At 41.4% G+C, this 112,633-nt stretch carries 121 protein-coding genes, 22 tRNA genes, 3 rRNA genes and 1 riboswitch (2 of these 147 running past the window's edge); of the genes, 39 read left to right on the forward strand and 107 right to left on the reverse strand.

Annotated elements, in window-relative coordinates; all coding sequences use genetic code 11:
- Together menD and MHI58_RS14695 are read right to left on the reverse strand one after the other, a co-directional pair.
- Positions 1-114, reverse strand: the start of a protein-coding gene (gene menD / locus MHI58_RS14690) for a 2-succinyl-5-enolpyruvyl-6-hydroxy-3-cyclohexene-1-carboxylic-acid synthase (protein WP_045034191.1). It extends 1,629 nt beyond the left edge of the window; only the first 114 of its 1,743 coding nucleotides appear in the window; the start codon lies at positions 112-114; its stop codon lies beyond the left edge, outside the window.
- The gene (locus MHI58_RS14695; RefSeq protein ID WP_045034192.1) at positions 107-1,525 is read right to left on the reverse strand and encodes an isochorismate synthase MenF; all 1,419 of its coding nucleotides are present in this window, start codon (positions 1,523-1,525) and stop codon (positions 107-109) included. Before MHI58_RS14695 ends, menD begins: the two co-directional genes overlap by 8 nt.
- A gap of 383 nt (positions 1,526-1,908) precedes the next feature.
- On the opposite strand from MHI58_RS14695, the gene MHI58_RS14700 reads away from it, so the two are divergent.
- From MHI58_RS14700 to MHI58_RS14710, 3 genes are all read left to right on the forward strand, one after another.
- Complete coding sequence (locus MHI58_RS14700) at positions 1,909-2,847, forward strand: 1,4-dihydroxy-2-naphthoate polyprenyltransferase (protein WP_045034193.1); 939 nt, start codon at positions 1,909-1,911, stop codon at positions 2,845-2,847.
- Between the two features lie 117 nt (positions 2,848-2,964).
- Positions 2,965-3,699 (forward strand): TraR/DksA C4-type zinc finger protein, encoded by a 735-nt coding sequence (locus tag MHI58_RS14705; RefSeq protein WP_045034194.1) that lies wholly within the window; start codon positions 2,965-2,967, stop codon positions 3,697-3,699.
- Positions 3,700-3,786: 87 nt separating this feature from the next.
- Positions 3,787-4,263, forward strand: coding sequence for a TspO/MBR family protein (locus MHI58_RS14710; RefSeq protein WP_041506519.1), 477 nt, complete (start codon positions 3,787-3,789; stop codon positions 4,261-4,263).
- A gap of 75 nt (positions 4,264-4,338) precedes the next feature.
- Here the strand turns inward: MHI58_RS14710 and MHI58_RS14715 are convergent.
- The 24 genes from MHI58_RS14715 to MHI58_RS14830 form a co-directional block, all read right to left on the reverse strand.
- Positions 4,339-4,410 (reverse strand) — tRNA-Glu (locus tag MHI58_RS14715).
- Positions 4,411-4,417: 7 nt separating this feature from the next.
- Positions 4,418-4,508, reverse strand: a tRNA-Ser gene (locus tag MHI58_RS14720).
- 3 nt (positions 4,509-4,511) lie between these two features.
- Positions 4,512-4,586: transfer RNA gene (locus MHI58_RS14725), tRNA-Asn, on the reverse strand.
- A gap of 6 nt (positions 4,587-4,592) precedes the next feature.
- Positions 4,593-4,669 (reverse strand) — tRNA-Ile (locus MHI58_RS14730).
- Positions 4,670-4,685: 16 nt separating this feature from the next.
- A tRNA-Gly gene (locus MHI58_RS14735) sits at positions 4,686-4,759 on the reverse strand.
- Between the two features lie 11 nt (positions 4,760-4,770).
- A tRNA-His gene (locus MHI58_RS14740) sits at positions 4,771-4,846 on the reverse strand.
- Between the two features lie 24 nt (positions 4,847-4,870).
- A tRNA-Phe gene (locus MHI58_RS14745) sits at positions 4,871-4,943 on the reverse strand.
- Between the two features lie 17 nt (positions 4,944-4,960).
- A tRNA-Asp gene (locus MHI58_RS14750) sits at positions 4,961-5,037 on the reverse strand.
- Between the two features lie 15 nt (positions 5,038-5,052).
- Positions 5,053-5,129: transfer RNA gene (locus tag MHI58_RS14755), tRNA-Met, on the reverse strand.
- A 22-nt stretch (positions 5,130-5,151) separates the two neighbouring features.
- Positions 5,152-5,244, reverse strand: a tRNA-Ser gene (locus tag MHI58_RS14760).
- A 7-nt stretch (positions 5,245-5,251) separates the two neighbouring features.
- Positions 5,252-5,328, reverse strand: a tRNA-Ile gene (locus MHI58_RS14765).
- A 4-nt stretch (positions 5,329-5,332) separates the two neighbouring features.
- Positions 5,333-5,406 (reverse strand) — tRNA-Met (locus tag MHI58_RS14770).
- Positions 5,407-5,432: 26 nt separating this feature from the next.
- Positions 5,433-5,505: transfer RNA gene (locus tag MHI58_RS14775), tRNA-Ala, on the reverse strand.
- A gap of 8 nt (positions 5,506-5,513) precedes the next feature.
- A tRNA-Pro gene (locus tag MHI58_RS14780) sits at positions 5,514-5,590 on the reverse strand.
- Between the two features lie 7 nt (positions 5,591-5,597).
- Positions 5,598-5,674: transfer RNA gene (locus MHI58_RS14785), tRNA-Arg, on the reverse strand.
- A gap of 11 nt (positions 5,675-5,685) precedes the next feature.
- Positions 5,686-5,771: transfer RNA gene (locus MHI58_RS14790), tRNA-Leu, on the reverse strand.
- A 12-nt stretch (positions 5,772-5,783) separates the two neighbouring features.
- A tRNA-Gly gene (locus tag MHI58_RS14795) sits at positions 5,784-5,855 on the reverse strand.
- A 30-nt stretch (positions 5,856-5,885) separates the two neighbouring features.
- Positions 5,886-5,968: transfer RNA gene (locus tag MHI58_RS14800), tRNA-Leu, on the reverse strand.
- Positions 5,969-5,975: 7 nt separating this feature from the next.
- Positions 5,976-6,051, reverse strand: a tRNA-Lys gene (locus MHI58_RS14805).
- A 37-nt stretch (positions 6,052-6,088) separates the two neighbouring features.
- Positions 6,089-6,164 (reverse strand) — tRNA-Thr (locus MHI58_RS14810).
- A gap of 33 nt (positions 6,165-6,197) precedes the next feature.
- A tRNA-Val gene (locus MHI58_RS14815) sits at positions 6,198-6,273 on the reverse strand.
- Between the two features lie 558 nt (positions 6,274-6,831).
- Positions 6,832-6,947 (reverse strand): 5S ribosomal RNA (gene rrf / locus MHI58_RS14820).
- A gap of 61 nt (positions 6,948-7,008) precedes the next feature.
- Positions 7,009-9,939 (reverse strand): 23S ribosomal RNA (locus MHI58_RS14825).
- Between the two features lie 181 nt (positions 9,940-10,120).
- Positions 10,121-11,669 (reverse strand): 16S ribosomal RNA (locus MHI58_RS14830).
- Together the 16S, 23S and 5S rRNA genes form the textbook arrangement of a ribosomal RNA operon.
- 435 nt (positions 11,670-12,104) lie before the next feature.
- Positions 12,105-12,207, forward strand: a riboswitch (TPP riboswitch).
- A 96-nt stretch (positions 12,208-12,303) separates the two neighbouring features.
- Here MHI58_RS14830 and thiT point away from each other — a divergent pair.
- A complete protein-coding gene (gene thiT / locus MHI58_RS14835; RefSeq protein WP_007500615.1) occupies positions 12,304-12,879 on the forward strand; it encodes an energy-coupled thiamine transporter ThiT in 576 nt (191 codons plus the stop codon).
- 240 nt (positions 12,880-13,119) lie between these two features.
- Here thiT and MHI58_RS14840 read toward each other — a convergent pair whose 3' ends face one another.
- Positions 13,120-13,674, reverse strand: coding sequence for a GNAT family N-acetyltransferase (locus MHI58_RS14840; RefSeq protein WP_024719667.1), 555 nt, complete (start codon positions 13,672-13,674; stop codon positions 13,120-13,122).
- Positions 13,675-13,823: 149 nt separating this feature from the next.
- On the opposite strand from MHI58_RS14840, the gene MHI58_RS14845 reads away from it, so the two are divergent.
- Genes MHI58_RS14845 through ftsW form a run of 3 tightly spaced genes read left to right on the forward strand, consistent with a single transcriptional unit; the run spans position 13,824 to position 16,791 of the window.
- Positions 13,824-14,483 carry a DUF1232 domain-containing protein gene (locus MHI58_RS14845; protein WP_045035271.1) on the forward strand — a complete coding sequence of 220 codons (660 nt, stop codon included), beginning with the start codon at positions 13,824-13,826 and terminating at the stop codon, positions 14,481-14,483.
- 14 nt (positions 14,484-14,497) lie between these two features.
- The gene (gene rodA / locus MHI58_RS14850) at positions 14,498-15,652 is read left to right on the forward strand and encodes a rod shape-determining protein RodA (protein WP_008344041.1); all 1,155 of its coding nucleotides are present in this window, start codon (positions 14,498-14,500) and stop codon (positions 15,650-15,652) included.
- Complete coding sequence (ftsW, locus tag MHI58_RS14855; protein WP_045035272.1) at positions 15,649-16,791, forward strand: putative lipid II flippase FtsW; 1,143 nt, start codon at positions 15,649-15,651, stop codon at positions 16,789-16,791. The genes rodA and ftsW overlap by 4 nt, the downstream gene beginning before the upstream one ends.
- Before the next feature lie 31 nt (positions 16,792-16,822).
- On the opposite strand, the gene MHI58_RS14860 is transcribed toward ftsW, so the two are convergent.
- Complete coding sequence (locus MHI58_RS14860; protein ID WP_008344044.1) at positions 16,823-18,370, reverse strand: flotillin family protein; 1,548 nt, start codon at positions 18,368-18,370, stop codon at positions 16,823-16,825.
- Between the two features lie 11 nt (positions 18,371-18,381).
- Positions 18,382-18,912, reverse strand: a complete 531-nt coding sequence (locus tag MHI58_RS14865; protein WP_017367919.1) for a hypothetical protein — start codon at positions 18,910-18,912, stop codon at positions 18,382-18,384.
- A gap of 205 nt (positions 18,913-19,117) precedes the next feature.
- Here MHI58_RS14865 and MHI58_RS14870 point away from each other — a divergent pair, with 205 nt between their 5' ends.
- On the forward strand, positions 19,118-19,597 hold the full coding sequence (locus tag MHI58_RS14870; RefSeq protein ID WP_045035273.1) for a DinB family protein: 480 nt from the start codon (positions 19,118-19,120) through the stop codon (positions 19,595-19,597).
- Between the two features lie 40 nt (positions 19,598-19,637).
- On the opposite strand, the gene MHI58_RS14875 is transcribed toward MHI58_RS14870, so the two are convergent.
- Positions 19,638-20,846, reverse strand: coding sequence for an iron-containing alcohol dehydrogenase (locus MHI58_RS14875; RefSeq protein WP_008344050.1), 1,209 nt, complete (start codon positions 20,844-20,846; stop codon positions 19,638-19,640).
- Between the two features lie 27 nt (positions 20,847-20,873).
- Positions 20,874-22,343, reverse strand: coding sequence for a betaine-aldehyde dehydrogenase (gene betB / locus MHI58_RS14880; protein ID WP_045035274.1), 1,470 nt, complete (start codon positions 22,341-22,343; stop codon positions 20,874-20,876).
- Positions 22,344-22,550: 207 nt separating this feature from the next.
- Here betB and MHI58_RS14885 point away from each other — a divergent pair, with 207 nt between their 5' ends.
- Together MHI58_RS14885 and MHI58_RS14890 are read left to right on the forward strand one after the other, a co-directional pair.
- The gene (locus MHI58_RS14885) at positions 22,551-23,108 is read left to right on the forward strand and encodes a GbsR/MarR family transcriptional regulator (protein WP_045035275.1); all 558 of its coding nucleotides are present in this window, start codon (positions 22,551-22,553) and stop codon (positions 23,106-23,108) included.
- Positions 23,109-23,179: 71 nt separating this feature from the next.
- Positions 23,180-23,252 (forward strand) — tRNA-Ala (locus MHI58_RS14890).
- Between the two features lie 760 nt (positions 23,253-24,012).
- Here the strand turns inward: MHI58_RS14890 and MHI58_RS14895 are convergent.
- The 27 genes from MHI58_RS14895 to MHI58_RS15025 all read right to left on the reverse strand — a co-directional run bounded on the left by MHI58_RS14895 (position 24,013) and on the right by MHI58_RS15025 (position 43,815).
- Positions 24,013-24,195: a transcriptional regulator gene (locus MHI58_RS14895; protein ID WP_045035276.1), complete on the reverse strand. Its 183-nt coding sequence runs from the start codon at positions 24,193-24,195 to the stop codon at positions 24,013-24,015.
- Between the two features lie 139 nt (positions 24,196-24,334).
- A complete protein-coding gene (locus MHI58_RS14900; protein WP_045035327.1) occupies positions 24,335-25,216 on the reverse strand; it encodes a hypothetical protein in 882 nt (293 codons plus the stop codon).
- Between the two features lie 69 nt (positions 25,217-25,285).
- Entirely contained in the window at positions 25,286-25,504 is a 219-nt protein-coding gene (locus MHI58_RS14905) for a hypothetical protein (protein ID WP_045035326.1), read from the reverse strand.
- 481 nt (positions 25,505-25,985) lie between these two features.
- On the reverse strand, positions 25,986-26,432 hold the full coding sequence (locus MHI58_RS14910) for a hypothetical protein (RefSeq protein ID WP_045034521.1): 447 nt from the start codon (positions 26,430-26,432) through the stop codon (positions 25,986-25,988).
- A gap of 102 nt (positions 26,433-26,534) precedes the next feature.
- Positions 26,535-27,353 carry an N-acetylmuramoyl-L-alanine amidase gene (locus tag MHI58_RS14915; protein WP_046344321.1) on the reverse strand — a complete coding sequence of 273 codons (819 nt, stop codon included), beginning with the start codon at positions 27,351-27,353 and terminating at the stop codon, positions 26,535-26,537.
- Between the two features lie 19 nt (positions 27,354-27,372).
- Positions 27,373-27,636, reverse strand: a complete 264-nt coding sequence (locus tag MHI58_RS14920) for a phage holin (RefSeq protein ID WP_008361671.1) — start codon at positions 27,634-27,636, stop codon at positions 27,373-27,375.
- Between the two features lie 12 nt (positions 27,637-27,648).
- A complete protein-coding gene (locus MHI58_RS14925) occupies positions 27,649-27,861 on the reverse strand; it encodes a BhlA/UviB family holin-like peptide (protein ID WP_008344062.1) in 213 nt (70 codons plus the stop codon).
- 56 nt (positions 27,862-27,917) lie between these two features.
- Positions 27,918-28,064 (reverse strand): XkdX family protein, encoded by a 147-nt coding sequence (locus tag MHI58_RS14930; RefSeq protein ID WP_079920581.1) that lies wholly within the window; start codon positions 28,062-28,064, stop codon positions 27,918-27,920.
- The gene (locus MHI58_RS14935) at positions 28,065-28,403 is read right to left on the reverse strand and encodes a hypothetical protein (protein WP_045034523.1); all 339 of its coding nucleotides are present in this window, start codon (positions 28,401-28,403) and stop codon (positions 28,065-28,067) included.
- A gap of 14 nt (positions 28,404-28,417) precedes the next feature.
- A complete protein-coding gene (locus MHI58_RS14940) occupies positions 28,418-29,506 on the reverse strand; it encodes a pyocin knob domain-containing protein (RefSeq protein ID WP_025207860.1) in 1,089 nt (362 codons plus the stop codon).
- Positions 29,507-29,838: 332 nt separating this feature from the next.
- On the reverse strand, positions 29,839-29,982 hold the full coding sequence (locus MHI58_RS14945; RefSeq protein WP_178897252.1) for an XkdX family protein: 144 nt from the start codon (positions 29,980-29,982) through the stop codon (positions 29,839-29,841).
- The gene (locus MHI58_RS14950) at positions 29,979-30,299 is read right to left on the reverse strand and encodes a hypothetical protein (RefSeq protein WP_045034524.1); all 321 of its coding nucleotides are present in this window, start codon (positions 30,297-30,299) and stop codon (positions 29,979-29,981) included. The genes MHI58_RS14945 and MHI58_RS14950 overlap by 4 nt, the downstream gene beginning before the upstream one ends.
- Positions 30,300-30,311: 12 nt before the next feature.
- The gene (locus MHI58_RS14955; protein ID WP_368004333.1) at positions 30,312-31,793 is read right to left on the reverse strand and encodes a hypothetical protein; all 1,482 of its coding nucleotides are present in this window, start codon (positions 31,791-31,793) and stop codon (positions 30,312-30,314) included.
- Complete coding sequence (locus tag MHI58_RS14960) at positions 31,753-32,916, reverse strand: hypothetical protein (protein WP_041507668.1); 1,164 nt, start codon at positions 32,914-32,916, stop codon at positions 31,753-31,755. Before MHI58_RS14960 ends, MHI58_RS14955 begins: the two co-directional genes overlap by 41 nt.
- The gene (locus MHI58_RS14965) at positions 32,888-33,097 is read right to left on the reverse strand and encodes a phage portal protein (RefSeq protein WP_041507669.1); all 210 of its coding nucleotides are present in this window, start codon (positions 33,095-33,097) and stop codon (positions 32,888-32,890) included. Before MHI58_RS14965 ends, MHI58_RS14960 begins: the two co-directional genes overlap by 29 nt.
- Positions 33,094-33,423, reverse strand: coding sequence for an XkdW family protein (locus MHI58_RS14970; protein ID WP_041507670.1), 330 nt, complete (start codon positions 33,421-33,423; stop codon positions 33,094-33,096). The genes MHI58_RS14965 and MHI58_RS14970 overlap by 4 nt, the downstream gene beginning before the upstream one ends.
- Before the next feature lie 10 nt (positions 33,424-33,433).
- Positions 33,434-34,312 (reverse strand): hypothetical protein, encoded by an 879-nt coding sequence (locus tag MHI58_RS14975; RefSeq protein ID WP_041507671.1) that lies wholly within the window; start codon positions 34,310-34,312, stop codon positions 33,434-33,436.
- A gap of 15 nt (positions 34,313-34,327) precedes the next feature.
- Positions 34,328-34,711 carry a phage tail protein gene (locus MHI58_RS14980; protein WP_017359000.1) on the reverse strand — a complete coding sequence of 128 codons (384 nt, stop codon included), beginning with the start codon at positions 34,709-34,711 and terminating at the stop codon, positions 34,328-34,330.
- 11 nt (positions 34,712-34,722) lie between these two features.
- Complete coding sequence (locus MHI58_RS14985) at positions 34,723-35,646, reverse strand: YmfQ family protein (RefSeq protein WP_041507672.1); 924 nt, start codon at positions 35,644-35,646, stop codon at positions 34,723-34,725.
- On the reverse strand, positions 35,633-36,679 hold the full coding sequence (locus MHI58_RS14990) for a baseplate J/gp47 family protein (protein WP_039169972.1): 1,047 nt from the start codon (positions 36,677-36,679) through the stop codon (positions 35,633-35,635). The genes MHI58_RS14985 and MHI58_RS14990 overlap by 14 nt, the downstream gene beginning before the upstream one ends.
- Positions 36,672-37,094, reverse strand: a complete 423-nt coding sequence (locus tag MHI58_RS14995; RefSeq protein WP_041507673.1) for a DUF2634 domain-containing protein — start codon at positions 37,092-37,094, stop codon at positions 36,672-36,674. The genes MHI58_RS14990 and MHI58_RS14995 overlap by 8 nt, the downstream gene beginning before the upstream one ends.
- A gap of 14 nt (positions 37,095-37,108) precedes the next feature.
- Entirely contained in the window at positions 37,109-37,375 is a 267-nt protein-coding gene (locus tag MHI58_RS15000; protein WP_039169977.1) for a DUF2577 family protein, read from the reverse strand.
- Complete coding sequence (locus MHI58_RS15005; RefSeq protein ID WP_017367933.1) at positions 37,372-38,382, reverse strand: hypothetical protein; 1,011 nt, start codon at positions 38,380-38,382, stop codon at positions 37,372-37,374. Before MHI58_RS15005 ends, MHI58_RS15000 begins: the two co-directional genes overlap by 4 nt.
- Positions 38,383-38,393: 11 nt before the next feature.
- Entirely contained in the window at positions 38,394-39,062 is a 669-nt protein-coding gene (locus MHI58_RS15010) for a LysM peptidoglycan-binding domain-containing protein (RefSeq protein WP_007500584.1), read from the reverse strand.
- On the reverse strand, positions 39,055-43,140 hold the full coding sequence (locus MHI58_RS15015; protein WP_056408266.1) for a transglycosylase SLT domain-containing protein: 4,086 nt from the start codon (positions 43,138-43,140) through the stop codon (positions 39,055-39,057). Before MHI58_RS15015 ends, MHI58_RS15010 begins: the two co-directional genes overlap by 8 nt.
- Positions 43,141-43,195: 55 nt before the next feature.
- Positions 43,196-43,333 carry a hypothetical protein gene (locus MHI58_RS15020; protein ID WP_008344097.1) on the reverse strand — a complete coding sequence of 46 codons (138 nt, stop codon included), beginning with the start codon at positions 43,331-43,333 and terminating at the stop codon, positions 43,196-43,198.
- A gap of 41 nt (positions 43,334-43,374) precedes the next feature.
- Positions 43,375-43,815, reverse strand: coding sequence for a phage portal protein (locus tag MHI58_RS15025; protein WP_012011040.1), 441 nt, complete (start codon positions 43,813-43,815; stop codon positions 43,375-43,377).
- A gap of 152 nt (positions 43,816-43,967) precedes the next feature.
- Here MHI58_RS15025 and MHI58_RS15030 point away from each other — a divergent pair, with 152 nt between their 5' ends.
- Complete coding sequence (locus tag MHI58_RS15030) at positions 43,968-44,057, forward strand: putative holin-like toxin (protein ID WP_072368332.1); 90 nt, start codon at positions 43,968-43,970, stop codon at positions 44,055-44,057.
- Between the two features lie 275 nt (positions 44,058-44,332).
- On the opposite strand, the gene MHI58_RS15035 is transcribed toward MHI58_RS15030, so the two are convergent.
- The 18 genes from MHI58_RS15035 to MHI58_RS15120 form a co-directional block, all read right to left on the reverse strand.
- Positions 44,333-44,776 carry a phage tail tube protein gene (locus MHI58_RS15035; protein WP_003213309.1) on the reverse strand — a complete coding sequence of 148 codons (444 nt, stop codon included), beginning with the start codon at positions 44,774-44,776 and terminating at the stop codon, positions 44,333-44,335.
- A gap of 1 nt (position 44,777) precedes the next feature.
- Positions 44,778-46,124, reverse strand: a complete 1,347-nt coding sequence (locus MHI58_RS15040; RefSeq protein WP_045034526.1) for a phage tail sheath family protein — start codon at positions 46,122-46,124, stop codon at positions 44,778-44,780.
- A 3-nt stretch (positions 46,125-46,127) separates the two neighbouring features.
- Positions 46,128-46,340 (reverse strand): hypothetical protein, encoded by a 213-nt coding sequence (locus MHI58_RS15045; protein ID WP_008344108.1) that lies wholly within the window; start codon positions 46,338-46,340, stop codon positions 46,128-46,130.
- Positions 46,327-46,782, reverse strand: a complete 456-nt coding sequence (locus MHI58_RS15050) for a DUF6838 family protein (protein ID WP_041507678.1) — start codon at positions 46,780-46,782, stop codon at positions 46,327-46,329. The genes MHI58_RS15045 and MHI58_RS15050 overlap by 14 nt, the downstream gene beginning before the upstream one ends.
- A 4-nt stretch (positions 46,783-46,786) precedes the next feature.
- On the reverse strand, positions 46,787-47,284 hold the full coding sequence (locus MHI58_RS15055) for an HK97 gp10 family phage protein (protein ID WP_041507679.1): 498 nt from the start codon (positions 47,282-47,284) through the stop codon (positions 46,787-46,789).
- A complete protein-coding gene (locus MHI58_RS15060) occupies positions 47,281-47,637 on the reverse strand; it encodes a YqbH/XkdH family protein (RefSeq protein ID WP_017367938.1) in 357 nt (118 codons plus the stop codon). Before MHI58_RS15060 ends, MHI58_RS15055 begins: the two co-directional genes overlap by 4 nt.
- The gene (locus MHI58_RS15065) at positions 47,634-48,017 is read right to left on the reverse strand and encodes a DUF3199 family protein (protein WP_024719690.1); all 384 of its coding nucleotides are present in this window, start codon (positions 48,015-48,017) and stop codon (positions 47,634-47,636) included. The genes MHI58_RS15060 and MHI58_RS15065 overlap by 4 nt, the downstream gene beginning before the upstream one ends.
- 13 nt (positions 48,018-48,030) lie before the next feature.
- Entirely contained in the window at positions 48,031-48,954 is a 924-nt protein-coding gene (locus tag MHI58_RS15070; RefSeq protein ID WP_008344119.1) for a phage major capsid protein, read from the reverse strand.
- A 22-nt stretch (positions 48,955-48,976) separates the two neighbouring features.
- Positions 48,977-50,065 carry an XkdF-like putative serine protease domain-containing protein gene (locus tag MHI58_RS15075; RefSeq protein ID WP_368004334.1) on the reverse strand — a complete coding sequence of 363 codons (1,089 nt, stop codon included), beginning with the start codon at positions 50,063-50,065 and terminating at the stop codon, positions 48,977-48,979.
- 35 nt (positions 50,066-50,100) lie between these two features.
- Entirely contained in the window at positions 50,101-51,558 is a 1,458-nt protein-coding gene (locus tag MHI58_RS15080) for a phage portal protein (protein WP_340937531.1), read from the reverse strand.
- Positions 51,555-52,856: a PBSX family phage terminase large subunit gene (locus MHI58_RS15085; RefSeq protein ID WP_256689362.1), complete on the reverse strand. Its 1,302-nt coding sequence runs from the start codon at positions 52,854-52,856 to the stop codon at positions 51,555-51,557. The genes MHI58_RS15080 and MHI58_RS15085 overlap by 4 nt, the downstream gene beginning before the upstream one ends.
- An 8-nt stretch (positions 52,857-52,864) precedes the next feature.
- The gene (terS, locus tag MHI58_RS15090; protein WP_008344125.1) at positions 52,865-53,512 is read right to left on the reverse strand and encodes a phage terminase small subunit; all 648 of its coding nucleotides are present in this window, start codon (positions 53,510-53,512) and stop codon (positions 52,865-52,867) included.
- A gap of 152 nt (positions 53,513-53,664) precedes the next feature.
- On the reverse strand, positions 53,665-54,183 hold the full coding sequence (locus MHI58_RS15095; RefSeq protein WP_017358981.1) for a sigma-70 family RNA polymerase sigma factor: 519 nt from the start codon (positions 54,181-54,183) through the stop codon (positions 53,665-53,667).
- A gap of 124 nt (positions 54,184-54,307) precedes the next feature.
- Complete coding sequence (locus MHI58_RS15100) at positions 54,308-54,514, reverse strand: XtrA/YqaO family protein (protein ID WP_045034528.1); 207 nt, start codon at positions 54,512-54,514, stop codon at positions 54,308-54,310.
- Positions 54,511-54,915: a Holliday junction DNA helicase gene (locus tag MHI58_RS15105; RefSeq protein WP_045034529.1), complete on the reverse strand. Its 405-nt coding sequence runs from the start codon at positions 54,913-54,915 to the stop codon at positions 54,511-54,513. The genes MHI58_RS15100 and MHI58_RS15105 overlap by 4 nt, the downstream gene beginning before the upstream one ends.
- Before the next feature lie 102 nt (positions 54,916-55,017).
- Positions 55,018-55,212: a hypothetical protein gene (locus tag MHI58_RS15110; protein ID WP_234710307.1), complete on the reverse strand. Its 195-nt coding sequence runs from the start codon at positions 55,210-55,212 to the stop codon at positions 55,018-55,020.
- On the reverse strand, positions 55,190-55,342 hold the full coding sequence (locus tag MHI58_RS15115) for a hypothetical protein (RefSeq protein WP_162835675.1): 153 nt from the start codon (positions 55,340-55,342) through the stop codon (positions 55,190-55,192). The genes MHI58_RS15110 and MHI58_RS15115 overlap by 23 nt, the downstream gene beginning before the upstream one ends.
- A gap of 18 nt (positions 55,343-55,360) precedes the next feature.
- Positions 55,361-55,600 carry a helix-turn-helix transcriptional regulator gene (locus tag MHI58_RS15120; protein WP_017358976.1) on the reverse strand — a complete coding sequence of 80 codons (240 nt, stop codon included), beginning with the start codon at positions 55,598-55,600 and terminating at the stop codon, positions 55,361-55,363.
- A gap of 159 nt (positions 55,601-55,759) precedes the next feature.
- Between MHI58_RS15120 and MHI58_RS15125 the strand changes: the two genes are divergently transcribed.
- The 3 genes from MHI58_RS15125 (at position 55,760) to bioB (ending at position 57,873) form a co-directional block, all read left to right on the forward strand.
- Positions 55,760-56,137, forward strand: coding sequence for a helix-turn-helix domain-containing protein (locus MHI58_RS15125; RefSeq protein WP_007500560.1), 378 nt, complete (start codon positions 55,760-55,762; stop codon positions 56,135-56,137).
- 243 nt (positions 56,138-56,380) lie between these two features.
- Positions 56,381-56,731: a hypothetical protein gene (locus MHI58_RS15130; RefSeq protein WP_003213146.1), complete on the forward strand. Its 351-nt coding sequence runs from the start codon at positions 56,381-56,383 to the stop codon at positions 56,729-56,731.
- A 146-nt stretch (positions 56,732-56,877) separates the two neighbouring features.
- Positions 56,878-57,873: a biotin synthase BioB gene (gene bioB / locus MHI58_RS15135; RefSeq protein ID WP_045034531.1), complete on the forward strand. Its 996-nt coding sequence runs from the start codon at positions 56,878-56,880 to the stop codon at positions 57,871-57,873.
- A gap of 40 nt (positions 57,874-57,913) precedes the next feature.
- On the opposite strand, the gene MHI58_RS15140 is transcribed toward bioB, so the two are convergent.
- From MHI58_RS15140 to MHI58_RS15155, 4 genes are all read right to left on the reverse strand, one after another.
- On the reverse strand, positions 57,914-58,387 hold the full coding sequence (locus tag MHI58_RS15140; protein WP_007500557.1) for a hypothetical protein: 474 nt from the start codon (positions 58,385-58,387) through the stop codon (positions 57,914-57,916).
- A gap of 171 nt (positions 58,388-58,558) precedes the next feature.
- On the reverse strand, positions 58,559-59,392 hold the full coding sequence (locus MHI58_RS15145) for an undecaprenyl-diphosphate phosphatase (RefSeq protein ID WP_024719699.1): 834 nt from the start codon (positions 59,390-59,392) through the stop codon (positions 58,559-58,561).
- Between the two features lie 124 nt (positions 59,393-59,516).
- Positions 59,517-60,659 (reverse strand): AI-2E family transporter, encoded by a 1,143-nt coding sequence (locus MHI58_RS15150; protein WP_024719700.1) that lies wholly within the window; start codon positions 60,657-60,659, stop codon positions 59,517-59,519.
- A 65-nt stretch (positions 60,660-60,724) separates the two neighbouring features.
- Positions 60,725-61,117 carry a DoxX family protein gene (locus tag MHI58_RS15155; protein ID WP_045034532.1) on the reverse strand — a complete coding sequence of 131 codons (393 nt, stop codon included), beginning with the start codon at positions 61,115-61,117 and terminating at the stop codon, positions 60,725-60,727.
- A gap of 200 nt (positions 61,118-61,317) precedes the next feature.
- On the opposite strand from MHI58_RS15155, the gene MHI58_RS15160 reads away from it, so the two are divergent.
- Entirely contained in the window at positions 61,318-62,307 is a 990-nt protein-coding gene (locus tag MHI58_RS15160) for a Gfo/Idh/MocA family protein (protein WP_045034533.1), read from the forward strand.
- Between the two features lie 55 nt (positions 62,308-62,362).
- Here the strand turns inward: MHI58_RS15160 and MHI58_RS15165 are convergent, their stop codons facing one another.
- The 5 genes from MHI58_RS15165 to MHI58_RS15185 form a co-directional block, all read right to left on the reverse strand.
- Complete coding sequence (locus MHI58_RS15165) at positions 62,363-62,887, reverse strand: type 1 glutamine amidotransferase domain-containing protein (protein ID WP_008344162.1); 525 nt, start codon at positions 62,885-62,887, stop codon at positions 62,363-62,365.
- Between the two features lie 90 nt (positions 62,888-62,977).
- Positions 62,978-64,966 carry a methyl-accepting chemotaxis protein gene (locus tag MHI58_RS15170; RefSeq protein ID WP_041507690.1) on the reverse strand — a complete coding sequence of 663 codons (1,989 nt, stop codon included), beginning with the start codon at positions 64,964-64,966 and terminating at the stop codon, positions 62,978-62,980.
- Positions 64,967-65,336: 370 nt separating this feature from the next.
- On the reverse strand, positions 65,337-67,313 hold the full coding sequence (locus MHI58_RS15175; protein ID WP_041507691.1) for a methyl-accepting chemotaxis protein: 1,977 nt from the start codon (positions 67,311-67,313) through the stop codon (positions 65,337-65,339).
- Between the two features lie 177 nt (positions 67,314-67,490).
- A complete protein-coding gene (locus MHI58_RS15180) occupies positions 67,491-69,479 on the reverse strand; it encodes a methyl-accepting chemotaxis protein (protein WP_045034534.1) in 1,989 nt (662 codons plus the stop codon).
- Positions 69,480-69,605: 126 nt separating this feature from the next.
- The gene (locus MHI58_RS15185; RefSeq protein WP_024719706.1) at positions 69,606-71,597 is read right to left on the reverse strand and encodes a methyl-accepting chemotaxis protein; all 1,992 of its coding nucleotides are present in this window, start codon (positions 71,595-71,597) and stop codon (positions 69,606-69,608) included.
- A gap of 156 nt (positions 71,598-71,753) precedes the next feature.
- Here MHI58_RS15185 and MHI58_RS15190 point away from each other — a divergent pair, with 156 nt between their 5' ends.
- Positions 71,754-72,494, forward strand: a complete 741-nt coding sequence (locus MHI58_RS15190) for a protein-glutamine gamma-glutamyltransferase (RefSeq protein WP_008345763.1) — start codon at positions 71,754-71,756, stop codon at positions 72,492-72,494.
- 21 nt (positions 72,495-72,515) lie between these two features.
- On the opposite strand, the gene MHI58_RS15195 is transcribed toward MHI58_RS15190, so the two are convergent.
- The 6 genes from MHI58_RS15195 to MHI58_RS15220 all read right to left on the reverse strand — a co-directional run bounded on the left by MHI58_RS15195 (position 72,516) and on the right by MHI58_RS15220 (position 76,695).
- On the reverse strand, positions 72,516-72,764 hold the full coding sequence (locus MHI58_RS15195; RefSeq protein WP_041507693.1) for a hypothetical protein: 249 nt from the start codon (positions 72,762-72,764) through the stop codon (positions 72,516-72,518).
- A 24-nt stretch (positions 72,765-72,788) separates the two neighbouring features.
- Entirely contained in the window at positions 72,789-73,820 is a 1,032-nt protein-coding gene (locus tag MHI58_RS15200) for a nitronate monooxygenase (protein WP_041507694.1), read from the reverse strand.
- 15 nt (positions 73,821-73,835) lie between these two features.
- Positions 73,836-74,237 carry a secondary thiamine-phosphate synthase enzyme YjbQ gene (locus MHI58_RS15205; protein ID WP_041507695.1) on the reverse strand — a complete coding sequence of 134 codons (402 nt, stop codon included), beginning with the start codon at positions 74,235-74,237 and terminating at the stop codon, positions 73,836-73,838.
- A 136-nt stretch (positions 74,238-74,373) separates the two neighbouring features.
- Positions 74,374-75,666: a hemolysin family protein gene (locus tag MHI58_RS15210; RefSeq protein ID WP_024719710.1), complete on the reverse strand. Its 1,293-nt coding sequence runs from the start codon at positions 75,664-75,666 to the stop codon at positions 74,374-74,376.
- 48 nt (positions 75,667-75,714) lie between these two features.
- Complete coding sequence (locus tag MHI58_RS15215; protein ID WP_024719711.1) at positions 75,715-76,389, reverse strand: zinc metallopeptidase; 675 nt, start codon at positions 76,387-76,389, stop codon at positions 75,715-75,717.
- Between the two features lie 81 nt (positions 76,390-76,470).
- Positions 76,471-76,695, reverse strand: coding sequence for a hypothetical protein (locus MHI58_RS15220; protein ID WP_008345775.1), 225 nt, complete (start codon positions 76,693-76,695; stop codon positions 76,471-76,473).
- A 126-nt stretch (positions 76,696-76,821) separates the two neighbouring features.
- Here MHI58_RS15220 and MHI58_RS15225 point away from each other — a divergent pair, with 126 nt between their 5' ends.
- Positions 76,822-77,808 (forward strand): TrkA family potassium uptake protein, encoded by a 987-nt coding sequence (locus MHI58_RS15225; protein WP_041507696.1) that lies wholly within the window; start codon positions 76,822-76,824, stop codon positions 77,806-77,808.
- Here the strand turns inward: MHI58_RS15225 and MHI58_RS15230 are convergent.
- The 5 genes from MHI58_RS15230 to MHI58_RS15250 all read right to left on the reverse strand — a co-directional run bounded on the left by MHI58_RS15230 (position 77,805) and on the right by MHI58_RS15250 (position 82,710).
- The gene (locus MHI58_RS15230; RefSeq protein ID WP_024719713.1) at positions 77,805-78,206 is read right to left on the reverse strand and encodes a YugN-like family protein; all 402 of its coding nucleotides are present in this window, start codon (positions 78,204-78,206) and stop codon (positions 77,805-77,807) included. The genes MHI58_RS15225 and MHI58_RS15230 overlap by 4 nt on opposite strands.
- A gap of 29 nt (positions 78,207-78,235) precedes the next feature.
- Complete coding sequence (locus MHI58_RS15235) at positions 78,236-78,454, reverse strand: spore germination protein (protein WP_024719714.1); 219 nt, start codon at positions 78,452-78,454, stop codon at positions 78,236-78,238.
- A 317-nt stretch (positions 78,455-78,771) separates the two neighbouring features.
- Positions 78,772-80,127, reverse strand: a complete 1,356-nt coding sequence (locus MHI58_RS15240; RefSeq protein ID WP_024719715.1) for a glucose-6-phosphate isomerase — start codon at positions 80,125-80,127, stop codon at positions 78,772-78,774.
- Between the two features lie 126 nt (positions 80,128-80,253).
- The gene (locus MHI58_RS15245; protein ID WP_039169723.1) at positions 80,254-81,426 is read right to left on the reverse strand and encodes an iron-containing alcohol dehydrogenase; all 1,173 of its coding nucleotides are present in this window, start codon (positions 81,424-81,426) and stop codon (positions 80,254-80,256) included.
- A gap of 120 nt (positions 81,427-81,546) precedes the next feature.
- Positions 81,547-82,710, reverse strand: a complete 1,164-nt coding sequence (locus tag MHI58_RS15250) for an iron-containing alcohol dehydrogenase (protein ID WP_017358962.1) — start codon at positions 82,708-82,710, stop codon at positions 81,547-81,549.
- 144 nt (positions 82,711-82,854) lie between these two features.
- Here MHI58_RS15250 and MHI58_RS15255 point away from each other — a divergent pair, with 144 nt between their 5' ends.
- The gene (locus MHI58_RS15255) at positions 82,855-83,091 is read left to right on the forward strand and encodes a DUF378 domain-containing protein (RefSeq protein WP_008345792.1); all 237 of its coding nucleotides are present in this window, start codon (positions 82,855-82,857) and stop codon (positions 83,089-83,091) included.
- A 66-nt stretch (positions 83,092-83,157) separates the two neighbouring features.
- Here MHI58_RS15255 and yugI read toward each other — a convergent pair whose 3' ends face one another.
- The 3 genes from yugI to MHI58_RS15270 all read right to left on the reverse strand — a co-directional run bounded on the left by yugI (position 83,158) and on the right by MHI58_RS15270 (position 85,443).
- Complete coding sequence (gene yugI / locus MHI58_RS15260; protein ID WP_024719717.1) at positions 83,158-83,550, reverse strand: S1 domain-containing post-transcriptional regulator GSP13; 393 nt, start codon at positions 83,548-83,550, stop codon at positions 83,158-83,160.
- 198 nt (positions 83,551-83,748) lie between these two features.
- On the reverse strand, positions 83,749-84,942 hold the full coding sequence (locus tag MHI58_RS15265) for an aminotransferase (RefSeq protein ID WP_039169726.1): 1,194 nt from the start codon (positions 84,940-84,942) through the stop codon (positions 83,749-83,751).
- A complete protein-coding gene (locus MHI58_RS15270; RefSeq protein WP_007500517.1) occupies positions 84,943-85,443 on the reverse strand; it encodes an Lrp/AsnC family transcriptional regulator in 501 nt (166 codons plus the stop codon).
- A gap of 178 nt (positions 85,444-85,621) precedes the next feature.
- Here MHI58_RS15270 and MHI58_RS15275 point away from each other — a divergent pair, with 178 nt between their 5' ends.
- On the forward strand, positions 85,622-86,446 hold the full coding sequence (locus MHI58_RS15275) for an alpha/beta fold hydrolase (protein WP_041507697.1): 825 nt from the start codon (positions 85,622-85,624) through the stop codon (positions 86,444-86,446).
- Here MHI58_RS15275 and MHI58_RS15280 read toward each other — a convergent pair.
- Positions 86,443-86,703 carry a YugE family protein gene (locus MHI58_RS15280; protein ID WP_045034535.1) on the reverse strand — a complete coding sequence of 87 codons (261 nt, stop codon included), beginning with the start codon at positions 86,701-86,703 and terminating at the stop codon, positions 86,443-86,445. The two genes, MHI58_RS15275 and MHI58_RS15280, sit on opposite strands and share 4 nt — an antisense overlap.
- Positions 86,704-86,786: 83 nt before the next feature.
- Here MHI58_RS15280 and MHI58_RS15285 point away from each other — a divergent pair, with 83 nt between their 5' ends.
- Entirely contained in the window at positions 86,787-87,962 is a 1,176-nt protein-coding gene (locus MHI58_RS15285) for a MalY/PatB family protein (protein WP_039169733.1), read from the forward strand.
- A 133-nt stretch (positions 87,963-88,095) separates the two neighbouring features.
- Positions 88,096-89,388: a HAMP domain-containing sensor histidine kinase gene (locus MHI58_RS15290; protein ID WP_045034536.1), complete on the forward strand. Its 1,293-nt coding sequence runs from the start codon at positions 88,096-88,098 to the stop codon at positions 89,386-89,388.
- On the opposite strand, the gene MHI58_RS15295 is transcribed toward MHI58_RS15290, so the two are convergent.
- Positions 89,389-89,565, reverse strand: coding sequence for a hypothetical protein (locus tag MHI58_RS15295; protein WP_008345810.1), 177 nt, complete (start codon positions 89,563-89,565; stop codon positions 89,389-89,391).
- A 93-nt stretch (positions 89,566-89,658) separates the two neighbouring features.
- Between MHI58_RS15295 and MHI58_RS15300 the strand changes: the two genes are divergently transcribed.
- The gene (locus MHI58_RS15300; protein WP_017358956.1) at positions 89,659-90,051 is read left to right on the forward strand and encodes a kinase-associated lipoprotein B; all 393 of its coding nucleotides are present in this window, start codon (positions 89,659-89,661) and stop codon (positions 90,049-90,051) included.
- Here MHI58_RS15300 and kapD read toward each other — a convergent pair.
- Positions 90,048-90,665 carry a 3'-5' exonuclease KapD gene (gene kapD / locus MHI58_RS15305; protein ID WP_008345814.1) on the reverse strand — a complete coding sequence of 206 codons (618 nt, stop codon included), beginning with the start codon at positions 90,663-90,665 and terminating at the stop codon, positions 90,048-90,050. The two genes, MHI58_RS15300 and kapD, sit on opposite strands and share 4 nt — an antisense overlap.
- Before the next feature lie 218 nt (positions 90,666-90,883).
- Here kapD and MHI58_RS15310 point away from each other — a divergent pair, with 218 nt between their 5' ends.
- The 3 genes from MHI58_RS15310 to MHI58_RS15320 all read left to right on the forward strand — a co-directional run bounded on the left by MHI58_RS15310 (position 90,884) and on the right by MHI58_RS15320 (position 94,501).
- Positions 90,884-92,062 (forward strand): MFS transporter, encoded by a 1,179-nt coding sequence (locus tag MHI58_RS15310; protein WP_220482436.1) that lies wholly within the window; start codon positions 90,884-90,886, stop codon positions 92,060-92,062.
- A gap of 108 nt (positions 92,063-92,170) precedes the next feature.
- The gene (locus tag MHI58_RS15315) at positions 92,171-94,072 is read left to right on the forward strand and encodes a transglycosylase domain-containing protein (RefSeq protein ID WP_368004335.1); all 1,902 of its coding nucleotides are present in this window, start codon (positions 92,171-92,173) and stop codon (positions 94,070-94,072) included.
- 18 nt (positions 94,073-94,090) lie between these two features.
- Positions 94,091-94,501, forward strand: coding sequence for a thiol-disulfide oxidoreductase DCC family protein (locus tag MHI58_RS15320; RefSeq protein ID WP_035701187.1), 411 nt, complete (start codon positions 94,091-94,093; stop codon positions 94,499-94,501).
- A 43-nt stretch (positions 94,502-94,544) separates the two neighbouring features.
- On the opposite strand, the gene MHI58_RS15325 is transcribed toward MHI58_RS15320, so the two are convergent.
- Positions 94,545-95,102 (reverse strand): YufK family protein, encoded by a 558-nt coding sequence (locus MHI58_RS15325; protein WP_017367952.1) that lies wholly within the window; start codon positions 95,100-95,102, stop codon positions 94,545-94,547.
- A 185-nt stretch (positions 95,103-95,287) separates the two neighbouring features.
- On the opposite strand from MHI58_RS15325, the gene malK reads away from it, so the two are divergent.
- The 7 genes from malK to MHI58_RS15360 all read left to right on the forward strand — a co-directional run bounded on the left by malK (position 95,288) and on the right by MHI58_RS15360 (position 104,278).
- Positions 95,288-96,889, forward strand: a complete 1,602-nt coding sequence (gene malK, locus MHI58_RS15330; RefSeq protein WP_017367953.1) for a malate sensor histidine kinase MalK — start codon at positions 95,288-95,290, stop codon at positions 96,887-96,889.
- Positions 96,882-97,589, forward strand: coding sequence for a response regulator (locus MHI58_RS15335; RefSeq protein WP_024719723.1), 708 nt, complete (start codon positions 96,882-96,884; stop codon positions 97,587-97,589). Before malK ends, MHI58_RS15335 begins: the two co-directional genes overlap by 8 nt.
- Positions 97,590-97,984: 395 nt before the next feature.
- Positions 97,985-99,067 carry a BMP family protein gene (locus MHI58_RS15340; RefSeq protein WP_017358951.1) on the forward strand — a complete coding sequence of 361 codons (1,083 nt, stop codon included), beginning with the start codon at positions 97,985-97,987 and terminating at the stop codon, positions 99,065-99,067.
- A 159-nt stretch (positions 99,068-99,226) separates the two neighbouring features.
- Positions 99,227-100,762: an ABC transporter ATP-binding protein gene (locus tag MHI58_RS15345; protein WP_277687614.1), complete on the forward strand. Its 1,536-nt coding sequence runs from the start codon at positions 99,227-99,229 to the stop codon at positions 100,760-100,762.
- A complete protein-coding gene (locus MHI58_RS15350) occupies positions 100,755-101,801 on the forward strand; it encodes an ABC transporter permease (RefSeq protein WP_025207902.1) in 1,047 nt (348 codons plus the stop codon). Before MHI58_RS15345 ends, MHI58_RS15350 begins: the two co-directional genes overlap by 8 nt.
- A complete protein-coding gene (locus tag MHI58_RS15355; protein WP_008345835.1) occupies positions 101,802-102,761 on the forward strand; it encodes an ABC transporter permease in 960 nt (319 codons plus the stop codon).
- Between the two features lie 179 nt (positions 102,762-102,940).
- Positions 102,941-104,278, forward strand: a complete 1,338-nt coding sequence (locus MHI58_RS15360) for a 2-hydroxycarboxylate transporter family protein (protein WP_168948552.1) — start codon at positions 102,941-102,943, stop codon at positions 104,276-104,278.
- 274 nt (positions 104,279-104,552) lie between these two features.
- Here MHI58_RS15360 and MHI58_RS15365 read toward each other — a convergent pair whose 3' ends face one another.
- Positions 104,553-104,762: a hypothetical protein gene (locus tag MHI58_RS15365; protein WP_019744044.1), complete on the reverse strand. Its 210-nt coding sequence runs from the start codon at positions 104,760-104,762 to the stop codon at positions 104,553-104,555.
- A 219-nt stretch (positions 104,763-104,981) separates the two neighbouring features.
- Here MHI58_RS15365 and MHI58_RS15370 point away from each other — a divergent pair, with 219 nt between their 5' ends.
- Genes MHI58_RS15370 through mnhG form a run of 7 tightly spaced genes read left to right on the forward strand, consistent with a single transcriptional unit; the run spans position 104,982 to position 110,758 of the window.
- Entirely contained in the window at positions 104,982-107,393 is a 2,412-nt protein-coding gene (locus MHI58_RS15370; RefSeq protein ID WP_041507703.1) for a Na+/H+ antiporter subunit A, read from the forward strand.
- Positions 107,390-107,821: a Na(+)/H(+) antiporter subunit B gene (locus tag MHI58_RS15375; RefSeq protein WP_008345843.1), complete on the forward strand. Its 432-nt coding sequence runs from the start codon at positions 107,390-107,392 to the stop codon at positions 107,819-107,821. Before MHI58_RS15370 ends, MHI58_RS15375 begins: the two co-directional genes overlap by 4 nt.
- Positions 107,821-108,162 (forward strand): Na(+)/H(+) antiporter subunit C, encoded by a 342-nt coding sequence (locus tag MHI58_RS15380; RefSeq protein WP_003213576.1) that lies wholly within the window; start codon positions 107,821-107,823, stop codon positions 108,160-108,162. Before MHI58_RS15375 ends, MHI58_RS15380 begins: the two co-directional genes overlap by 1 nt.
- On the forward strand, positions 108,155-109,633 hold the full coding sequence (locus MHI58_RS15385) for a Na+/H+ antiporter subunit D (protein ID WP_019744043.1): 1,479 nt from the start codon (positions 108,155-108,157) through the stop codon (positions 109,631-109,633). The genes MHI58_RS15380 and MHI58_RS15385 overlap by 8 nt, the downstream gene beginning before the upstream one ends.
- A gap of 6 nt (positions 109,634-109,639) precedes the next feature.
- The gene (locus MHI58_RS15390; protein ID WP_008345848.1) at positions 109,640-110,119 is read left to right on the forward strand and encodes a Na+/H+ antiporter subunit E; all 480 of its coding nucleotides are present in this window, start codon (positions 109,640-109,642) and stop codon (positions 110,117-110,119) included.
- Positions 110,119-110,400: a Na(+)/H(+) antiporter subunit F1 gene (locus MHI58_RS15395; protein WP_008345849.1), complete on the forward strand. Its 282-nt coding sequence runs from the start codon at positions 110,119-110,121 to the stop codon at positions 110,398-110,400. Before MHI58_RS15390 ends, MHI58_RS15395 begins: the two co-directional genes overlap by 1 nt.
- On the forward strand, positions 110,384-110,758 hold the full coding sequence (gene mnhG / locus MHI58_RS15400) for a monovalent cation/H(+) antiporter subunit G (protein WP_003213369.1): 375 nt from the start codon (positions 110,384-110,386) through the stop codon (positions 110,756-110,758). The genes MHI58_RS15395 and mnhG overlap by 17 nt, the downstream gene beginning before the upstream one ends.
- Before the next feature lie 90 nt (positions 110,759-110,848).
- On the opposite strand, the gene MHI58_RS15405 is transcribed toward mnhG, so the two are convergent.
- The 3 genes from MHI58_RS15405 to MHI58_RS15415 all read right to left on the reverse strand — a co-directional run.
- On the reverse strand, positions 110,849-111,238 hold the full coding sequence (locus tag MHI58_RS15405; RefSeq protein ID WP_017358943.1) for a hotdog fold thioesterase: 390 nt from the start codon (positions 111,236-111,238) through the stop codon (positions 110,849-110,851).
- Positions 111,239-111,261: 23 nt separating this feature from the next.
- The gene (locus MHI58_RS15410) at positions 111,262-111,903 is read right to left on the reverse strand and encodes a response regulator transcription factor (RefSeq protein ID WP_007500477.1); all 642 of its coding nucleotides are present in this window, start codon (positions 111,901-111,903) and stop codon (positions 111,262-111,264) included.
- 80 nt (positions 111,904-111,983) lie between these two features.
- Positions 111,984-112,633: the 3' portion of an ATP-binding protein gene (locus tag MHI58_RS15415; protein ID WP_041507704.1), read on the reverse strand. Its footprint extends 1,663 nt past the window's final position; only the last 650 of its 2,313 coding nucleotides appear in the window; its start codon lies beyond the right edge, outside the window — the gene reads right to left on this strand; the stop codon is at positions 111,984-111,986.

The following is a 112,633-nucleotide window of genomic DNA, read 5'->3' on the forward strand; positions in this document are numbered from 1 at the left end:
CATCGCAAGCGGTGTTGAACGGGAGCCAGGACAAACAACTGCCTCATTCACACCACTTTGCACAAATTCATCCATTAATCTGCCAATATATCTTGTCATGATTTGATTATTCAATAGGACGACCTCCAAGAGCAGACAGCATTGGTCTTAATTTCACTTGCGTTTCTTCATACTCTTGTTTTGCAAGGGAATCCTCTACAATTCCACATCCAGCAAACAAACGAACTTGGTCTTCCTCAATAAGACCTGATCGAATGGCGACAGCAAATTCTCCATTGTCCTTAGAATCAATCCATCCCACTGGCGCCGCATACCAACCACGTTTCAACGGTTCGATTTCACGAATCACCTCTACCGCTTTTTCCTTAGGATATCCTCCAAGCGCTGGTGTTGGATGAAGCTGTTCAATTAATGAAAAGAGTGAACAGCTGCTTTTAATTTCTCCCACAATGGGTGTAAATAAATGCTGAATGTTTTTCGTTTTATAAAGACTTGGTTGATTTGGCTTATGCACATGATGGCAGTTTGCTTCAAATGCCTGCTCAATCATATTCACGACAATTTGATGTTCAATCAAATTTTTCTCATCATGAAGCAGTTCCTCACCTAGTGCCTGATCTTCTACTTCACCTTGACCACGTACAATGGAACCTGCCAAACACGATGAAAACACTTCACCACCGCTTTTTTTCACTAAACGTTCAGGCGTCGCCCCGACAAATGCTTGTCTTCCCTGCTCTATAGCAAATACATAACTCGTTGTTTGATGTTTTAGTAATTCTGCTAATAGTGGAGCGAGTTCTATTTGATTTTTATAGTGAAGCAAGACTTCTCTTGCTAAAACAACCTTTTCATATTCGTTCACACGAATGTGTTCTGTCGCTTCATGGATTGCTTTCATCCATTCCTGGACATCTAACTCTTCCATATGAACAAGCTCAGCTTGTCCATGATTTCTGACAGGCAATGCATCAAAATTAGAAGCTTTCTGTTCTAACTCTTGAATGAGCTGATGAACATTCCCGTCCACCTCGTTCCATTCATTGATCGTTAGAAACGTGCCTTCTTTTGAAACAGTCAGCATCATCGATGGCACAAAAAAATGAGCCTCGCCAAAAGCTTCCCAGTGACGCGCCTTCTCTTCATATGGATCAAATGAAAATCCTCCAAATAAAAGCGGACCAACTGCCGCTTGCTTTAACTCCTTCTCATCATGAAAATGGAACATATGCTGTTTCAGCTGCTCCCATTCTTGATGGACGATATTGAATCGTTCTTTGCCTTGCTCTGATGATTTAATCACGGCCGCTCTGCCAAGTCCAGAAAATATCATTTGGCTTTCTGGATCAGACCAAAAAAACCGCTCGCCTAAAAAATCCGCTTCGCCGCTTTGGAAAAAGGCAAGAGGATCCAGATCGTCAACTCTTCTGGAGTAGCTTATCAAAACAGCATGGTTGACGTTATTCGCTTCTTCTAATGTCGCAAGCGCTTCCTGCCGGAAAGTACTTTGCACTGTTGTCACCATGATACATTCCTCCAAAATCCATGAAATAACATATAAAAATAAAACCATCATGTAAAAAAATACATGAACATTCGAGTATGTCGAATGACCTGCTTTTCTATTATAAACCTTAACAGATGAACTTAGTAAAGAAAACAGCTTTTAAAACCTCGAATCCTTATTATATCACGCTTTCAAGATTTTTTCGCTCCCGCATATTGAAATGAGAACATCCCTTAAAAAATGGTAAGACCTGTTCGAAGATCAAGCTTTCTCTCTAGATGGGAACGATTAGCAAACATCTTTTTCTTGTTTCATCGCATCAATATATTGACACCTTTTTGAACTTTGCTAAACTGGAATTTGGACGTGTACGTATTTTTTTATTTAAAGGAGTATATTTTATGCAGCATCAATCGATATCAGATCAGCTTTCACCAATTAAGCCTGATAAGAACTGGCGGATTTGGTGGAATTTACTACGACCGCATACATTAACAGCGGCATTTATTCCCGTTACTTTAGGAACTGTCCTAGCACTTCCGAGTGGTCAAATACATGTTGGGCTATTTTTAGCTATGCTATTTGCATCGATGTTTATCCAAATTGCAACGAACATGTTTAATGAGTACTTTGATTATGTTCGCGGATTGGACAATGAGAAATCTGTCGGTATCGGCGGAGCGATCGTGAGAAACGGTGTAAAACCAAAAACAGTTTTAGGCCTCGCTTATGCCTTATTCGCGCTTTCTTTATTACTTGGGATCTATATTTGCATGATGTCTAGCTGGTGGATTGCACTCATAGGACTAATTTGTATGGCGGCAGGCTATTTTTATACCGGTGGCCCTGTACCAATTGCTTATACACCATTTGGAGAACTTGTATCAGGTGCTTTTATGGGACTAGGCATCATTTTAATTAGTTTCTATATCCAAACAGGAACATTGACATCAAAAGCTGTGCTCATTTCAATACCCATCTCTATTTTAGTTGGTGCCATCTTACTGTCGAACAATATCCGTGATTTAGACGGTGATAAAGAGAATGGACGAAAGACACTTGCTATCCTAGCTGGACGTAAAGCGGCAGTCAACATCCTACTTTCCATGTTTGTGATCTCATATGTACTCATTTTTGTTTATATCTTTATGGATATCGTGGGTCTTTGGAGTCTTCTTGTCTTACTCAGTGTGCCAAAAGCTTATACAGCCATTAAAGAATTTAAGCAAAAAGAAAAACCAATTGAATTAATGAATGCCATGAAGTCGACAGCACAAACCAATACGTTTTTTGGTTTCCTGTTAACGATCGCATTGATCTTACAATATTATCTCCCATAACACGAAACGCCTGCAGCCGCAGGCGTTTTTTATTGAAGAATTGCTTCAAATTGGCACAAGTCTTACATAAAAATTTGCTCATACTAACAATATGTTTGATATGAAAGGGTGATCGCTTTGTTGTCTAAAAACGAATTACATCAGTTGAAGCAGCGACTTCTCGATGAAAAACAAGAAATTGAAGCCAAAAGCCATGATGATGAACAGAAAGTATCATTTCCTTATGATTCAGTGGGCGAACTGTCAGCCTATGATAACCACCCTGGCGACCAAGGGACAGAACTATTCGAACGCGGAAAAGACATTGCCTTAAACAGTTTGGAACATGAGCATCTTTCCGATATCAATGAAGCACTCCAAGCAATGGCAGACGGCTCTTATGGTTTGTGTAAAGTGTGTAAAGCCCCTATTCCTAAAGAACGCTTAGAAGCCCTTCCCACCGCCGTCACATGCACAGAGCATTCAAAAGAACAGACCGTTTCACAAAACCGTCCCATTGAAGAGGACTTATTAAGTCCGCACTCAGGGCAATTTGAAAATGAAGAAAGTGCTGCATATGACGGAGAAGATGCCTACCAAGACGTAGAACGCTATGGGAACTCTGATACCCCATCCGATATGGAATTTCCTCCATTGACATACGATGATGTGTATACACAATCAGAAGATGAAGATGATGTGGAAGACTATGAAGGGTTTGCAGCTGCTGATATTGAAGGAAAAGCAAGCAAGGTCTATCCAAATAAAGCACACGAAGCTTATGAAGAAGCATTAGATGAAGAAGGCGTCATGACAGTGTTTGGTGACTTGAAGCCTTACGAAGAAGATCCTTATACTAAAAAAAATCATTAGTCCCCACATATTGGGGGCTTGATGTTTATATCATGTAATAATTGGGAAATAAGTTGAAGAGTGAATTGATTGGGAGGAGATTTCTGGATGGCTAAAAAAAGTATCATTTGGGCGGTTATCGTCTTCTTTATTACATACGCATTATTTTCTATTGCAGGGTTCCTGTTCCCTATCGACAGAGAATGGTATGACGCACTAAATAAACCTGAATGGACACCTAGTGGTGGTGTCATCGGTGCGGTCTGGGCTGTCTTATTCGCCCTCATTTCGTTATCTGCCGCCATCATTTATGCAAAGTATGGTTTTCAAAAAATCACATTACCATTTTGGATTCTGTTTCTTTTAAATTATGTATTCAATCAAGCCTTTAGCTTTTTTCAATTTACACAAAAAGATCTATTTGCAGCTACGATCGACTGCCTGCTTGTAGCACTGACAGCACTCGCACTTGTCATCGTCTCGCGTAAACTAAGCAAAGTTGTCCCAATTTTATTAATTCCTTATGTTTTATGGGGATTCTTTGCGACATACTTGTCTTATACGATCTATTCCATGAATATGTAAAAAAGACCGCTGTGATGGCGGTCTTTCGTTTTGTGGAAAATAAAAAAGAGGTCTTTATTAGACCTCTTAAAAAAATGACCCGTACGGGATTCGAACCCGTGTTACCGCCGTGAAAGGGCGGTGTCTTAACCGCTTGACCAACGGGCCAGAAAAATGGCGGAGAAGGAGGGATTTGAACCCTCGCGCCGCTTGCGCGACCTACACCCTTAGCAGGGGCGCCTCTTCAGCCACTTGAGTACTTCTCCATTTGGCTCCGCAGGTAGGATTCGAACCTACGACCGATCGGTTAACAGCCGATAGCTCTACCACTGAGCTACTGCGGAAAGTCATGGTGGGCCTGAGTGGACTCGAACCACCGACCTCACGCTTATCAGGCGTGCGCTCTAACCAGCTGAGCTACAGGCCCATGAACGATATGCAAATGGAGCGGGTGATGGGAATCGAACCCACGACATCAGCTTGGAAGGCTGAGGTTTTACCACTAAACTACACCCGCAAAAATATGTATGGGGCGATTGATGGGAATCGAACCCACGAGTGCCAGAGCCACAATCTGGTGCGTTAACCACTTCGCCACAACCGCCATACTGATATTTATTTGTAAAAGTGGCTCGGGACGGAATCGAACCGCCGACACACGGATTTTCAGTCCGTTGCTCTACCAACTGAGCTACCGAGCCATGTATTCATTTGAAAATGGCGGTCCGGACGGGACTCGAACCCGCGACCTCCTGCGTGACAGGCAGGCATTCTAACCAACTGAACTACCGGACCATTAGAGAAAAAATTTGGTTGCGGGGGCAGGATTTGAACCTGCGACCTTCGGGTTATGAGCCCGACGAGCTACCGAACTGCTCCACCCCGCGATGATATCATTTTTTAAAAATATGGCGGAGGAAGAGGGATTCGAACCCCCGCGGGCTTTGACACCCCTGTCGGTTTTCAAGACCGATCCCTTCAGCCGGACTTGGGTATTCCTCCGTATAGATGGTGGACCTTGTAGGACTCGAACCTACGACCGGACGGTTATGAGCCGTCTGCTCTAACCAACTGAGCTAAAGGTCCTTTATAGCGGCGGAGGGGATCGAACCCCCGACCTCACGGGTATGAACCGTACGCTCTAGCCAGCTGAGCTACACCGCCATGATATAAAATAATCTTTTGAAAAGTGGAGCCTAGCGGGATCGAACCGCTGACCTCCTGCGTGCAAGGCAGGCGCTCTCCCAGCTGAGCTAAGGCCCCATAAAAGATGGTCGGGAAGACAGGATTCGAACCTGCGACCCCTTGGTCCCAAACCAAGTGCTCTACCAAGCTGAGCTACTTCCCGATCTTAATGGCGCGCCCGAGAGGAGTCGAACCCCTAACCTTTTGATCCGTAGTCAAACGCTCTATCCAATTGAGCTACGGGCGCTTATTTTATAATGCCGAGGGCCGGACTTGAACCGGCACGGTAGTCACCTACCGCAGGATTTTAAGTCCTGTGTGTCTGCCAATTCCACCACCCCGGCGTGGATGGTATAAGCGGAAGACGGGATTCGAACCCGCGACCCCCACCTTGGCAAGGTGGTGTTCTACCACTGAACTACTTCCGCATTACAGGATTTCTTTATGTTGTTTGGCAATGCGGGTGAAGGGACTTGAACCCCCACGTCATAAAGACACTAGATCCTAAGTCTAGCGCGTCTGCCAATTCCGCCACACCCGCATGAAAATGGTGAGCCATGAAGGACTCGAACCTTCGACCCTCTGATTAAAAGTCAGATGCTCTACCAACTGAGCTAATGGCTCGCTTTTAAAGCGACTTGTCTATCTTACCATATGAAAGTGGTGCCGGCAAGAGGACTTGAACCCCCAACCTACTGATTACAAGTCAGTTGCTCTACCAGTTGAGCTACACCGGCTTTATCTATCCTAACATTATGTAAGAATAAATATGGTGGAGGATGACGGGCTCGAACCGCCGACCCTCTGCTTGTAAGGCAGATGCTCTCCCAGCTGAGCTAATCCTCCACTATGTAGGAATCTCTCGATCCGACAAAGATTATTATATACAGGTTTCACTCATTTGTAAAGGCTATATTAAAAAAATTTTATTTCATTTTTCATGACGTATTTCTTTTAACAGATGATGTTGATGTTACCAGTCAAAACGGCTTTAATTCAACGATTAACAGCTGTATTTCTCTTCTCTATATTCTCTTTAAAAACGAGTAAATCCTTTAAAAATATCAGCAGCCTTTCAATTTTTATACTTTAATGATATAGATATTTCTTTATTTCAACTGTTAAACGCAATGAATGTTTTGATTTCAATAAAATAGACTTATACAACTCCATTTAAATGAATGAATTTGTATCAGGCATCTATACACCTGCTATTCTTTCTCTCTATTACTTTTCTCCATACTTAAAAGTGAACATGCTTCACAGACTTTCACGTTAATTTAGAGCATCTCCACGCTTATAGTGAATTAAAACAACCTGATTTATACCACATCTGTATCAAGGTGATCTTCTTTCAAACAGCACAAAAAAGACCAGTTCCGATTGGAACTGATCCTTTGAAAAGCTTGGCGGCGTCCTACTCTCACAGGGGGAAACCCCCAACTACCATCGGCGCTGAAGAGCTTAACTTCCGTGTTCGGTATGGGAACGGGTGTGACCTCTTCGCTATCGCCACCAAACCTGATGGAGAGAATGTTCTCTCAAAACTAGATAACAATGTTCATTTTTCACATTAGAATATAGGTTAAGTCCTCGATCTATTAGTATCTGTCAGCTCCACGTGTCACCACGCTTCCACCTCAGACCTATCAACCTGATCATCTTTCAGGGATCTTACTTCCTTGCGGAATGGGAAATCTCATCTTGAGGGGGGCTTCATGCTTAGATGCTTTCAGCACTTATCCCGTCCGCACATAGCTACCCAGCGATGCCCTTGGCAGAACAACTGGTACACCAGCGGTGCGTCCATCCCGGTCCTCTCGTACTAAGGACAGCTCCTCTCAAATTTCCTGCGCCCGCGACGGATAGGGACCGAACTGTCTCACGACGTTCTGAACCCAGCTCGCGTACCGCTTTAATGGGCGAACAGCCCAACCCTTGGGACCGACTACAGCCCCAGGATGCGATGAGCCGACATCGAGGTGCCAAACCTCCCCGTCGATGTGGACTCTTGGGGGAGATAAGCCTGTTATCCCCGGGGTAGCTTTTATCCGTTGAGCGATGGCCCTTCCATGCGGAACCACCGGATCACTAAGCCCGACTTTCGTCCCTGCTCGACTTGTAGGTCTCGCAGTCAAGCTCCCTTGTGCCTTTACACTCTGCGAATGATTTCCAACCATTCTGAGGGAACCTTTGGGCGCCTCCGTTACATTTTAGGAGGCGACCGCCCCAGTCAAACTGCCCACCTGACACTGTCTCCCTGCCCGATAAGGGCAGCGGGTTAGAAGGTCAATACAGCCAGGGTAGTATCCCACCGATGCCTCCACCGAAGCTAGCGCTCCGGTTTCCAAGGCTCCTACCTATCCTGTACAAGCTGTACCAACATTCAATATCAGGCTGCAGTAAAGCTCCACGGGGTCTTTCCGTCCTGTCGCGGGTAACCTGCATCTTCACAGGTACTATAATTTCACCGAGTCTCTCGTTGAGACAGTGCCCAGATCGTTGCGCCTTTCGTGCGGGTCGGAACTTACCCGACAAGGAATTTCGCTACCTTAGGACCGTTATAGTTACGGCCGCCGTTTACTGGGGCTTCAATTCGCACCTTCGCTTACGCTAAGCGCTCCTCTTAACCTTCCAGCACCGGGCAGGCGTCAGCCCCTATACTTCGCCTTACGGCTTCGCAGAGACCTGTGTTTTTGCTAAACAGTCGCCTGGGCCTATTCACTGCGGCTTCTCGGGGCTTTAACACCCTAAGAAGCACCCCTTCTCCCGAAGTTACGGGGTCATTTTGCCGAGTTCCTTAACGAGAGTTCTCTCGATCACCTTAGGATTCTCTCCTCGCCTACCTGTGTCGGTTTGCGGTACGGGCACCTCTCACCTCGCTAGAGGCTTTTCTTGGCAGTGTGGAATCAGGAACTTCGCTACTAAATTTCGCTCGCCATCACAGCTCAGCCTTCACGGGAAACGGATTTGCCTATTTCCCAGCCTAACTGCTTGGACGCGGATATCCAATACCGCGCTTACCCTATCCTCCTGCGTCCCCCCATTGCTCAAATGGTGAGGAGGTGGTACAGGAATATCAACCTGTTGTCCATCGCCTACGCCTTTCGGCCTCGGCTTAGGTCCCGACTAACCCTGAGCGGACGAGCCTTCCTCAGGAAACCTTAGGCATTCGGTGGACGGGATTCTCACCCGTCTTTCGCTACTCATACCGGCATTCTCACTTCTAAGCGCTCCACCAGTCCTTCCGGTCTGACTTCACTGCACTTAGAACGCTCTCCTACCACTGTTCGTAAGAACAGTCCGCAGCTTCGGTGATACGTTTAGCCCCGGTACATTTTCGGCGCAGAGTCACTCGACCAGTGAGCTATTACGCACTCTTTAAATGGTGGCTGCTTCTAAGCCAACATCCTGGTTGTCTAAGCAACTCCACATCCTTTTCCACTTAACGTATACTTTGGGACCTTAGCTGGCGGTCTGGGCTGTTTCCCTTTCGACTACGGATCTTATCACTCGCAGTCTGACTCCCAAGGATAAGTCATCGGCATTCGGAGTTTGACTGAATTCGGTAACCCGGTAGGGGCCCCTAGTCCAATCAGTGCTCTACCTCCGAGACTCTTACCTTGAGGCTAGCCCTAAAGCTATTTCGGAGAGAACCAGCTATCTCCAGGTTCGATTGGCATTTCACCCCTACCCACACCTCATCCCCGCACTTTTCAACGTGCGTGGGTTCGGGCCTCCATTCAGTGTTACCTGAACTTCACCCTGGACATGGGTAGATCACCTGGTTTCGGGTCTACGACCACGTACTCATGCGCCCTATTCAGACTCGCTTTCGCTGCGGCTCCGCATCTTCTGCTTAACCTTGCACGGGATCGTAACTCGCCGGTTCATTCTACAAAAGGCACGCCATCACCCGTTAACGGGCTCTGACTACTTGTAGGCACACGGTTTCAGGATCTATTTCACTCCCCTTCCGGGGTGCTTTTCACCTTTCCCTCACGGTACTGGTTCACTATCGGTCACTAGGGAGTATTTAGCCTTGGGAGATGGTCCTCCCGGATTCCGACGGAATTTCACGTGTTCCGCCGTACTCAGGATCCACTCTGGAGAGAACAACATTTCAGTTACAGGGCTGTTACCTTCTTTGGCGGGCCTTTCCAGACCTCTTCGCTTATATCGTTCCTTTGTAACTCCGTATAGAGTGTCCTACAACCCCAAGAGGCAAGCCTCTTGGTTTGGGCTGTTCCCGTTTCGCTCGCCGCTACTCAGGGAATCGCATTTGCTTTCTCTTCCTCCGGGTACTTAGATGTTTCAGTTCCCCGGGTATGCCTTCTCATACTCTATGTATTCAAGTATGGATACTACTCCATTACGAGCAGTGGGTTTCCCCATTCGGAAATCTCCGGATCAAAGCTTGCTTACAGCTCCCCGAAGCATATCGGTGTTCGTCCCGTCCTTCATCGGCTCCTAGTGCCAAGGCATCCACCGTGCGCCCTTTCTAACTTAACCATTTCTTACTTTAGAAAGAATCACTATGTGTGATGAACTTTGCATTGCATTCAATGTGAATGTATTACTTATTGTTATCTAGTTTTCAAAGAACAATCCTGTCTCGCTAGAGACATGTTTGAAGGAATGATCCTTCAAAACTAAACAAGACGAAAACGCACACTGCTCCATATATCCTTAGAAAGGAGGTGATCCAGCCGCACCTTCCGATACGGCTACCTTGTTACGACTTCACCCCAATCATCTGCCCCACCTTCGGCGGCTGGCTCCATAAAGGTTACCTCACCGACTTCGGGTGTTGCAAACTCTCGTGGTGTGACGGGCGGTGTGTACAAGGCCCGGGAACGTATTCACCGCGGCATGCTGATCCGCGATTACTAGCGATTCCAGCTTCACGCAGTCGAGTTGCAGACTGCGATCCGAACTGAGAACAGATTTGTGGGATTGGCTAAACCTTGCGGTCTCGCAGCCCTTTGTTCTGTCCATTGTAGCACGTGTGTAGCCCAGGTCATAAGGGGCATGATGATTTGACGTCATCCCCACCTTCCTCCGGTTTGTCACCGGCAGTCACCTTAGAGTGCCCAACTGAATGCTGGCAACTAAGATCAAGGGTTGCGCTCGTTGCGGGACTTAACCCAACATCTCACGACACGAGCTGACGACAACCATGCACCACCTGTCACTCTGTCCCCGAAGGGAAAGCCCTATCTCTAGGGTTGTCAGAGGATGTCAAGACCTGGTAAGGTTCTTCGCGTTGCTTCGAATTAAACCACATGCTCCACCGCTTGTGCGGGCCCCCGTCAATTCCTTTGAGTTTCAGTCTTGCGACCGTACTCCCCAGGCGGAGTGCTTAATGCGTTAGCTGCAGCACTAAGGGGCGGAAACCCCCTAACACTTAGCACTCATCGTTTACGGCGTGGACTACCAGGGTATCTAATCCTGTTCGCTCCCCACGCTTTCGCTCCTCAGCGTCAGTTACAGACCAGAGAGTCGCCTTCGCCACTGGTGTTCCTCCACATCTCTACGCATTTCACCGCTACACGTGGAATTCCACTCTCCTCTTCTGCACTCAAGTTTCCCAGTTTCCAATGACCCTCCCCGGTTGAGCCGGGGGCTTTCACATCAGACTTAAGAAACCGCCTGCGAGCCCTTTACGCCCAATAATTCCGGACAACGCTTGCCACCTACGTATTACCGCGGCTGCTGGCACGTAGTTAGCCGTGGCTTTCTGGTTAGGTACCGTCAAGGTGCAAGCAGTTACTCTTGCACTTGTTCTTCCCTAACAACAGAGCTTTACGATCCGAAAACCTTCATCACTCACGCGGCGTTGCTCCGTCAGACTTTCGTCCATTGCGGAAGATTCCCTACTGCTGCCTCCCGTAGGAGTCTGGGCCGTGTCTCAGTCCCAGTGTGGCCGATCACCCTCTCAGGTCGGCTACGCATCGTCGCCTTGGTGAGCCGTTACCTCACCAACTAGCTAATGCGCCGCGGGTCCATCTGTAAGTGACAGCCGAAACCGTCTTTCATCCTTGAACCATGCGGTTCAAGGAACTATCCGGTATTAGCTCCGGTTTCCCGGAGTTATCCCAGTCTTACAGGCAGGTTACCCACGTGTTACTCACCCGTCCGCCGCTAACATCCGGGAGCAAGCTCCCTTCTGTCCGCTCGACTTGCATGTATTAGGCACGCCGCCAGCGTTCGTCCTGAGCCAGGATCAAACTCTCCGAGGTATGCAGGATGCATATCACACATGCGTTGCTACACGATGTAGCGAACTTAGCATGTGATCATTTCCTGCCTCGTCAGTCTGACTGACTACCTATGATGTATCATAGGATTTTTTATAAAAACTCGAATTAACAGGTACGTTTTGTCTTGTTTAGTTTTCAAAGATCATCTTCGTTATCGCTCAGAGGCGACTTTATTAATATAACATTCTATCAAGATGAAGTCAACAACTTTTTTCTTGAATGTTATTTCTCAACCGCGCTGTTTCAGCGGCGAATACAAATATAACACCTTTTAAAAGAAGAAACAAGTATTTTTTCTAAATAATTTATTTTTCCTGATCTCTTCCTATATATTCGTACAAAAAGGGCTTAACTCCGTAATTCACTATTGTTGATCCTGTAGGTCTTTAGTATATTTATAATAGATTGAAATTTAATAACCGCAGGGGGAGCTTTGTGCTGAGAGTGAACAATTCGTTGTTCTGACCCTTTGAACCTGTCAGTTAATACTGAAGTAGGAATGTGGAATCACTTGCATACATGCATGTATGCAAGCCGATATGTTTTTCTATGAATCACATACTCATCCTGACATGGTCTCTCCTTGCACAATTCGTGAAAAGGGGATTTTTTTATGCAGCAATCAAATCAATTAGTACGACTGATGGAGATCGCCATCATGACTTCTCTTGCACTTGTTTTAGATTATTTATCAGGTCTCTTTTTAAGAATGCCAAACGGCGGGTCAATTGCACTGATCATGATTCCTGTCATTCTCATGTCCATTAGATGGGGCGTGTCTGCTGGATTTATCATCGGTGTGTTAATCGCAGGACTGCAGCTGATGAACAATCCTATTATTGCTACACCTGTACAAGGATTTCTCGATTACTTTGTCGCATCTGTTGTGATTTGTTTAAGCGGGCTATTCTCAGGATCAATTAAAAAAGCCATTCAGGATAAAAAGCGAAAGAAACAATTCTTCTATATTATCCTAGCTGTATTTGTCGCCAGTTTCTTCAGACTGCTGACGTTCTTTATTTCAGGTGTTGTTTTCTTTTCTCATTATGCACCAAAAGGAACACCAGGATGGGTGTATTCATTAGTTTATAACAGCACATATATGATTCCTTCATTTATCATTTGTAGTATTGTTCTTTGTTTACTCATCCCTAGTGCATCTCGTTTGGTTTTTCCTCGACAAAAATAACCCAGCTGTTTCAGCGGGTTATTTTTTTATGCATAATTTGCTGCTCTATTGAATCTATTAATAGTAGAAGATTTCATGCTGGAGGTACGACAATGAATCCTTACTCCATTATGCTGTGCTGTTACATCCTCAGTCTCGCCTACTTTTTGGCCAGTTTCTATGAGGCATTAAAAATAGCAGGTGTGAAAGGAAAAGTAGAGGCTTCTCCTTTTATATCTTATATTTTACTCGCCACCCTTTTTACTTTTTTCTCTCATTATTACTGGAAGCTGACGATATAATTTGTTGAACATGATCGCTTAGGACAGACAGTTCCCATCCATACCCTATTTCTTCATGGTTCTCACCAGCCAGCTCGAACTGGCTGGTGACGGCAAAACTAGGTTGAAGTTTTTGATAAAATTGCTTCGCTGAATTTTGCTCAAATACCCAGAGCAGCATATTCTGATAGCCTTTCTCTATTAAATAATCCACACCTTTTGCAATCAAAGCCATCCCCGCTCCTGATTTCTGTTTTCTCTGCAACAAATAGATGGCATAAAGCTCACCATCATATATTGAATATCTCTCATCACGCTGTTTTCCGAAGGAAGCAAAACCAAATACTCCGTCAGCATCCTCTGCGACAAACGTGCCTTCAAGCGACCTGCTTCTCCAGCTCTCTTCCCGCTCCTCTACATTCAAAGCATCTAAATACTCTTGTGAAATAATGCCATGATAAGTCGTTTGCCAGCTCTTCACATGAATTTCGGCAATTTTAGGAATATCATTATGTACTGCATGTCTCACCTTCATCTGCACACCCCTTTTAGCCATTTCTTACTCTATGTTTCATATGATAAGTTGCTATTTTATAAAATTCAATCCTTAATGGATATTCGTTGACATTTTGTCAACACCCCTATATATTGGGTACGACTTCTTCTATTGAAGAGTTGAACTTTATGAAAAGGGTGAAGAAAGAGATGGAATTTAAAACAACTGAGCTTCGGCAGTTTTTAAAAGAACAACTGCAAATACGTTCTCTTTCATTAAGAGAACTCAGTACACAAACAGAAATTGATAAAGCCACACTGTCTAGAATCATGAACGGAAAAAGAAAACCGACTTTGAACCATTTACAGCGGCTTTCAGATGCTCTACACATTTCTTTAGATCATCTATTGGCCACGGCTGGATTTTCAATTAAAAACGAAAGAGTTCACGGTAATACGTTCATTCAAGCAGTAGAAGAGATTGAGCGAACGCTGAAAGATCATGATGTCTATGACGGGAAATTCAGCGAGAATGAACTGAAACAGAAGCTAAATGAATATGAGACCTATAGTCAATCAGACGAGGGAAAAGAAACGATCTCGGCATATTTTGAAAAAAAGATAGAGACGATAAGTGGTGTTGGGCCATTTCTTGATCAATTGAAAAGCATGTACTGCTCGTTCATGAGCGGACGGGGGACTTCTCGAGAATTGATGTTGATGGGAGGCGCATTACTTTACTTCATTATGCCCGTTGATTTAATACCAGATTATATTTTTCCGATCGGCTATATTGATGACGCTGCAGCGGTGCAGGTCGTATTAAACCAGCTGACAAATAGGTCATAGCAGGTGACAGAGACATGAAAAAACAGAACAGCATTGACTTCGCATTATTATTCACTGTCATTTGCTTCTTTGTGATCAGCCTGCTGGCTGTGTATAGCGGATCGGGACAGTATGAAACGCAAGATATGTTTTATTTCGTCAAAAGACAAGTTTTCTGGTATATCGTCGGCTTTGGCCTTATGGCGGCAGTTGCTTACTTTGATTATGAACTGCTTGAGCGGTTATCTTTTCGATTATTTGCAGGTGGTCTCTTTCTCATCATTCTCGTTCATTTTTTTGGCACGAATCAAAATGGCTCCCAAAGATGGATCAGCTTGGGGCCCATGAAAGTGCAACCATCAGAATTTATGAAAATTTTTGTCATTCTTCTGTTAGCGGCTATTTTAAATCGATACAAACATCAGCGCTTTTCGTTTAAAGAAAGCATGATTCCTACAATGAACATCATATGCTGGACCGCTGTTCCTTTTTTCCTGATTTTAATTCAGCCAGATTTGGGGACGGCACTTGTAATCTTGTCTATTGCTTTTACACTGATGCTTGTGTCAGGCATTTCAAGTAAGATGATCGCTGCATTGATCGCTTCTTTTCTCGCGCTTCTTGCATTTTTGACCTACTTGCACAATGAACATTTTGAGCACTTTACAAAAGTGATTAAACCTCATCAGCTTGATCGCATTTATGGGTGGCTCTCCCCAGATGAATTTGATTCGACATATGGGTATCAACTGAAACAAGCAATGCTTGGCATTGGGTCAGGGCAATTATCAGGAAGCGGGTATACAAAAGGAAATCAAGTACAAGGGGGAAATATCCCTGAAGCCCATACAGATTTTATATTTGCAGTCATTGGCGAGGAGTTTGGTTTTATCGGCGCCTCCCTATTGATCTGTTTATATCTTATGATGGTCTATCGAATGATTCATGTGGCTATGCATGCGAATACCCTTTATGGGCTTTATATATGTGCTGGGGTGGTTGGGCTGATCGTCTTTCAAGTCTTCCAAAACGTTGGGATGACAGTAGGGCTAATGCCTGTGACTGGTCTTGCCCTTCCTTTTATCAGCTATGGGGGCAGTGCGCTTTTAACCAATATGATCGCCATTGGCCTTGTGTTTAGTGTCAATCTGAGGTCCTCATCCTACATGTTTGGACGTAACTGGGATTGAAGGTGATGTCATTGATTCTTTCTCACCTAAAAAAAATCGACCACATTCTTGCTGGGACGATTGTTTGTCTTTGTTTCTTTGGATTGCTGATGGTGTACAGTGCGAGTTATCCTTTAGGCGAAATAAAATATGGACAGGGCAGCTACTTTTTCATGAAACAGTGGCAATGGCTTTTGATTGGGTTCTTCTTTTTCATCGCTGCGGCCCTGGTTCCATATCAAGCTTACCGTAAATGGATTCGATGGCTTGTGATGCTGTCATTGTTATGTCTTCTCCTTGTCCTGCTTCCTGGAATCGGTGTTGTCAAAAACAATTCACAGCGATGGATTCAATTGGGCTCTTTGATCATCCAGCCGTCTGAGGCTGTGAAATTAGTGATGATCATCTATTTTGCCTATGTATATGCAAAGAAACAAGCGTACATTACATCCTTTAAAAAAGGAGTCCTGCCTCCACTTCTTCTTTTAAGTCTAGCTTTTTTATTGGTTTTGAAACAGCCAGATTTAGGTACAGCAGTTTCTATTTTATTGAGCTGCGGTATCGTCTTATTATGTGCTGGACTTAAAACACGCCACCTCATTCTACTAGGTTCGACGGCTGCGGCAGGGATCACTTTTTTTGCTGTGACCGCTCCTTATCGTTTGAAACGGATCACTTCTTTTCGTGATCCTTTCATGTATGAAGATGGAGATGGTTATCAGCTGATCCATTCTTATCTCGCCATGGATTCAGGAGGACTGACCGGGAATGGTTTAGGCGGAAGTATTCAAAAACTAGGATTTCTTCCTGAAGCCCATACAGATTTTATTATGGCCATCATCAGTGAAGAGCTGGGAATCATGGGGCTGTCGTTTGTGATGGGTGCCTACCTACTCATCATGTATCGCGCCGTTCGAATCGTTCAAGGTTTACAAGATCCATTTGGAAAGCTATTAACGATCGGGCTTACTTTTCAAATCATGATTCAAGCAACCTTTAATCTAGGAGCTGTCTTTGGGCTTCTCCCCATTACAGGCATTCCTCTTCCCTTTATTAGCTACGGCGGATCTTCATTGGTGTTCATGATGATATCTGCAGGCATTCTTGTGAATCTCTCTTCATCTATCAAAAGACACCGGCATGTGCCCCAAGTAAAATAGACACCCTCAATCAGAAGGTGTCTATTGATTTTTATTCTTCTATTTGACGATCAGCGATTTCTTTTTTTCTTGGCTGTTTGATTTCATTCGTCAGTTCTTGGATGCTTTGTTTCACATTGCCTTTGCCAGAGAAATTCTCAATAATTTCTTTAACATCAATTCCAGAGGAAGCTTTCAGACTTTCTTGAAGACTGGACATAAGGTTTGTCGCATAGCCGGTCACTTTGTTGGCGCCGCTGCCTTCCCCGTTACCACCTGTATCAACAACTGTAATTTTATCAATGTTAGAAAGTGGAGCAGATACTTGTTTCGCATATTCAGGTAGCATTTTCACAATCATATCAAGAATCGCCGCTTGACCATACTGTTCGAATGCTTCTGCAATTTTCTCTTTCGCTTCTGCTTCCGCAAGTCCTTTCAACCTAATGACTTCTGCTTCTGTTTCCCCTTTTGCACGATCGGCTTCCGCTTTGGCAAGCCCGTCAATCCGAACTTTCTCTGCTTCTGCTTTCGCCATTGCTTCAATGCTGTATTTCTTCGCATCTGCTTCTGCAAGACGCTTCGCTTTTTCCGCCGCAGCCGACTGCTCAACAGCATAACGGTCCGCATCTGCTTTCTTTTTCACTTCAGAATCGTATTGACGCTCACGACGCTGGATCTCTTTTTCTTCTAATTCAATTTGCTTCTGACGTTCAATGATTTTGACTTGCATTTCTTGTTCAGTTACGTGCTGACGATTACGAGCTGTTTCAAGATCGTACGCTTGGTCAGCGCTTGCTTTTGCTGTATCTTGTTCACGTCTGAATTCTGCTCTTTTCAGCTCATTGATTTTTTCTGCTTCAGCGATTTCAGTGGCACGCTCAAGCTCAGATTTCTTCGCATCTTTATCTGCTTCTGCACGTTTGATACGTGTTTCTTTATCTGCTTCTGCTGTCGCAATATCTGCATCGCGTTTCACTTGAGCAATTCTAGGTTTACCTAGTGATTCTAAATAGCCATTTTTATCACGGACATCTTTGATTGTAAACGATACAATGACAAGACCCATTTTCGCTAGATCTTGAGAAGCGACACGCTGTACTTCTTGAGAAAATTTCTCTCTGTTTTTATAAATCTCTTCAACTGTCATTGACCCTAAAATGGAGCGAAGGTGTCCTTCTAGTACTTCTCTTGCTTCATTTTCACGATCTTCTTTTGTTTTCCCTAAAAACTGCTCTGCCGCAGTGGCGATTTCTTCAATTGATCCGCCAATTTTAATGATGGCCGTTCCATCCGCCATGACCGGTACACCCTGTTCAGTATAGACTTCAGGCGTTGAAACATCTAGCTTGCTAGATAGTAAGCTGAGCGGCTCTGCTTGTTGAAAAACAGGGAGTACAAAGGTACCTCCACCTCTTACAATCTTAATCTTGTTTCCACCTTCATCCACGTGAACATTTTTACTTCCGAGGTAACTTCCTGTGACGATTAATGCTTCATCTGGACCAGCAGTCCGGTATTTCGAAACAAATACACCAATAAGTGCAATGAGAATCACAAGCACAATTCCAATAATAATTAATATGGTTGTTCCTGGCATAGCATTCCCTCCTAGATTTCTTCATTTGGTATAACAGATAACACGCCTTTGTTCACTTCGACGACCAGCACCCGGGTTCCATATGGAATCTCCTCTTCGTCGAAACTGACGGCAGGCTTTGAGATTTTTCCGCTGTTACTAATTAACAGCACTTCTCCAAACCCATCTTTTGGTACAGATACAATGATCTCCCCAGTTCTTCCTTTTAGGTCGGCCTCCGTATATGAAAGAGATTCTTCAGCAGAGGAAAGCGGGACTAAGACAAATACATGTAAACAAGTAACGAGAACCACTGCGAGGATGGCAGATAATACGGCGCCAAGTCCACTTCCTACAATTGCTGTTTTTTCAGAGATAAATCCTCCAGCCGAGAAAAAGGTAAGAAATGCGAGGATCAATGTTGGTTGAAGGAACGGGACAGGAATCGCTTCAAACAATCCATCAAATACATCGCCAAAAAAGACGAAAACAAGCGTCAGGATTCCTGATACCATCAATATGTATAAGTACAGCGTCTGAAGAGGCAGCCCAAACACATCCATCTTCCTCACCCTTTCTTTATGAAATGAGCAGCCTTTCATTCATTTAGACCATGCTCACATCCAAGTGTATTCCTTCTAACAGGTAATACGAACCACTTTTGTAAAGGTTTCATTTTTCATCACAATTCATTAAAGGATTTCTCGGATAGCTAAAGAATGATTGTCTTGTACCAGTATGATAAAATTTGACCTTGAGGTGAGAGAAATGAGTTTATTACATGAAGCAAGACAAGAATTGTGGCAGGAGCTGCAAGGATTGAGCGAAGAACAATTAAATCAAAAATTATCTGATGATACTTGGAGTATTCAAGAAGTTGCAGATCATTTAAAGAAGATGGACCTAGTTGCTGCAAAACATCTAGCTGCTGAGGGGAAAAAAGCACCGATTAAAGAATATGAGCCAAAGCCGGTGGAAATGGCAGAGGATCGTTCAAAAAAAGCCACCGCACCTAGTATTGTTGAACCAGAGCGCAAGCATGTGACACCTACACATTTAAAAGATGAGCTTGATACAGCTCGTGAGAAATTAAATCAAATTTTATCAACGTTTACAGAGGAAGATTTCAAACGCGTGATTGCACATCCTGTGTTTGAAGAGCTTTCATTAAAGCAATACCTTGATTTTATTGGTGCACACGAAAAACGCCATATTCATCAAATTAAAGAAATTAAAGAACAGCTATAATATATAAAAAAGACTCCCTTTTGGGAGCCTTTTTTCATTGTTACACTGTTTTAGGTGTTAAATCAAAGCAGCGAGCGTAAATCCAGTTGTATGCTTTTTCGTTCAGGTCTCTTGGGTTTCCAACTGTTTGCGGATCTTTCATTGCTTCTTTAGATAAACGGTCGATCATATCTTTTGGTACACCTTGTTCTTCTAATGAAGGAACTTCTAGGTCTTCCACTAAATCATACATCCAATTCACTGCTGCTTTTGCAGCTTCCTCTGTTGTCATTCTGCTTGTATCAATCCCGAATGCTTGCGCAATTCGAGCGAATTTCTCTGGGTACCCTTTCCAGTTATATTCCATGACAGGTCCCATCATTGCCGCTACACATTGGCCATGTGCGACTGGAATAATGCCTCCAAGCGTTTGGCTCATCGCATGGGCTGCGCCAGCTGATTCACTGCCATAGGAAAGTCCGGCAAGCATCGCAGCTTGTGCCATCCCATATCTTGCTTCCAAATCCTCTCCATCGGCAAAGGCACGGCGAATATAATGAGCAGCATATTCAATGGCCATGAGCGCTACCGCATCTGTAATTGGCTGAGCAAACTTCATCGTATAGCATTCGATCGCGTGCGCAAGCGCATCGATACCCGTCATTGCCGTCACATGCGGCGGCATAGATACATGAAGCTCAGGATCAATCACTGTTAGGTGAGCTGCAATGAGCGGTCCACCTGTGTTGAATTTGAATTCCCTTTCTTCGTCAGTGATCACTGCCCACTGCGTGACCTCTGAACCTGTACCAGCCGTTGTCGGAATTGTGGTTAACGGAGGGATTCTATTTTCAAGCGGTTTTTTCCCCTCAGCCGCTTCGTAATCAAGAACTGATCCTTCATGAGTCGCTTCCACACCGATAGCCTTCGCTGTATCCATTGAGCTTCCGCCGCCTACTGCGACTAAACCATTACAGCCTTCTTTTTCATATAACGCAGACCCTTCATTCACTAAACGGACTGGCGGGTTTGGTTCTACTTTATTAAATAGAACCACATCAACTTGCGCTTCTTTTAATGAAGCAATCACTGGATCTACAACACCTGCTTGATAAATACCAGGATCTGTGACAAGCAATACCTTTGAAACGCCGTATGCTTTTACTTCTTCCCCAACATGTTTCACTGCCCCAATGCCATGCTTGATGACAGTCGGAATTTCAAACGTATGGAATTTTTGCATGCTTTCAATTTTCATATTTAAAGTCATATAGAATCTCCTCCAGATAAGTGATATTTATTTAAACCAATGAACCGCTTCTGGTTTTGTATTTCGATATAAATGTTTTAGTTCCGTATATTCTTCAAGGCCCGTACGTCCTAATTCACGTCCAAGACCTGATTGTTTATATCCACCCCACGGTGCTTGGGCAAAATAAGGATGGAAGTCGTTGATCCATACCGTGCCTAATCTTAATTGACGAGCCACTCGTTCGGCTTTGCCGATATCAGAAGACCACACCGCTCCTGCTAAACCATAAATCGTGTCATTTGCCAGCTCGATGACTTCTTCCTCTGATCGGAAGGATTCGACAGTGAGGACTGGTCCAAACACTTCTTCCTGTACAATTCGCATCTCTGATGTACAGCCTGAGAAAATCGTCGGCAAGTAGAAGAATCCTTTTTGAAGCTCCTCTGCATCAGGTCGTTTCCCACCTGTTTCTAATGTTGCGCCTTCTTCTAAACCGATGCTGACGTATTTTTCTACTTTTTCTCGATGCTCAGCTGAGATAAGCGGTCCGCTCTGGGTTCCTTCATCAAAGCCGTTGCCTAGCTTGATTTTTTTCGTACGCTTCACCAGTTCTTCTAAAAATTCATCGTGAATGGATTCTTCCACTAACAAGCGTGAACCTGCTGAACACACTTGCCCTGCATGGAAAAACACAGCATTCATTGCCTGGTCAACCGCTACGTCTAAATCAGCATCTTGAAAGACGATATTCGGGTTTTTCCCGCCGAGCTCAAGGGCGATTTTCTTCACATTCCCGCTGGCTCCCTGCATGATTTTCTTACCTGTTTCAATACCGCCTGTGAATGAAATTAAATCGACTTGGTCATTGACAGCCAGCTCATCTCCAACAGTTGCTCCAGGTCCAAGCACTAAGTTGGCAACGCCTGCTGGAACACCCGCTTCTTCCATAAGTTTGAAAACTTTGATCGTGGTTAATGGTGTAATTTCACTTGGCTTTAGTACGATTGTATTTCCAGCTGCAAGGGCAGGAGCGATTTTCCAGCTCGCTTGAAGCAATGGATAGTTCCAAGGAGTGATTTGACCGCATACACCGACAGGTTCTCGGACTAATTCGCTTTTTGAGTTTGGAATAGGCGATGCAATGATTTCCCCGCCATCCTTATCAGCAAGCCCCGCATAATATTGGAACACGTTCGCAATATCGTCCATATCAGCTTTGCTTTCTTCTAATGTTTTACCCGTATCAAGTGATTCTAATTTGGCTAATTCATCTAGGTCTCGCCTAATCAATTCAGCAATTTTGAACACAATATTTCCTCTTTCAAGTCCAGGCATGTTTGCCCAATCACCTTGATCGAAGGTTTTTCTTGCTGCCTTAATGGCTAACTGCGCGTCATTTCTTGATCCTTCACTGACTGTCGCGATCACTTCTTGATTAAATGGATTGATGATATCTCTTGTGTCGCCACTCTTAGCGCCAACCCATTGTCCATCGATAAATAGTGTTTGACTCATAGAAGGAACCTCCTCTGATTCTCTTTGGTAAGTTTGTTAAATAAAAATTTAACGTTTTGAACATAATTAACTTAACATGTTCAAATTTTTCTGTCAAAGGGTGGATATGCTTCTTTTATTTTGACATTTTGCATTCTTTCGTTAACATATAGTCCATAAAGATTTTTTTGAACGTATTGAATTCACTTAATAGAAAGCAGGGACAAGATGAAAAAGCAGGAACAGCCACAAGCAGAGGAACGCATTTTAGCTGCTAAAGATCTCGTCATTGATTCCATCGCTGAAACAATGGATCTCTATGGCATTACTAGAAGTGCGGGTATTTTATATGGGACGATGTATTTAAATGAGGAAATGACGCTGGATGAGATGCGTGAAGAGCTGCAAATGAGTAAGCCTAGTATGAGTACGGGTGTGAAAAAACTGCAAGACATGAATATTGTCAAAAAGACCTTTCACCGTGGCCGAAGAAAACACAGCTTTGTTGCTGAGAAAGACTTTTTTAAGTTTTTCATGAACTTCTTCCCGCAAAAATGGGAACGAGAGGTTGAGGTCAATCTAGCAGCGATTGAAGAAGCGCAAGAACGCCTTCAAGATGTAGCTCGTGATGATCAGGCGGAGGAACATGAAAAAGAGGAAGCGAAACAGCTCATTGAACAGCTTGAAAGCTCAAAAGCCTATTATGACTGGCTTAGACGATTAGCCCACTCGGTTCATTCGGGAGAAATCTTTGACTATATTCCGATTGATCAGAAAGAAAAATAGCCGGGGTGTTTGTGTTTTACAGCTTGAATTTTACAGGAGGATTGATTATAATAAGTTATGTCGTCATACTCGGGGCATTAGCTCAGCTGGGAGAGCGCTACGCTGGCAGCGTAGAGGTCAGCGGTTCGATCCCGCTATGCTCCATACTCCGGTAAAATGGCGGTATACCAACGTTTACTTAACGGTGACTTAGACGTTGACTTAACGTGGTGTACCGCTCCTATGTCGCGCAGTGTAGCGCACCGGTAAATTAGTCGTCTTCTATACGAATAGGAGGCGATTTTTTAATGCATTCAGAACGACGGAAAGGTAAGCGTGTCTAGGCGGAAAGGACGATCACTAAAACCACGCGCGGAAAAACGTATTCAATCTCGGTCATCTGCGAGAAAATATGCGCGGCCAAGCTCGCGGAAAATAGGGCCCCGGAAACTATCGATCGGTACCGGAGGGCGTGTCGTTACTTATTAGAATACGCGCGTATGATCGGACTAGACGATGACATACGTGATATAGACGTCGACTTTGCTCGCGGCTTTGTTGCACGAACGAGTTAAATTCGACGGCCATAAGTTCAAAAAAGACGAACACAAAACGCCCGGCATGTCGCCGAAGTCCGTAAACGATTATATAAAGACGCTCCGGACACTCTTCCGATTTGCTCAACGCGAAGGGTCGGTTTTATTGAATCCGTTTGATGATACGCATATCCGGCTGTGGAGATTATAAAGCTTAAAGAAAAATAGGAAAAATACTCTTAAGAGTGAGCTTTGATGTTAGAAAACAAAATAAATCTACGAACTGTTTGAAATATTTTAACCGTGACTATCCTTTCCGTATGTATTTAAGTACAGCGCCCTCGGCTCCGCCTCGTCCGCAAAAAAAGAGACGCTCGCCCTGAACGTCCCTACTCACCGCCTTCTTCGTCCTCTATTTCGAACAGGTCTTCGTACTTCCATCCGCCAGCTCTCATGATCGCAACAACCTGCCAATCCTCGTGCCGGCCATTCGAATCGAACCGCGAGATAGAACCCTGCGGAACGCCCGACGCCTCGGACAGTCTTGTTTGCGTCCAGCCATCCGCCTTCATTAGTTCCTTCAGACGCGGCCTTACGTTTATGCTCTCTAAACTGCCGCCGCACTCTACCTTTAAGCCGATGCTTGGTGTAAAGAATTATCGGAAGCAGTTTACAGGAAACAAAAAAAGCACCCCTCGGATGCTAACTTTATTAGTTTAAATCTTCCATTACTCTGAACCCTCTTACTTCGGCTCTTCTCGCATAAATTTCTCTATAAATAGCATGTACAGCAGCTATTGGATCAGAATCTTTATTTATTCCCCTAACCCTAAACTTTTTTAAATCAGTTCTCGCCATAGTATCTGAAGAACCTTCTTCATCCCAATAGTTTAACTCTAATATTTCTTTTCTAGCTAGGTTTAATAAGCTCCTGGCAATAGGAGAATCTCTTAAGTCTCCTTCTCCTGTTTTTCCTGGTGCTTTTAGGATCACCTCGTAAGTATCACTGGCGTCTGATTCGAAACCTTGAATCCAGTAATTATTTAAATCATTATCATCAAAAATTTGGGTTCCATTAATTATTCTACGTCCATTTTGAAACAACTTCACTCTTAAAAGAGTTACTCTATTATTCTCAAAAACCCTCACAAAATCTTCATCATCTACAGCCCTTTGAGTATTTTGAATATTAAATACCGATCCATAAATATTTTGAAATGCTTCTTCTAAAATCATTCCAACTCTCGACATCGTTTGATCTTTATTGAGGTTTGTCGGAGGATAGTTTCTGTGTTGGACAAGCATTCTTTTTTCTTGTAAATCGAGAGCAAAGAAAGTATTAAGGTAAGGAGCGACATCAGGCGCAAAGCTGTTTTTATCTTCATCAACAGAATTGACATTAGGCGCATGTTCCTCACTGAAGCAGAATGTAATGATATTCTCAGTAACATCAATCTCATTAGTTATACAGTATTCAAAACCATACTCACCGGGAAGTTTCGCTACACCCCTTAAGTATTCAAACAATTCATTTGTTCTTAATGTTAGATCATTTGCACTAATTAGTTGGTATACCCTGAAATCCATATGCATAAGAAGACCTACCTTTTCGTTTAATAAAAGATAGGTTTATAATATCACATTTTTTGAATAATTTTCAAATTATATGTTGTAAATTTCCACATCATCAATATCTATCCATGTTTCAAAACCCATATCGTCTGATAGCCTTATTTCAGTACCGTGTTTACCTTCTTTAATTTCTTTAACAAAACCAATTAATCCAAATATTTCTTCATCGCTATTAGATACAACCTCAACTTTATCATTTAAAGTCAAAATATATCCTCCTTTTAAAGCTGTTTTTTTTATCATATTCATCTTACAACCACATCCTTATCTATTCAACAGTTCATTTTGTATTATTATGTAATATAAACAAAATTATTCTAAATTTATCTGTAGAAACTTCCCGAATAATTTTCAAGGGGCTAAGATATATTATTTACCTAATCCCTAGATCGCTAGATCGCTAGAGCAAGTTAAATATTGTGGTGAATAAGGAAAATTAACCCTCCTTGTCCCCCCTTCCATTTTGCACTGCGGGATTTTAAGTGATTTTCAAATACGTTTCTCGTTTAAAACTACGAATAATGCGTTTCCATCTTCGTCAGGAAATAACGAAATCTCTTTCGGATAGATGTCCTGGAAGCGCGGATGACTTAACGGAGATAACTAACGTAGAAATAACGTCGTGAAAGCTGGCAGCGTAGAGGTCAGCGGTTCGATCCCGCTATGCTCCATTATCAAAAGCCTATCCAATGATGGATAGGCTTTTTCATTTGATCTTACTCATAAAAGCTTATTTGTCTGGTTCTTGAATTTGATAACCAAAGACTCCTTTTATCTCAACATCCCCGCAGCCTTCTTTTTTAGTCAGTTTAATACCATGGGGTCTATAAATGTAGCGCCCACTTGATAAAATTCGGTCTGTTGCACTTAGATCATATTGGTTACCTGTATACTCTTTGACTGATGACGGAAAATCCGTTCCTGATAAGGATGTTCTGAAGAGTGTCACCTCTAAAGTACAACCCTCTGCATTTAGTATAGAAAATTGGTAGCCATAAGTAGATGGATATTGTTCAGGATTATTTTGACCTCCTGGTACCCACAGATCTTTTTCCTGTTCCGTCATGATGAAATCAACTTCTACTTCTCGATAAATGGTCTTAGCTGCAACCTTTTCCATATTAAAATGGAACATGACAATGAAACAAAGAGACATCATTACACTTATCCGCTTCATACAACCCCTCCATTCATTTTTACCATTATAAAACAAATAACTCCAAAAATGGTTTTATTTTACTTTTTTATAATAGATAAGGGTTGATTCATTCCATATGTGTTAACTTTCTATGACCTTTCTTAATGTTTCTTTGGTCTTTGGACCATATATGCCATCTGGGGTTAACCCATGCATCATTTGAAATCGAGACACTGCATTCGCAGTCTTGGGTCCGTAGTACCCATCGATTCCATTATTGATCGCTCCCTTATCAGGATAAAAATAAATCGATGCTAAGGCTTGTTGTACAGCTTTTACAGCTGACCCTTTTGTAAGAGGCTTCGTCACTTTTAAAATACCTGCAGGCAAACTGTATGTTTTTTTGACCTTGTTGGTTTTAGATGTTGATCTCGTTGATATGGTTTTGATAGATGTTTCTTTCACAGGTTTAGCTGTTGTCATTTGACTTGATGCTGATGCAATACCAGCTTTGAAGCCATCCCACCGATTTAACAGCTTACGCGGACACTCTTTCCCGCTCCAATGCTTATGCGGCACCACGTTTGATAAAGGAATTCCTAAATCCCCCATCAGTTTTCGAATGAGCCATTGGGCGTTTTTAACGGCTTGTTCAAAGTTACCGCCTGCATTTTCACAAATTTCAATTCCAATTGATTTCATATTGCCGGTTCCCCTGCCATCTCCTGCGTGCCAGCCATTTTCGTTTAAAGGTAAATGCTGATAAATGACCTGATCATCGACCGTGTAGTGCCAGCTAACCCCGGTACTTGCCCGAGCAACAAATGCTGCATGATTTGCCGCATCAGCCCCCCGTCCAGTGTTCGATGTATTATGCACCGTAATATAGAGCGGCTTCATCCTGTTTCCTGGTCTGTTGCGATTTTGTTTTGGGATGAGTGCTTGAATGATCTTCACCATATTGTTTCTCCTTCAAAAATTATTTTGTTAACCCTCTTTGTTTCAGGGCATCTTTTTGCAATTGACCTTTATAGGTCACATAATTATTTTTAAACCAAGCGATCACGGCAGTGACCATAGTGAAAATTGTGGAACCTGCCACATATAGTGCCTCTCCTACGGTTTGCACTTGCTCCTCGCTAATCGGCAGCACTGTTTGTCCAAACATGACAAGCGTTTGGTTGATAAGCGCAATAAAAAGAAGCACTGTGCGAATCACAGTGCCTTTGTCGAATGTTTTCATGATGTTTTCCTCCTATTTTAAATTTCGTTCAATTTTATCGAGCTTGTCGATCACGACGTCATACTTCTCACTAAACTTTGCTAACACATCATTTTGCGCCTCGATTTGCTCATTGAGTTTGTTTTCTCTTTCCTTTGTCGTGTTTAATACGTAAAACAGCACCCAACAGAACAACACCGCAAACGGTCCTTGTGTCATTAAATATTGAGTCAAATCCATTTCCACTACACTCACCTACTCCCTCACTTTGCACATTCTAAAAGAAGGCAAAATAAAAACGCCTATTCAGCGTTAGTTGCATATTCTTCGTTTGTTATTTCTTTGTATTGTTTCGGCGTAATCTTCTCGAAACGAACAAATTTTGCTACATCTTCATTTTCATAACACTTCCATTGATAGAACAATGAAATACTATGGAACCAATTCAATTAAATTACCCCCTTTTCAGTCAGTAACATGACAAGTTCTGCTGTTGTTTTTGATTGTTCCTCTGCTCTCTTTTCTGACTCTGCAAGTTGCTGAAGCAGATTAGCATTTTGCTTCTTTAAAAGTTCTATATCACTTGGTGGAAAAGAGGCTGGCTTTAAGCTATCGATATACTCTTTGGATGCTGATTCAAACCATTCTCTCGTTTCCTCATCATATTCAGGAACATATAAATTCTCTTTCGGTCTTACATCCGTCGCTTTTTTCGGCATCTCATCATAATCACTTATTACATCTTCGCCTTGATATTTAAACTTCTCGTCATAGTAATAAATGTGCATTTATCTTCCCTCCTTTACCATAGTGGAATAGATTCATTTAATTCAAATCTGCTTACATACGAGTTGTCATTGGCGGACATTCCATCAAAACGTAATGAACCATCTGTATCGAGTATAAATCTAGCAGCTCCATAGGACCCTACCGTTGCGCCGACAAACACAGTTTTAGCTGAAGGTTTTTGAGTAAAACGTGCTATGACTGTTTCATTTGCTGGAACTCCTTCAAACGATCCCCGAATGTGTAAAGTATTTAGACGTATGGAGAATTTGAGAGGGTTTCCCGCAAAATGTTTTATTGTTGTGCCAGCGACTAACGTTACTTGATTCCATGTACTGCTTATATCATCATCTGTAAGGACACGTGTCCACTTAGTCCAAGTAGAATCTGTTTTTTTAACTCTGTAGTATGATTTACGTCCTTCTTTCTCATATACAGTTTGTAATAGGGTAGTCCCATAACTGATTACAATCATAAAGGCTCCACCAATTAATTCAGGCGCGTTTAGACCTTTGTTATAGATAAGATAAAGCCCTGTATCAGTTATCTCGTTGTAATCTGTGATTTCACTTACACCTCTATAAATTGGCTTACCATTATTTTCGGTCAATCTATATAATTGACCATTATTCCATCTGTCTTTATCAGCTATTGTCGGCAGCTGCGTCCAAGTAATAGATATATGGCCCAAATTATAGTAGAAGTAATATGCATTGCCTGCTGTGTCTATTGCGAAACCTGTTCCAATATTATTTTGCCCCACTGTCTGTATCCCTCTAATGGCATATTGTGAAGGGCTATCCTCTATTCCGCTGGGAGCATAAAAAGTGCATGTTCCTTTTTCCTTAATTGAGTCAAAAATTTTTGAGCCGACAGGAACATTTAAAAGTTGTACTCCACTATCTCCTGTAATTTTATACAGCTGCGATTCATTCCATTTCTTTTTTTCTACTTCTGAAGAGTGTTGGCTCGGATCATTGATATGAAGAGTTATTTGTTCTGATATACCAGTATCGTTATGGAGCAATGTTTTCAACATATCGTTGAATAAATCAGCATGAGCCTTGTCACTCGTCTCAAAAGAACGTGGAGTTTTTATATCCATTGTGTTTTCTCCTTTCTACAATTTCGTATGTTGTTTCGAGTTTTATCGATTAATAATTTTTTAACTTTTACCAAAAGTAATACATTCATTCTAATTATGACACGCAGCTTTTTCATCAGTAAATACAGATAGACGCTCTATGAAATTGTGGAGTGTTATCTTTTCCCATAATTGAGCCAATTATTTCAATAATAATGTGAGCCCCTGTTCTCGTTCCTTTTTGTATTGAGCACATTAAACAGTAAGAAAGGTAATTGGGTCTTATGAAATTAAATTTTAACGACATCTACTTCCATTTGAATCACCTTCTTTCCGGCAAAAAAATAAAGCCATTAGGCTTTGTATATTTCTCCAGTTATATTTTGATAGTCTTCTGCCGAGATCCAGCCAATGCTTACATAAAATGCAATGTCCTCTGGGCCGTAACACTGCCAGTCCCAGAATTGTTTGATATCCGCTACAGTTGGAAACATCATTCTGAAGCACCTACTTTTTGCATAGCTAATAGCTGCGTTAATTGTTTTGATAACAAAGCATTTTGTTTCTTTAAAAGTTCGATATCACTTGGCGGGAGTGGGGCCGGTTTTAAGCTGTCTATATACTCTTGGGTCGCTGATTCATACCATTGTTGTTTTTTTACATCAAATGCTGCTTTATAGAAGGATGGATTATTAGGTGGAGCAATTGTTGTACATTGATCTGGCACTACATAATTTCCTTCGTCATCCACCTGAGACACTTCTATAGGTCTGACCAATTCGTATCGATGATTGTATTCATAGACTTGTATCATACTATCACTTCCTTAATTTAATGGGATGACCGTGTCTAAATAGTAGCCAGTTACCGCACTATCATTTGCTGATAATAAACCAGTTAGCTTTAGCTCTCCTGTTTTGTATATAAGTAATTTACTATGACCCGTTGTACCTGATACGGGAACTGATACTACTAGTCCTTTATCTGGTAAGCCTGTAATTGGAATACTTCCACAGATAACTTCTCTATTTGCTTTTAGGTGACCTCTCAACAATAATAAATTTCCCCATCTAGTATATTCAACTGGTCTTTCTCCAATAGAAGAACCATTACCTAAGGTTACATTTAGCCACTTAACATTTTCAAAATCAGCATCAGTCACTAGTTTTTTCCACCCTTTAAAAACACCATCAGTATGGACTGTTCCGAACCAATGAGTGTTGTCGTAACTTCTGCAGACATGAATGGTCTTTCTACCATTTACAGTTTCTAAGATATCGATATTAAACCAAGAAGAATCATTATCGACAGGCATATTTACAATATTAGATCCTACAGCAAAGTAAAAGCCGGATGGCAGCGTTAAAATATCAGTTCCTATTGACATTGAAAGTCTTAATCCCTTTGAATTTAATAGGTTATGGTCATTGAGACGTTTCCAACCGCTCCACTCTTGTTGTGTACCCGTTACATCAGTTGTTGAACGGTTAATATAGACATCTCCTGTATTGTTTGCACCGATGACCCATCCATAGGTATTCTCACTAAAAACAGACAAAGCCCTCATGGAACTTCTTGTCGGAAGATCTGGATGTGCTTCATGAATGTACCATGAATGAACTCCCGGCAATTTTATCAGCTTATCTAAAATACTAGGATCATCCGCATTAATTCTTTCAAAAGCTTTTCCAGCGTCAGCAGTAATTTTAGATAGTTGTCCTGCGTCCCATTTGTTTTTTTCGTTTTGAGTAGGCATTTGCAGCCAATTGATCGCAATTTCATTCACATGATAGTAAAAACAAAATGAATTACCTGAAGTGTCGATTGCGATTCCTACACCGATATTATTTTGACCTACTAGCTGAAAGCCTCTTAATGCAGCATTTACTATAGCTGGAGAATCGACTACTCCAGAACCACCTGGCGCATAAAATGAGCAAGCCCCTAGCGCTTTAATTCCCTCATAGATACTGCCACCAGCAGGGATATTAATCAATTGGGACCCATTATCATTTGTCAGTTTATATAGCTGTGATTCATTCCATTTTTTCTTTTCTGAACCAGATACGTGAGGAATTGGATCTCCCTTATGAAGGTTGAATTGTTCTAGTAGTTCCTGATCATTTTCAATCAAAATTTTCACTAAATCGTTAAAGAGATCTGCATGAGCTTTATCACTCGTCTTAAAAGGTTGAGGTGTTTTTATAACGGTTTCTCCTTCCAAAAAAACTTTATTATTAAGCGATATTATGATAAAAGCAACTAGTTCACTTCGTTCTAAATCGGAAACCAAACGTGATAAATTCATTAGGATTCAGATCATTAGAACAATATTGGACACAAACTTTTCCATCTGTCCCGATTGATGTCCTATGAATTTGTGGTGTACTACTCTTACCTATGCTTGACGCTACTCCAATAAAGTGAGTCGATTGTATTGGTCTAAATCCTTCTTTTAAGGTAAAAGCAACAGAGTCAAAACCAACCTTACCACCGGTAATTGACCCAATAATTTCAACCACACCTAATGCATCTTTACTATATTGCACGGTGTGGGGAATACCATCGACAGAATTATATATTTTCCAACCATTTTCGAGCTGCGGAGGTTCTACCTTGTTCCACTTCACCTCATCATCCGCATCAGACAGTAATCTACGCCAGCCCTGCCAGCCTAAATTTAAATCAAGATAATTCGTAAAGACGTTATTGCGATAATCTACAGCAATCACCCATCCAAACGTCCCCTTGTTATTACTGTCCGTAGATGTAAAGTGATAAAAACCGCGTGCAGATAAAGCTGAAGGATTGTCCTGTACACCTGCTGGAGAATAAAACGTGCCAAATGCCTTTCCCGCCTGTGTAATTTTATCGAGTAAACTCTCTGTAGTTCCTACAGATACACGTACACCACCCGTGTCATTTGTAATTTTAATTAATTGGCTGCCATTCCATTTATCTTTATCAACTGTTCTCGGCAGCTGCGTCCAAGTGATAGATACATGGGTAGAATTATAGAAGAAGTAATATGCATAACCCGACGTGTCTACCGCAAATCCAGTACCAATGTTATTTTGTCCAACAGTCTGTATTCCTCTTAAATAAGCATTGCTGGGTGCAGGGGAATCTTCTACCCCTGGGGATGCAATGAAAGTACAGGTCCCCTTATCTTTTATCTCATCATAAATATTTTTGTCAGCTGAAACAGAGATCAAGTGTTTGCCGTCATCACCTGTGATCTTATATAACTGCGATTCATTCCATTTCTTCTTCTCTTCTTCAGATGCATGTGGCTTGGTGTCATCAATATGGCCAATGTGTTGTTCTAACAGTCCCTGATCATTCTCAAGTAAAACCTTTACCATGTCATTGAATAAATCAGCATGGGCTTTGTCGCTAACTTCAAATGACTTTGGTTTTTTTATCTCCATTTCCATCTACTCCTTCTTTTAGAAAGTTTGGGTCAATTTCTTTTAATTGCTCTAAAGTCAGTATGTGCTGGTGATATCCCTCTTTCATCTCTTCCATTGAACAATCCCCTAATTCAATGGCTTGTTTGACCAACTCAGGTGTCACCCATTGAAAATATAATGCCATGACCCAATAATTCATGTTTCACTCCCTCCTTTAATGAAAAGAATCTCACTTTTTAGCGCCTTTAGTTCTTTTGTTAGATGATCACATTGGTGTTCAAGTTGTTTTCTCATCAGCTTTTCTTTGGCTACTTCTTGTGCTAGATAATCTAGTGGAAGAGGTGGTTGATACATCGGGTTGGCTTTGGATTCTTCCCACCATTTCTTCAACTCTTCTACCGTTGGCTTTGGCACATCTAGATACCACTCGTTTATATAAGAACCGTCGCCGTCATTTCTTAGTTCAAAATCTTTTTGTGGGTCCGCAGCGGGGTATTTATACTTAATGGCTTCATATAAAATCATCTGACTCCTCCTACACTCTCGGAAAATTACGGCCGCCTAATTCCGTAATATCGAAATAGTTGTACCAGCCTGAATTATCAGATATATAACGATCGGAATTTCCCGCATATCCTATATACATGTAAATTTCAATGTAATCTCCTTTATTCGCTGGCACATTCGCAGCCCCATATAAACCTATATCAAGTTTTGCCGTTTCAGAGGGTGTGGCAGGGAGATGTCTATAATGAGATATATTTTTATAATTTTTACCATTTAAAAAAATAGACAGCTCAAAATTTGCATACATTTGAACCGTCTCAATATAGACTCCAGCGTTTACTAGATACATACCGTTTTCCGGACAAATAAAACGACTATTTTTTATATCAAAATGATTGTGACTATCTTTTATTTTTCGATTAAAAAGGATTTTTTGTCGCTCTGCATTATTAAGCAGCTGCTTACCAGTTGTGCCAATATTCGTATGAAGAAAACCAGAGAGTTTATGCCAGTCGGTCCACCCCGATCCCGTCCACCAATGCCTGCACCAAATTCCAGTACTATCAAAATAATTACCAGCTTCGTTTCCAGTGCCATAATAGTATTGTACAAATCGAAAATTACTGATCTTCTCATTCTTCACAAAGCCATATCTCGTCGGATATCCCGTATCATTGGCTTGGCCAATATCCATAAACGTAATGCCAATTGGATATTCCTCACCGCTGACTGATGCATCTTGAATGGCTTGGTCGCCTGTTAAAATAAACAAGCTTTCATTCGTTATCCCTGCTATTTGTTGACTGAGCGCATTGTCATTCTCCACAAGTGTGTTGACCATCCTGTTAAATAAGTTGGCATGGGCTTTGTCAGATGTGATAAATGGTGAAGGTGCTTTGATATCCACTTCTTTTCGCCTCCATTAATAAATATCATCAATCTCAAAAACAAATTCGATGTCGCCGTCTTTTTGTTTGTCTGTCATGGTGCGGATGGCGGTGAATTTGCCGGCCTCGTCGACAAGGGCTAGTTCATTGATGACTTCGCCTGCGAGTTCTCCTTCAGCGATGGTGCAGGTGTAGCGGATTTTTGCCGGTTCCATGAAGGTAAACGAGTCAATATTTTTTTGAATCAGTTCTTTTTTGAGTGCTTGTTCGGTTCCGTCAAGAGAGATCGGTTTTCCATCCTTTGTTCCTCCATTTCCGAATGCCATTTTGACGACTTTTGTGAGTTTTGTTCCTTCTGCTCGTGCCTTTGCCATTTGTTGACGTGCATAGAGTGTGGTTACGGTTAATTGATCAGCCATTGTGATCCTCCTTATAGGTCTATTTTTTTAGAAGTTGCTGCTAGCATTTTTGATCCATCAAGCGGAATGGATCCATCGAGAATCCAATAATGCTCCTTGATCAGTAAACTGCCGCCTTGTTCATTTTGAACATGTACCGGTAAGCGGAACGTCATCCTCTTTTTCGTTTGATGTGAAAGCTGGTTCTTTGCGCGCAAAGTCAGCGTAGTTGCTTGCTTCGTTTCATGCGATGCTCCAGTCATGACATAATTCAGACGATATGCTGTTTCTTTCTCTTGTTGAAGCGGCATTCTCATCTTTAATGAATGCCGAAAGCGAGCAGGGACCTCCGTAGTACCTCGTATCCCGCTGAGATAGAACGTTCCATTTAATACGAATTCACCATTGAGTAAAATTGGAATATGATCGAAAAAGCCCACTCTGCTTCGCAGTGTGAGCCGCTGGTGATGATCATTTGTTTCATGAACATCGGTATGATGAATGGCGGTGAACGTATACGCCAAATGTGCTGGCTTTAACGTTTCGAGTATTTCGACGATATATCTTGTGTTTTGCAGGTCATCCAGGTTGACACGCAATGCAAAATGATAACGATTGGTTGTAAGTCGGATGATCGCACTCGGATTTTTAAGAAATCGATTCACAGATTTCTCTAATGACAGATACGTAATTGGTGGGATGTTCGACATCATATTAAGTAATCGCGCTCTGCGCAGCTCAATCGAATCATCTGACTCTCGCTGCACCTTGAGCATTCTTTCCCACCGATTCAATCCCCACGTCGCTGTTAAAGGGAAAAATTGATCCGTTACATCAAAAATGGATTCATCCAATTGTTCAAACTCTGGCGCCTCCGTTTTTAGTAAATGATCCACATCATAAATCTCTGTGAAATAAGGCGGCAAGTAGTTTTTCATTTCATCAAGTTTGCTCAATAACCTTCACCTGCCTCAGACGTGGTATCTCAATGTCCTGTAATACTAAGTTTTTTGACTCCCCATTCAATAAGACGTTTGCATAATCGGACACACTCTCTGAATGGTACAAAATATCATTTAAAGCGGACATTCGAATCGTACTTTTTTCAAATGCGATTGATTTTAACAGTGCTTTGACCTTTTCTTCTATTTCTTTTTGCGCACCCTCAAGTGTCCAGTCCATCTGAAGTTCGACGGACACTTCTACGTCAATATCCAGCCACTTGGCGCTTTCCACAGTTGCTTTTGAGCCAATAGGAGCTTGTCCTTCTCCTTCTCCCGGTACAGGATCGATATACTCCTGGACCCTTTTGACAAGAAGCTCAGATGCTACATCTAGATTGCCATCTGTGATGACAATTTTGACCGTTCCCTCTCCATTCCATAGCGGGAATACTTTCGCTCTGCCGACACCAACCACTTCCTCGGCCCACTTTTTGTAATGTGCTCTGTTGGCACTGACAGCCTCTCGCCTTGCGCGTATTAAATACCGATCGTATAATGACGCATCATCTTCTTCCTCTTGCCCTGGTATCACCAATTCCTTCATGATCATCGACTCTAGACCCGGAATGGTATCAAGCGATAGCAACGGCTGACCTGTTAATTGCCCATTGCCGACTGTACCTGTTGTCTCGCATTCTAGTGTACCGTCCTTTGAAAATTGAAAATAAACATCTTCAATAAAGAATCTTGATCCTGCTGGAATATTTACGTTCTCTGGTTGAATGGTTACGGACCAGACCGCTTTGGTGGCTGGCTTTCGTTCAATCCCCACTTCTGCTGCTCGTCGATCTAAAAATTCCCCCTGTGCTGTATCAGCAAAGACAAGCTCAAATACTTGATCAAGCCAAATATACGACTGAGCCAGTTCAGCAGCAGCAGGTGCCAAGGCATTCCAAATGACGCTGTTTTCTCTTTTATCTATGTCATCTGGCAGCCTGTCCAGCATTCTTTCCATCAACGCCTCATACGTTTGCTCCTCAAACATCTCCCTCCATCACCTCCTCTATTTCTAATGTGCCTTCATCTGTGACAATGGCTAGTTTGACTTGAAAGGCATCATTTTGCTTCGTGACCTCTATCTCTTCAATATGATCAATCCGCTCATCAACGACCAATGCTTCTTCTAGCAATCTTGGAATCTCCATTTCTTTGTATTCATCTGTTGCTTCTGTATCGGTCAATAGCTCCTGAATTTCAGTACCAATGTCGTGACTGTAAATGGGGTGTGCATAGCGCTCTGTTCTCAATGTCATATAAATAAATTGACGGATCGATTCAATGCCTGTAATGGCTTCATTTGTCAGCCTACCATTTTCAAAATCTATGCGATACGTCGTCGAGGTTTCTACCTCTTCGTCTTCTTCTGTTTCCTCGATTTCTTCCTCTGGTGAAAGTGCCACATTCATCACCTCCCTTACAATTTGTCGATGATGTAAAAGGACTGCCCTCCTGCCATTGCAAGTACCATAATGCTGTCTCCCTTTTTCAACTCATCATCCTCACCCTTATTTAAGCGTTTAGGCCAAATAAGCAGTTCTTCTGGAATGATCAGCTTACTATTTTCATTTAATCGGATGTGAAGAGGCGAAGCCATTGTGACCTCTCCAATCACCAGATCAATTGGAGAAGCTGCATCTACTGCATTGACAGCGAGTCGTTTAATCGCTTCACTTAATCTCATGCTTGATCACCCTTTGGCATGGAATTTTTCTCAACGACGTCAATTGTCATGGTGTGCTTCACTCCATTGAATTCATGCTTGTCTTGATCGATCCAGTAGGTTTTTTTGATGTTGATTTCAGGGATTTTCAAATAGATTGGCAGACCGCTTTGCAGTTCAGGGATTCCTAGTGCTTGTATGCTTTTCACTTCTTGTTTGACGCCTTTTTTTTCAGCTAGGCGTACTTTCGCTCTTTTTTGAAGCTGCGGCTGGTTGATTTGACCTGTGACCGTCTCCACATGCTGTAAAATGCCGTACTGACTCTGACCCGCTTTATCCTGTTCGATCACCACAATATCTGATTTGCTACCTTTTTTCTTATTCTTCCCCTGTTCGTCTACAGACGTGCGCATCTTCACACGTGTTGCTGTCTCTTCAATGGAGGTGCTGTACTGATAACCGATGAGGTTGACGCCTGATTCAATGACCCACACGTCCTCTGGATCGGGCCAAGCTCTCAGTCCCATCTTGCCTTTAGCAGAATAAATTTGATAATTTCTACCGGTTTGCCGCTTCGTTTCTTTCAATGCTTTTAAAATGATGTCATATAAACTCGTGTCATTTTTAAAAACGAGAGACTTCATGACATGTCCTGTATTTGCGATGGATGTCATAGGAATTTGAAAGTCTGCCCCGATCCGCCTCAAAATTTGATCTGCCCGTTGATTTGAAAAAACATATACATCTTGGTTTTTCACTAAATATTGGAGCATATCGTATGCGGTAAAGGTCAGCTTTCCTTCAACAGGCGTCCTAGAAAACACGATGCCTCTGAACAGCTCTTTTCCTTTCCATTTAAAAAGAACCGTGTCTCCTTCTGAGACACGGTAATATGTTTGACTGCCTTGCTTTGTGATAATATTCGCCTGAATAGAGCGAGGGGCCTGATACCTTTGCCCCTGAAGTGTCACACTCTCTGTGACAAGCTCATACATCGTGCCGCTTCTGATGGCAAAAAGCTCAATCAATGTCAGCCCCCCTATTGTGGTATTTTCAATTTTTGCCCTGGAAAAATCCAATGTCCCGGCTGTTTAATATTGCGTTTACTTCGTTTGATCATCGCTGCTTTATTGGCATTCCAAATACGCCGCCATTTTGTACTATCGCCATAAAAACGGCCTGAAATGGCCCAAAGAGTATCTCCTTTTTTGACAGTGTACAATTTTGGTGGTGTTTTTGAGGGTCTTTTCTTTTTGGTTTGTTTTGCTTTTTTCTTCCGTTTGATTTTCCTAGGCGATGCGGTTTTATATTCCTTTAACTCGATCGTAAATTCACGATCCCCTATGTCATAAGACCCTTCCTTGTGAGTGAAGCTCTCAATGCTGCACGTCATGTTGATTTTAGTCCCTGTCACAATCAGTCGCACAGACTTCTTTGAACGCATCATTCGTTCAATTTTCGCTATTGCATTCTCTGGTGATGGAATGCTTTTATATTCAGCAATTGGCGAATATTTCTTAGGAAATAATGAGGTGAATGATACTTGTTTAGCCGATGGTACATCAATAAAAGTCAGTTCTCCAAAGGAGGAGACCTTCACTGTTTCATTTTGTACATTATTTGTAATTTCAAGTTCGGATGGAAGCACAGGGAATCGCAACTTCTCCTTGCCTTGGGAAATCCACAATTGATACACTGATTTACCCATCGATCACGACCCCTTTCGTTCCTGTCTGAAGCTCTACTTCCAGTTCGTCTACAAGCATTTGTCTAATTTTTTCGACAAGCGATTGCTGATCCTGTCCATTATGGAAATGCTGATCACCATTGAACTGGATGGTGATTTGTTTATTACCAGACGTTGTTGCAGTCCCAGCTGACTGTGCTGAGGTGACTTGCTGCATCTGTGATTCTGGTAAAGGAGCAGATGCATTTGATGGATCATAGACTTGCATCCCAAGTGCCTTGGCTGCCTGCGTCAATAAATATCTCCCGCGAATGCCTCTTTCTTCTGGAATAATCCATTCACGTTTGTTTCCTTCACCGACTCTAGCTACCTGCTCCTGAGTAATCAGACCGCCATTGGCGTAGCCTTTATAAGGACCGCCTCTTCTCATACTCCGTAATCCCGGTGTATTGAAGACTGTTCCATATCTGCCCTTAATGTAGTTAATGGCTGCTACGGCATTATGAATTGGGTTCCAAATATCATTCATGCCCTTGCCTTTATTGGAATGGAAGGTCGGTCCAATGGTTTGCATTAACCCTTTAGAAGGCGTTCCCTTCTTGGCGTTGGAATCCCACAAGTTGATGGCTTTCGGGTTACCATTTGATTCGTGCTGAGCGATTGTCATAAGACCTGGAAGCCAACTCATCGATGTGCCAGTCGCCATCAGAGCTGCCATGAGCCATTGCTGAACACTAAGACCTGAAGCACCCATACCGCTGAACGCTCCGATTAATGAACCCGCTTGATTTTCAGCAAACTTTTTCACATCAACTGAATCGAGCCCTTTGACGACACCAATCGATGCGAATTTCCCTAAATTCATCATGACACGTGAAGGAGAATGAATGTCTAGTTCTTCTCTAAACGCCTGTTCCACTTTCTTCGCCATTTCTTTGGCAGCTTGTGTGACTTCACTTGCTTTTGAACGCATGCCGCTATTGAAGGCGTCGATCATTCCTGAACCCCATCCTGGTGATTCTTGTTTGGCTTGCAGGAATGGTTGTTTGACGTGTTGGTCTACGTATTGGCTTGTGCCAGTAGATGTCATGTTTTGACCTGAAGCAAAGCCAGCAACAGTTTGTGAACCATAAACCGAAGAAGCTGCTTGAATTTGATTAAATGGTTGGTCAATATTGGCTTGTTTCCACTGATTAAGAGAAATTTTATTACTATTCATCCCCTTCTCAAAATCAGAAGTAAATTCTTTTCCATAACTAACGCCACTTTCGGAGTTGTTCATTGATATTGAACCTCTTCCAGATAAAGAAACAGATGAGGTTACGTCTGTCCTCTGCTTAGCTGAGACATTCGATGAAGCCAAATTACTAGCGCTTTTTGGAACAACATTCATCCCAAGGTGAGTTGCTGCTTGAGCAAGTAACATCTTCCCTCGACCTCTATTGTTTTCCGTTGGAATAACAAACTCCTTGCCCGCTTCCCCTATCCAAGAAAGCATAGGTTTAGTAATATACCCCCCAGTAGCTTTATGACCAACCTGTTTTAAACCGGTTTTCTCTTCGCCTTTACCTATGAAAAATTCTATTACTCCGCCGCCTATTTCTTTTGCTTTATCTACTATTCTACCAATAAAACCAAACATTTTTTCCCACGTTTCTGTTAGTTCCTCAGCATGTTTCTTTAATGGCTCAAAGACATTTTTATTGAACCAATCACTCACTGTTTCCCAAACACCTTTGATCGTTTCCCAAACTGATTTAAACGTTTCCCAAACAAATTTTATTGCTGGTTCTGCATATTTTTGATACGGTTGCCATACGTTTTCATCAAACCAAGTAGAGAGTTTTTCCCATGTAGTTTTAATCCAGTTCCATGTATTTTGAAACAAATTCCACACAAAAGTAATGGCTGGCAATGCATATGTTTTAAACGGTGTCCAAACATATTCATTAAACCATTCAGAAAATACACTCCATGTTTCTTGAATCCAGTTCCACGTTTCAACAAGTTTGTTCCATACCCAGCCAATTGCTTCTATCGCATATTGACCGAATGGGTCCCAAACATTTGTTAAAAACCATTCAGAGAAAACACCCCATGTTTCTTGAATCCAGTTCCACGTTTCAACAAGCTTGTTCCATACCCAGCCAATTGCTTCTATCGCATATTGACCGAATGGGTCCCAAACATTTGTTAAAAACCATTCAGAAAATATCCCCCATGTTTCCTGAATCCAGTTCCATGTGTCAACAAGTTTATTCCACACCCAACCAATTGCTTCTATCGCATATTGGCCAAATGGTTCCCAAACATAATCCATGAACCATTTTGATGCTACTGCCCAAATATTTTTGATAATTGTCCATGCAACATCAAATACGCCAACTACAAAATTGATAATCGGAACTGAAAAATTATAAATAGGCAGCCAAACTTTTTCCATGAACCAAGAAGAAAGTTGTCCCCATTTTTCAGTGATCCAATTCCATGTCTCACCGAAGAATGTTGTAATAGGAGTTAATACATTATTATTGATCCATCCTGAAACTTTGTTCCAAGTATCTTTAATCCAATTAACTGCATTTTCAGCACCTTTGACAATGTCATCCCATTTTTTCTTCAAGGTTCCGTCATCAAACATCTTTCCGACCCATTTTCCTAAACCTTCACCTAAAATGCTTCCTAAAATTCCGCCGATTGCTGTTCCAATACCTGGTGCAATCATTGTTCCTATCGCGGCACCACCCATACCACCAGCAATGCCCCCGCCGAATCCTCCTACTTTTTCACCTACATTTTCTTTTGTTGTGCCAATTAATTCTGTTGCACTAAGTAAAGGCCCAAGTATGGGTACTTTTTTTAATAACTTGCCTGCACCTTTACCTAAATTTTTAAATGTATCTCCTAAGCCTTTTAGCTTATCAGTATCTTTGAATATCCCAGCGAGACCAGCTATAGCCATAATACCTGGAATTTTTTTGGTTAAACTGCCTAATTTAGTTGGAGATTTTTTATTCTTTTCAACCCTCGTAGTTCCAGTTGGATTATTCGGTTTGTTTTTCGGACCATTTCTATTATCTGTTTGGGTAGTTCCAGTTGGATTTAAACCTTTTGCACAACAAGAACAGCAGCTTATTTTAAATAAACCTTTTCCGTTTTGCGTTTGGTCTGAGTTCTGGTTACCCAACTGACCTGGTGAAGTATTATTATTAGACCCATCCGAGTTATTTGAAGGGTTTTTCGGACCAAGGATCAAATCTAATCCTTTGTTAAACCATTTATCTAGATACTCTTCAGGATTGATTTTAATTTTCTCACGAATTCGTCCGATTACTTCTTGCTTGTAGTCGTCTATTTTCGTTTCAATCCAAGGTAGCGCCTTTTCATCCCAAAATTTCCTAGGGCTTAATTTTTCCTTCAATTTATCTGAGACGTCACCTGCATATTTTTCAATTTCTTTTAACGCCTTGTTCCCCAAATTCCCCAGCCAGCTTTGTTTGTTTTCCTGCGTTTTTGTAGCAGCTGTCGCATTAGGTTTCTTTTTGATTTTCTTTTCTTTCACAACTGACTCTGCCTGATCTCGTTTTTTCAACTTACTCTTTGCATTGTCTTGAACAGACACTCTGATCTCATGTTTAGCCATTGTCAAGCTTTTGAGTGTCTTTTTGATTCGTTGAATGGCAGCGGTGGCTTGGTCAACCATGTTTAATCTCATATAGTACGTTCTGTTCATGAGCTGAAGGATTGATTTTTTGATTGATGACATTTTTCCTGACAACTGATCATTCAGTTTGAACGTCAGCAGGATTGGACTTGCTTGTGATTGTTTCAAGCGATCTATACTGGATTTAATGACATCTAGTCCTTTTGCTTGAATGGATATGATCATCTGTTTCGGTATCATGTTCAGCTGGTTTGTTAATGATTTGAGATCACGATAGATTCCTTGATCTAGCTTCATGGATAATACAGAAAACCTTCTAATCGATAAATTGAGGTTCCTTAGCTTCTTTTCATCCATTTCCAGGCTTATTTTCACCGGTTTTCTAAATGGTTTGAGCTGCTTCTCAAACGTTTGAAATCGTTTTTGAATGCGCAACAGCTTCTTTGATACTTTGTCTTCTAATTCAAATCGTGCAGTGAGCTTCGCCAGTTTATTTCCCTCCTTTCTTTGCTTCTTTTTCTAGCATGTCGAGTTTGTAGCTGATGAGTCCGAATAAGAATGCCTTAAATTGTCTTGGTGCTTCGTATAAATCGAGGAGTTCTGATGGAGAATAGTGAAGCTCATGCATGGCGTAATATAAAAACACCGCTTCCTTATCCCCATCTTTTATTAGTTTTTTGCTGCTTCTTCTAAATCTTCAATTTCGTCTTCAAATCCATTGATTTCAATCGCTTTGTTTAACCAGTTTGCATATTCACCGCCGACAGATAAAACACGTTTTGCAACTTCAACTGGATCTTGTGTGCTGTAGGCTTCTCTTAATTCCTTTGAGCGGAAATCTGGATAAATCGTCGATTCAATGGCAATTCGTGCATAGAAGCGCTGGCTGTCTAAGTCTTTTACGCGGCCTCTGCCTTTGACATTTTTGAACGTGGTGTTTTCTTTTTCCAGTTCATCAATACGTTCCGTGGTAATCGCTTTGAAGACAAAAGGAATGACATTCCCTTTTTTATCAACAAAACGCTTAGAAATTGGTACTTTGACCTCTTCTGCTTCTACTGTTTGTCCTGGCATAAAAAATGAAAGATCAAATGTTTGTTTTTCGCTCATGTTTAAAAACTCCCTTTTGTTTGTTTTTTTTGAATACAAAAAAGCACATCCATTTTTGAATGTGCTTTCCAATCTTTTCATGTATAATTGAGAACGTACAATTGAACGGCTTGCTCAAGGGCGTCTGGCTCATCCCCGATAGGAAGGGGGTGATGCTCATGTCAACATTCCAAGCACTGATGTTAATGCTTGCTTTCGGGTCATTTATCATTGCCCTGTTGACATATATAGACAAAAAATAGACTCCCCCTTGAGCTTTGGTAGGTGAAAGGGAAAGTCTATCCTGAACATCCTATTCGATTGGCCAGCCCCTTGAAGGGCCTCATTGTACATTGCCGGGATGTTAGCGCATCCTAGCTTCTTTTTATTGTATGCAAATCGCTTTGCATGTAAACATAATTTTGTGTGTCATTGAATGCAATGTGCATTACAAATGCATTCATTTTTCATTACATTTGCATTATAGCATATTTGGTTTTTATTTAGCTAATTAATTAGCTAATTTCCTCCGCATTTCTTAGAAAGAATTCTTCAGCTTTTCAGGCAGATCAAAGTCTTCAAATGTAAATGGAACTTCTTCTTCAAGTGCCTCTGAATCGACATCTAGTCCAGCAATTTTAGCTGAATCAAAGTTGACATCGAATAATGTCACACGCTCTGTGCCTCGGCCTGATGATTTATCATCAATTACCGCTTGAAGAGTGAAATAAGGATCTTCCCCTTTTTTCACATAGTTGAGCATGAGTTGAACGAAACGTGACGTAACTTTATAGAATGTTGCCGTTCCTGTTCCGTTTGCCCCAGTTGTTTTATGGCCAGTCATTCGGCGGCCCATTACGTTCACTTCTGATTTATTTTTCTCCACGTTTGCTTCAAACGTTTTGATAAAGGCAAGCTCCTCACCTTCTAAGAAAAGACGACCTTCTTTACCTGAGATTGTATTTTGCGCTTTAAAAGCCATCTTACTTCACCTCCACATTGAAATAGAATTTTTCTGCTGCGTCTACTGGCTGTACTGCTAAATCGATGATAAATCCATCACGATCTTCATTGAGGCCAATGACGATGTCTGTTTCTGAGTTAAAGCCTGTAATGCCGCTTCCATCTTGAAGTTGTGTGAGATACTGTGTAATCAGTGTTTTCACAAGCTGCACTCCATCATCAGATGCTGGAATGTCATTGCCATTGGCTTTGCGTAATTTAATCAAATTTTTCAGTTCAAATGTTAAATCATTGTTGATTGCATCTAGCACACGGATGATTTTGTTTTTCGCCATTTGCTGGTTCTTTTCAACCGTGAAGCTTGTCAAAGAGTTAATATCTTTTTCAACGCTCACCGTGCGGTCTCTTGCATCGAAAGTGAAAAGAAACTCTCCTTGTGATAAACGGTATTCTACTTGATCATTATCAAGACGCTCTAATGTATCGACTGCGCCTTCGTATTCAACAAAGGTCAGTGACTGATTAAAAGTCGCTCCTGCACTTGCTCCTGCGACCCAAGCTGTTGTTTGAGCAGGCGCGAGTTCTGTTCCGTCTTCTAAAACAACACCGCTTGTGACATTGATGATTCCTTCTTGATCAGCTGCATAGTTAGCCACAACGCCTTGCACCTTACGTCCTTGCTTATTACGTAAACGCTCAATAAATGACGCGAATGTTGCTTTTAATTGCTCACTATTATCGACTGGGAGTGCAATAACATCAAAGTATTCCGTTTCAGCTGCTTCTAGGAAAGCTGTATAATCTGCGACACTTGCCACACCGTTTTTCCCGCCGCTTAAAGCCGCTCCAGCAGTAATGACCGCTTCGCCTTCACCAGAAAATTGAACGTATTTGTTTTTCACAAGATCTTTGACATCTTTGACCACCTGTTTATCGACAATATCTGTTCCAAGATAGGTGATAACGTCACGTTTTGTGCTGTCGAGTACATTTTCTGCCACTTGAATGGTAATCTCATTTCCTTTTTGACCACCGTAATTGGCTGTGACCACAAAGTTTTCTGCGATTTCCGCTTTGGCTGGCTCTCCTTCGTTTAGGCGGTAAAGCAAGACCGTTTGCGCTTTTTTCTTCGCTTCACGGAAAAGAAGAAGTGACTTATCATCAATGTTGAGCCCGACCTTTTTATTTAAGTCTTCCATATCGGAAACGGAAATAAAGGTTTTTGGTTCTCCCCAGCTCATGACAAGAGGAAGTGCAACTGTTCCTCGCTCGCCTAAAGTAATTCGCTGCTCTGCTGTTGTTTTAAAATTAAAGTAAATGCCAGGACGCTTTTTCTCTGTACCTGGTGTAAAAGTGCCTCCGTTCATCCTTTAAACCTCCTTGGACAAAAAAGCATCGATGTGCTTCTTTGCTTCTGTTTTTGTAATTGGTTGATGTTTGATATAAAAAAGAGCACCTTCAAGGATTTCTGGTTTTACCCCAAAAAGATCCTTGCTGTGCTCTTTTAAGGCTTCAAATGAAAAGCCAAATTCTTTTTCTTCGCCCGCTGTTTGATCGAGCTGTGTTTTTTTAGTCTTGCTCACGTTTGATCACCCCATCTGAAAAATTGATATCTTCTAGGCTTGGCTGTTTATCTCGGTTGTACCAATAGCTGCTATCCCACGTCAGGACAATCGCTGCTACACCTTGATCTATGATTCTAGTTTCCACTCTTTTTATGCGGACATAATCATCAAGCACCTCTCCATCTTCACTGATCATCTGAATGATTTGACGATCAGCAAGCAATGCATCGACGACTGTTTCCGCCGCATCATGCGCTTTTTCTGTATTCATATGAAACACTTTCACTTGCAGCGAATAAGATTTCATAAAAGTAGACACTGTATCTGGACCACTAATGACAGTCACTGGCGGCACATAAACAGATGGCACTTGAAAACGCTCTGGCAGAAGACGATCATACATTTTCACAGGAAAGTGTGTGTATATATAATGCATGATTGCCCCGACTTCTTGATTCATTCCATCACCTCCCAAAATGTCGATCGATCCAGCTTTGAAGCTTTCGATCCAGCGAGTGTTCAAACATTTGTTCATAGAGCATGACGGCATGATCCCAGTACCCATTTCCTTCAATCCATTGAGATGAAAGCATCATGCCAGTACTGGCGTTCGGATCATATTCAAAGCGGTTGCCGTTCCATCTGCCAGGCACCCATCTTCGTTCTCCATTTGAAGAAACGGCATGTCCATCATTCACGTAAGAGGCATAATCAAGCTGTGTCCCTACTTCTAGCGTGAGCCCGCCTCGGGAAGTGAGAAAGTAATTCTCCTTGTCACCTTTTTGAAAGGAATTGAGGAGACGGCCTGTATCAACAGCCTTTTCTTTGATGATTTCATCTTGAATGATGTCTAAAAACTGTAAGCCCATTTCCTGTAACCACTCTTGATATTGCGCCGTTAATCCGCCACTATTTGCCTGTTGGAGCTGGGATAGCAGCAGGTCAAGTCCATCAATTTTCATAAGTTTTCCTTTCTGACGGCCATCACTTCCATGTGATGATTTTTCACTCTTTTTGGCTGCTGCAATTTGAGTGAGATGCCGTTCCACACCATTTTGTCATGCAAGCGAATGTCGCTTGCTAAAGGGAAATGGACGAGATAGGACTGATAGATGACTGTATTCGGTTCTTCTTGCACGAGTGACTGGCTTTTTTCTACAACATAGCAAGCCACATCTCTCATACTTGGTGTATCAGGATAAGTGAGGTCCGTTTGCAGATCCCCTGCTGGTATACCAAATTTGCCGCGGACTGCCTCCTCATTCTCTAAGTGAAAAAGATCACAGCGATCCGTTAATAGAGAATCATAGCTCATAATGACCTCACCTTTAAATTGGCGCTGCCGCCAGTTAGTGAAGGTTCAATATAATCAACAAGAAGGGCATACACATAAGGTCTGCCTTTCACTTTGTCCGCTGCCTTTGCGTATGAATAATCACCCATTTTTTCTGAAGTCAAGCCTTTCATCATGGATTCATCATCATTCAGCATGGCAAAATACTGGGCCATTTTTAATAAGGCGATCCTTGCTTTTTCAGGAATGGGCTGATATTTTTCATGTGTAAAATCGTGCCCGACAATTTGAAATACCGCTGCTTCTGCTTCAATAATATCTGCCGCTAGTCTCTCTACAGAACGATTTTTCACGCGATCAAATACAGAATAGGCTTGTAGTTCCTCAGCAGAAATGATCATAGCCTGCTGTCACCTACTCTTTCACTTTCATTACTTTGGCTACAGCATCCTCTTCCTCAAATTTGCTGTCGAGCTTCGCTGTCAGAACAATGATAAACTTACGGCTGCGAATATCTTTTTCTACTTCAATACGAATATTGCGAGAAAACCCTACGATAATGTTTTTCGGATGTGTCAGTAAAATATCTGATACGTCTGTTCCTTCTTCATCATATGGCTGCATATTGGCAAGACCTTTGACCGGAACACCGAATGCAGAAGAAAGTCCGCCTTGAATCGCCGCATCTCCGAGACCTGTCTGACGGTTTGCTACTTGGTCTTTCCACTCGACCTCTAAACTTGGGGATGTATAAAAACGGAAATCCTGAGGTACACGTAAATATTTTGACGGCATCGCTTTATAGGCTTGTTTGAACATTTGACGGCTAATTTCCGCTCCATTCGCATCGACAATATGAGAAACTGCCTGTTTTCGTACGCCATCCATTTGAGCTAAAAATGGATCTTGTGATGTTGTATCACCGTTGACGATCAGTTCTTCAATATCGACTGCCGCTCGTTCCGCCAGCATTTGCATAATGGTCTGCTGAATCCCGTCTTTTTCAATGTTGTTTTCAATGCTGTCGTACGTCATATGGATCTCAGCAATGACTTCTTTTGCATTGAGCTGGACAGTGCTTGTCGCTGGGACAACACGGTCTTTTGCATCAAGCGCTTTGCCTTCTTCTGCTGGGCGTAAAATGCGCTGACCGAAGCCGATTTTTTCGATTTTTTGTGAATCACTTTCCATTGGAATGATACGTGCATCATTTAAAACGGTTGGTGTATTTTGCATCATTCTAATGAATGTGTTGGATTGGGCTGCGTTCATGAGACCGCCTGTTTTTAAGCTGGCAAGTGTCATTTCAGCCTTGCGAATCAACTCTTGATTTCTCACACTTTTTCCTCCTTATTTAGGCTTATAGTAAGCCATCCCATATGGGCTTTGTCATATCATTTTGTGTATCTTGATTTGTTTGTTTAGAAATGCCCCGCGCTTTTTCAAGCATGTGTATCCGCTCTGAAATAGGCAGTAGCTGTTGCTGAAGCACTTCCTGAATCGCTGCTTTTTCTCTGCCTGCTGATTTCTCTAAGGAAGAGAGCTGATGACGAATTGGCGCAACCACTTGCTCCAGCACTTTTTGCACAGGTTCTTCTTCACCTGTTTGATCTGTCCCTTGTTTATCCGCTTGTAAAACGTTGTCGATGGCCATTTTTGCTTTTTCTAGTTCGCTTACTTGATCAGTCGTTAATCCGGCATCTTGCTTTTGAACGGATGCTGGCCTTTCACCAATCGTTTGGAGGACATCATTTGTTTTCAACACATCCTGCACGATTGGAATCAATTGTTCAAGTGCCGCTCTTACGCTAGACTCATCACCATCACTTGACTGCAACGTTTCCAGCAGATGATCTAAAACGCTCCAAAATTGTTGTGGCATATTTGCACCTTCCTCTTTCAAAAAGAAATTTTTCAGCAAAGAAAAAAGCCCTCTCTCGTTCGTTTCTTGAGATAGGAGCTGATCGTGTTCCTCTATTGCGATGATGTCTGCTGTTCCAGCCATTGAGTAGCCTGTAATATGGCCTTGCTGAATTTGGTCCCAAATATCTTGTGATGCCTTTGTCACAAGTACCCAAGATCCTTTTTGAATCAGCTCCCCGCCTACTTCAAAATCCGCTGGGGCAATGTATGATTCGACGACTTCGCCAACACCGTCTTGAAAATCATGCTGTTTATCAATGTGACGGGCATCTTTCATAAAACCGTGTGCTGCTCTTTCAATTTCTTTGGCCGACATAAAGTCTTGATGTGCATCAGGTGTATTCGGTTCATACACGACGCCATATACGAGGCGATGCGCATCATCTGCCTTCGTCAGGACACTGACTTCTTTTTGAAAGTCAGGCTGCTTTTTCTTTGCTTTCATCAAGAAAAATTTCTTGTGGTTGGCGGCCTTGTCCACATAGGAAACATGTGTAATTTTTGCGTTTTTTAATTCCCTTGGCATATGTTCACCCCCTTTCAAAAAAAGCTCACGTCCTTCTATTTCTCCAGCTGGTTTGACTCGGATGGAGACAGCCCATCAGCTGTTTTTATGCGGCTTTCTAAAGGTCGGTGGTAGAATTCTTCCGGCCATTCCTCTAACGTCTTACCAAGAATACGCCCCGCAAGATCTCGTAAATCATTTGGCGATACTGCCCCAGCCTGAATAAATGGTGTTAGAACCTTCGCTATCTCTAATGGATCTCTAAAGTCAGGACCATTTAATAGAAAGCGGACATGCCATATATCTAAATCCGGGAGAAAAAGAGTATTGAGTTTCCCTGCAATAAGATGCCGCTCTGGCTGAAACACTTGCTCCTCCGTTGTTTTTCGCGCGGTATCTGCTGTAGCCTTGTTATAATCTTGTGACTCTCCTGTGTAAATAGGCGGCAGACGAAAAGCGGAGCGGATTTTGTTTCTCGTCTTTTCATCGTATTCTAAAAAGAGCGCATCCTCTTGCAGGATTTCCGCCAAGGATTTAAAATTCACTTTGACATTTGATACATCTTCTTCACCTGTTAATCCTTTTTCTGTCGGAAGCCCTTCTACTTCGAGCAATAAAAACTTATGCGCATGATCAGACCCTTCAATATCATCCATATAATCTTGTAGCTGCTGATAAGAAGTCTCTGACAGCATGCCGTTTTCAACAATGATGGCACCAGGTACATGCCTTCCTTGCTTAAAATAAAGATAATTCAGCTCTTCTGCTTTTCGTGCGCCATACATATTGACGATGTTGCCAATCCAGCGGGGAATCCCATACGTCCCACTGCCAATTTTAAAATGAATGACTTCTGTTGCTTGAAGTGGTTCTGGTGTAGCATCATCGTACTTGCCTGTTTCATAATTTAATATGCGCGGATCACCATACTCCTTGAAAAAGACTTTCTTCTCATTGATGACCTGCACATATTTTCGGAATCGTTTCTTGCGATTCATCGTCTTTAATTCGCCGTTTTCTGTGTAGCGGAATTCGACGTCGACTGGCTCACTCAACTTGCAAATGCGAATATGGAGTGCATCCAAATACTCGATTCCTGCCGGCTTTCCTTGTCCATCCCGCAGCACCTCTAAAAAGCCATTTCCTGTTTTCTCCCGGTCTTCTAGGACATAACCAAGAATCACGTCAGCAGACTCATCATAGTTCATGTATTTCGTAAACTCTTCGAGTCTTGTCCATTCCTTCTCGGCTGTCTTCTTTTTGACCGGTTTCACATCTTCCGCATTAAAATCAAAGGCGTATTCCACCCCAAAGCCAAAGCCTAAAATGTTTGTTCGATACGCATCTATACATTGCTGAAGAATCGTTGAGTATTCTGCCATGCTTTTTAATTCATTGATATGGTAGGGCGGCGGGACAATGTCATCTTTTTCGTATGAAAATTCATCCTCATACATTTGTTTTGTATGATCAGACATGTTGGCCTTCATAATCGTTGCTTTTAATTGTTTCATTGTATGGACCTCCTCTCCCGGTTTGGACGGACACGCTCTGAAGCAGTCTGTTTCAAATCGGTCACCTCATAATCATCTAGCGCATACCAAATGGCGGATAATGTGTGTGGGTCGATTTGAAATTCATCTTCCTCTAAGCGGCCGTTCTTATCTGCCTTATAGGTTAGTGATTGAAGTTCATAGATGGTATAAGGGCAAGCATCAGAACAAATGATTTTCTTAAATCGTTTAATTTTCTTTGTATATTGCAAACGTGACCCTTGGAACTTATGCGCAGCGACCATTTGAAATCCGCGCTGCCGAAAATAGTGAATCGTTTTAGGCTCTGCTGCGTCTGCCTTAATGAGTTCCTTTGATTCAACAAATTCTTTCAAATCAACAGCTGTTTCATCATCTGTTTTCCCGCGGTCGTAATATTCCCAATAAATATATAAGTACTTTTTTTCATGATCGACAGCTAACCGAATGAGCGCATTGTAGGATTCGACAAATCCAAAATCCATTCCCGCTCGTTTCAGCGGTCTTTCAATCTGCCCGATCGCATCTAATACGTCAGCATGCTGTCTGACCTCAAATTGCGGAAACACTTTTGTGCCATTGATACCGAAGTATCCTTTCCTTGCAATTCGATAAAGGTCTGGATCGTATTCTTTCAGCTCATCCAGCTGCTTGACATAGCTTCTAGGAAGAAATAGATTGTCTTCTGCTGTTGAGTGGTGATAGTACGTATCTTTTATCACGATGGTTCGCTGTTTGTATAAGGTTTCGTCATCAAGGACAAATCGTTTCAGCTGTTCATCTCGAAAGAAATGTCTGTACGTCCAATTATCCTGACCAACGGGATTCGTCGATAACATCATATAAAGAGGTAAAACCGGATGTCTCAGCCTTCCAAGCAGTTCTTTAAATCCTTCATAAGAAACCTCGGAACACTCCTCAATCCAAATAATTGAGATGTTGTTGATCGACTTCAATTTCTCAGGCTTGTCCAGTCCTTTAAATAAAATGCTGCTCCCATTGCGAAAAGTGAGAGCAAGCGGTGAACTGCGGCACTTTACTAGATGATCGATGCCAAGATCGCTGACGATTTCTTGTAAAAGAGAGTAGGTCGACTCCCGGTGCGTATCATACACTTCTCGAATGACAAGTGCTGTTCGTTTTTCCTCAAGCAGTTTTAAAATCAGCTTTAAAGCAATGTGATAGCTTTTGGAGGAGCCATAACCGCCTACTAAAAACTGAAACTTTTGATTCCAATCGAACAAAAAGTGTTCAAAGTGAGGATTGACTTCTTTTTCAATCAACGGCGTCATGAATCGTCCTCTTTTCTTTTGATCATGATATGAAGATCTTCTTCTTTTTCCTCACGAACTGCTTTTTTTGTTTTTTCGATTGTCAGCTCAATTTGCTTCAGCCTTAATCTTCGTTCATCTTTTGCGTGAGCGAGCTCTTCAAACTGTTTAATCAGCCGTCTTAGTTCTCCCATTGCACGAGATTGGGCATTTAAAAAAGTAGCATGCCGATCCCATGAAAATTGAAACGAAAATTCCTCTGCCGTGATCTCTGGCTCTGGATGAATGCCTTCGCCTGTTTCTTCCTCTAATGAAGAAGGCAAGTACGTCGCCTTTTTCAGTTCTTTGATCATGTCATCTTGATCTGCTACATGCATGATGCGCTGCGCTCGAATAATGGCTGCGTATTGAATTTGAATTTGATCCCAGATGATATCAAGAGATGTGCGCCCATCCATTTTTTCCATGATTTCAATCGTTTCATCTGAAAGAAATTGATGAAAGATCGAGTGCGCCTGCTTTGACGGTGTTTTTTGTCTTTGCCAGCCGTATCGTCTTTTCCATGATTTAACGGTATGGATGGAGACGTTGTAATGATCGGCTAGTTGCTGGTACGTCATCCCTTTCATATAATCCTGCTTAGCCTCTATCCGTTTATCTTTCATTTACATTCACCTGCCGCCTCCTTTTAGTTCGAATGATTCCCTGAAGAGAAATCATTTGTGCCGGGCTAGCAAACATTCGTTTGGTCTTTCTAACTATAGGTGGCAACTGTAAGACAAGCTTTTGAAGATTGATGTGATGAAAGAAAAAACGCCTATTCAGCAGCTTTGAATAGGCGTTCTTGTACTTTTTTGGACATTTTGGTCCGAGCTCTTTCCATATGTTTTTGGACTGTTCCTTTTTTTACATCTAGCATGATCGCAATCTCGCTAAATGACAGACCCTGCGTTGTGTGCATAAAAAATACGTCTTTCTCTCGATCTGTCAAAACGGATAAGGCTTCGTCAATTCGCCTTTTGTCCCGCTCACTTACCTCTCTTTCTTTCTCTTGAATGAGGGTGTATTCATGTGATAAAGCCTCTAATACCTCTTGATTAGCAAGAATGGTGCGCTGATACACAGACCGTCTATCTAATCCTCTGCGTGCGCCTGGCTCTCTACCGATTTGAAGCCATTCCACCACGTATTCTAAATCACTGACCATACTGGCGATCATTTTTTGATCATGTTTGTCCTGATCTGACATCTGTTTCTCTTCTTTGTCTTTCAATTGTTCATATCGTTTTCTGGCATCTTTTAAACTTCTTTTATATTCAATCAGTAAATCTTGCATCTGTGCTCTCTCCCTTTTTTAAGAAAATAAAAAACGGACACCAATCAGCCCCTTTTTATAGGGTCTTGATCAGTGTCCGCAGGCTTTCCGTCTTGGACTTATTCAGTTGTTCTTATTCATCAGACTAGCTGATTTTAAAACCAATCTCATGATCGACTCTTGCAAAATGCCCTTTTGCTGTTTGAATAATCGTTTTTCCATGCTCAGGTACATCCATCATATAAGCCGTTCCTACGTTTCCATCTAACACAATGACTTGAATCTTTCCTTTTTCCATTTCACCGACAAATGTCTGGTTTTCTTGAATCATGATTTGTTTTGGCTCGTTCATATGCTTGTCTCCTTATTTGGTGGTGAGGATCTCATATCATCACCCATCGTATTTAAAATGATTTCCATTCGAGGACGCATGCTATAAAACTGCGAAACTCTTAATTCTACAATCTGTAAAGAGGCGTCATCGGTAACGGCATGAAGTGCTTCTTGTATATACTGCAAACTTGGGTGAAGAATGCTGATGTGTACCGGGCGTATCAAGCCTTTTTCAGCAGATGTACGCGTGTCTTGGCTGTTCGCTAGATCAATGGGCATATTGTAAAATGAGCGAATGTCGAGTGATAATGCGCCTTTTATTTTGCTTGTGCATTGCGCTTTTGCGGCTGCTTGAATTCTGTTTATCAATGTCTCTTTTGTGCATAAATGTTCTTTTTCAATGATAAAATGAAGGACCATGCTACGATCTCCCGTCATCCTTCGCCCACTGCCGAATGTCTTGTTCGATTTGACCCGCATTGAGCAAACATTTCAGGAATGTCATGATTTGCTTCAATCGATTCATGTCGCATTCATCCTTTCCTTCTTCTTGTTATCAACGGCTTTTTCTGCCATGAGGGTCATGTATGTGCGTTTTTCTTCTGCCGTGGGGAAAGCAAAAATCGGCTCTTTTTGATGAAAAGTGATCCAGCCGCCAGCTTGTACTAGGCAATGCTGTGCTTCTTTTCGGGCATCAAATGTCATCTGATGTCTCATCATCATCAAATCCTTTCTCACGGTCCTCGTCCTCTAATCGATAACCATTTCGGGACATTTCATATGGCCAGTAACGTTTTGGATAGCCGAAATCATTCATTTGTGTCACCATCGGATGTTCGATATTCATTCTGTTTGTCTCCCCTTTTTAAGAACGGTCTTCCTCAAGACTATTACTCTTTTTGTGTAACTTTTGACCAAAAAAAAGCTCTTGAACACCGATATTTAGCAAATCTGCAATATGCTTGGCTATTTCTAAGCTGGGCTTTGTTCGGCCCATTTCTATATTTGCATAGCCACTCGTGTACTTATATCCAAGTTTTTTCGCCATATACGTTTGTGTTTTTCCTTGTAATATTCGTTCTTCTCGTAAATTTTCAAGTTTCATGTTTCCACCTCTTACTCATTATGTGTAAGTTATATTCATTATGATAATATACACAAAACGAGTAAGTCAATCATATTTTTATTCTTTTTGTGTATTTATTTATCTTTTCCGTGTAATTCATGATAAAATTTACACATAATATGAAAAAAGGTGTTTCCGATGGATAATTTGACTGGAAAGATTCTAACTGAATTAAGAGAGAAACATGGATGGAGTAAGTCTACCGTTGCCAAAAAACTCGGGTTAAAGGCGATGTCGACCTATGCTAACTGGGAGTATGGATTGAGAAAGCCAGATGGTGAAATGATTGTGAAAATCGCCGAGTTATACGGGGTCTCAACAGATTATCTTCTCACAGGTAAAGACAAAAACGCCTCTGATGACGATCTTGCAGATGATCCTGATTTGCAAATTGCGTTTAAAGCTGCCTCCGATTTTTCTGAAGAAGCACGAAGACAAACCATCGACTTTATTAACTACATTAGAGAGAAAGAGAAACAAAAAGGCCGTCAGCCAAAACAGACAGACGACAAATAAAAGATCTCTTTTCATAAAGCATCACATAGCTGGGTAGAAACCCAGCTTTTTTTATGTCTCTTTTTCCCCCTAAAAAAGAATGACATATGAATAAAAAATCATGTGTTTTTTGGGTAAAATCGTCTTCCCCTACATAATATGTGACAATTTTCACCAAAAATACTCATTTTTCCACTTATTTTGATTGACATATAATTCTATTATTATTAATATATGTATATACCAAAAAAAGGAGTGTTACCGATGAAAAAATTAATGAAAGCTTGTACATTGTCTTTAGCTGCTTTAGGTGCTCTTACGTTCTTCCAAACAGAAGGTGCTCATGCAGCTGCACAGCCTAAAGAACCAGTTATAGCAAAAGCTCCTATTATGAATAAAGTGATTACGGTGAACCGCACACTTACTGTAGGTTCTTCAATCGCTGTTTCACTTCCAGCAAGTCAAATTTCTGTCTCAGGCGCAACGTATGCCATTCAATTAGACCAAACTGCTCCAAACTTCACTTGGATCCGTGCTGTACAACGCGGTTCTGTTACAGTGTCTTACTATAATTCACTAGGTGAGCTTGTAATTAACTATATTACTGTTCGTTAAGCGATTTTTTTCATATGAAAAGGCGATGACTATATGTTCATCGCCTTTTTGTGTTTTTACTTAAGCTGCTTACCAGTGCTTGCCAATCTCTATCTATTATGTTAACTTTTAATAAAAATAAGTTTACATATTGAGAGGGGCTTATGATGGGAAAAATAACGTCTTTGTCTTGGGAAACGCTCGTGAAGAAAGCCATCAATCATGAACCGATTACTATGGAAGAAGGTCTAAAAATTCTTGGAGCAGACGACGCAGAGTTGCTGCCTATTATGCATGCAGCTTATCAGGTGAGATTTCATTTTTTTCAAAAAAAGGTGAAGTTAAATATGATCTTTAACGCCAAAAGCGGATATTGTCCTGAAAACTGCGGGTATTGTTCACAATCGGTGATTTCAACAGCTCCTGTTGAGAGGTATACAATGCTTGACCAAAAAACCATTGTGGCCGGTGCGCGTGAGGCGTTAAAAAGAAAAGCAGGGACTTATTGTATTGTAGCAAGTGGGAGAGCACCTTCGCACCGTGAATTAGATGAAGTCACCGCAGCAGTAAAGGAAATTACCGAGACAATGCCTTTGAAAGTTTGTGCATGCCTTGGGTTATTAAATGAAGAAAAAGCGAAGCGGCTGAAGGAAGCGGGTGTTCATCGGTATAATCATAATCTCAATACACATCAAGATCATCATGCTCAAATTACAACGACCCATACGTATGTTGACCGCGTATCGACCATTGATAAGGTCAAACAGTCAGGGATGTCACCATGTTCAGGGGTTATTATTGGAATGGGCGAAACCAATCAACAAATTGTCGAAATGGCTTTTGCGCTGAGAGCCCTTGATGCGGATTCGATTCCCGTCAACTTTCTCCATGCAATTGAAGGAACGCCTCTTGAACATCAAGAACGCACACATCCAATCAAAGCGTTGAAGGTTTTGGCACTGATGCGATTTATCAACCCGGCTAAGGAAATTCGAGTATCTGGGGGAAGAGAGTTTAATTTACGAACGCTTCAGCCTCTCGCATTATATGCAGCGAACTCTATTTTCGTTGGCGATTATTTAACGACAAAAGGACAGCAAGTTCAAACCGATCATCACATCATTGAAGATTTAGGTTTTGAAATAGAAGAATGTGCGCTTTAAAAAAGTCTGCCGATGGATCGGCAGACTTTTGACGTTGAGATTAGAATCTTTTATGGAAATCGACAGTACCGCTTCCTTCTTCGCGGTCAAAGCTGCCAACAAAAGTCCAGTTAATATAGCCGCCGTCACCATTGTTGACAAACGTACCATCTTCAAATACCCAAATACCAAACGTAATGCCGTCATATTCAACACTATCATAATAGACAACATTGTTCAGTCCGCTAAAGTCATGATCTTGGCTTAAGTTTTGAACAACTACGTTGTAATTTTGACCTGCTTCATAGAATGCACTGTATGCCGCATTTTTTACAAATCCATCACGATTTTGAGATGATTTTACTGCTTGTTCAATTTTATCGGCAATGGCTACTGGATCTATCGAGACACTTCCATCGACACCTGTTGTCGTAGCAGCTTCAGCCTTTTGACCAAAAGTCGTAAGAGATAAAGGGACAGCAACCATTGACGTAGCAATCATAGAGCTAACAAAAAATTTACTTGTTTTCCTCATTATTTCTAACTCCTCCTTTAATTGGTATGTTTATGTACTACCCTTTTATTTGTCAATTAAACACTAATTTAAGAAAAAACTTCTTTTTCTACCAATTAAGAGGCCATTTTTACTGTTTAAAAGGGCAAAACAACAAAAAAACTACTCTTTTAAAAGAGTAGTTTTCCATCATTACATAAACAGGATAAATAAAATCAGACCTAGGATGATTCGGTAGATCGCAAAAGGCACAAGTTTGATTTTATTAATCAGTTTTAGGAAGAATCGAACAACAAAGAGAGCCACAATAAACGCACTCACAAAGCCCACAATAAAGAATGGAAGCATGTCTGTTGTTAAATATTCGGCATTTTTAACAAGTGTTAAGAGGCTTGCTCCCGCCATAATCGGCATGGCCATAATAAACGTAAAGTCAGCCGCCGCTCGGTGATTCAGTCCAAGAATAACACCACCTGCTATTGTAGAACCTGAACGCGAGAAGCCTGGCCATAGTGCTAAACATTGAAATAACCCGATATACAGCGCTTGTCTGTACGTCATATTATCCACAGAGCTTGTTTCTGTTTTACGTTTATTGATCCAATCAGCGACAAGCATCAGCACAGCCCCTAAAATCAAACCGACAGCGACCGTTCTCACATCAAACAAATATTTATCAATATAATCTTCAAATAAGAATCCTAAAATGACGGCTGGGACGAGTCCAACAGCAATTTGAGCAATGGTCAGCTTATGTCCGCTGCGTTTTTGTTCTTCTGTGATATTTTTCTTTAAGCCTAACAAGTTCAAAATACGATCTTTAAACACGATCATGACAGCTAAAATAGAACCTAACTGAATCACGACTTTAAATGTGTTTGCAGCCTCTGGCGTAATGATGTCTTTTGATTTTAGCCAAAGATCATCAACAATGATCATATGCCCTGTAGACGAGACAGGTGCATACTCTGTTAATCCTTCGACAATTCCTAAAACCAGTGCCACGAATAAATCCCATAGATTCATGATTTTCTTTCCTTTCAATTCTGATCTTTTGAAGGCAAACATCTATGTCCACATAAAGACAAGCTTTCTTTTTCGAAAGCTCGTCTTTATGATACTATATTTTTTTCTAAAAAAGATTATGACATCAAACCTTTTCTTCTTTATACAAATTGGATCGCATTTTGAACCAATCAAACAGGTGGGTCGTGATCACTTTCAGAACGGCATACGTCGGAATCGCGACAATGATGCCGACTACGCTGAACAATTTACCTGCTGTTAATAGAACAAAAATAATCGTAATCGGATGGATATGAAGGTTTTTCCCCATGACCTGAGGAGAAATGAATTTCCCTTCAATGAGCTGAACCACTGTCCAGACAATGATCAGTTTCAGTAGCATAATGGGTGATGTGACAAGTGCAATCACAATCGCTGGTGTAATGGCAATTGTTGGCCCAAGGTAAGGCACTACACTTGTACATGCCGCAATAATCGCCAGAAGCAGCGCATAGTCAAGTCCAATAATCAGATAACCGATTAAAAGAAGAACACCGATACAGAAGCTGACAATGATCTGTCCAAGAATATAAGAGCTTAAGCGATGGTTCATTTCGTGAAGCACGATATGTGTATGCTCTCTAAACTTATTCGGAATAAATTTCAAGAAATAGTCAGGCAGTTTTTTGCCGTCTTTTAATAGATAAAACAGAATGAACGGAACCGTCACGATCGAGATGATAATTTCAGTAAGCGCCCCTAAGAAAGTGCCGACTCCGGTAAAAGTACTTTCCAAAATCTTCGTCGCTTGACTTGACGCTTTACTCACCAATTCAGAGACGTTAAAATTCATCGTTTTCTGCGCCTGATTAATGAAGTTGCTTCCTGTTAGTTGTCGAATCTGTTCTTCTACTGTATCAACGTATTTTGGCAGATTATGAAACAGACTCATCGTTTGTGCTTGTAAAAAAGGAATAATAGATACAATGGTCACTGTAATGATCCCAATAATGACGATATATAAAAGCAAAATCGAAAAGATCCGTTTGACCTTAAATCTCTCTAATAAATTCACAATTGGATTTAATAAATAATACACAACCCCCGTTAAAATAATCGGTAAGGCAATGGTTTTGATGAGTACAATGAGCGGTGTAAAAATAAAAGATGCCTTCATGAAAACAAGGATATTCAACCCTATTAATAGCAGGATGAGTAAAAAGAGAACAAACTTGTTATCAAGAAAAAATTTTCTAAATCGACTGCTCCACATTTGCATAGAATTCATATCTTTCCTCCAAACACGGGCTATTTTATTAGTAAATTGTACACTACTTGATCATCATTTTGTGATCATTGTTTCAGCTTTTCTTCCAGTTTCGCAATGGACATGACCCATCCAATCAAAATCGGTTGTCCGATTAATCTCATCCATAACAAGGCTTGTTCTGTGCTCTCTTGCCCTGGAAATGGAATCCCTTCTCTCGCAGCAAATAGGTTCGCAGGGAAAATGAGCACCAGATAGACAGCGATCATTTTTGCTGCCACAATCCTTACGTTTGGAAGAAGCAGTAATACGGCCAACAGCCATTCCAAACATGCGGTGGCATAAATGATGCCATAGGGAAATGGCCATCCATACATCATGCGGGCAAAGCCGCTTGGCTCTATCACATGAAAAACACCGGCTGCTATAAATAAAAGCGCGAATGCGTATGTACTTCCTATATGTAGGATGCGCTTCATGTTTGTTTCCTCCTCCCTCCTTCTCAAGTATTACCCGAATGAAGGAGGAAACTATCCACTTTTCGTACATTTATATTCTTTATGTAAGACGCATCAGCTAAGGTAAAGGTTTCATCCGCTTTTCAATAAAAAAGAAGATTCTTTCATACAAACGCTTTCAAAGCATGTATAATCAGAGAAAAGCAGAAGGAGGGAATGTGATGATTCGATTTGCTGTCATCGGAACGAATTGGATTACAGATCGATTCTTACAGGCTGGTGAAGGAGTGGCGGATTTTACATGTACGGCCGTCTATTCTCGGTCTGGTGAAAAAGGACAGGCATTTGCAGACAAGTATGGCATTGATACCGTCTTTACTAATTTACAGCAAATGGCGGCAAGTGATGTGTTTGATGCTGTGTATATCGCAAGTCCAAACGCCCTTCACAAAGAGCAAGCGATGCTGATGATGGCGCATCAAAAACATGTATTATGTGAAAAACCATTGGCCTCTCACCGGAAAGAGGTTGAAGAAATGATTGCTGCTGCGAAAAAATATCAGGTGTGCTTAATGGAAGCGATGAAGACCACATTTCTGCCGAATTTTCTTCAAATCAAACAGCATCTTGATCAACTAGGCCCCATTCGGCAAGTGATCGCTCATTACTGTAAATATTCCTCAAGATACGATGCCTACCGAAACGGTGAGATTCCAAATGCTTTTAAGCCGGAATTATCCAATGGCTCCTTAATGGACATCGGCGTGTATCTTGTCTTTCCCATCATTTATTTATTCGGGCTGCCACATCAAATCACCGCGAGAGGCTATACACTTTCTTCTGGAGTTGATGGGAGCGGTTCATTACTTTTACAATATGAAGGGCATCAAGCACTGCTTTTTCATTCAAAAATCTCAACGTCTCATGTATCTGCTGAAATTCAAGGGGAGGATGCCACAATGGTGATTGATCAATTTCACCGTCCTTCTCGTATCACCATCCATGATCGAAATGGACAGCAAACCGATATTTCTCTCAAAGATGATCAACCTGCTATGTATTATGAAATCGATCACTTCATTCAATGCATCAAGCAAAAAAAGGGACAGTCGCCAGTCAATACATTTGCCTTATCCGTTCAAACCATGTCCGTCATGGACGAGGCGAGAAGACAAATGGGCATTATCTATCCAGCCGACAGACAAATGTAATGAGGCATTGAATGAACAAAGGGCGTTTTACAGCCCTTTGTTTGTTCGTGTGAATCTAGTTTGCCGCTAATACATCGGCAAATGCTTTCACATATGGCGGAAGGTCCGGCGGGCGTCTGCTTGATACAATATGACCATCTGTCACAACGGCTTCATCAAACCATTCCGCTCCAGCATTCGTCATATCATCTTTAATACCAGGTGTACTCGTCACTTTTTTACCTTTCAGGATACCAGCAGAAATGAGTACCCATCCGGCATGACAGATTTGTCCGATCGGTTTGCCCTTTGCATCAAACGTACGAACGATGTCTAATACTTCTGGATATCGGCGCAGTTTATCCGGTGCCCAACCCCCAGGAACTAGAACCGCATCATAATCATCTGCTTGAATGGAATAGAAGTCTGCATCTGATACAGCTGGCACTCCGTACTTCCCGATATATTCATGATCTGCTTTTTCGCCTACGAGATGGACAGTTGCCCCCTCTTCTCTTAATCGCAAAACGGGATACCATAGCTCTAAATCTTCAAAATCATCACTGACTAACGCAATGACCTTCTTATTTGATAAACGCATAACATCTCTCCTTTTCTTCGGATTTCCTCTATTGTACGAGATCATCTCTTAAAAAGAAAAGCGGTTCCCCTTGAGGAGAACCACTTTCCATTATTCACTGATCTTGAATTTTTTAATTAAGTCACGCAATTCTTCCGCCATTTGGGAAAGAGTCGTCGAAGAAGAACTAATCTCTTCCATTGATGCCAGCTGTTCTTCTGCTGATGCCGCGATATCTTGAATACTTGCTGAACTCTCTCTCGATACATCTGCAATTTCATTCACTGCTTTAGAAATTTGCTCAGATCCTTTTGAAAGCTCACGAACTGTCGTATTCATTTCATTGATTCTTGTCGCAATTTCTGCCGTTTGCTGATTGATTTGTGAGAAGCTTTCTTTTGTTTGGTCTGTAATTGATAGGCCATTTTTTACTTCTTCATTCACAGATTTGAACATATTTTGAGACGTTTCTATTTCAGAGACAATTTCTTTGACGAGTTTTTCAATCTCTTTTGCAGAATCTGATGATTGAACCGCCAGCTTACGGACTTCTTCTGCTACAACCGAGAAGCCTCTGCCTGACTCGCCCGCACGTGCTGCTTCAATGGCTGCATTCAGAGCCAGTAAATTCGTTTGATCTGCTATACCGTTAATGACACCTAAAATGTTGGTGATATCTTTTGATTTATGCTCTAATCCGTTAATCACACTTTCAGCTTCTTTCACTGAATGATCAATCGTTTTCATTTGGCCAACTGTCTGTTCAACAAGCTGTCCGCCTGTTTCTGCGACTGTTTTTGATTGAACCGATGATTCTGTAATGACATCAGATGTTTGAGCAACTTCATTTAGCCCTTCGTTCATTTGTTTCAAGTGGGCTGCACTTTGTTCCACCATTTCACTTTGATTTTCGTTTCCATTCGAGAATGTTTCAATGGATGATGTAATATGTTCGGTTGCTTTTGTCGTTTGACCTGCACTTGCCGTCAGTTCTTCAGACGATGACGCCACGTTCTCAACAGATGTCTGTACAGCTTGGATGACGTCTCTGAGTGACTCACTCATTTCATTAAAACTTGTACCGAGCTGACCAATTTCATCATTTGATTTAACATCAATTTTTTCTGTTAAATCTCCTTCGCTAATCTTCTTAGAAGAGGAGACAAGCATGGAAAGTGGTTTTGTAATAGAACGGATGATAAAGAAGATGAGAATCCCGCCAATGATGAGCGCACCAGCTAATATAATAGCCGCCATGTTGAAGACTGGCTGCGCCGCTTCTTCTACTTCATTGACAAACATTGTACCGGCAATTTTCCAACCAGTCGCTTTGTTTGTTGTGAACTCCATTTGCTTTTCTTTTCCTTCAAACATATAACTCATTGAACCTTTGTCTTGTGTATAAAGCTTGTCTACCCAATCACCTGTTAATTTTGTTCCTGCTTTTTTTGTTGGATGTGCCACGTATGTTCGATCTGGGCTGCCGATAAAAGCATGACCCTCTTTACCAATATTGATACTATTAGACTCTTTTACTAGATTTGCAATGTCCAGGTTCATGGCAATAACACCAGAACCATCCTCTAGTTTTTTAGAAATCGTCACAACAAGCGTACCAGTTGATGCGGTTGGATATGGAGCGGAAACAGACAGCTCACCATTTTTCGCCCAGCCATCTTTGTACCAATCCCGCTCAGTTGCGACATAATCAGCAGGCATTTTTTGATTAGGATATCTTGAGAACACTTTTCCATCACTTGAAGCAACAAAGATGCCTTCTGTGTCATCATTCATGCTCATGAACTGCTCAAAGCGTCCTTGAATATCAGTCGTTCCTTTTTGCCCCAGCTTTTTCTCCGTAATCCATTTGCTAAAGAAATCGGCTGCGTCTGTTTTTACTTTTACAACCTTCGTAATGTTTTTGTCCAGCTGTTCTACATTTTCCTTTGCACTTTGCATGATTTGATCATTTAAAGAGGTGCTCGCCGTATGATATGAAGAGAATGCCAATACGATAATTGGGCATAAAAGAATAAATAAGAAAGAGAAAACGAGCTTTTTTGATATCGATGGTTTTTTGAAATACTGTATGAAATTCATAAAAAAGAAAACTCCTTTTAGTAAGATAGTATATATATCGGAAGTACTACTAGGTTCTTTACTTTTTTAACTTATTAAAGTCTAGATAAGTCCAAAATACCCAAATTATGTGCAAACAACGGAAAAACACCTGACGTCAAAACGTCAGGTGTTCCAGATTATTGACAAAGGGCTAAAATGAACTTTATTTTAGCCCTTTGTCTTCTTTTCAGCGTGATAGAAAACCTTTGCAGCCCTAGGAAGGACGAGTACTGGCGCGGAGCGAATTTGAATTCGTGAGCACCAGCACGCAGGACTGACACCGAATGCGAGGGTTTGTCTACACGCTGAAACCCCTAACGTCAAAACGTCAGGGGTTCTACTATGACTCTTATATTTTAAATTGTTTGATGAGCTCTCTCAGTTCTTCTGCCATTTGAGATAAAGTGGCGGAAGATGAGCTGATCTCTTCCATTGATGCCAGCTGTTCTTCTGCTGAAGCCGCAATATCTTGGAAACCTGCGGAACTTTCACGTGAAAGCTCTTTGATTTGATTGACTGCTTGTGAAATATCGTTTGAGCCATGAGAAAGTTCTTGGGCTGATCCGTTCATTTGTTTCATTTGTTCTGTCATTTCTGATGTCTTATGGGTGATTTTCTCAAAACTCACTTTCGTTTCATCTGTAATGTTTAATCCAGATTGCACTTCACCTGCTACTTGTCTAAACATCTTCTGCGACTTTTCAATTTCATCTACAATTTCGTTCGTTAGGCTTTCAATTTCTTTTGAAGAGCTGCCTGATTGCTCTGCCAGCTTGCGGACTTCTTCTGCGACCACAGAGAAGCCTCTTCCTGCCTCACCTGCACGTGCGGCTTCTATCGCTGCATTTAAAGCGAGGAGGTTCGTCTGATCTGCAATGCCGTTGATGACTCCAAGAATGCTTGTAATGTCCTTAGATTTCTGTTCTAGCCCTGCAATCACAAGCTCTGCTTCTTTCACTGCTTGTTCAATCGTTTGCATTTGACCTGCTGTTTTTTGAACGAGCTCTCCACCAGCCTGAGCGGTTTTGCTAGACTCGATAGATGATTCCATCATGTGAGAAGTCGTGTTGACCATATGTGATAAACTGCGATCCATGTCGTTTAGCTGGACAGAGCTTTTTTCAATCATCTCATTTTGATGTTCATTGCTGTTTGAGAACTGTTCAATAGATGAGGTAATATGCTCAGTTGCTTGGGCTGTCTGTCCTGCGCTAGCCGTTAATTCTTCAGATGAGGCAGCAACATTTTCAATTGAATTCTGGACGGCTTGAATGACTTGTTTCAGCTTTGCCGACATATCGTTAAAGCTCTGTGCAAGTTTGCCGATTTCATCATGTGTGCGCACCTCAATATGCTGGGTAAGATCCCCCTGACTGATTTTCTCAGCCGATTCAGAGAGCTCTATGAGTGGTTTTCGGATTGATTTAATAATAAAATAAATCGCGATTCCACCGATGACAATCGCAGCAGCTAGGATGATCATGGTTAAGTCAAGCACTGGCTGCGCGGCTTCTTTCACTTCGTTGACATACATTGTTCCCGCAAGCTTCCAGCCTGTCGCTTCATTTGTGTCATAAAACATTTGCTTCGGCTGTCCGTTGAATTCATATTCGAAACTGCCTTTTTTATTGTTATACATTTTTTCGATGAAATCGCCTGTCAGTTTCGTCCCGGCCTTTTCCGTTTTATGAGCAATGTAACGTTGGTCTGAGGTAGCGACAAACGCATAACCTTCCTGACCAATTTTGATGCTGTTTGTATCTTTCACAATTGTGTTCAATCGTACATTTATGCCGATAACACCAGAACCATCTGCTAACTGTTCTGATATTGTGATGAGCAGGTCATCTGATGACTTGTCTGTAAAAGGATCTGAAATGATGAGTTTGTCATCTCCCATTGATTGTTGAAACCATGGTTCATTTTTTGCGCTTTTGGCACTGCCTTTATGAATCTCGGAATATTCAGTTAGTTTACCATTCTGATCTGCAACAAATACTTCTACGACATCGTCGTCTGTTTCCGATAGTTGCTCTAATTTCACCTTAAGTAAATCCTTATTTTTAGAGGCCAGTTCCTTTTTTTTCACCGATTTAGATAAATAAGAAACAATATCAATTTTAGGCTGTACATCTTTATTGATCAGTTCATTTAATTGATTCACACCATTTGCAGCGCTAGACATAATCTCATCATTGAGAGACTTAGACGCCACTTCATAGGAAAATGCGGCCAACACAAGAATGGGCACTAGGAGAATCGCTAAGAATGCAGTAATTAATTTCTTTGACATCGTAAAGTGCTTAAAAAAGTTGATTTTTTTCATGACTCTACTCCTTTTGGTTTATGATTTGGGATCATCCCCCTCTATTCTTAGGTAATACGGATTATTTTTCAAGGTGTAATGTTCAAAAAACCACCAAAATAAGCATATTTACCTATTTCTTTCGATTTATTCACTTCAAAAAAAGAACCCCCTAGCTGGAGGTTCTTTTCATTTGGTTTATTCGACTTTAAATTTGCTAATCAAATCACGTAATTCTTCTGCCATTGAAGAAAGGGTGGCAGAGGATGAGCTGATCTCTTCCATTGATGCCAGCTGTTCTTCAGCTGAAGCGGCAATGTCTTGAATATTGGCGGAGCTTTCACGTGATACGTCTGCAATCTCACGGACAGCCTCAGAAACATGTGCAGATCCTTTTGACAACTGGACAACTGTTCGATTCATTGTTTGGAGCTGATCTGAGATTTCTTTGGTCATGTCGAAAATATTGTGGAAGCTGACTTTCGTTTGTTCAGTAAAGCTTAATCCTGATTGAACTTCTTGATTTACTGCTGTGAATACTTCTTGTGATACATCAATATCTTGAACGATTTCTTTGATTAAGTTTTCAATTTCTTTCGCTGAGTTGGCAGATTGAACAGCAAGTTTTCTTACTTCTTCTGCTACAACGGAGAAACCTCGACCAGATTCTCCAGCTCTTGCTGCCTCAATTGCTGCATTCAGCGCAAGTAAATTCGTTTGATCTGCGATGCCATTAATGACACCAAGAATCTGGGTAATATCTTTTGATTTGCTTTCTAGCGCACTGATGACATTCTCTGCTTTTTTCACTGATTGATCAATCACGTTCATTTGAGAAGCGGTTTTTTCTACTAGCTGTCCGCCTTCTCCTGCAATCTCTGTTGATTTGATGGATGAAGCGGTAATCGATTCAGCCGATTCATTCATGTGCTGAAGGCCTCTGTTCATTTCTTCTAACTCTTCTGAGCTTGATTCCACTTTATCATTCTGGCTTTCGTTACCAGTAGAGAATTGTTCAATGGCTAATGTAATATGCTCTGTTGCTTTACTTGTTTGTCCTGCGCTTGCGGTCAGTTCTTCTGATGAAGAAGCGACATTTTCAACGGAGGTTTGGACGGCACCAATGAGGGATCTTAATGAGTCAATCATCGTATTAAAGCCTTTACCAACTTGTCCTATTTCATCATCTGATTGAATCTGAAGTTTATCACGTAAATCACCTTCGCTGACCTTTTTCGAGAAACGGGCCAGATTGGATAATCTACTTGAAATAGAGCGGACAATAAAGAAGATGAGGGTTCCTGCTACGATCAGTGTCACACTGAACACAATAATGGCTGTATTGAATACCGGTTTAGCTGCTTCCTCTACTTCTGATACGAGCATCGTGCCGCCGATTTTCCAGCCGGTTAGTTCATTGGTGACATAAGCTACCTTTTTATCTGTTCCATTGAGTGTATAGCTGCCGTTTCCTTGTTTGTTTTTAAAAATAATGTTCGCCAAATTCTCATTGACTTTGCTTCCTGGCTTTTGGGTTGGATCTGCTAACACGGTTTTATCCTTCTCCATGATGAAAGCATATCCTTTTTGACCTATTTTGATTTCTTTTAGCTTTTGAATGAGGCTGTCAATTTCCATATCAAGACCAATCACCCCTGAGCCATCTTTCGTTTTTTGGGCAATGGTGATGACCATTTTACCTGTAGATGCTGCGACATATGGCTTCGTGATGACTTGTTTACCATCAGCACTCATGGCCTCTTGATACCATGGACGCTCTCGCGGGTCATAGCCTTCAGGCATTTTTTGAACTGGGTATTGCATGAACAAACCCTTTTCTGAACCTGCATAAATGGCTGAGACATCTTTTTCATTAATTTTTCCATATTGCTGCAATTCTTTAATGGTAGCTTTTCTATTTTTTTCTTGAAGATTAGCCGCCTTGAGATCATCTGTAAACAGGGTCACAGCCTCTGCCTTGTTCCCAATATTCTCATCGATTAAGGTATCAAATGCATTGACCTGACTCATCGCACTGCCCATAATCTGTTTGTCTAACTCTGTCTTTGATGTGAAAAACGCACTAATGGTCAGTGCAACTGTTGGCAGTATAAGGACTACCAAAAAGGCAATAACTAATTTTTTAGAAATGGATGGTTTTTTGAACCATTGGATCATTTTTCCCATTTTCTCTTTCCCCCTTTACTTCTCTAAAGTTATTATCGGATGAAAGGTTTATTTTTAGAGGGCTGGAAATGACGTTTAAAAATAAAAAAAATACCCAGACAATTCTGGATATTTTTTCATCGTTTTTTAATCAATTTTAAATTGACTTGTCAGCTCTTTTAATTCCTCAGCCATATTGGCAAGTGTGACAGAAGAGGACGAAATTTCTTCCATAGATGCCAATTGTTCTTCAGCAGATGCCGCAATATCTTGAATGTTCGCCGCACTTTCTCTTGAAACTTGACGCATCTCTTGCATGGCTTGTGATACAAGTTTTGATCCGCTTGATAGGTCAACCGCTGTATCATTTAATTGAGTGAGTTTTTTCGACATACCTTCTGCCGCCTCATAGATGTTTTGGAAGCTTTCTTTTGCTTCTTCTGTCATCCCAAGTCCTGCATTTACTTCTCGGTTAACAGCTTTGAACATCTCTTGAGATTTGGAAATTTCCAACACAATTTCTTGGATCAGCTTTTCAATTTCTTTCGCTGAATCTGCAGATTGGACCGCTAGTTTTCTGACTTCCTCTGCTACGACAGAGAAACCGCGCCCTGATTCACCTGCTCTTGCTGCTTCTATGGCTGCATTGAGTGCAAGTAAATTCGTTTGATCTGCGATGCCATTAATGACATTTAAAATGCTCGTAATATCTTTAGATTTGTATTCTAATTCTTTCATGACTTGTTCGGCTTCTTGTACAGATGTATCGATATGTTTCATTTGATTCGCTGTGCTTTCAACGATACGTCCGCCTTGTCCAGCCGCTTCTGTCGATTGAATGGAGACAGCAGTCACTTCTGATGAAGTTTGTGACATACCTTGTAATCCTTCATTCATTGCGACAAGCTGATTCGTGCTAGATTCGACTTTCTCATTTTGTGCTTCATTCCCATTTGAGAATTGTTCAATCGACATGGTGATATGCTCTGTCGCCTGACTTGTTTGGCTGGCACTAGCAGTCAGCTCTTCTGAAGCTGAAGCTACATTGTCGACAGATTGCTGGACCGCTCGGATAACTTCACGCAAAGATTCACTCATCTTACTAAAGCTTCTTGTGAGGTCTCCTATTTCATCCTTCGATTTGGTTTCGAGGGTTTCCGTTAGATCCCCTTCACTCACCTTTTCTGAGAAATCAACAAGCCTTCTAAGTCCAATTGTGATGGAGCGAACGATAAAGAAGATCGCAATACCGCCAAGGATAAAAGAAGAAATTAAAAGAATAATGGCAGAATTCCAAACTGGCTGTGCTGCTTCTTCTGTTTCTGATACAAACATCGTTCCAGCAATTTTCCAACCTGTTAAATCATTTGTTACAAAAACGAGACGTTTTTGCTCTCCTTTATTCTCATAAGTTGATGTTCCTTCTTTGCTGCTGTAAAGGATTGATGAAATATTTTCAGTCACTGCAGATCCTGATTTTTCTTCTGGATGAGCGACAATCTGTTTATTTTTATTTGCAATAATTGGATATCCTTCTCGTCCAATTTTAATATCTTTGATTTTATCGACGATATCCTGAACATCAATATCAATCCCAATGGCTCCCGATCCGTCCTTTAGACGCTGAGCGATTGTGACAACCATGCCGTTTGTTGTGGCAGAGATGTATGGATTGGTGACCACAGGTTCACCTTTTTCGTCCTGCATCGCCGCTTTATACCAGTCACGAGTTGTTGGATCATAGCCTTTTGGCATGTCCACTTTAGGGAACTGAATAAAGTCACGATTTTTACTTGCTGCATAAAACCCAACCACATCATCTTCATTGATTTTACTGTATATCTCAAAATGCTCATACAGTTCGTCCTGGTTTTTCTTTTTAAAGTCTGCAGCACTGGATGTTTCGGTAAACAGTTTGACTGCGTTCTCCTTATTCAAAAGCTTTTGCTCAATCATGTCATTCAGCTCATTGACTCTTGCGTTTGCTCCGTACATGATTTCATGATCTAATTCTTCTTTGGCAATCTGATATGAAATCGTACTGAGTGTAATGATAGGCAAGACGAGAACAAGTGTGAATGAAATAATCAGCCTTTTAGAAATCGATGGTTTTTTCAACCATTTTATGATACTTTTCATGTTTTTCCTCCTTTTAAACGTTATGTTTTATATCGGACAGCTTCATATTATTTTCATGTTTTTCAAATAAAAAGGATGACTTTTTGTTTATTTTCACAAATTGATTCCTTGCCCAAGCATCCCGCATACGCTAATACAAAAGGGGGCGTTTTTCATATGATTATCCTTTCAGGACAGCCAGTGACAAATGAGCAGCTGGCATCGTTTCAGCTAGAAGGACAAAAGCGGATCATTTTGATGCAGTTACAAGCCTCAAATGATACGTTCCGTTATAGGCAGGCATCTGATTTGTTATTTGAGGTGACTTTAAGATCGAATATCATGAATGCGGCAAGAGATTTGAATAAGAGCGGTGCCTCATTTGCTATCTTTCAAAGGTCCCGTGCGAATGACGCCTATTGGCGTGTATCAGAGGCCGGAGCGTTAGAACTGCGCTATCAAGTCGAGCCATCTACAGGGATTAAAGACATCTTTGAAAATGGCTCAAAATATGCCTTTGAATGTGCCACAGCGATTGTCATTGTGTTTTATATGGGAGTCTTGCAAACGGTAGGAGACGAGAAGTTCAATCGAAGACTTAGAAGTTTAACACTGTATGACTGGCACTATGATACATTGTCCATTTATACAGAGCGCGGAAATGATTTTATTTATGGGGATTGCCTATATTTCGAGAATCCAGAGTTTAGCTATCAACAGTCTCAATGGCGCGGAGAAAATGTGATTTACTTAGGGGAAGATCAATATTATGGGCATGGGCTTGGGATCTTAACAGCTGCAGAGATTATCGATAAATTAAATGCCAGAAGACGGCCAGGGGCGGTTCAGTCCGCTTATTTACTGCCGCAGACTACTAGGATGGATGTTATTTATCTCAGGCAAATGTTTGGCAGCTAAAAAAGGCCTCTTGTCTATAGGTTATGACAAGGGGCCTTTGTATGCCTTGCGTTTTCGGTAATCATGGAGCGTGCCAAGCATTGCGTTTGCTAGGATTTCCATTTCTTCTAGATGGTTTCTTGTGACTGGAGGGTCGTGCTGATTCCATTTCACATAACGAACAAAATAGTAATGACGAATGGGGGTAAGAACGGCAGGGGAGTGCGGAAAATCATCAAATAGAAATTCAATTTGTCCTTTTTTCCGATATGAATGTTTTAAGATTTCCATCCTGTCACACCACCCATCATCAAATTATATCTGCGTGAGTTCATGCATGATCTCTTCAACGGTTAAAATGGAATGAATACGGCCAACCCCCTGACCTGCCCAAAGAGCCATTTGTTCTGGGTTTCCTGCAGCAGCTGCCGCTTTTCGCATCGGTGTTGTCCATACATGCTGTATAGGATAGGGAAGAACCCGGTCTTCATTTCGTCTTTCTTCCTCCATCCACTGATTGACAATACCTCTGGCTTTTTTTCCAGAGAAAAGCCGTGTCATCGCTGTTTCACTGCCTTCTGCCTGTAACAGCGCCTTTTTGTACACATCTGCCGCAGCACTTTCTTGACTCGCTAAAAATCGTGTCCCTATTTGAACCGCACCTGCTCCAAGTGCTAGTGCAGCTTTCATAGTGGTCCTGTCTGTGATACCTCCAGCGGCAATCAATGGGATATGACAGACAGACCTGACATCACTGATCAGGCAGAAAAGTCCCTGCTGAGCATCTCCCTTTGAAGGTAAAAAGGTGCCTCGATGCCCTCCTGCTTCGCTTCCTTGTAGAACAATGGCATTCATTCCTTTTTCTTCCAAAAGCAGTGCTTCTTTTTTTGTTGTAGCTGTTCCGATGAGAAAGATCCCCTTTTGTTTCAGGTGATGAATTGTTTGTTCGTTTGGACAGGCAAATGTAAACGACACAGCTGGGACTTCTTCTTCTTGAAGAATGTTGATTTTTTCTTCATAGTCCTTCCATAATTCTTCTTCGCTAGGGATTATCTGTGCTTCTGGTATGACAGGCAGCCGATCTGTCCAAAATGATACATCTTCTGTTTTCGTTTCTGAAATGGGTTCAGGGACAAACACATTCACTTGAAATGGACGAGATGTCAGCTGTTTGACCTGTCTGATTTGCTGCCTCATCTTTTCAGGCTGTACATAACCACTTGCTAAGCTGCCGAGACCGCCATATTGTGAAACAGCGGCGACAAGCTGCGGCGTCACCGCTCCTCCTGCCATTGGTGCTTGAATGATGCCATGTTCAATTTGAAGTAACGCTGTGAATTCTCCCATCTTCTCCCCCCGCCCTTACTCGTTAGATGACACCTGTACATAAAAGTGACGATGTCTCGGTCCGTCAAACTCACAAAAATAGATTCCCTGCCACGTTCCAAGCACAAGATCACCATGATGGACAAGAACATGCTGAGATGCTCCCATATAACTAGCTTTCATATGCGCTGCTGTATTGCCTTCCATATGACGATCTTTTGGATGTTCCCATGGAAAGACTTCGTCAAGCCGGCGCAGCATATCTCGTTTGACGTCTGGGTCGGCATTTTCATTAATGGTGATTCCAGCCGTCGTATGTGGACAATAGACCATAACCGTTCCGTTTTGAATCCCAGTTTCCCGGACATATTGCTGAACTTCATGGGTAATGTCTATCATGTCAGCGTGTTTGTCTGTTTGTACGTTGATTTTTTTCATTTCACTGGCTCCTTTTGATCATGTCTATAAAACCATACCCTTTTTATGTGAAATCAATCACTGCCGGTTGGCAGAAACAAATCTTCTTACCTAAAGTTTACCAAGCAAAAAAACCTCGTCAATAGCTCCGAGGTTTTTAGGAAAAGTGAACCTTTTTTACTTCTATGGTTCGAATATGATGATCTTCTGCATCGACAATTTTAAATTCACAGCCTTCTGCTTCAATGATATCTCCAATGTCAAAATCAATTTTATGCGTCATCATCCAGCCGGCAATTGTATCAACATCATCATTTTCAATCGCTAAATCCAATAAATCATTTACTTCATCGATCAAGGCTTTTCCATCCATGACATAGTGGAAGTCACCTTTTTTCACAATATGCGGGGTTTCATCTTGATCATATTCATCTCGAATCTCACCCACAATTTCTTCTAATATGTCTTCAACTGTGACGAGACCTGCTGTTCCGCCGTATTCATCTACAAGCACCGACATATGAATCCGTTCCTTTTGCATCAAAATCAGCAGTTCTTGAATCGGTGTACTTTCAATGACACGAATGACAGGGCGCATTAAGTCTTCAATGGACACCTCTTGATTGAGAAAACTTGCTTTAAATACGTCTTTGCTATTGATCACACCAATGACATGATCTTTGTCTTCTTTAATGACAGGATAACGTGTATACCTTTCGTTCAGCATATAATGCGTCACGTCTTCCAGGCTCTGTTCAATTTCAATGGCAGAGATTTCTGTGCGCGGGATCATGATCTCTCTCGCCACTCGGTTATCAAATTCAAATATTTTATTGACATATTTGTATTCAGATTGGTTGATCTCGCCCTTTTCGTAGCTTTCAGACAGGATGAGACGCAATTCTTCCTCACTGATCGCCACTTCATGTTCTTTGACAGAATGAAAACCAAATAATTTCACAATGCCTCGTGCAGCCCCATTTAATGCTTTAATAAACGGGTACATGACTTTATAGAAAAAAATAAGAGGTTTTGCCGTCACAAGACTGACAGCTTCTGCCTTTTGAATGGCAATCGTTTTGGGAGCAAGTTCCCCAACGACAACATGCAAAAACGTAATGATCACAAAGGCAATGATAAACGATATGATGTCTGTCAAAGCGGAATGAAGCCCTGCCTTTTCAAAAAGCGGATGCAGGAAATGTTCCACTGTTGGCTCCCCTAACCACCCTAAGCCTAATGCCGTGATGGTAATGCCAAGCTGACAGGCAGATAAATATTCATCAAGGTTGGTTGTCAGTTTTTGAACATGAATGGCTCTCTTATCACCGCTTTCAATCAGCTGATTGATTTTTGAGCCTCTAATTTTCACAATCGCAAATTCAGTGACAACAAAAAATGCTGTCGCAGCAATGAGTAATAGGACTAAAAATACGTTTAAAATATACAAAAAAACCCTTACCTAACACGGGTAAGGGCTCACCTCCTCTGGCGTCAATTAATCATTACGGCCATTTAGGAAGATCATTACAAAACGGAGCAATTCAAACAGGGAGACAAGGGCCGCTGCTACGTACGTAAGAGCTGCGGCATTTAACACCTTGTTCACGCCTCTTTCTTCACTGCTTCTAATGATTCCTTCTGAAACAATGATATTCTTTGCACGAGAACTTGCGTTAAACTCAACAGGCAATGTCACTAGCTGAAAGAACACAGCAGCTGAGAACAGAACGATCCCAAGCCCGATTAAGTTAAGGCTGCCGAGCAATAATCCACCTAGGAAAAGAAGCGGGGCAACACCAGATGCAAAGTTCACGACAGGGAAGATCTTATGTCTCAAGACAAGCGCACCATAGGATTCCTGATGCTGCAAGGCATGTCCAACCTCGTGTGATGCGACTGAAATGGCCGAAATAGAATGGCCATAATACACTGGTTCAGATAAACGAACCACACGCTGCGTCGGGTCGTAATGATCAGTCAAAGTTCCTCTTACCGGTTCAACGGGTACATCGTATAACCCGTTGCGATCTAAAATATATCGAGCGGTTTCAGCACCTGTTTTCATACTGGCAGCTTCAACCTTTGAATACTTTTCAAAATTATTCTTTACTTTAAATTGTGCCCAAAAAGACAATCCCAATGCGGCAAATGTTAAAAAATAAAAAAACAGCATGCTCATCAGCTTCCTTTTTATTTTATATATTTATTTACAATTTTAATGACTTTTATGTAACGTGTACAGCAAAAAGCACTAGGTCTTTTTAAGGGGAATCACTACACCAATGAAAAAGAAGAACATTCCGATGCATGCTGTATAAAATGTCACCGTTCCATATAGGTCTTGAAAAAAACGAAGCCACGAGAAATCGTTCATAAAATGGTTCACCGCATTTAAATCAAACACGAGTAAAATCACCGCAGATGATAAAAAGTGTGCGCCGATAAAAAGAAGTACGGTCTTTTGAACAAACGACATTCGCATTCCCTCCTTCTTCTCTCTTATTTTAAGATATGGGTTCTGTTTCAATACATGACGATGATGAAAAATTGTTTCCTAATCGGGCATACTGACATTAGCAGTCTCCCTGAAAGGACGAGTTCGATGAAATCAAACCGTATCTTCATTGCCTGGCTAAGATGGCCTCTTTATGTTCGCATTGCGATCATCATCTGTTTCTTGCTTCTCTTTTTTGGACAATTAATCGTCATACTTGAACCAAAGCAGTATCATACGATCTTTGATGGGATCTGGTGGGCTCTCATTACAGTTGCGACGGTAGGCTATGGTGATTTTGTGCCGCAAACCATGCCCGGACAAATCGCAGGTATGGCGCTGATTCTGATCGGGGCAAGCTTTGTCACGGCTTATTTTGCCACACTCGCTGCCGCTGTGTTCAGTAAGCAGCACCATTATGTAGAAGGAAAGGTCGCTTTTAAGGGGAAAGGACATGTCATTATCGTTGGCTGGAATGAGAAAACGAACAAACTGCTTCAATCGTTTCAAACCATTGATCCCGCCATGCCGATTGTACTCATTGATGATTCCTTAAAGGAAGGACCTCTTTTAGAGAATGTCCATTTTATTAAAGGCCATGGTACAGAGGATGCCACACTTCGCAGAGCAAATATTATGAGTGCTGATACATTGATGATTACCGCCGACCAGCATGAAAATGAAGTGACGGCTGATATGCAGAGTGTCTTAACCTTGCTTGCGGCAAAAGGATTAAACCCTTCGTTATATTGTTTAATTGAAATTTTAACCGATCGCTATGTGAAAAATGCTGAGCGGGCTGGCGCCAATCAAGTCATCCATACTTCTGATGCCGTGAATCATTTAATGGTGGAGCATTTTCTTTTAAAAGAACAGCTCATGGCGTTAAAAATCAAAAGAAACATGACCCTCCATAAACAGATCACCATCATTCCAGTACCGGCTTCATTAGCTGGAGAGACATTCTTAACGGCACTTCATCACTTTTTAGAGCATCATGTGATCATTGTAGGCGTACAAAAAAAAGAAGGACCCATGATGAATCCTCCTTTTGGATATGAGCTTCATCCAGAGGATGAGCTGATCAGCTTTTAAAGCAGTACATCTTCTAATTCTTTGACGAGTGAAAAGCCAATTTCGGCATAAGCCTTTGACACATCTCCGTCTTTCTCTTTCGGTTCTTGGAATTGGTTAAAAGATGCCCCTACATTTCCAACCATCGCATGGTCATCTAATTTATCTTGATAGACATGCTTTAAGAGAAATGGATGTCCCATTTTCACCACAACGCCTGGCTGATCCAGCTGTCCTTTCTCGGCTGTAAACGGAACTCTGAGAAAGGTATAGCCGTCACGGTTGTCAATTTTATAATCAAAATATCCATGATCATAATCCCAATTCCCATTAATGACATATCCGAGCGGCTTCATATTTTCTTCTAAATGGTACAGTGAAAAGCTTTCACCAGTCAGCCTAGATGGTACATGAATCATACAGAACCCTCCTTTTTGTATAGGGTTCGTTAAAGAGAGGAATTCATACATTTACCTTTCGTGATTTGCACATTGTTTGTAAAAGCAGCATCAAATAAGCTTTGGCTGGATGATGCATTTGTCTCGTTCACACTGCCCGCTCCTGATGTCTCTTTCGTAGCACTCATTGGACAAATCCGCCCAACATTCCCAAAGTTAACGATGGCCTGCCCGGAAATGTCATGGATATAAATATGATTTGTTCTCATCGCTTCATCAACCTCCTCCATTGATTATTCTATGTACAGAGCTTAGGGAGGCTTGCACTGACACCATGAGAACATAAAAAAAGGCACACCTTATGCAAAGATGTGCCTTAGCGTGTAGACAAACCCTCGCATTCGTTGTCAGTCCTGCGCACTGGTGCTCACGAATGTCAAATTCGCTCCGCTCCAGTGCTCGTCCTTCCTAGACTTCAAAGGTTTTCTATCACGCTAAAAAGAAGACAAAGGGCTAAAATACAGTTCATTTTAGCCCTTTGTCAACAATCTGAGGCACATCTTATGAAAAGATGTGCCTTTTATTCTTATGATTGTTTGAGACGGCTCTCAAGTTCTGCCTTTTTCTCTTCGAAGCCCGGTTTTCCTAATAAAGCAAACATGTTCACTTTATACGCTTCTACTCCAGGCTGGTCGAATGGATTGACGCCTAGTAAATACCCAGACATCGCACATGCTTTTTCAAAGAAGTACACGAGATATCCGAATGTATAAGCATCCATTTCAGGAATTGTCACAATCAGGTTCGGTACTTTTCCATCCGTATGAGCAAGCATTGTGCCTTCAAATGCTTTTTTATTGACGAAATCAACCGTTTTTCCTGCAAGATAGTTTAACCCATCAAGGTCTTGTTCTTCTGCTTCGATGACAAGTTCATGTCGTGGCTTGTCTACATTCACGATGGTTTCAAACAAGTCTCTTCTTCCTTCTTGTACATATTGACCAAGTGAATGAAGATCCGTTGAGAAGTTCGCAGATGAAGGATAGATTCCTTTTTCATCTTTCCCTTCACTTTCGCCGAATAACTGCTTCCACCACTCCGCAAAGTACTGTAAGCCTGGCTCATAGTTAATCAGCATTTCAATTGTCCGTCCTTTATTGTAAAGAACATTACGGACAACCGCATATTGATAAGCCGCATTTTCTGAGAGCTCAGATGATGCGAAGTCTTCACTTGCTTTCGCAGCACCTTCCATCATTTGATCAATGTCTGCACCGCTTACAGCGATTGGCAATAGACCAACTGCTGTTAAAACGGAATAGCGTCCGCCGACGTCATCAGGGATGATAAATGATTCATAGCCTTCTTCAGTTGCTAATGTTTTGAGTGCCCCGCGTGCCTTGTCAGTTGTCGCATAGATGCGTTTTTTCGCTTCTTCAGCACCATATTTTTCGATAAGGAGCTTTTTAAAGATACGGAACGCAATGGCTGGCTCTGTAGTTGTACCAGATTTTGAAATCACGTTAATGGAGAAATCGGCATCTTCTAGCAGATCCATTACATCTGTTAAATAAGAAGAACTGATGTTGTTTCCAATAAAGATGATTTGCGGTGTTTTGCGTTTGCCTTTTGGCAAACTATTATAGAAAGAATGGTTTAAAAACTCAATGGCCGCACGTGCGCCAAGATAAGAACCACCAATTCCAACAACGAGTAATACATCAGAATCAGATTTAATCTTTTCTGCACTTTTTTTAATGCGGGCAAATTCTTCGCGATCATATTGCTTCGGTAAGTCAACCCAGCCTAAATAATCACTGCCAGTACCCGTTTGTTCATGAATATTATGATGGGCCACCTTCACAAAATCTTTTAAATATGTAAGCTCATGTTCTTGAAAGAAAGGTAACGCTTTCGAGTAGTCAAATTGAATATGTGTCATCGCTTGTAAGCCCTCCATTACGTTAGTTCTGTCCCTTTCACTTTAGCGGAACTAGCTATTGAAATCAAGTGATCGTCATTGGTACAGCAAAAAGCCGCTCCTCATGAAGAGAAGCGGCCATCCAAATTATAGAGAAGCTTTCAAAATCGCTAAAATGTCATCACGGCCAAGTTTCATAAAGTTACCAAAACCACCATATTCCATTTCTTTTGCTGCGATATCAGCAATTTTGTCCAGTTGATCTTCACCAATATCATAATCCGCTAAACGACTCGGTGCACCGAGGCTTGTCCAGAAGGCTGACAGCTTGTCGATTCCTTCTAATGCGATGTCACGATCCGATTTTCCTTCTGTCTCAATGTCAAACATGTTCAACATGAGGTTTTTAAAACGTTCGACATTATGATCAAGTGTATGACGCATCCAGTTTGGGAAGAGGATCGCAAGTCCACCTGCATGCGGAATGTCATAGACTGCTGATACTGCATGCTCAATCGTATGTGATGCCCAGTCGCCAAAATAGCCCATTTGCAGCGTGCCATTTAAAGCAATTGTTCCTGCATAAAGGATGGTTTCACGGTGCTCATAGTTTTGTAAGTCTTCAAGTAGCTTTGGTGCTGTCTCGATGACTGTTTGAAGAACAGCAAAACACATCCGATCTTGTAGAGGCGTGTTTTTGACATTATGGAAGTATTGTTCAAACACATGGCTCATCATATCAACCATGCCATACACCGTTTGATTCTCTGGCACAGAATATGTGTGCTCAGGATCTAAAATTGAAAAAGCAGGGTGCGTGACTGAACTGCCCCACACGTACTTTTCATTTGTTTCCCAGTTCGTGATCACAGAATCCGGGTTCATTTCTGAGCCTGTCGCTGCAAGTGTCAATACTGTGCCAAATGGCAGTGCTTTTTGAGCGGTCGTTTTCTTTGAAATAATATCCCATACATCCCCGTCATATTCAGCTCCAGCTGCAATGGCTTTTGTACAGTCGATGACACTTCCCCCACCAACTGCTAATAAGAAATCAATGTTCTCATTTTGGCAAATGTCGATCCCTTTTTGCACTGTAGTGAGACGAGGGTTCGGTTCAACTCCTGACAGTTCAAATACGTCAGCCTCTGCTTCATTTAAAGCACTGATGACCTTATCATAAAGACCATTTTTCTTAATACTGCCTCCACCATATACAAGAAGCACTCGCTTTCCATAACGAGCGAGTTCGCTTTTTAGTCCGTCTAGTTGTCCTTTTCCAAACATCAATTTCGTTGGATTATAGTAAATAAAGTTTTCCATCTGTTCTACATCTCCTTAAAACATTTATATCCAAAAACATGAAAGACTACTGTAACATATGTACATGCAGAACTCAAAAAAAGATAACTGCTTAAAAGCAGCTATCTTTTCCATGTTCGATTATAAAGAAGCATTTAATATAGCTAGAACATCTTCTTTGTTCAGCTTTTTAAATTGGCCAAATTCACCACGTGCCATTGCACGGTCTGCAATCAGATCAATTTTCTCATCGTTGATGTCATAGTCAGCTAAACGGTTTGGTGCGCCTAGACTTGTCCAGAAAGCAGAAAGTTTTTCGATTCCTTCTAAGCCAACTTCTTCGTCTGTTTTGCCCGCAGGATCTACATCGAATACACGCACTGCTAATTGCTTGAAGCGACCTGGGTTTTCTTGAATGACATGCTTCATCCAGTTCGGGAACAAGATCGCAAGTCCGCCTGCATGCGGGATGTCATACACCGCGGATACCGCATGCTCAATATTGTGAGATGCCCAGTCTCCGCGTGCGCCCATTGAAAGCATTCCATTCAGTGCAATGGTGCCTGTGAATAAAATCGTTTCACGAAGCTCATAGTTTTCCAAATCATTGATCAGCTTTGGTGCTGTTTCAATGACCGTACGAAGAAGTCCTTCACACATACGATCTTGGTAAGGTGTATTCTCCGTGTGATGGAAATATTGTTCAAACACGTGAGACATCATGTCGACCATGCCATAAATCGTATGGTTTTTTGGCACAGTAAATGTATTGACTGGATCAAGAATAGAGAATTTAGGGAAGACAGCTGGACTGCCCCATCCATATTTCTCATTTGTTTCCCAGTTTGTGATGACGGAGCCAGAGTTCATTTCAGAACCTGTCGCGGCAAGTGTTAGTACTGTACCAAATGGGATGGCTTCCATTGGGACGTGCTTACGAGTGACGATATCCCAAGCATCTCCATCGTATTTCGCACCAGCTGCGATCGCTTTGGTTGCGTCAATGACACTACCGCCGCCGACTGCTAAAATAAAATCAATTTGGTTCTCTTTGCAAAGCTCAACCCCTTTTCTAACCGTTGTTAAGCGCGGGTTTGGCTCAACACCAGCAAGCTCAGTGATTGCAGCTCCTGATTCTTTTAAAATGCTGACAACTTGGTCATAAAGGCCATTTCGTTTAATGCTGCCTCCACCATATACAAGCAATACGTTTTTTCCGTAGTGTTTTAGTTCATCTGAAAGGGCTGATACTTCTCCCTTTCCAAAAATTAATTTCGTTGGGTTCCAATAAGTAAATCGATCCATGTGATCTCCTCCTCGCGCTACATTATGCGCTTCTTTCATTCCAAAAGTAAAGTAATTTGCTTTCATCCATTTTCTTACGCATAGTTTGGCTAAAAATCTGCAAAATATAAATGTATTGATACTGTAGCGAAAGGAGGAATCACGATGAGTGCTATTCAGCGTATTGCCCTCGTGCTCACGATTATCGGTGCTATTAACTGGGGACTAATCGGCTTTTTTCAATTTGACTTAGTAGCAGCGATCTTTGGCGGTCAAGGTGCTGCATTATCACGTATTATTTATGGTCTTGTTGGAATTGCAGGTCTTGTCAATCTTGGTCTGTTGTTCAAACCTAGTGAAGAAGCTGTCCGCCGTGACGAGCCAAATCCAGAGGTCCGCTAATGAAAAAGACATAAAAAAAGACTGCCTATGAGGCAGCCTAAGGCACCGTTTGAAGCGGTGCTTTTTTTATTTCTTGATAAGGTCTTTACGGTTAGATTGTTCAATCCACTCTTCAAGTTTATCTTTCAGTGTATTGAAACCTTGTGGTGCAGCAGCTTCTTCTTTCGCTTGCTGTGGTCTTTGTTTCTTTGGTTTGCTTTCTTTTCTTTCAGGTGCATCTTGTGTCGCACGGATAGAAAGGCTGATTTTACCTGCATTTTCATCAACAGAAAGAACTTTTACTTGTACTTCGTCACCAATTGAAAGGTGCTCGTTGATGTCTTTTACAAAGCCATGTGTTACTTCAGAAATATGCACAAGTCCTTGAGTTTCTTCATCTAATGCAACAAACGCACCATACGCTTGTAATCCTGTTACTTTACCAGTGTAAACACTGCCTACTTCAAACTTTGTCGCCATGATAACAACTCCTAAATAAATGTTTTAATATTCGTTTATACGCAATTAAAAACTATATCACAGAACGCTCTTTTACGCAAAATATTTTTTAATTGGGTTTAGATCAGTTTAAAAGGGGGAATACCTGAAAACAAGAATGCTTTCTAGTATTCCCCCCTAATTTGAGAGGCATGAGTCCAGATGGATTGATGCCTTTTTTTATTTTAAGATAGCAGGTGCTTCTTCTTTCACTTGTCTATTCTGTAAAAAACGCTGGATTCTTGAAAGAGATTCCTGCAAGTGATCGAGTGACGACGCATATGAACAACGAATATGTCCTTCACCACTTGGACCGAATACATTTCCAGGGACAACCGCTACTTTCTCGCTAAGTAGCAGCTCCTCGGCAAATTGTTCTGAAGTCATGCCTGTGCTTTTAATGGACGGGAAAGCGTAAAACGCTCCGTTTGGCTGGTGGCAAGTGAGTCCAAGTTCATTGAGAGAGCCGACAAACAAATTACGGCGCCTTCTGTAGCTTTTCTTCATTTTCTCCACATCTTCAAGTCCATTTTTTAATGCTTCTTCTGCGGCATATTGTGCCATAGCTGGTGCACACATCATAGAATATTGATGTATTTTCAGCATGGCATCACGGAGGACTGGCGGTGCTGCCACATAGCCTAAGCGCCAGCCCGTCATAGCGAACCCTTTGGAAAAACCTGAAATCAAAATCGTTCTTTCCTTCATATCTTGAATCGCCGCCACACTCGTAAAAGCTTCATCGTACGTCAGCTCTGCATAAATCTCATCCGTGATAATTAAAAGATCATGCTCCTTTGCAAACTGAGCAATATCTTCAAGCTCTTCTTTCGAGTAAACAGACCCTGTTGGGTTTGATGGAGAGCATAGCAAGATGGCTTTTGTTTTCGGCGTCAGCTTCGTACGAAGATCAGCAGAATCGGCTTTAAAATCTTTTTCAGCCGATGTACTTAAATAAACCGGTACACCGCCCGCAAGTGTCGTCAGAGCCCCATATGCGACGAAACAAGGCTCTGGGATGATTACTTCGTCCCCGTTGTTTAAAATGGCGCGAAAGGCCAAATCAAGCGCCTGGCTGCCGCCAACGGTAATAATGAGTTCTTCTTCAGGACTGTACTCAATGTGAAACCGCTTATATAAATAATGACTCAATTCTTTTCGCAAAGAGAGCAGCCCAGCATTTGCTGTATAAGAGGTCAGTCCTTGCTCTAAAGACATAATACTGGCTTCTCTCACATTCCAAGCTGTCACGAAATCCGGTTCGCCGACCCCGAGGGAGATAACCCCTTCCATTGTGGCTGCCAAATCAAAGAATTTCCGAATACCTGACGGCTGAATGCTTTGTACCGTTTCAGATAAATAAGACTTTTTCATTTAAGGAGACACCACGATTCTTTTGTCATCGTCCCCTGTTTCAAAGACTTTCCCATCATGCTTATATCTTTTCAAAATAAAGTGGGTAGTGGTTGAAACAACAGAATCAAGTGTCGATAATTTTTCAGATACGAAGCGGGCGATATCAGACATGGATCTTCCTCTGATCACAACAGATAAATCATACACGCCTGACATTAAATACACGGACTCCACTTCTTGGAACCTGTAAATGCGTTCAGCAATTTCATCAAAACCGACGCCTCTTTTTGGGGTCACTTTCACATCAATCATCGCTGTAACGCCTTCGTGTCCGTCTACTTTTCGCCAGTCAATCATGGTCGAATAATCAATAATGACTTTTTGATCTTCAAGCTTTTGAATAATGGCTTCTGCTTCTTCTGATGTCACACCTGCCATTTTTGCAATTGTATTTAAATCGGCGCGGCTGTTTTCATCTAAAATCTCTAATATTTCAGTTTCTTTTTCGGTTAGTTTCATTGATTTCACACCTCTGATTGTAAAAAGCTAGTTTTAAAAAATCTTCTGAACATTATAGCACGTTTTTCCCATTATGCTAAGCAGGGAAAAGATTCTAATCGTAGCTTAAAATCCACTTTTTAGGGTACAATACAGTCACCTAACAGAGAGTGAGTATCAAATATCGGAGTTGATGAGTGTGGACATTGTACAGCCATCCTATATGAAAAGTAAATTCGGTTTAGATATCTATTACGAACACTATCCAAATGAAGGTAAGAAGACATTGATTTTGATTCACGGCCTTTTCTCATCTACCTTCAGCTATCGAAAGCTCATCCCGCTTCTGAAACAAGACTTCAATTTAATTGCGATTGATCTGCCTCCATTCGGGCAGTCCGAAAAATCAAATACGTTCATTTACAGCTATCGCAACATGGCAAAAATCATCATTGAACTAGCTAGTTATTTGCAGATTCAGCATGCGATCCTCGTGGGGCATTCCATGGGGGGACAAATAGCTTTATATGCTGCCTCTGAGCGTCCCGACCTATTTGAAAAAGCCGTTCTTTTATGCAGTTCAGGGTATATGAATAAATCCAAAAAGTCGCTTGTTTACAGCACATATATTCCTTATTTTTATCTCTATTTAAAAAGAAAGTTGTTCAAGCAAGGTATTATGAAAAATTTAACCGCTGTTGTGCATGATCATTCGATTATTGATCAAGAGATGGTAGACGGATATTTAAAGCCTTTTTCAGATGACCAAATTTTCAGAGGTATTTTTCGTTTGATTCGGCACAGGGAAGGCGATTTAGCGTCAGATGTCTTAAAGAAAATGGAGACACCTGTCCTGCTGATTTGGGGGGAGGAAGACCGGATCGTTCCTATTCAAATTGGCGAAAGACTGCACAAAGATCTGCCGCATTCAACCTTTCACGCATTAAAAAAAACCGGGCACCTCATCCCTGAGGAAAATCCGGTCTTTGTGTCTGATCAAATTGGTCATTTCAGCCTGTCTTAAAACGAGCAGGAGCTACCTTCTCTTATGACAAAAAGCTGATTTGCGATATGCTGACAGCTTTCCATCGGAAGAAGCTGATCAAATGAGTGATGGTAAATGGCTTGAATGTCTTTCGCGAAAGATAACGGGTCTTCTGCGTCGTATAAGGCACTGATGACGTCAGCAGGCTCCGTTTCGTAAAAGTCCTCTCCATACTGAAAAGGGTCCCATGCCTTAATGATTTGAATCATCTCTTCTACAGCTTGACTATCTTTCATGGGGATCACCGCTTATAATAAATTTTGTGATGTTTATTTTAGCACAACCAAGAGTGGTTGAAAAACGGCTAGAGGTGGGTTTCATGAATTTCGACGAACAGATCATACGTAAAGGTTCAAAATCAGTCAAATGGGATCAAGCAGAGTCTTTGTTCCTGACAACAGATGCGCTGCCAATGTGGGTCGCAGATATGGATTTTAAAGCGCCGCAAGTCGTGCTTGATGCTTTAAAAGAACGATTAGATCATGGTGTATTCGGCTATGCATTTCAGGATCAGGAAACGCAGCAAGCAGTAGCTGACTGGCTTAAAAGAAGACACGGTTGGACGATACAAACAGATGCCGTCACCTTCACACCAGGTATCGTGACAGCACTTAGTTTTGCGGTACAAGCCTTTACAGCTCCGAATGATGAAGTGGTCATTCAGTCACCGGTGTATACGCCCTTCTATCAAATGATTGAAAGAAATGGACGTATCGTCTCAACCAATCCTTTAAAAATAGAAAACAACCGTTACATGATGGATTTTGATGATTTAGAGAAAAAATTAAGCAGACCAGAAGCAAAGCTGATGTTTCTTTGTCATCCGCATAATCCTTCAGGGAGAGCTTGGTCAAAAGAGGAATTAAAGCGTGTAGGAGATCTATGTGTACAGTACGGTGTCACCGTCGTGTCAGATGAAATTCATTCCGATCTGATGCTTTACGGACAGCCGCATGTGCCTTTTGCCAGCCTTTCTGATGAGATAGCTAACATCACGGTAACGTGTATTGCACCGAGTAAAACATTTAATTTAGCTGGTCTTCAGGCATCTGCCATTATCATTTCTGATGAAGAAAAAAGAACCCTTTTCACCAATGAATTGCAAAGAAATGGATTGTCCAAACTGAATGCCTTTGCGATTCCTGCCATGGAGGCGGCCTATCGCCACGGTGATGAGTGGCTGGATTCACTTGTTCTTTACCTCGAAAATAATATGAAGATCGCAATGGATTATATTGATGAATATCTGCCGAGCATGCGTTATATGAAACCAGATGCTTCTTATCTATTGTGGCTGGATATTCGTGATTATGAGCTCACTCAAGCAGAATTGAAACGTAATCTGCTGAAAAAGGGCAAGGTCATACTAGAGCTCGGAAACGTATATGGGCACGAAGGAGACGGCTTTATTCGAATGAATCTAGGCTGTCCTGCCGGAACAGTAAAAGAAGGTCTGAAGCGCCTTCATCAAGCATTCACTCTATCATCCGAATAAAACCATTTCTATCAAAAGAACATCCTAACGGGTGTTCTTTTTAAAGAAAAAAACCCTCCTATTATCATATCTACTTTGTACATGAAATGGTATAATGAGAGGAATTACAATTATTTACGAGGAGAGCATTTAAATGGAAATGTTCAAGGATTTTCTGCTCCATGTATCTTTTATTCTATTTCCAATCTTTTTATATCATGCACTATGGCTAAGCCGGACCCCTGTTCATTTCCCTAAAACGAATAAACTGCTCATCACCATATTTGCATCCATTTCATCAGCACTATGTATTATGTATCCAGTTGGTTCGATTTTAGATTTGCAGACTGGGCTTCAATCGATTCCCCTTGTACTGGCTATTTTATACGGGGGATATACCGCCGGAATCGTCGCTATCTTGGTTAGTTCAACCGTAAAGTTCGTGATGTATGGCTCTTTTTTATGGGTTGGATTGATTGTTGTACCGATTTACTTTTTCATTCCTTTCCTGCTTTACCGGAAATGGCGCCAATATTCTAAGCAGAGAAAGCTGTTATACGGAGTCATGATTGCGTTATCAAAAGGGATGTTTATTTACATTGGACTGCTTGTGGTCAGCTTAATAGAGTACAGCCCTGCATTCATTATGCAACAAAAGCTGCTCGAATTATTTTTCTCAACTCTTTACTACATATTCTTTCTTGTGCTGAGTATTTATTCCATTGAGTTTGTGAAAGAGAATGCGCAAATGAGAACACAGCTTGTCCAATCAGAGAAACTGACGATTGTGAGTGAACTTGCAGCAAGTGTCGCCCATGAAGTCCGCAATCCACTGACGGTGGTGAGAGGATTTATCCAACTGCTCTTTTCAAGTGACAATACAAAAGAGCCGTCAACCAATAAAGATTATAAAAATCTCGTTTTATCTGAACTTGACCGTGCGCAGGATATTATTACGAGCTATCTTGATATTGCGAAACAAAATTATTATCAAATTGAGTCTCTCAATTTATCTAAATTACTTGAAGAGTGTGCATCGCTGATGACATCCTATGCGAATTTTAAGTCGGTCACGATTCATCAATCGATTGAACCAGACTTATACATCCAAGGTGATGAAACGAAAATCAAACAAGTCATGATTAATTTAATCAAAAATGCAATCGAAGCAGCGCCCGAACACGAAGGTAAAATCGAACTATTTGCTTCAAAAGAAAATCATCGAATCTGCCTTTATTTCGTTGATAACGGTGTAGGCATGTCAGAAAGCCAAATGAAAAAGCTTGGTGAACCCTATTACACATTGAAAAATAAAGGAACAGGGCTTGGGTTGACAGTGACATTTTCCATCATTGAAAATCATCATGGAACCATTCGTTTCAAAAGCTCATTGCAGTCTGGTACAACAGTCACCGTGAAGTTTCCTGAAGATACAAGAAGAAAATGATCAATCCATTTTTTTTGTCCTTTTTTCATCGATCTGCTCCTGCTTCTTAGAAGCACGAACGATTAGACGAAAGCAAATAAATGCAGCAGCAAAGAAAAGCACCGTCGTGATTGCCGCAGGGATATACTCCCTTTTATCTTCAGGAAAATACAGTAGAAAGAATATGATGAACGACATGTTCCGCTCTTCCCCCTTTTGCTCGTTTACTTCACTATATTGGCTAAAAGAAAGGAAATACCTTCTTATGCGAAGGAAATGGAGGAATTTCATGTGACAGACATTCAGATTGGACAAATCGTGAAAGGTTTTTACAAAACAGGTGTTTACATTGGGGAAGTGACAGCCGTTAAACCATCTACTTATCTCGTTCAAGTAAAAGCGGTTTTAACACACCCCACTCAAGGTGACCTGCATCATCCAAAAGAAGCGGACGTACCTTTTTTTCAGGAAAGACGGGCTTTGGCCTTTAGGGAACAGACGAACATCCCTCATCATATGGTCAAGCCTTATGATGGCGACATCCCTGATTATCAAGTATCACTGAAAGACGCCGTAGACAAATTGAAAAAAGGGCTCAGTGCGGATGATTCCAAGTGGGCTGAAAAATCAAGAGCGTGCCTCTCTTCTCTTGAAAAAGATTATTTTCCAGAAGACGCCCGCTAATCTGCCGAATCAAAAAAGTGAGAGAAGTCAATGAGTTCACCAATTTTGGTTGTTTGCGGATTTTCCACATAGGATCGATCTTTTTCAAAAAGGGTGAACAGCTGATAAGTGGTCATGGCATCATCGAGTGCTTTATGATGCTTACCAGCTCCTTCACTGCCGTACTCCTTAGCTGCTTTCCGAAGTCCTGTGAGTGTTCTATCCCCAAAAAAGGTTTTATATTCAAAAGCCAGATCCCTTTGATTCCCCTTAAAAGGAAAACCAATATGATTGAGCATACAGTTTTGCTTCAGTACCTTCATGTCCATATTTCCCCATGTGATAATCTCACAGTCTTCTCCCCCATCGAGTGACACGAGCTTCTCGATAAACGCCTCAAAAGAAATCCCGCTTTCTACATCCTGCTGCGTAATGCCAAGGAACGATTTACAGCGCTTTGTCAGCTTCGGGAACTTTTTCGGTTTGACATAGCTTGAGAATGTGTCTATGATCGTTTCATTTGATGCTTTGACGACACCGGCCTCAATGATTTCCGGGAAAAAATTTTGCGGATGATATTTCCCATCAGGCATCGTAAATTCAAAATCGACCACAAGCAGCGTCTTCTGTTCCATCAGTCTCACCCCACTTTCTCGTCTGTTTTCCATCCTGCTACTATTATATTAAGACGGACTTTGAAATCACTTCATTTTCGTGAAAATAATGCAGATTCACTATGCCCAACCTATTCATCAGATGAAAGATCGTTTATTTTCCTTTATAATTATTAAGGAACACGAAATAAATAAAGAAGGTGGTCTTTATCACAAACAGGAAGAAAAACTTGTACATCATGTGGTTTGTGAACTTTTTTGTATCTGCCAGCATTACAATGATCGTCCCTTTTTTATCACTTTACATAGAGTCTCTTGATAGCAGTTATTCGAATGAATTTGTTCAAAGATGGAGCGGCTATGTCTTTGGGGTTACGTTTTTAACAGCCTTTCTCATTTCTCCAATTTGGGGACGGATTGGTGACCGGCATGGCTATAAAAAGATTTTGCTCATTAACGGCATTGGGATTGCAACAAGCATTTTATTAATGGGGCTTGTTCAAACCGTTTATCAACTATTTGCGTTAAGGCTTTTCATGGGGCTTGTGACAGGCTTTATTTCGACTTCGATGGCACTGATTTCTGCACAGACCGAAAAGGCAACAGCCGGTAAGACCCTTGGTACAATGCAGATGAGTAATGTCGCCGGAGGGTTATTCGGTCCATTAATGGGTGGATTTATGGCAGACAGTGTCGGATTCATTTATACATTTTTCTTAACAGCTGCTGTCATATATGTATCAGCGATTGTCATTATCTTCGGTGTGAAAGAACAGCCGATCCGTTCAAAAGAAGCAAAACGGGTTTCTTACTCACGGAAGGACGTCCTTGTCCATATTTTCAAACAGCCTTTACTTGTCGTCACCATGCTTCTCACATTTATTACGCAAGTCGGGAACTTTAGTATTCAGCCGCTTTTAGCCTTGTATATTCATGATTTACACGGCCCAGTCAATCTTGCCTTTTATGCAGGGCTGGCGTTTTCTGCAACAGGGCTTGGCAATTTGCTGTTTACACGGAAATGGGGAGATCTTGGAGATCGTATTGGTCACGATAAGGTGCTGCTTGCCCTTCTCATCCTCTCCTCCATTTTATTTATCCCGCAAGCGATGGCAGATTCCTACGGGATGTTAGTCATCTTCCGTTTCTTATACGGGATGGCACTAGGCGGCATCATTCCTTGTACGACGGCCTATATTCGCATCAAAGCGCCTGCCTCTATGCAAGGGGAAGTGCTTGGTTACAATGTCAGCTTCCGCTTTCTTGGAAATGTCGTCGGACCCGTCATAGGCGGCATTGTGGCGAGTCATTACGGAATTCCAGCTGTCTTTTATGTTACCGCCGGCATTTTCCTTTTCGGGGCATTATTTTTATGGGCGGTCCGCTCACAATCAAAGACAAAAGAGAGGAGTGTCTGATCCATCATCAGATACTCTTTTCTTCTGTCTAAATGCCTTGTTTACTAGACTTCACGTCTATTCTTTTCTAAAAATAACCTTCTCGTAATCGCAAAAGAATGGTACGATATGGCTAGAAATCCGAAGAAAGTGAGTGACCTCATGTTTCGTGCAATCATTGGATGGTTATTACTTGTTGCCCTCATTCCATTATTTGTTCTGACTTTTTATCTATCAAAGGAAGAAGCCGCAAGTGTAAAACCTGTTAACGAAGTGCTTGATCAAAAAATCAAGCTGGAAAAGGTAGACTTTTCCCAAAACAGTTATATGTATGATCGAGATGGTTCTCTTATCTCTGAGATCGTATCAAACGATGAGAACCGTGTTTTCGTGAAGTACGATAAAATTCCTGATTCCGTCAAGGAGCTGTTCCTCCGATCAGAGGACCGCAACTTTTATGACCATAAAGGCATTGACTTTATGGGCGTGATTCGTGCCCTTGCCGCAAATGTGAAAAACCATGGCATTAGCCAAGGCGCTAGCACCATCACACAACAGTTATCCCGTAATTTATATTTAAGTCATGAACGTTCATTCAGCCGAAAGTTTACAGAACTGCTCTATTCCTATGAGCTCGAGCGAAAATTTACAAAAGAGGAAATTCTCGAAAGCTATTTAAATACGATTTATTTCAGTAACGGGGTTTACGGTGTCGGTTCTGCGGCTAATTACTATTTTGATAAGCCGCTTAGTTCTTTGACGCTCGCACAGATGGCATTTATTTCTGCGATTCCTAACAACCCTACGCTGTATGACCCATTGAAACAATTCAAACATACAAAGAAACGCCAGGAACGGCTGCTTGGTATTTTAGAAAAAGATGGTGTCATTACTAAGAAGCAATTCAAAAAAGCAGTGAAAGAAAAAATCAGCTTGTCCTTAAGTGAAAAGAAAAATCTTTACCCTGACTATGTGACATACGCCAATGAAGAATTTACCGATCTGGTGTCTGATCAGGAAGGCTTTACAAAACGATTGAAAAAAGCCAAAACAACTGGCGCAAAAAAGGCAATTCAAAAAGAATTATCAGAAAAGGTCAGTGCATTGCTTCAAGATGGTGTGAAGATTTATACAGCACTAGACCCTTCCTTACAACAAAGAGCGGTTTATCAGCTCAATGCACAATTGCCTTATCAAGGTGTGGAAGGCGGTTCAGCAGTCATTAACCACCAAACCCATCAAATCGTCGCACTTGCTGGCGGGAAGAATTATAAAAAGTTTGATTTCAACTACGCCTATCAAACGCAAAGACAACCAGGTTCCGCAATTAAGCCGCTGTTAGATTATGGCCCTTATATTGATCAAACCGGTGCCACGGCATCAAGCAAAATCAGTGCCGGCAAGTTTTGCAGTAGCGGATATTGCCCGCAAAACTATAATCATAAAACGTATGGAACTGTAACACTTGAAACAGCCTTTAAGAACTCTTACAATACACCAGCGATTCGTATGCTTGATACAGTCGGTGTCAAAAAAGGCTTCAGCTATTTAGAAAAGTTTTCATTCGAACATATTGTCGCAGATGATTACCGCCTCCCTTCTGCACTTGGAGGATTTACAAAAGGCTTCTCGCCGCTAGAAATAACCGATGCATATACCGTGTTTGGCAATCAAGGTGCCTATACGCGAAATCACTCCATTACAAAGGTCACAGACTTAAACGGCAAAACCCTTTACAAGTGGAAAGAGTCGCCGAAGCAAATCTATTCTCAGCGTACAAATGAAACAATGCGCAAGCTGCTTGCCTCTGTTGTGAAAAGTGGAACAGGGAAAAAGGCGAATTTCAATTCTCCTTACATTGGGGGAAAAACAGGGACATCCAATGACTACAAAGACATTTGGTTTGTTGGCCTGACAGATCAATACACAATGGGTGTATGGGTAGGAAGAGATAGAGGAACCGTTGAATCTATTTATAGTTCAAGCCCGCACTTACGTATTTGGAAACAAACCATGCAATACGCTAGATAAACAGGAGGTTTGATTGCGATGCATTCAACACAACCCTCTCACTTCATTTTATTTGACGGTGTCTGCAACGTGTGCAGTGGTGCTGTTCAGTTTATCATCAAGCGCGACCCGAATGAGCGGATGATGTTTGCTTCTTTACAATCAGATACAGGGCAGCGTATTTTAAAAGAAAACGGCTTGCCTTTAGATGAGTTCAATTCATTCATTTATATTGAAAATGGGACCCTTTATATGAAGTCAACAGGCATCTTAAAAGCGGCGCGGCATTTAAAAGGGATATACAGATGGAGCTATTTACTCCTCGCGATCCCTCGTCCAATCCGTGACTGGTTTTATCAACTCATTGCAAAGAATCGCTACAAATGGTTTGGTCAAAAAACATCTTGTATGATGCCTACACCAGAAATTCAGAAGCGGTTTCTTCCATAAAAAAAGCATCCTCCATCATCGGAGGATGCTTTCTTTCGTCTGATTAAGCTGGCAGACTCGCCATCACACTGTTATAAAGCTTAATAAATAAGTACAAAATGCCGATCAAAAACGTGGCCCAAAACAGCAGATTAAACATCATAAACCCAATTAAATTCAGCATGGAAAGCGATTGATAAATGCGTACCACAACCCAGATAAAATAGACGAGACTTGCTAAAACAAAAAGTCCAACAAGCAGAATAAGCTGCTGCGTCAATAGAAATGCAAGTAAGCTGGCAAACAAATAGACAACCGATGCAATCCGAATTTTCTTTAAGTTCTCCCCTTCAGGGTCCTTTGCAAAAAAGAGTAGCGCCAACTCTAACACCGTATCTGCAATGAGTTTTAAAGCAGATAAAATCATAAAATAAACAAGTGCAAATGCGGCAAATAAAGCAAGACGAATGCCCTGTTCAGAGAAAAATTCCAGCATTCCTTTTAAAATTCCTGCTTGGGTCAAGAAGTCAGTCGTGATACCTACTGTAAAAATAGAAAAGGCAGAGCTGAATAGCAAAATTGAAATCAGCGGAAAATATCCAGTCAAATATGTATTTTTCATAAATAGATCCTTTCTCATAAGCTCATTTTTATTATGGCTCACTTAAAACGGATTGACAAGATGCTTTCCAAGTAAACTGGAATCTAAATCAAATTTGTGATTTTGCACGTACATTCCTTCACAAACTTACATTTTCCCGTTAAAGTATTACTATTACGAAAAAATTGCGCGTTAGGGGTATACTCGTGAAAAAAACTTTAAGACTGCAAACACGGCTGACGATCTTTGTCTGTATTGTTGTCCTGATCTCCCTCTGTATCACATTCTTTACGATCTGGTCAGAAACAGCCAAAAATATTCATCAGCAGGAACGTGATATCGCCCTCTCCACTGCTAAAATGGTCGCAGAGGCTCCGATCACAGCAAAATCATTGGAAAAAGATCAATCATATACAGCACTGCGAAAATATACAACAAGTGTTCAGCGTATTACCAAAACCGAATTCGTTGTCGTCATGGATATGAACGGTATCCGCAAAACACATCCGAATCCGCAAAAGATTGGGAAGCGGTTTGCTGGCGGTGATGAAAAACCGGCATTACAGGGTAAAGAACATATTAGTACCGCATCTGGAACACTTGGCAAGTCCATGCGTGCCTTTGTTCCTGTTTATAACCAAGATGGCAAGCAGCTCGGGGCTGTGGCAGTTGGTATTACATTAAAGGAAATTGATTTAATCATTCATCAAAGCCTGCTCCCGCTCTACTTTGTCACATCGCTAAGCCTTTTATCTGGCATTATCGGTGCACTCATTGTGGCACGTAAAGTAAAGAAGATTATGTTTGGACTAGAGCCAGATGAAATTGCCACATTATTAAAAGAACGAAGCGCTATGCTAGAATCAACAAAAGAAGGCATTCTTGCCGTCGATCAGCACGGTAAAATCAAGCTGGCAAATGCAGAAGCTAAACGTCTATTTCATAATATGGGCATTATGGTTGACCCTAGAGAACAAGATGTACAGGCCCTTCTTCCTTCAAGCGGCTTAAAGCAAGTAATCGAAACACGGAAACCGCTGCTTGATCGCGATGTCAGAATGAACGGATTGGAGCTGGTCTTTAATGAGGTGCCGATTACGGTAAAAGGAGAAATTGTCGGAGCGATCGCAACCTTCCGTGACAAAACAGAAGTCAAACACCTGGCTGAGCAGCTGAGCGGGGTGAAGATGTATGCCAATGCACTTCGTGCCCAGTCACACGAATTTATGAACAAGCTTCATGTCATTTTAGGATTGGTACAGCTAAAGAACTATGATGACCTTGGCACCTATATTAAAGATATTGCGATTTATCAGCAGACAGAAACAAATGAAATCATCAACCATGTGAAAAACTCAGTCTTAGCCGGGTTTTTACTAGGAAAACAAAGCTACATCAGAGAACAAGGCGCAGCTTTAGAAGTCAATTGCAGTACACAGGTACCAAACTCGGAGGACCCAGCCGTCACACATGACCTTATTACGGTCATCGGTAATCTGTTAAATAACGCACTCGATGCCGTTTCCCATACAGAGAATAAAAATATCTCCATCTCATTCAGATATGTCCAAGAGCAGCTTCATATTGAAATTACAGACACAGGGGTCGGTCTGACAAAAGAAGAACAGGACATTATGTTTGATCAAGGCTTTTCAACAAAAGGAGAAGACAGAGGATTTGGCCTTTACTTTGTTGACCAAAGCATCAAAAAACTGAACGGACATATGATCGTCACAAGCGAAAAAGGAGAAGGAACGACCTTTAGTCTCCGTATTCCATATAAACAAAAGGAGGATTCACATGATTAATGTGTTGATCGTAGAAGATGACCCAATGGTCGGGGAGCTGAATAAACGCTACTTGACCCAAATAGAAGGATTTGAATTAAAAGGGATTGCCACCTCATTTCAGAAGGCACTAGACATCTTAAAATCAGAAATCATTCACCTTGTATTGCTTGATATTTATATGCCTGGACAAAATGGGCTCGCCCTATTATCAGAAATTCGTGAGAAAAATCATTCCGTTGACGTCATCGTCATTTCAGCTGCAAATGAAGTGGATGTCGTACAGCAAACGATGCGAAACGGAGCTGTCGACTATTTAATCAAACCTTTTGAGTTTGAACGCTTCCAATCAGCACTGGCAGAATATAAAAGAAAACATGCCCTATACCAAACGATGAACAGCATCTCTCAAAATGATTTAGACGCGAAGCTTTTTCATAAAAAAGCAGAGGCGGAAAAAGTCCTGCTGCCAAAAGGCCTGACGAAGAGCACACTCAAACTCATCTGGACAAGCATTCAATCATTCGGTCAGCAGGCTTTCACGACCGAAGACCTAGCCAATCATACTGAAATCTCTCAAGTTTCAATTAGAAAATACTTGAAATTTCTTGAGGATATCGAAGTGGTTGATGTGGAGATGGCATACGGGACAATCGGCCGCCCTGTTTTCCAATATAAACTGAATACAAGCAACATGAATTTGATTCAGCAATATCTTTAATTGGACACATCTGACCTTTCACAAAGGCCAGATGTTTTTTTATGGCATACGATGTCACAAACCCCTTGATATCAGTGGTTCCACTGTAGTAGAGCACATCATAAAAGCGGCATTATATCATATTTCAGCACATAAAAAGACATCGAATTTAGCCTTTTAACATTTTTTTAAAAATAAAACAAATTTCTATTTATTTATTCGATGGGAAATGATAAATTATGATTGATTAGTTCAACGAGATATAAGTCTGATGTCTTACATCTTCTCTCCTGTTTCCATCAATTTTTAAAGAATGCAGGATAAAATACCCTTTTCACAAGGATAGGAGAAGGCAAGAGTCGGTCTTTTTTCGCGAGACTTTTCTGAAACTTTTAAATTTTATAGGGGGTTATGTTTTGAAGAAGCGCAAAATTGGACTTGCATTGTCCTTAGTCGTAGCAGCAGGAACCATCCTTGGAGCATGCGGCAACTCTGGCTCAAACAGCGGTGAAAACAAAAAAGATAAAGATCAATTCACTGTTGCAATGGTAACTGATGTCGGTGGTGTCGATGACAAATCGTTTAACCAATCAGCTTGGGAAGGTTTACAAGCATTTGGGAAAGACAACAATTTAACAAAAGGTAAAAACGGCTTTGATTACTTACAATCAAAAACGGATGCAGATTATCCAACAAATTTAAATACACTTGTTAGACAAAAATTTAACCTGATTTATGGTATCGGCTATAAAATGGAGAGTGCCATTTCTAAAATAGCTGATCAGCGAAAAGATTCCAAATTTGCAATTGTGGATGCAGTTGTTGATAAGAAGAACGTAGCTAGTATTACATTTAACGAAAACGAAGGGTCATTCCTTGTAGGTGTTGCAGCGGCTCTTTCTACAAAATCAAACAAAATTGGTTTTGTTGGCGGCGTTGATTCTGAATTAATCAGAAAATTCGAAGTTGGTTTCCGTGCAGGCGTTGAAGCAGCTAATCCAAAAGCAAAAGTTGAAGTGAAATATGCTGGTGCATTTGATAAAGCAGACATCGGTAAAGCAACAGCTGAAAGTATGTACAAATCTGGCGTTGACATTATTTATCATGCAGCTGGAGGTACTGGAACGGGTGTCTTTACAGAAGCAACCAATTTAAAAAAGGCAGATCCAAATCGAAATGTTTGGGTCATTGGTGTTGATAAAGACCAGTATGACGAAGGTAAAGTACCTGGAACAAAACAAAGTGTCACTCTTACTTCTATGATTAAGAAAGTAGACACAGCGGTACAAGACTTAACAACAAAAGCAAAAGAAGGTAAATTCCCTGGTGGCGAAGTCATCACGTACGGTCTGAAAGAAGGCGGCGTTGACATCTCTCCATCTCAAGAGAATCTTGATAAAGATGTATTGAAGAAAATCGAAGAATGGAAACAAAAAATCATCAAGGGTGAAGTGAAAATCCCTGCAACACGTGATGAACTAAAAGATTTTAAAGCTTAATTTGTGCATCGGGATAAGCGCGTCTTATCCCCTTGCCTCTCCTTTACCTCCTCTTTATTCGTAAAAGGTGGTAAAAGAAAAGCTGCAGCCTTGTTTTGCAGCTTTTCTTTTGCTAGTTTTTATCTTCATCAGCACCCTAAAAAAGGAGCGGTTAAACCTGTGGATTATGTCATTGAAATGTTGAATATACGCAAAGAATTCCCTGGCATTGTAGCAAATGATAACATTACGCTACAGCTAAAAAAGGGCGAAATTCATGCGCTGCTTGGTGAAAACGGCGCTGGAAAATCAACGCTTATGAACGTGCTTTTCGGACTGTATCAGCCTGAAAAAGGTGAAATCAAGGTACACGGAAAACCGGTTACAATCTCAAGTCCAAATGATGCAAGTGATTTAGGCATTGGAATGGTCCATCAGCATTTTATGCTAGTTGATACATTTACTGTGGCTGAAAACATCATTTTAGGAAAAGAGCCAAAGAAATTTGGAAAGATTGACAAAGAACAAGCCATTCAGCAAGTGCAGGAACTTTCTGACCGTTATGGACTGAAAATAGACCCTGCCGCTAAAGTATCTGACATCTCAGTCGGTATGCAGCAGCGAGCAGAAATCTTAAAAACACTATACCGCGGCGCTGACATCTTGATCTTCGACGAACCAACAGCCGTCTTAACACCTCAAGAAATAAAAGAACTCATACAAATTATGAAAAACTTAATCAATGAAGGCAAATCCATTATTTTAATTACCCACAAACTAAAAGAAATTATGGATGCCTGTCATCGCGTGACCATTATCCGAAAAGGGCAAGGTATTCGTACACTTGATGTGGAACACACAAACAAAGACGAGCTTGCCAGCTTAATGGTCGGCCGCGAAGTCTCATTTAAAACAGACAAAAAAGCAGCCGCCCCTGCTGAAGAAGTCTTGCAAATTCAAGATCTCACTGTCAAAGATACGCGAGGAATTGAAGCCGTGAAACAACTCAATTTATCAGTGAAAGCCGGTGAGATTGTCGGAATTGCGGGTGTAGACGGAAATGGTCAATCTGAATTAATTGAAGCCATTACAGGTCTGAAAAAATCCGAATCTGGTACGATCATGCTAAACGGGAAAGCCATTCAAAATCTCCCGCCTCGTAAGGTCACAGAATCTGGTATCGGACACATTCCTCAAGACCGTCATAAGCACGGACTTGTCCTTGATTTTTCAATTGGAGAAAATATTTCCTTACAAACGTATTATCAGCGTCCATATTCGAAGTTTGGCTTGATGAATATGAAAAATATTTATCAAAAAGCAAAACAAATCATTGCTGAATACGACGTACGGACACCTAGTGAATATACAGAAGCACGTGCGCTATCAGGGGGTAACCAGCAAAAAGCCATTATTGGCCGTGAAGTGGACCGAAATCCTGATTTATTAATTGCCGCACAGCCGACACGCGGACTTGACGTCGGAGCCATTGAGTTTGTTCATAAGCGTCTGATTGAACAAAGGGATGCAGGCAAAGCCGTTATGCTCATCTCCTTTGAGCTTGATGAAATTATCAATGTCAGTGATAAGATTGCCGTTATTTTCGAAGGCAGCATTATTGCCATTGTTGATCCAAAAGAAACAACAGAGCAAGAACTTGGTCTGTTAATGGCTGGAAGTACGCAACAGGAAGTGGGGAAAGAAGCAAATGTCTAATCGCTTAACAAATCTGCTGATTCCGCTTATAGCCATTGTACTTGGTCTTTTCGTTGGGGCCATCATTATGCTGGCAAGCGGTTATAGTGTCATCGAAGGTTATAGCGCCCTTTGGAATGGCGTATTCGGTGAAACGTATTATATGGGAGAAACCATCCGACAAGTCACGCCTTATATTTTATCAGGACTTGCTGTTGCCTTTGCATTTCGGACAGGCCTCTTTAATATCGGGGTAGAAGGTCAACTTCTCATTGGCTGGATTGCATCTGTATGGATAGGAACAACCGTCCATGCACCTGCGTATATCCACCTGCCTCTTGCACTGATCACTGCAGCAGCTGCTGGTGCATTATGGGGCTTTATTCCTGGGTTTTTAAAAGCACGTTTTTATGTTCATGAAGTGATTGTCACTATTATGATGAACTACATTGCACTTCATGTGACTAATTTTATTATTACAAATGTTCTTACAGATCATAAAGATAAAACAGATAATATTAATTCGACTGCCTCATTACACTCTGATTTTTTTGAAAAAATCACTGATTTTTCAAGCATGCATAACGGAATCATTGTAGCTGTCCTATCTGCCGTTATTATGTGGATTATTATCCAAAAAACCTCTAAAGGGTTTGAATTGCGTGCTGTTGGTATGAATCAACACGCATCCCAATATGCTGGAATGAATGTGAGAAAAAACATTATATATTCCATGCTCATTTCTGGTGCCTTTGCAGGTCTTGCAGGTGCGATGGAAGGGCTCGGAACCTTTGAATATGCATCAATAAAAGATGCCTTCACTGGCGTTGGTTTTGATGGAATCGCTGTTGCCTTATTAGGCGGAAATACAGCTATTGGTGTCGTCTTAGCGGCATTATTGCTTGGTGGATTGAAAGTCGGTGCTTTAAACATGCCGCTTGAATCTGGCGTACCGACTGAGGTCGTTGATATTGTGATTGCGATCATTATTCTTTTCGTTGCCTCAAGCTATATCATCCGTCTTGTCATTCAACAATTGAAGAAAAAGGGGGGAAAATAAGTGGGATTTCTGCAAATTCTTGAAATCATCGTCCCAGCTACACTTGTATATGCTGCACCACTTATTTTAACCGCTCTTGGAGGCGTCTTTTCAGAAAGATCAGGTGTCGTCAATATCGGTCTTGAAGGTTTGATGGTCGTCGGAGCATTTTCTAGTATTATCTTTAACTTAATGTTTGCTGATACGTTTGGTGCCTTGACCCCGTGGCTCGGTCTTCTTGTTGGTATGGCCATTGGCGGCGTGTTCTCACTCATTCACGCTGTTGCCACTATTACGTTCAGAGCAGATCAAACGGTCAGTGGTGTTGCGATTAACATGCTTGCCCTTGGTGCTACGCTGTTTGTTGTCAAACTGATTTATGGAAAAGCACAAACGGATAAAATTACAGAACCTTTCTATAAAGGAGATATTCCCCTTTTAAGTGACATTCCGATCATTGGTGATATTTTCTTTAAAGATGTGTATTATACGTCCATTCTCGCATTAGTTCTTGCGGTTGTCGCTTGGTTTGTTTTATTTAAAATGCCGTTTGGCTTGCGACTTCGTGCAGTCGGCGAGCACCCAATGGCAGCTGATACAATGGGAATCAAGGTATACCGGATGCGCTATATCGGCGTCTTCATTAGTGGTCTATTTGGCGGTCTTGGCGGAGCTGTGTATGCATCGACCATCGCTCTTGACTTCTCACACGCCACCATTACAGGACAAGGCTTCATTGCGTTAGCCGCCCTTGTTTTCGGGAAATGGCACCCATTTGGCGCTATGGGCGCTGCTTTATTCTTTGGATTTGCACAAAGCTTAAGCATCATTGGCTCTCTGCTTCCGCTGTTTCAAGATATCCCGAACGTGTACATGCTCATTGCACCATATGTGCTGACGATCCTAGCTCTTACTGGCTTCATTGGACGAGCAGACGCACCAAAAGCACTTGGTACCCCTTATTTAAAAGGAAAACGATAAATAAATACCATGTATGATCAATCCCCTGAAGGACAAACTATCTTCAGGGGATTTTTGTATGATAAAAACGACAAAACCCCCGTTTATTTTACTTTTATTACACTTAATTTAGTTTAATAAATAGATGAGTGTCACAGAATCTTCTACAATTGAGACAAATAGCATTTGGGGGTGTTTATGTGGCTAATACACAACAATTGAAATCGATTACAAACGATTCTGACAATAATAAAAGCGTTTTCCGAAAAATTTTTTCTTGGAAAATTGGTGTTATTGATCTACCTGTGTATATAGTACTTGCAGCGATTATTTTAACTGCCGCTTATTTTAATAAAATTCCAGCAAATATGCTTGGTGGTTTCGCTGTTATTATGATTTTGGGGATTTTCCTAGGAGATGTAGGACAACGTATTCCAATCTTAAAAGATATTGGTGGACCGGCGATTCTTTCTTTATTCGTACCATCGTTCCTGGTCTTTTTTCATGTTCTGAATCCAAACTCGTTGGAAGCGGTTACGTCTCTGATGAAAACGTCGAACTTCCTATACTTTTATATATCTGCTCTTGTAGTAGGTAGTATTCTTGGGATGCAACGAACTGTTTTAGTACAAGGCCTTATTCGTATGTTTGTTCCTCTTGTTGCAGGCACAATTACAGCTGTAGCTGCTGGAATTCTAGTGGGTCTTCTAGTTGGTTACACACCGCATCATTCGTTCTTCTTTATCATTGTACCGATTATTGCCGGTGGTGTCGGTGAAGGGATATTGCCATTATCAATTGCTTATTCACAAATTCTTGGTGTATCAGCAGAGTCATTAATTTCTCAATTGATTCCGGCTGCTGTTATTGGGAACGTCATTGCCATCATTTGTGCTGGCGCAATGAAAAAGCTTGGTGAAAAACGTCCTGAACTAAACGGGAATGGACGACTTGTTAAATCAAAAGAAGCAAATGAAATCTTTGAACAGCCTGACATGGATACTAAAGTTGACTTCAGCTTAATGGGTGCAGGTGTACTTGTTGCTTGTACAACCTTTATCTTTGGCGGCTTATTAGAAAGCTTTGTTCATATTCCAGGTCCAATCTTAATGATTGTTCTTGCTGCATTAATCAAATACTTAAACGTGATGCCTCAGCATTTGCAAAACGGCTCACAGCAGTTCTACAAGTTTGTATCGAAAAGCTTTACATGGCCTCTAATGGTTGGTTTAGGAATTCTATACATTCCACTTGATGATGTGGCCACTGTTATTTCGATTCCTTTCGTATGTGTATGTATTGCTGTTGTTCTAGGCATGGTTGGTTCTGGTTACTTTGTTGGTAAATTCATGAACATGTATCCAGTTGAATCTGCCATTGTGACTGGTTGTCACAGTGGATTAGGCGGTACTGGTGATGTTGCGATTCTTTCAGCTTCTGGAAGAATGGGCCTTATGCCTTTCGCTCAAGTCTCTACACGTCTTGGCGGAGCAGCAACCGTTATTTGCGCAACAATCTTACTTAGAATGTTTACTTAAAAAAGAAACAAAAAGCATGTCCTTTTCATAAGGGACATGCTCAGATAATTGACAAAGGGCTAAAATGAACTTTATTTTAGCCCTTTGTCTTCTTTTCAGCGTGATAGAAAACCTTTGCAGTCTAGGAAGGACGAGCACCGTAGCAGAGCGAATTTGACATTCGTGAGCACCGGAGCGCAGGACTGACAAAGAATGCGAGGGTTTGTCTACACGCTGAGCATGTCCTTTTCGTAAGGGGCATGCTTTTTTTATATTTCTTTTCTCCCATACATCCTCATTCATCAGCTAATACAATTCGTATATACTCCCGAGGCTGAAAAGGATACTGTTTCGCCTGAGGATAGGTCATATGGAGGAGTTGCTCAGAAAATAGCGGCCATTCACTCCCGGCCTGCCACCTTTTTTGATCATTTCGTTCAATCAAGAATGCTCCTCCTAAAATCGTGCAGAATATGCTTAAGCTGATGGCGATCTTTCGTTTCATTTGATCAGCTCCTTTAAGAAAAGCATGTACGAAATACAAAACAATATACAACGAGTTTCATTTTTGATAAAATATTTTTTGTGGTCAAAAGAACTCAAAACAAATTCAATTTGTCGTAAATCAGTTCAAACCAATGCACTATGTCTGTATTTACGCTATAATTTTAATTACCAGTTCTTTAGAACGTGAATTTATATTGATCAAAGGAGGTTCATTTTCTTGCAGCTTATTCACTTCGCCATCCTATCACCTTTTTTACTTGCCTTTGTCGTCCCTTTTCTCTTTAAATACGTAAGGCGTATACATACAGGATGGTTTGTTCTCATCTTGCCTATTCTTTTATTTACCTATTTCATCCAAATGCTCCAGATCACCTCGAATGGACGAACGTTGTTCTCACAAGCTGAATGGATTCCCTCTCTAGGGATGAATTTCACTGTGTATGTAGATGGTCTCAGCCTGTTATTTGCTTTACTCATCACAGGTATTGGTGCACTTGTGGTACTGTACAGTATTTTCTACTTATCAAAGGAAAAAGAACAGCTTGGCTCTTTCTATACGTATTTATTAATGTTTATGACCGCTATGCTTGGTGTTGTTCTCTCTGACAACATGGTCGTACTTTATTTGTTCTGGGAGCTAACAAGTATCTCTTCCTTCCTCTTAATTGGGTATTGGTATAAGCGTGAGCGTTCTCGTTACGGAGCAACCAAATCACTGCTTATTACTGTGTTTGGCGGATTAGCTATGCTTGGCGGCTTCATCCTCATTTACCTGATCACTGATTCATTCAGTATTCGCGAAGCAGTCAATCAGCTTCAGCTCATTATGGCATCACCTTATTTCATCCCTGCGATGGTTCTCATTTTACTAGGGGCCTTCACGAAATCAGCGCAGTTCCCATTTTATATTTGGCTGCCTGATGCTATGGAAGCACCAACCCCTGTAAGCAGTTATCTGCATTCTGCTACTATGGTCAAAGCCGGTATTTATCTGGTTGCCCGCTTTAGTCCGATTTTTGCTATATCAGAGGTGTGGTTTTGGACCATTTCGATTGTCGGACTTATCACACTATTCTGGGGATCTTTCCACGCCGTTCGGCAAAATGATTTGAAAGCCATTCTGGCCTTCTCGACAGTGAGTCAACTCGGTATGATTATGCTCATGCTAGGAGTAGGCGCAGCTGCCATTCATGAAAACAACCCTGCCTTTTTTGGCGCAGCCGTTCTTGCTGCTATTTTTCATCTCATTAACCACGCGACTTTTAAAGGAAGTCTCTTTATGGCAGCAGGGATTATCGATCACGAAACAGGTACACGTGATATTCGCAAATTAGGTGGATTAATGACCATCATGCCAATTACCTTTACAATTACATTAATTGGTACATTCTCGATGGCTGGACTCCCGCCTTTTAATGGATTTTTAAGTAAAGAGCTATTTTTCACAAGTATGATTCGGATTTCTGACATCAGCTTTACGGATGTTTCAACATGGGGGGCTGTCTTCCCTGCTATCGCTTGGCTCGCTAGTGTGTTTACGTTCATCTACAGTATGATGATCGTCTTCAAAACATTTAGAGGCCGTCTGAATGTCGATCAATTGGAGAAAAAACCGCATGAAGCACCGATTGGTATGCTGATCCCGCCAATTATTTTAGCTTCACTTGTGGTCACGTTCTTCTTTTTCCCTAATATCCTTGCCTATTCAGTCATTGAACCTGCCATGCAAGCGATCATTCCTGAAGCCATTCAAACAGGAAGCCGCTTTGCCGTAAAAATTGAAGCGTGGCATGGATTCAAGCCAGAGCTTTACATGACAATTGGTGTAGTTGCGCTCGGTACCATTGGCTATTTAACGCTGTCAAAATGGCGCCCAATGTACAACATATTTAAGGAAAAATGGTCATTTAACGCTTTGTATGATCGTTCACTTATAGGTGTAGAAAAAGGGTCATACCGCCTAACAAACAGCTATATGACAGGATTCCTTCGTGACTATCTTGTCTATGTATTTGGTTTTATGATTATCGTGCTGGGCAGCGTGATGTTCTACAAGCAAGCCTTCTCATTTCAAACTGAGCATGCTGCATCAATCGGCACGTACGAAGTCATCCTTTCACTTGTGATGGTCGCAGCGACAGTCACGACTGTATTTGCTCGTTCACGCTTAACAGCTATAATTGCGCTAGGTGTTATGGGCTACACGCTGTCACTATTCTTCGTGATTTTCAGAGCACCTGACCTTGCGCTGACACAGCTCATTATTGAAACCATTTCTGTCGCGCTGTTTTTACTTTGCTTCTATCATTTGCCAAAGCTGAGTCTGAAGCAAAAAACACGAAGATTTAAATTAACAAATTTGGTCATCTCATTAGGTGTTGGAGTCGTTGTCACCTGTCTTGCTTTCGCTTCAACAAGCCAGCAGTCTCTTGACACGATTTCAACCTACTTCATTGAAAACAGCTACAAACTGGCTGGCGGAGACAATATTGTCAATGTCATTCTTGTCGATTTCAGGGGCTTTGATACACTCTTTGAGATTACAGTGCTGGCTATTGCGGCACTCGGTATTTATGGATTATTGAAGGTAAAAGCACAAGGAAAACGGAAGAGAGGCGTACGGCGATGAGAAAGATTGATACGAATGATATGCTCTTACAAGTCACTACTAAAATTACAGCATTCATCATCTTGCTTTTCTCACTTCACCTATTTCTTGCAGGACATAACAATCCTGGCGGAGGATTCATTGGCGGTTTGATGAGTGCTGGTGCTGTCGTCCTTCTGCTTTTAGCCTATGACCTTAAAACAGTCAGACGCATTTTACCATTTGACTTTATTTATGTGGCTGGTGTCGGTTTGCTCGTTGCCATCCTAACAGGTATGGGATCTTTTCTGTTCGGAGCACCTTTCCTATCCCATGCATTTGATTATTTCCAACTGCCGTTTCTAGGGAAAACAGAACTGGCGACAGCAGTCCTGTTTGATATCGGTGTGTATTTAGTTGTTGTTGGTGTCACCATGACCATTATTCAAACGATTGGAGAGAAGGAATAATGGAATTTCTAATGTCTATTATCGTCGGAATCATTTTTATGGCAGCGACCTATTTAATGCTTTCAAAAAGCCTTCTGCGGGTCATCGTCGGTACTGCCGTTTTAAGTCACGGCGTCCATTTGCTTCTATTAACAATGGGCGGCTTAAAAAAGGGAGCACCTCCTATTTTGAAAGAGGGGCTCACATCCTATGTAGATCCATTGCCACAAGCATTAATTTTAACAGCCATTGTCATTGCTTTTGGTGTAACATCCTTTTTGCTCGTGATGGCCTTCCGTGCCTTCCAAGAGCTGAGAACAGATGACATGGATCAAATGAGAGGAAATGATCAGCATGAATAATCTCGTGATCCTGCCTATATTAATACCATTACTAGCTGCTACATTATTGATTTTTATGAATAAAAACACCATGCTGTCGAGAGGCTTTAGTGTATTTGCATCTCTTTTAGCCATTATCTGTAATGTCTATTTGGTCCAAACGATTTTCACAAACGGCATACAAACCCTTTATTTGGGTGGCTGGAAAGCACCGTTTGGCATTGCCCTTGTGGCCGATCAGTTTGCTGCGCTTCTTGTTTTGACCGCTTCCATTGTTGGACTTGTCACAGTTCTTTTTTCTTTTCAAACGATTGGGAAAGAAAGAGAGCGGCTGTTCTATTATTCTGGTGTCCAATTCTTGTTAGCTGGCGTCAGTGGTGCCTTTTTAACGGGAGATATTTTCAACCTGTTTGTCTTCTTTGAATTGTTGCTGATGGCATCTTATATGCTCATTGTTCTGGGTGGTTCAAAGCCTCAGCTTCGTGAATCACTGAAATACATTGTGTTTAATATTATCTCATCGGCATTATTTATTGTTGGCGTAGCGTGTTTATATGCAGTCACAGGCACACTGAACATGGCTGATTTAAGTGTGAAAATAGCTGAATCTGGGCAAACAGGGTTAATCACCGTGATTGCCATTCTGTTCCTGATTGTATTTGGCTTAAAAGCTGGGGTCTTCCCGCTTTATTTCTGGCTGCCAGGGTCTTATCATGCACCGCCAGCAGCGATTTCAGCTTTGTTTGGCGCACTGCTGACAAAGGTCGGGCTATATGCGATTGCCAGGGTCTTTACGCTCATCTTTATACATGATACAGGTTTTACACATACAATTATGGCCTGGCTAGCCGCTCTAACGGTTATATTCGGTGTCATTGGCTCTATCGCCTATTCTGATGTGCAAAAAATTGTGATTTATAACATTGTCACAGCTGTTGGTGTCATTTTGTTTGGGATTGCGGCCAATACACCAGCATCACTTCAAGGCGCCATTTATTACCTCATTCACGATATGGTGATCAAAGGAGCTCTATTTATGCTTGCAGGGGCACTGTTTGTGTATGCTGGAACCAATCATCTGAAAAAAATGGGTGGGCTGATTCAATCCCAGCCTCTACTCGGCTGGATGTTCTTCATATCGGCTTTATCACTTGCGGGTATTCCTCCGCTAAGTGGATTTGTTGGCAAGCTGAAAATTGTTGAAGGTGGGTTTTCTGCTGGGTACATGACGTTCTCTATCCTTGTTTTACTGTCCAGTCTTCTTGTCCTTTATTCTGTTATGAGGATTTTCATGCTTGCGTTTTGGGGAGAGGAACAGGATATGCGAAGAAGAAAGCCATCCATTAGAGGAATGGTGTATCCTGGGGTACTGCTTGTTATCTTATCGCTTGCGATTGGATTAGGCACAGAATTCATTGCACCTTATATCAATCAAGCTGCGGAAATGCTTTCAACACCAGAAAAATATATTCAAGCTGTGCTGAAGGAGTAGATGAACATGGCCTTTCAAATATTATTAAACGCTCTCCTCGCCTTTACATGGATGTTTATGAATGATACATACAGAGCTGCAGACTTTGTATCAGGCTTTGCACTAGGGATGATCGCCATTTTTATGCTACGGCGATTCTTCCCGCAACGTTTTTACGGCTATGCCCTTTATGCGATTTTCAAGCTCGTCATCATTTTTATCAGAGAGCTGCTTCTTGCCAATTTGAGTGTACTCAAGACGGTGTTATCTCCAAAGCTTAAGATCAAGCCTGGTATTTTCGCCTTTCGTACAGATTTAAAAACAGATTGGGAAATCACCATACTGGCCAATATGATTACATTAACACCTGGTACACTGGTCATCGATATTTCCGATGATCGTTCGATTTTATACATTCATGCGATGGATATTGAAGATGCTGAAAAAGCCATCCACGATATTCGGGTATCATTTGAAAAAGCGATTCAGGAGGTGAGCGGTAAGTAATGGAACTGATCTTGCAAATGTCACTTGGAATTCTTGCGCTGTCTACTTTGCTTTTTGTGATACGGGTCATCAAAGGACCTTCTATCCCAGATCGCGTTAGTGCGCTTGATGCGATAGGAATCAATTTAATTGGGATGACAGCCATCGTGTCTATCTTACTGAAAACCACTACGTTCTTTGAAATTATTTTACTGCTCGGTATTCTTGCCTTTATCGGCACTGTCGCTTTTTCCAAATTCCTTGAGAAAGGGGAAGTGATTGAAAATGATCGTCATCGCTAAAGCGATCGTGATTTTCTTTATTCTGCTTGGCGCCATCCTCTGCTTGATTTCAGCCATTGGTGTCCTTCGCCTGCCGGATGTTTACACACGTATGCATGCTGCATCAAAAGCATCGACACTTGGTGTTGTTCTCATTTTAGTTGGTGTGTTCTTTCATGAATGGTTTCTTGCAGGGATCATCTCTGCGAAAATCCTGCTTGGGATTGTCTTTATCTTTCTGACCGCACCAGTCGGCGCTCATTTGATCGGAAGAGCCGCTTACAACACTGGTGTGAAAATGGACAAACGAAGTGTCCAAGATGATTATGGCGGTTTCCGTAACTTTGTCATTAAACGAAAAGAAGACTCTTATTTATAAATGAAGAATATGACATTTAGGTCTTGTTCACTTTACCTGCATGTTCATAAAAGGGTATTAAAAAAAGCTTCCGCTGCACCGGGAGCTTTTTTATATGCGATCAATGACAGCGAGTGTACATCTTGACGTACAGATATGACGGTCTCGATCATCTTTTATATCGATTTGGAATACCATTGTACGCCGTCCAACATGTACAGGAACAGCTGTAGCTGTCACCACTCCATCACGTACAGATTTTAAATGATTGGCATTGATTTCAATACCTGAACAAACCTGCTTCGTTAAATCCAAATGAGCAGCAGCACCCATGCTTGCCACTGTTTCTGCTAGAGCAGCTGATGCTCCTCCGTGCAGTAATCCAAATGGCTGTTTTGTTCGGTGATCGACTGGCATTGTCGCCACGCATCGTGACGTATTGCATTCCACAATCTCAATCCCCAGTGCCTCAAGCAGTGTATTTGAACCACTCACATCCATCAAGGCCCTCTCCCTTCACACGTTTACAGGACACTTTCCGATTTTGCAATTAACACCGCTTCCGTTCGAGATCCAACATTCAGCTTATTAAAGATGGAGGTCAAACTGTATTCAATCGAGCGTTTGCTCAAATGAAGCACATCGGCGATCTCTTGGTTTGTGTACCCTTTTTCCACTTCTCTTAAGATTAAACATTCACGCTCTGTTAACAGCTCATGATCCGTCTGCTGCGCCTGTTCTGGCTTCTCTTGCTGCTGTGAAATTAATTTCTTTAAATAGGATAGCTGAATGACAACTTCTCCTTGCAATGTGCGGTGTATGTATTCAATGATTTTGTCTTTTGTCTCTGTTTTACTTATTGCACCATGCAATCCAGCTCGAATGGCCTCTTCGAAATAATCATCTACTTCATATCCTGTATAAATGATAATTTTCACTTGTTGATTCGTTTCTAGAATTTGTTTGGCAATGTCCATTCCATTGATATCCCCGAGATTTAAATCCATCAAGATCACATCATAGATGGAAAAGTCATGCGTCTTTAAAAAGGCGCCTTCTGCATCAGGACTTAAACAATCGACTGATAGCTGCTGATCTGATTCTAATATGCTTTTTGTCCCTTCCATGACAGCCGGATGATCATCAATGACCAATATCTTCTTCATGTCTTCCTCCCTTTAAATCACTCACTTCCATTTTATATAAAAGACTTGGCAGATGCCAAGTCTTATTCCTTAAGAAATCGTTACAATTCCATTTCAATTTTCACCTTGAGCCCTTTTTCAGGTGCTGTGTGAATTTGAAGCTTTCCATTTAGAGCTTTGACTCGTTCCCTTATGCCAGAAAGACCCATGCTCATCGTGTGCTGATCAAGCTGGCTTGCATCAAATCCGACTCCATCGTCCTCATAATGGAGAACAACTTGATCTTTAATACAAATGAGCATCACTAAGACTTGGCTGGCCTTAGAATGCTTCAACGCATTGGATAACAGCTCCTGCACAATCCGATAAATATTCAGCTGTGAGTCAATATCAATGTCCAGTTCTTTATCAAAGCGGGTTGTATTCAGCCTAATATGAAATGGCGCTTCCTCTTGAATTTGCGAAGTCAGCTTCGAAATTGCCTTCACTAACCCCAAATCATAGAGGAGCTGCGGCCGAAGTTCATGGCATGTTTCTCTCGTGGTTTGAATCACCTTAGACATTTGTTCATTCCATGAGATCAATGAATTTTCAATAGATGTTGGGCATTGGTTGTTTTGGAAATTGGTTAAGAACATCTCGGACTGTCTCTTCAGTGAAATCAAATCCTGCAGCACAGAATCATGAAGATCCCTCGCTAAATCTGAGCGCTGCTTCTCTTCCATGGCGAACATGACTTTCTTCAGCCAGG

Origin of the sequence: Bacillus sp. FSL K6-2869 (genome assembly GCF_040869405.1) — a bacterium.
Lineage (GTDB): Bacteria > Bacillota > Bacilli > Bacillales > Bacillaceae > Bacillus > Bacillus altitudinis.

What these genes read in the sequence shown, in the direction of transcription:
- MHI58_RS14695 (WP_045034192.1), bottom strand. Translation starts at nt 1,525, where the DNA reads ATGGTGACAACAGTGCAAAGTACTTTCCGGCAGGAAGCGCTTGCGACA.
- MHI58_RS14700 (WP_045034193.1), top strand. Translation starts at nt 1,909, where the DNA reads ATGCAGCATCAATCGATATCAGATCAGCTTTCACCAATTAAGCCTGAT.
- MHI58_RS14710 (WP_041506519.1), top strand. Translation starts at nt 3,787, where the DNA reads ATGGCTAAAAAAAGTATCATTTGGGCGGTTATCGTCTTCTTTATTACA.
- thiT (WP_007500615.1), top strand. Translation starts at nt 12,304, where the DNA reads ATGCAGCAATCAAATCAATTAGTACGACTGATGGAGATCGCCATCATG.
- MHI58_RS14840 (WP_024719667.1), bottom strand. Translation starts at nt 13,674, where the DNA reads ATGAAGGTGAGACATGCAGTACATAATGATATTCCTAAAATTGCCGAA.
- MHI58_RS14845 (WP_045035271.1), top strand. Translation starts at nt 13,824, where the DNA reads ATGAAAAGGGTGAAGAAAGAGATGGAATTTAAAACAACTGAGCTTCGG.
- rodA (WP_008344041.1), top strand. Translation starts at nt 14,498, where the DNA reads ATGAAAAAACAGAACAGCATTGACTTCGCATTATTATTCACTGTCATT.
- MHI58_RS14860 (WP_008344044.1), bottom strand. Translation starts at nt 18,370, where the DNA reads ATGCCAGGAACAACCATATTAATTATTATTGGAATTGTGCTTGTGATT.
- MHI58_RS14865 (WP_017367919.1), bottom strand. Translation starts at nt 18,912, where the DNA reads ATGGATGTGTTTGGGCTGCCTCTTCAGACGCTGTACTTATACATATTG.
- MHI58_RS14870 (WP_045035273.1), top strand. Translation starts at nt 19,118, where the DNA reads ATGAGTTTATTACATGAAGCAAGACAAGAATTGTGGCAGGAGCTGCAA.
- MHI58_RS14875 (WP_008344050.1), bottom strand. Translation starts at nt 20,846, where the DNA reads ATGACTTTAAATATGAAAATTGAAAGCATGCAAAAATTCCATACGTTT.
- betB (WP_045035274.1), bottom strand. Translation starts at nt 22,343, where the DNA reads ATGAGTCAAACACTATTTATCGATGGACAATGGGTTGGCGCTAAGAGT.
- MHI58_RS14885 (WP_045035275.1), top strand. Translation starts at nt 22,551, where the DNA reads ATGAAAAAGCAGGAACAGCCACAAGCAGAGGAACGCATTTTAGCTGCT.
- MHI58_RS14895 (WP_045035276.1), bottom strand. Translation starts at nt 24,195, where the DNA reads ATGAAGGCGGATGGCTGGACGCAAACAAGACTGTCCGAGGCGTCGGGC.
- MHI58_RS14900 (WP_045035327.1), bottom strand. Translation starts at nt 25,216, where the DNA reads ATGCATATGGATTTCAGGGTATACCAACTAATTAGTGCAAATGATCTA.
- MHI58_RS14905 (WP_045035326.1), bottom strand. Translation starts at nt 25,504, where the DNA reads ATGAATATGATAAAAAAAACAGCTTTAAAAGGAGGATATATTTTGACT.
- MHI58_RS14910 (WP_045034521.1), bottom strand. Translation starts at nt 26,432, where the DNA reads ATGAAGCGGATAAGTGTAATGATGTCTCTTTGTTTCATTGTCATGTTC.
- MHI58_RS14915 (WP_046344321.1), bottom strand. Translation starts at nt 27,353, where the DNA reads ATGGTGAAGATCATTCAAGCACTCATCCCAAAACAAAATCGCAACAGA.
- MHI58_RS14920 (WP_008361671.1), bottom strand. Translation starts at nt 27,636, where the DNA reads ATGAAAACATTCGACAAAGGCACTGTGATTCGCACAGTGCTTCTTTTT.
- MHI58_RS14935 (WP_045034523.1), bottom strand. Translation starts at nt 28,403, where the DNA reads ATGCACATTTATTACTATGACGAGAAGTTTAAATATCAAGGCGAAGAT.
- MHI58_RS14940 (WP_025207860.1), bottom strand. Translation starts at nt 29,506, where the DNA reads ATGGATATAAAAACTCCACGTTCTTTTGAGACGAGTGACAAGGCTCAT.
- MHI58_RS14945 (WP_178897252.1), bottom strand. Translation starts at nt 29,982, where the DNA reads ATGATGTTTCCAACTGTAGCGGATATCAAACAATTCTGGGACTGGCAG.
- MHI58_RS14950 (WP_045034524.1), bottom strand. Translation starts at nt 30,299, where the DNA reads ATGATACAAGTCTATGAATACAATCATCGATACGAATTGGTCAGACCT.
- MHI58_RS14955 (WP_368004333.1), bottom strand. Translation starts at nt 31,793, where the DNA reads ATGAATTTATCACGTTTGGTTTCCGATTTAGAACGAAGTGAACTAGTT.
- MHI58_RS14960 (WP_041507668.1), bottom strand. Translation starts at nt 32,916, where the DNA reads ATGGAGATAAAAAAACCAAAGTCATTTGAAGTTAGCGACAAAGCCCAT.
- MHI58_RS14965 (WP_041507669.1), bottom strand. Translation starts at nt 33,097, where the DNA reads ATGAATTATTGGGTCATGGCATTATATTTTCAATGGGTGACACCTGAG.
- MHI58_RS14970 (WP_041507670.1), bottom strand. Translation starts at nt 33,423, where the DNA reads ATGATTTTATATGAAGCCATTAAGTATAAATACCCCGCTGCGGACCCA.
- MHI58_RS14980 (WP_017359000.1), bottom strand. Translation starts at nt 34,711, where the DNA reads ATGGCTGATCAATTAACCGTAACCACACTCTATGCACGTCAACAAATG.
- MHI58_RS14990 (WP_039169972.1), bottom strand. Translation starts at nt 36,679, where the DNA reads ATGTTTGAGGAGCAAACGTATGAGGCGTTGATGGAAAGAATGCTGGAC.
- MHI58_RS15000 (WP_039169977.1), bottom strand. Translation starts at nt 37,375, where the DNA reads ATGAGATTAAGTGAAGCGATTAAACGACTCGCTGTCAATGCAGTAGAT.
- MHI58_RS15010 (WP_007500584.1), bottom strand. Translation starts at nt 39,062, where the DNA reads ATGGGTAAATCAGTGTATCAATTGTGGATTTCCCAAGGCAAGGAGAAG.
- MHI58_RS15020 (WP_008344097.1), bottom strand. Translation starts at nt 43,333, where the DNA reads ATGCATGAGCTTCACTATTCTCCATCAGAACTCCTCGATTTATACGAA.
- MHI58_RS15025 (WP_012011040.1), bottom strand. Translation starts at nt 43,815, where the DNA reads ATGAGCGAAAAACAAACATTTGATCTTTCATTTTTTATGCCAGGACAA.
- MHI58_RS15030 (WP_072368332.1), top strand. Translation starts at nt 43,968, where the DNA reads ATGCTCATGTCAACATTCCAAGCACTGATGTTAATGCTTGCTTTCGGG.
- MHI58_RS15035 (WP_003213309.1), bottom strand. Translation starts at nt 44,776, where the DNA reads ATGGCTTTTAAAGCGCAAAATACAATCTCAGGTAAAGAAGGTCGTCTT.
- MHI58_RS15040 (WP_045034526.1), bottom strand. Translation starts at nt 46,124, where the DNA reads ATGAACGGAGGCACTTTTACACCAGGTACAGAGAAAAAGCGTCCTGGC.
- MHI58_RS15050 (WP_041507678.1), bottom strand. Translation starts at nt 46,782, where the DNA reads ATGAATCAAGAAGTCGGGGCAATCATGCATTATATATACACACACTTT.
- MHI58_RS15055 (WP_041507679.1), bottom strand. Translation starts at nt 47,284, where the DNA reads ATGAAAATTGATGGACTTGACCTGCTGCTATCCCAGCTCCAACAGGCA.
- MHI58_RS15060 (WP_017367938.1), bottom strand. Translation starts at nt 47,637, where the DNA reads ATGAGCTATGATTCTCTATTAACGGATCGCTGTGATCTTTTTCACTTA.
- MHI58_RS15065 (WP_024719690.1), bottom strand. Translation starts at nt 48,017, where the DNA reads ATGATCATTTCTGCTGAGGAACTACAAGCCTATTCTGTATTTGATCGC.
- MHI58_RS15075 (WP_368004334.1), bottom strand. Translation starts at nt 50,065, where the DNA reads ATGCCAAGGGAATTAAAAAACGCAAAAATTACACATGTTTCCTATGTG.
- MHI58_RS15080 (WP_340937531.1), bottom strand. Translation starts at nt 51,558, where the DNA reads ATGAAACAATTAAAAGCAACGATTATGAAGGCCAACATGTCTGATCAT.
- terS (WP_008344125.1), bottom strand. Translation starts at nt 53,512, where the DNA reads ATGAAAGATAAACGGATAGAGGCTAAGCAGGATTATATGAAAGGGATG.
- MHI58_RS15095 (WP_017358981.1), bottom strand. Translation starts at nt 54,183, where the DNA reads ATGCAAGATTTACTGATTGAATATAAAAGAAGTTTAAAAGATGCCAGA.
- MHI58_RS15100 (WP_045034528.1), bottom strand. Translation starts at nt 54,514, where the DNA reads ATGAACGAGCCAAAACAAATCATGATTCAAGAAAACCAGACATTTGTC.
- MHI58_RS15105 (WP_045034529.1), bottom strand. Translation starts at nt 54,915, where the DNA reads ATGGTCCTTCATTTTATCATTGAAAAAGAACATTTATGCACAAAAGAG.
- MHI58_RS15110 (WP_234710307.1), bottom strand. Translation starts at nt 55,212, where the DNA reads ATGAGACATCAGATGACATTTGATGCCCGAAAAGAAGCACAGCATTGC.
- MHI58_RS15115 (WP_162835675.1), bottom strand. Translation starts at nt 55,342, where the DNA reads ATGAATATCGAACATCCGATGGTGACACAAATGAATGATTTCGGCTAT.
- MHI58_RS15120 (WP_017358976.1), bottom strand. Translation starts at nt 55,600, where the DNA reads ATGAAACTTGAAAATTTACGAGAAGAACGAATATTACAAGGAAAAACA.
- MHI58_RS15125 (WP_007500560.1), top strand. Translation starts at nt 55,760, where the DNA reads ATGGATAATTTGACTGGAAAGATTCTAACTGAATTAAGAGAGAAACAT.
- MHI58_RS15130 (WP_003213146.1), top strand. Translation starts at nt 56,381, where the DNA reads ATGAAAAAATTAATGAAAGCTTGTACATTGTCTTTAGCTGCTTTAGGT.
- bioB (WP_045034531.1), top strand. Translation starts at nt 56,878, where the DNA reads ATGGGAAAAATAACGTCTTTGTCTTGGGAAACGCTCGTGAAGAAAGCC.
- MHI58_RS15140 (WP_007500557.1), bottom strand. Translation starts at nt 58,387, where the DNA reads ATGAGGAAAACAAGTAAATTTTTTGTTAGCTCTATGATTGCTACGTCA.
- MHI58_RS15145 (WP_024719699.1), bottom strand. Translation starts at nt 59,392, where the DNA reads ATGAATCTATGGGATTTATTCGTGGCACTGGTTTTAGGAATTGTCGAA.
- MHI58_RS15150 (WP_024719700.1), bottom strand. Translation starts at nt 60,659, where the DNA reads ATGAATTCTATGCAAATGTGGAGCAGTCGATTTAGAAAATTTTTTCTT.
- MHI58_RS15155 (WP_045034532.1), bottom strand. Translation starts at nt 61,117, where the DNA reads ATGAAGCGCATCCTACATATAGGAAGTACATACGCATTCGCGCTTTTA.
- MHI58_RS15160 (WP_045034533.1), top strand. Translation starts at nt 61,318, where the DNA reads ATGATTCGATTTGCTGTCATCGGAACGAATTGGATTACAGATCGATTC.
- MHI58_RS15165 (WP_008344162.1), bottom strand. Translation starts at nt 62,887, where the DNA reads ATGCGTTTATCAAATAAGAAGGTCATTGCGTTAGTCAGTGATGATTTT.
- MHI58_RS15170 (WP_041507690.1), bottom strand. Translation starts at nt 64,966, where the DNA reads ATGAATTTCATACAGTATTTCAAAAAACCATCGATATCAAAAAAGCTC.
- MHI58_RS15175 (WP_041507691.1), bottom strand. Translation starts at nt 67,313, where the DNA reads ATGAAAAAAATCAACTTTTTTAAGCACTTTACGATGTCAAAGAAATTA.
- MHI58_RS15180 (WP_045034534.1), bottom strand. Translation starts at nt 69,479, where the DNA reads ATGGGAAAAATGATCCAATGGTTCAAAAAACCATCCATTTCTAAAAAA.
- MHI58_RS15185 (WP_024719706.1), bottom strand. Translation starts at nt 71,597, where the DNA reads ATGAAAAGTATCATAAAATGGTTGAAAAAACCATCGATTTCTAAAAGG.
- MHI58_RS15190 (WP_008345763.1), top strand. Translation starts at nt 71,754, where the DNA reads ATGATTATCCTTTCAGGACAGCCAGTGACAAATGAGCAGCTGGCATCG.
- MHI58_RS15195 (WP_041507693.1), bottom strand. Translation starts at nt 72,764, where the DNA reads ATGGAAATCTTAAAACATTCATATCGGAAAAAAGGACAAATTGAATTT.
- MHI58_RS15200 (WP_041507694.1), bottom strand. Translation starts at nt 73,820, where the DNA reads ATGGGAGAATTCACAGCGTTACTTCAAATTGAACATGGCATCATTCAA.
- MHI58_RS15205 (WP_041507695.1), bottom strand. Translation starts at nt 74,237, where the DNA reads ATGAAAAAAATCAACGTACAAACAGACAAACACGCTGACATGATAGAC.
- MHI58_RS15220 (WP_008345775.1), bottom strand. Translation starts at nt 76,695, where the DNA reads ATGTCGTTTGTTCAAAAGACCGTACTTCTTTTTATCGGCGCACACTTT.
- MHI58_RS15225 (WP_041507696.1), top strand. Translation starts at nt 76,822, where the DNA reads ATGAAATCAAACCGTATCTTCATTGCCTGGCTAAGATGGCCTCTTTAT.
- MHI58_RS15230 (WP_024719713.1), bottom strand. Translation starts at nt 78,206, where the DNA reads ATGATTCATGTACCATCTAGGCTGACTGGTGAAAGCTTTTCACTGTAC.
- MHI58_RS15235 (WP_024719714.1), bottom strand. Translation starts at nt 78,454, where the DNA reads ATGAGAACAAATCATATTTATATCCATGACATTTCCGGGCAGGCCATC.
- MHI58_RS15240 (WP_024719715.1), bottom strand. Translation starts at nt 80,127, where the DNA reads ATGACACATATTCAATTTGACTACTCGAAAGCGTTACCTTTCTTTCAA.
- MHI58_RS15245 (WP_039169723.1), bottom strand. Translation starts at nt 81,426, where the DNA reads ATGGAAAACTTTATTTACTATAATCCAACGAAATTGATGTTTGGAAAA.
- MHI58_RS15250 (WP_017358962.1), bottom strand. Translation starts at nt 82,710, where the DNA reads ATGGATCGATTTACTTATTGGAACCCAACGAAATTAATTTTTGGAAAG.
- MHI58_RS15255 (WP_008345792.1), top strand. Translation starts at nt 82,855, where the DNA reads ATGAGTGCTATTCAGCGTATTGCCCTCGTGCTCACGATTATCGGTGCT.
- yugI (WP_024719717.1), bottom strand. Translation starts at nt 83,550, where the DNA reads ATGGCGACAAAGTTTGAAGTAGGCAGTGTTTACACTGGTAAAGTAACA.
- MHI58_RS15265 (WP_039169726.1), bottom strand. Translation starts at nt 84,942, where the DNA reads ATGAAAAAGTCTTATTTATCTGAAACGGTACAAAGCATTCAGCCGTCA.
- MHI58_RS15270 (WP_007500517.1), bottom strand. Translation starts at nt 85,443, where the DNA reads ATGAAACTAACCGAAAAAGAAACTGAAATATTAGAGATTTTAGATGAA.
- MHI58_RS15280 (WP_045034535.1), bottom strand. Translation starts at nt 86,703, where the DNA reads ATGAAAGATAGTCAAGCTGTAGAAGAGATGATTCAAATCATTAAGGCA.
- MHI58_RS15285 (WP_039169733.1), top strand. Translation starts at nt 86,787, where the DNA reads ATGAATTTCGACGAACAGATCATACGTAAAGGTTCAAAATCAGTCAAA.
- MHI58_RS15290 (WP_045034536.1), top strand. Translation starts at nt 88,096, where the DNA reads ATGGAAATGTTCAAGGATTTTCTGCTCCATGTATCTTTTATTCTATTT.
- MHI58_RS15295 (WP_008345810.1), bottom strand. Translation starts at nt 89,565, where the DNA reads ATGTCGTTCATCATATTCTTTCTACTGTATTTTCCTGAAGATAAAAGG.
- kapD (WP_008345814.1), bottom strand. Translation starts at nt 90,665, where the DNA reads ATGGAACAGAAGACGCTGCTTGTGGTCGATTTTGAATTTACGATGCCT.
- MHI58_RS15310 (WP_220482436.1), top strand. Translation starts at nt 90,884, where the DNA reads ATGTGGTTTGTGAACTTTTTTGTATCTGCCAGCATTACAATGATCGTC.
- MHI58_RS15315 (WP_368004335.1), top strand. Translation starts at nt 92,171, where the DNA reads ATGGCTAGAAATCCGAAGAAAGTGAGTGACCTCATGTTTCGTGCAATC.
- MHI58_RS15320 (WP_035701187.1), top strand. Translation starts at nt 94,091, where the DNA reads ATGCATTCAACACAACCCTCTCACTTCATTTTATTTGACGGTGTCTGC.
- MHI58_RS15325 (WP_017367952.1), bottom strand. Translation starts at nt 95,102, where the DNA reads ATGAAAAATACATATTTGACTGGATATTTTCCGCTGATTTCAATTTTG.
- MHI58_RS15335 (WP_024719723.1), top strand. Translation starts at nt 96,882, where the DNA reads ATGATTAATGTGTTGATCGTAGAAGATGACCCAATGGTCGGGGAGCTG.
- MHI58_RS15350 (WP_025207902.1), top strand. Translation starts at nt 100,755, where the DNA reads ATGTCTAATCGCTTAACAAATCTGCTGATTCCGCTTATAGCCATTGTA.
- MHI58_RS15365 (WP_019744044.1), bottom strand. Translation starts at nt 104,762, where the DNA reads ATGAAACGAAAGATCGCCATCAGCTTAAGCATATTCTGCACGATTTTA.
- MHI58_RS15375 (WP_008345843.1), top strand. Translation starts at nt 107,390, where the DNA reads ATGAGAAAGATTGATACGAATGATATGCTCTTACAAGTCACTACTAAA.
- MHI58_RS15380 (WP_003213576.1), top strand. Translation starts at nt 107,821, where the DNA reads ATGGAATTTCTAATGTCTATTATCGTCGGAATCATTTTTATGGCAGCG.
- MHI58_RS15385 (WP_019744043.1), top strand. Translation starts at nt 108,155, where the DNA reads ATGAATAATCTCGTGATCCTGCCTATATTAATACCATTACTAGCTGCT.
- MHI58_RS15390 (WP_008345848.1), top strand. Translation starts at nt 109,640, where the DNA reads ATGGCCTTTCAAATATTATTAAACGCTCTCCTCGCCTTTACATGGATG.
- MHI58_RS15395 (WP_008345849.1), top strand. Translation starts at nt 110,119, where the DNA reads ATGGAACTGATCTTGCAAATGTCACTTGGAATTCTTGCGCTGTCTACT.
- mnhG (WP_003213369.1), top strand. Translation starts at nt 110,384, where the DNA reads ATGATCGTCATCGCTAAAGCGATCGTGATTTTCTTTATTCTGCTTGGC.
- MHI58_RS15405 (WP_017358943.1), bottom strand. Translation starts at nt 111,238, where the DNA reads ATGGATGTGAGTGGTTCAAATACACTGCTTGAGGCACTGGGGATTGAG.
- MHI58_RS15410 (WP_007500477.1), bottom strand. Translation starts at nt 111,903, where the DNA reads ATGAAGAAGATATTGGTCATTGATGATCATCCGGCTGTCATGGAAGGG.